Source organism: Pseudomonas zhanjiangensis, assembly GCF_041027545.1.
GTDB classification, from domain to species: Bacteria; Pseudomonadota; Gammaproteobacteria; order Pseudomonadales; family Pseudomonadaceae; genus Aquipseudomonas; species Aquipseudomonas zhanjiangensis.
Window position 1 is genome coordinate 1 of record NZ_JBFTEG010000015.1, and the last position, 101,181, is coordinate 101,181.

General features: G+C 64.5%; 93 protein-coding genes, 4 tRNA genes, 1 pseudogene and 1 riboswitch. Of the genes and pseudogenes, 42 read left to right on the plus strand and 56 right to left on the minus strand.

Features of this window, described 5'->3' with window-relative positions:
* Window positions 1-136 precede the first annotated feature (136 nt).
* Window positions 137-2,359: pseudogene (locus AB5S05_RS16885) on the minus strand (CehA/McbA family metallohydrolase); the annotation flags it as partial.
* A 177-nt stretch (window positions 2,360-2,536) separates the two neighbouring features.
* Between AB5S05_RS16885 and hglS the strand changes: the two are divergent.
* Both hglS and AB5S05_RS16895 read left to right on the plus strand, forming a co-directional pair.
* A complete protein-coding gene (hglS, locus tag AB5S05_RS16890) occupies window positions 2,537-3,931 on the plus strand; it encodes a 2-oxoadipate dioxygenase/decarboxylase HglS (RefSeq protein ID WP_369288687.1) in 1,395 nt (464 codons plus the stop codon).
* Between the two features lie 155 nt (window positions 3,932-4,086).
* Window positions 4,087-5,769 (plus strand): thiamine pyrophosphate-binding protein, encoded by a 1,683-nt coding sequence (locus AB5S05_RS16895; RefSeq protein ID WP_369288688.1) that lies wholly within the window; start codon window positions 4,087-4,089, stop codon window positions 5,767-5,769.
* A gap of 48 nt (window positions 5,770-5,817) precedes the next feature.
* Here the strand turns inward: AB5S05_RS16895 and AB5S05_RS16900 are convergent, their stop codons facing one another.
* The 6 genes from AB5S05_RS16900 to AB5S05_RS16925 form a co-directional block, all read right to left on the minus strand.
* A complete protein-coding gene (locus tag AB5S05_RS16900) occupies window positions 5,818-6,279 on the minus strand; it encodes an Lrp/AsnC family transcriptional regulator (protein WP_369288689.1) in 462 nt (153 codons plus the stop codon).
* Between the two features lie 107 nt (window positions 6,280-6,386).
* Complete coding sequence (locus AB5S05_RS16905) at window positions 6,387-7,076, minus strand: ABC transporter permease (RefSeq protein ID WP_369288690.1); 690 nt, start codon at window positions 7,074-7,076, stop codon at window positions 6,387-6,389.
* Entirely contained in the window at window positions 7,073-7,768 is a 696-nt protein-coding gene (locus tag AB5S05_RS16910; RefSeq protein ID WP_369288691.1) for an ABC transporter permease, read from the minus strand. The genes AB5S05_RS16905 and AB5S05_RS16910 overlap by 4 nt, the downstream gene beginning before the upstream one ends.
* Window positions 7,769-7,826: 58 nt before the next feature.
* Window positions 7,827-8,579 carry an ABC transporter substrate-binding protein gene (locus AB5S05_RS16915; protein ID WP_369288692.1) on the minus strand — a complete coding sequence of 251 codons (753 nt, stop codon included), beginning with the start codon at window positions 8,577-8,579 and terminating at the stop codon, window positions 7,827-7,829.
* A gap of 14 nt (window positions 8,580-8,593) precedes the next feature.
* Window positions 8,594-9,382 carry an ABC transporter ATP-binding protein gene (locus tag AB5S05_RS16920; protein WP_369288693.1) on the minus strand — a complete coding sequence of 263 codons (789 nt, stop codon included), beginning with the start codon at window positions 9,380-9,382 and terminating at the stop codon, window positions 8,594-8,596.
* Between the two features lie 348 nt (window positions 9,383-9,730).
* Window positions 9,731-10,828, minus strand: coding sequence for a saccharopine dehydrogenase family protein (locus AB5S05_RS16925; protein ID WP_369288694.1), 1,098 nt, complete (start codon window positions 10,826-10,828; stop codon window positions 9,731-9,733).
* A 242-nt stretch (window positions 10,829-11,070) separates the two neighbouring features.
* Here AB5S05_RS16925 and AB5S05_RS16930 point away from each other — a divergent pair, with 242 nt between their 5' ends.
* The 4 genes from AB5S05_RS16930 (at window position 11,071) to nudC (ending at window position 16,869) form a co-directional block, all read left to right on the plus strand.
* Complete coding sequence (locus AB5S05_RS16930; RefSeq protein WP_369288695.1) at window positions 11,071-13,305, plus strand: Orn/Lys/Arg family decarboxylase; 2,235 nt, start codon at window positions 11,071-11,073, stop codon at window positions 13,303-13,305.
* A gap of 203 nt (window positions 13,306-13,508) precedes the next feature.
* Window positions 13,509-14,321 (plus strand): crotonase/enoyl-CoA hydratase family protein, encoded by an 813-nt coding sequence (locus tag AB5S05_RS16935; RefSeq protein WP_369288696.1) that lies wholly within the window; start codon window positions 13,509-13,511, stop codon window positions 14,319-14,321.
* A gap of 38 nt (window positions 14,322-14,359) precedes the next feature.
* Complete coding sequence (locus tag AB5S05_RS16940; RefSeq protein WP_369288697.1) at window positions 14,360-16,039, plus strand: FimL-related protein; 1,680 nt, start codon at window positions 14,360-14,362, stop codon at window positions 16,037-16,039.
* Complete coding sequence (gene nudC / locus AB5S05_RS16945) at window positions 16,039-16,869, plus strand: NAD(+) diphosphatase (protein ID WP_369288698.1); 831 nt, start codon at window positions 16,039-16,041, stop codon at window positions 16,867-16,869. The genes AB5S05_RS16940 and nudC overlap by 1 nt, the downstream gene beginning before the upstream one ends.
* A gap of 11 nt (window positions 16,870-16,880) precedes the next feature.
* On the opposite strand, the gene AB5S05_RS16950 is transcribed toward nudC, so the two are convergent.
* A complete protein-coding gene (locus tag AB5S05_RS16950; RefSeq protein WP_369288776.1) occupies window positions 16,881-17,660 on the minus strand; it encodes a TSUP family transporter in 780 nt (259 codons plus the stop codon).
* 106 nt (window positions 17,661-17,766) lie between these two features.
* Here AB5S05_RS16950 and AB5S05_RS16955 point away from each other — a divergent pair, with 106 nt between their 5' ends.
* Window positions 17,767-18,414 (plus strand): hypothetical protein, encoded by a 648-nt coding sequence (locus tag AB5S05_RS16955; protein WP_369288699.1) that lies wholly within the window; start codon window positions 17,767-17,769, stop codon window positions 18,412-18,414.
* A 73-nt stretch (window positions 18,415-18,487) separates the two neighbouring features.
* Here the strand turns inward: AB5S05_RS16955 and AB5S05_RS16960 are convergent, their stop codons facing one another.
* The 4 genes from AB5S05_RS16960 to AB5S05_RS16975 form a co-directional block, all read right to left on the minus strand.
* A complete protein-coding gene (locus AB5S05_RS16960) occupies window positions 18,488-19,255 on the minus strand; it encodes an SDR family oxidoreductase (RefSeq protein ID WP_369288700.1) in 768 nt (255 codons plus the stop codon).
* Window positions 19,256-19,292: 37 nt separating this feature from the next.
* Window positions 19,293-20,363, minus strand: a complete 1,071-nt coding sequence (locus tag AB5S05_RS16965) for a phosphotransferase family protein (protein WP_369288701.1) — start codon at window positions 20,361-20,363, stop codon at window positions 19,293-19,295.
* Window positions 20,364-20,569: 206 nt separating this feature from the next.
* Window positions 20,570-20,881, minus strand: a complete 312-nt coding sequence (locus AB5S05_RS16970; RefSeq protein WP_369288702.1) for an SCP2 sterol-binding domain-containing protein — start codon at window positions 20,879-20,881, stop codon at window positions 20,570-20,572.
* A 59-nt stretch (window positions 20,882-20,940) separates the two neighbouring features.
* Window positions 20,941-21,651 (minus strand): histidine phosphatase family protein, encoded by a 711-nt coding sequence (locus AB5S05_RS16975; protein WP_369288703.1) that lies wholly within the window; start codon window positions 21,649-21,651, stop codon window positions 20,941-20,943.
* Between the two features lie 208 nt (window positions 21,652-21,859).
* On the opposite strand from AB5S05_RS16975, the gene sohB reads away from it, so the two are divergent.
* Window positions 21,860-22,879 carry a protease SohB gene (gene sohB / locus AB5S05_RS16980; RefSeq protein WP_369288704.1) on the plus strand — a complete coding sequence of 340 codons (1,020 nt, stop codon included), beginning with the start codon at window positions 21,860-21,862 and terminating at the stop codon, window positions 22,877-22,879.
* 27 nt (window positions 22,880-22,906) lie between these two features.
* On the plus strand, window positions 22,907-23,899 hold the full coding sequence (locus AB5S05_RS16985; RefSeq protein WP_369288705.1) for a YhdH/YhfP family quinone oxidoreductase: 993 nt from the start codon (window positions 22,907-22,909) through the stop codon (window positions 23,897-23,899).
* 69 nt (window positions 23,900-23,968) lie between these two features.
* On the opposite strand, the gene AB5S05_RS16990 is transcribed toward AB5S05_RS16985, so the two are convergent.
* Both AB5S05_RS16990 and AB5S05_RS16995 read right to left on the minus strand, forming a co-directional pair.
* Window positions 23,969-24,466 (minus strand): DUF934 domain-containing protein, encoded by a 498-nt coding sequence (locus tag AB5S05_RS16990; RefSeq protein ID WP_369288706.1) that lies wholly within the window; start codon window positions 24,464-24,466, stop codon window positions 23,969-23,971.
* Complete coding sequence (locus AB5S05_RS16995; protein ID WP_369288707.1) at window positions 24,450-26,108, minus strand: nitrite/sulfite reductase; 1,659 nt, start codon at window positions 26,106-26,108, stop codon at window positions 24,450-24,452. The genes AB5S05_RS16990 and AB5S05_RS16995 overlap by 17 nt, the downstream gene beginning before the upstream one ends.
* A gap of 602 nt (window positions 26,109-26,710) precedes the next feature.
* Here AB5S05_RS16995 and AB5S05_RS17000 point away from each other — a divergent pair.
* A complete protein-coding gene (locus AB5S05_RS17000) occupies window positions 26,711-27,769 on the plus strand; it encodes an ABC transporter substrate-binding protein (protein WP_438943593.1) in 1,059 nt (352 codons plus the stop codon).
* Window position 27,770: 1 nt separating this feature from the next.
* On the opposite strand, the gene AB5S05_RS17005 is transcribed toward AB5S05_RS17000, so the two are convergent.
* Window positions 27,771-27,992 (minus strand): DUF2970 domain-containing protein, encoded by a 222-nt coding sequence (locus AB5S05_RS17005; RefSeq protein ID WP_369288709.1) that lies wholly within the window; start codon window positions 27,990-27,992, stop codon window positions 27,771-27,773.
* A 178-nt stretch (window positions 27,993-28,170) separates the two neighbouring features.
* Window positions 28,171-28,304, plus strand: a riboswitch (cobalamin riboswitch).
* Window positions 28,305-28,409: 105 nt separating this feature from the next.
* Between AB5S05_RS17005 and AB5S05_RS17010 the strand changes: the two genes are divergently transcribed.
* The 3 genes from AB5S05_RS17010 to AB5S05_RS17020 are packed head-to-tail and all read left to right on the plus strand — an operon-like array spanning window position 28,410 to window position 33,443.
* Window positions 28,410-32,699, plus strand: coding sequence for a cobaltochelatase subunit CobN (locus AB5S05_RS17010; RefSeq protein ID WP_369288710.1), 4,290 nt, complete (start codon window positions 28,410-28,412; stop codon window positions 32,697-32,699).
* Window positions 32,699-33,166, plus strand: coding sequence for a MotA/TolQ/ExbB proton channel family protein (locus AB5S05_RS17015; RefSeq protein ID WP_369288711.1), 468 nt, complete (start codon window positions 32,699-32,701; stop codon window positions 33,164-33,166). The genes AB5S05_RS17010 and AB5S05_RS17015 overlap by 1 nt, the downstream gene beginning before the upstream one ends.
* On the plus strand, window positions 33,147-33,443 hold the full coding sequence (locus tag AB5S05_RS17020) for a DUF2149 domain-containing protein (protein ID WP_369288712.1): 297 nt from the start codon (window positions 33,147-33,149) through the stop codon (window positions 33,441-33,443). Before AB5S05_RS17015 ends, AB5S05_RS17020 begins: the two co-directional genes overlap by 20 nt.
* Window positions 33,444-33,448: 5 nt before the next feature.
* On the opposite strand, the gene AB5S05_RS17025 is transcribed toward AB5S05_RS17020, so the two are convergent.
* The 3 genes from AB5S05_RS17025 to AB5S05_RS17035 form a co-directional block, all read right to left on the minus strand.
* On the minus strand, window positions 33,449-34,774 hold the full coding sequence (locus tag AB5S05_RS17025) for an MATE family efflux transporter (RefSeq protein WP_369288713.1): 1,326 nt from the start codon (window positions 34,772-34,774) through the stop codon (window positions 33,449-33,451).
* 114 nt (window positions 34,775-34,888) lie between these two features.
* Window positions 34,889-35,353, minus strand: coding sequence for an OsmC family protein (locus AB5S05_RS17030; protein ID WP_369288714.1), 465 nt, complete (start codon window positions 35,351-35,353; stop codon window positions 34,889-34,891).
* Between the two features lie 61 nt (window positions 35,354-35,414).
* Window positions 35,415-36,458: an RNA methyltransferase gene (locus AB5S05_RS17035; protein ID WP_369288715.1), complete on the minus strand. Its 1,044-nt coding sequence runs from the start codon at window positions 36,456-36,458 to the stop codon at window positions 35,415-35,417.
* 157 nt (window positions 36,459-36,615) lie between these two features.
* On the opposite strand from AB5S05_RS17035, the gene AB5S05_RS17040 reads away from it, so the two are divergent.
* The 5 genes from AB5S05_RS17040 to AB5S05_RS17060 all read left to right on the plus strand — a co-directional run bounded on the left by AB5S05_RS17040 (window position 36,616) and on the right by AB5S05_RS17060 (window position 41,979).
* Window positions 36,616-36,918 (plus strand): DUF1883 domain-containing protein, encoded by a 303-nt coding sequence (locus tag AB5S05_RS17040; RefSeq protein ID WP_369288716.1) that lies wholly within the window; start codon window positions 36,616-36,618, stop codon window positions 36,916-36,918.
* Window positions 36,919-37,194: 276 nt separating this feature from the next.
* Complete coding sequence (locus tag AB5S05_RS17045; protein WP_369288717.1) at window positions 37,195-38,763, plus strand: ABC transporter ATP-binding protein; 1,569 nt, start codon at window positions 37,195-37,197, stop codon at window positions 38,761-38,763.
* A gap of 20 nt (window positions 38,764-38,783) precedes the next feature.
* Entirely contained in the window at window positions 38,784-39,863 is a 1,080-nt protein-coding gene (locus AB5S05_RS17050; protein ID WP_369288777.1) for an ABC transporter permease, read from the plus strand.
* Between the two features lies 1 nt (window position 39,864).
* Window positions 39,865-40,797: an ABC transporter permease gene (locus AB5S05_RS17055; protein WP_369288718.1), complete on the plus strand. Its 933-nt coding sequence runs from the start codon at window positions 39,865-39,867 to the stop codon at window positions 40,795-40,797.
* 84 nt (window positions 40,798-40,881) lie between these two features.
* Complete coding sequence (locus AB5S05_RS17060; RefSeq protein ID WP_369288719.1) at window positions 40,882-41,979, plus strand: BMP family ABC transporter substrate-binding protein; 1,098 nt, start codon at window positions 40,882-40,884, stop codon at window positions 41,977-41,979.
* Between the two features lie 40 nt (window positions 41,980-42,019).
* Here the strand turns inward: AB5S05_RS17060 and AB5S05_RS17065 are convergent, their stop codons facing one another.
* The 3 genes from AB5S05_RS17065 to metH form a co-directional block, all read right to left on the minus strand.
* The gene (locus tag AB5S05_RS17065; protein WP_369288720.1) at window positions 42,020-43,354 is read right to left on the minus strand and encodes a diguanylate cyclase domain-containing protein; all 1,335 of its coding nucleotides are present in this window, start codon (window positions 43,352-43,354) and stop codon (window positions 42,020-42,022) included.
* A 109-nt stretch (window positions 43,355-43,463) separates the two neighbouring features.
* The gene (locus AB5S05_RS17070; RefSeq protein WP_369288721.1) at window positions 43,464-43,829 is read right to left on the minus strand and encodes a RidA family protein; all 366 of its coding nucleotides are present in this window, start codon (window positions 43,827-43,829) and stop codon (window positions 43,464-43,466) included.
* Between the two features lie 180 nt (window positions 43,830-44,009).
* Window positions 44,010-47,720 (minus strand): methionine synthase, encoded by a 3,711-nt coding sequence (metH, locus tag AB5S05_RS17075; RefSeq protein ID WP_369288722.1) that lies wholly within the window; start codon window positions 47,718-47,720, stop codon window positions 44,010-44,012.
* Window positions 47,721-47,885: 165 nt separating this feature from the next.
* Here metH and AB5S05_RS17080 point away from each other — a divergent pair, with 165 nt between their 5' ends.
* Window positions 47,886-50,165 (plus strand): fatty acid cis/trans isomerase, encoded by a 2,280-nt coding sequence (locus AB5S05_RS17080; protein WP_369288723.1) that lies wholly within the window; start codon window positions 47,886-47,888, stop codon window positions 50,163-50,165.
* 60 nt (window positions 50,166-50,225) lie between these two features.
* Here AB5S05_RS17080 and AB5S05_RS17085 read toward each other — a convergent pair whose 3' ends face one another.
* Together AB5S05_RS17085 and AB5S05_RS17090 are read right to left on the minus strand one after the other, a co-directional pair.
* Entirely contained in the window at window positions 50,226-50,642 is a 417-nt protein-coding gene (locus AB5S05_RS17085) for a universal stress protein (RefSeq protein WP_369288724.1), read from the minus strand.
* Between the two features lie 130 nt (window positions 50,643-50,772).
* Window positions 50,773-51,516: a DUF1223 domain-containing protein gene (locus AB5S05_RS17090; protein ID WP_369288725.1), complete on the minus strand. Its 744-nt coding sequence runs from the start codon at window positions 51,514-51,516 to the stop codon at window positions 50,773-50,775.
* Window positions 51,517-51,657: 141 nt separating this feature from the next.
* Here AB5S05_RS17090 and nfuA point away from each other — a divergent pair, with 141 nt between their 5' ends.
* From nfuA to AB5S05_RS17105, 3 genes are all read left to right on the plus strand, one after another.
* Window positions 51,658-52,242, plus strand: coding sequence for a Fe-S biogenesis protein NfuA (nfuA, locus tag AB5S05_RS17095; protein WP_369288726.1), 585 nt, complete (start codon window positions 51,658-51,660; stop codon window positions 52,240-52,242).
* Window positions 52,243-52,416: 174 nt separating this feature from the next.
* Entirely contained in the window at window positions 52,417-53,415 is a 999-nt protein-coding gene (locus AB5S05_RS17100; RefSeq protein WP_369288727.1) for a response regulator, read from the plus strand.
* Between the two features lie 2 nt (window positions 53,416-53,417).
* Window positions 53,418-54,377 carry a sensor domain-containing diguanylate cyclase gene (locus tag AB5S05_RS17105; protein WP_369288728.1) on the plus strand — a complete coding sequence of 320 codons (960 nt, stop codon included), beginning with the start codon at window positions 53,418-53,420 and terminating at the stop codon, window positions 54,375-54,377.
* A 29-nt stretch (window positions 54,378-54,406) separates the two neighbouring features.
* Here the strand turns inward: AB5S05_RS17105 and AB5S05_RS17110 are convergent, their stop codons facing one another.
* The 9 genes from AB5S05_RS17110 to AB5S05_RS17150 form a co-directional block, all read right to left on the minus strand.
* Entirely contained in the window at window positions 54,407-54,916 is a 510-nt protein-coding gene (locus AB5S05_RS17110) for an HPP family protein (protein WP_369288729.1), read from the minus strand.
* Window positions 54,916-55,161, minus strand: coding sequence for a DUF1272 domain-containing protein (locus AB5S05_RS17115; RefSeq protein WP_369288730.1), 246 nt, complete (start codon window positions 55,159-55,161; stop codon window positions 54,916-54,918). Before AB5S05_RS17115 ends, AB5S05_RS17110 begins: the two co-directional genes overlap by 1 nt.
* A gap of 31 nt (window positions 55,162-55,192) precedes the next feature.
* Entirely contained in the window at window positions 55,193-56,188 is a 996-nt protein-coding gene (locus tag AB5S05_RS17120) for a GlxA family transcriptional regulator (protein WP_369288731.1), read from the minus strand.
* A 159-nt stretch (window positions 56,189-56,347) separates the two neighbouring features.
* Window positions 56,348-56,617: a hypothetical protein gene (locus tag AB5S05_RS17125; protein WP_369288732.1), complete on the minus strand. Its 270-nt coding sequence runs from the start codon at window positions 56,615-56,617 to the stop codon at window positions 56,348-56,350.
* 179 nt (window positions 56,618-56,796) lie between these two features.
* A complete protein-coding gene (locus AB5S05_RS17130) occupies window positions 56,797-57,666 on the minus strand; it encodes a hypothetical protein (protein ID WP_369288733.1) in 870 nt (289 codons plus the stop codon).
* 69 nt (window positions 57,667-57,735) lie between these two features.
* Window positions 57,736-58,815, minus strand: a complete 1,080-nt coding sequence (locus AB5S05_RS17135) for a patatin-like phospholipase family protein (RefSeq protein WP_369288734.1) — start codon at window positions 58,813-58,815, stop codon at window positions 57,736-57,738.
* Window positions 58,816-59,036: 221 nt separating this feature from the next.
* Window positions 59,037-60,080 carry a PDR/VanB family oxidoreductase gene (locus AB5S05_RS17140; RefSeq protein ID WP_369288735.1) on the minus strand — a complete coding sequence of 348 codons (1,044 nt, stop codon included), beginning with the start codon at window positions 60,078-60,080 and terminating at the stop codon, window positions 59,037-59,039.
* A 90-nt stretch (window positions 60,081-60,170) separates the two neighbouring features.
* Window positions 60,171-61,346 carry an aromatic ring-hydroxylating oxygenase subunit alpha gene (locus tag AB5S05_RS17145; protein WP_369288736.1) on the minus strand — a complete coding sequence of 392 codons (1,176 nt, stop codon included), beginning with the start codon at window positions 61,344-61,346 and terminating at the stop codon, window positions 60,171-60,173.
* Between the two features lie 228 nt (window positions 61,347-61,574).
* Window positions 61,575-62,426: a helix-turn-helix transcriptional regulator gene (locus tag AB5S05_RS17150; protein ID WP_369288737.1), complete on the minus strand. Its 852-nt coding sequence runs from the start codon at window positions 62,424-62,426 to the stop codon at window positions 61,575-61,577.
* A gap of 119 nt (window positions 62,427-62,545) precedes the next feature.
* Between AB5S05_RS17150 and AB5S05_RS17155 the strand changes: the two genes are divergently transcribed.
* On the plus strand, window positions 62,546-63,835 hold the full coding sequence (locus tag AB5S05_RS17155; RefSeq protein WP_369288738.1) for an NAD(P)/FAD-dependent oxidoreductase: 1,290 nt from the start codon (window positions 62,546-62,548) through the stop codon (window positions 63,833-63,835).
* A 75-nt stretch (window positions 63,836-63,910) separates the two neighbouring features.
* Window positions 63,911-65,011: a polyamine ABC transporter substrate-binding protein gene (locus tag AB5S05_RS17160; protein WP_369288739.1), complete on the plus strand. Its 1,101-nt coding sequence runs from the start codon at window positions 63,911-63,913 to the stop codon at window positions 65,009-65,011.
* Window positions 65,012-65,050: 39 nt separating this feature from the next.
* On the opposite strand, the gene AB5S05_RS17165 is transcribed toward AB5S05_RS17160, so the two are convergent.
* Window positions 65,051-65,575: a DUF934 domain-containing protein gene (locus AB5S05_RS17165; RefSeq protein WP_369288740.1), complete on the minus strand. Its 525-nt coding sequence runs from the start codon at window positions 65,573-65,575 to the stop codon at window positions 65,051-65,053.
* On the minus strand, window positions 65,572-67,242 hold the full coding sequence (gene nirA / locus AB5S05_RS17170) for a nitrite reductase NirA (protein WP_369288741.1): 1,671 nt from the start codon (window positions 67,240-67,242) through the stop codon (window positions 65,572-65,574). Before nirA ends, AB5S05_RS17165 begins: the two co-directional genes overlap by 4 nt.
* A gap of 310 nt (window positions 67,243-67,552) precedes the next feature.
* Here nirA and ccoG point away from each other — a divergent pair, with 310 nt between their 5' ends.
* The 4 genes from ccoG (at window position 67,553) to AB5S05_RS17190 (ending at window position 72,241) form a co-directional block, all read left to right on the plus strand.
* Window positions 67,553-68,968: a cytochrome c oxidase accessory protein CcoG gene (ccoG, locus tag AB5S05_RS17175; RefSeq protein WP_369288742.1), complete on the plus strand. Its 1,416-nt coding sequence runs from the start codon at window positions 67,553-67,555 to the stop codon at window positions 68,966-68,968.
* Window positions 68,969-69,039: 71 nt separating this feature from the next.
* Window positions 69,040-70,449: a GntR family transcriptional regulator MpaR gene (gene mapR / locus AB5S05_RS17180; protein WP_369288778.1), complete on the plus strand. Its 1,410-nt coding sequence runs from the start codon at window positions 69,040-69,042 to the stop codon at window positions 70,447-70,449.
* A gap of 114 nt (window positions 70,450-70,563) precedes the next feature.
* The gene (gene ccoN / locus AB5S05_RS17185) at window positions 70,564-71,982 is read left to right on the plus strand and encodes a cytochrome-c oxidase, cbb3-type subunit I (protein WP_369288743.1); all 1,419 of its coding nucleotides are present in this window, start codon (window positions 70,564-70,566) and stop codon (window positions 71,980-71,982) included.
* Window positions 71,983-72,007: 25 nt separating this feature from the next.
* Entirely contained in the window at window positions 72,008-72,241 is a 234-nt protein-coding gene (locus AB5S05_RS17190; RefSeq protein ID WP_369288744.1) for a cbb3-type cytochrome c oxidase subunit 3, read from the plus strand.
* 188 nt (window positions 72,242-72,429) lie between these two features.
* Here AB5S05_RS17190 and AB5S05_RS17195 read toward each other — a convergent pair whose 3' ends face one another.
* Window positions 72,430-73,053 (minus strand): trimeric intracellular cation channel family protein, encoded by a 624-nt coding sequence (locus AB5S05_RS17195; RefSeq protein ID WP_369288745.1) that lies wholly within the window; start codon window positions 73,051-73,053, stop codon window positions 72,430-72,432.
* Window positions 73,054-73,060: 7 nt separating this feature from the next.
* Window positions 73,061-74,419, minus strand: a complete 1,359-nt coding sequence (gorA, locus tag AB5S05_RS17200) for a glutathione-disulfide reductase (RefSeq protein ID WP_369288746.1) — start codon at window positions 74,417-74,419, stop codon at window positions 73,061-73,063.
* Between the two features lie 97 nt (window positions 74,420-74,516).
* On the opposite strand from gorA, the gene AB5S05_RS17205 reads away from it, so the two are divergent.
* Complete coding sequence (locus tag AB5S05_RS17205) at window positions 74,517-74,939, plus strand: VOC family protein (RefSeq protein ID WP_369288747.1); 423 nt, start codon at window positions 74,517-74,519, stop codon at window positions 74,937-74,939.
* A gap of 48 nt (window positions 74,940-74,987) precedes the next feature.
* Here AB5S05_RS17205 and galU read toward each other — a convergent pair whose 3' ends face one another.
* From galU to AB5S05_RS17230, 5 genes are all read right to left on the minus strand, one after another.
* Window positions 74,988-75,827, minus strand: coding sequence for a UTP--glucose-1-phosphate uridylyltransferase GalU (gene galU / locus AB5S05_RS17210; protein WP_369288748.1), 840 nt, complete (start codon window positions 75,825-75,827; stop codon window positions 74,988-74,990).
* Window positions 75,828-75,865: 38 nt separating this feature from the next.
* Window positions 75,866-77,227, minus strand: a complete 1,362-nt coding sequence (locus AB5S05_RS17215) for a UDP-glucose dehydrogenase family protein (protein ID WP_369288749.1) — start codon at window positions 77,225-77,227, stop codon at window positions 75,866-75,868.
* Window positions 77,228-77,536: 309 nt separating this feature from the next.
* A complete protein-coding gene (locus tag AB5S05_RS17220) occupies window positions 77,537-77,800 on the minus strand; it encodes a GDCCVxC domain-containing (seleno)protein (protein ID WP_500180979.1) in 264 nt (87 codons plus the stop codon).
* Window positions 77,769-78,044 (minus strand): heavy-metal-associated domain-containing protein, encoded by a 276-nt coding sequence (locus tag AB5S05_RS17225; RefSeq protein WP_369288751.1) that lies wholly within the window; start codon window positions 78,042-78,044, stop codon window positions 77,769-77,771. Before AB5S05_RS17225 ends, AB5S05_RS17220 begins: the two co-directional genes overlap by 32 nt.
* 12 nt (window positions 78,045-78,056) lie before the next feature.
* Window positions 78,057-78,401, minus strand: a complete 345-nt coding sequence (locus AB5S05_RS17230) for a mercuric transporter MerT family protein (RefSeq protein ID WP_369288752.1) — start codon at window positions 78,399-78,401, stop codon at window positions 78,057-78,059.
* 75 nt (window positions 78,402-78,476) lie between these two features.
* Here AB5S05_RS17230 and merR point away from each other — a divergent pair, with 75 nt between their 5' ends.
* Entirely contained in the window at window positions 78,477-78,875 is a 399-nt protein-coding gene (gene merR / locus AB5S05_RS17235; protein ID WP_369288753.1) for a mercury resistance transcriptional regulator MerR, read from the plus strand.
* 136 nt (window positions 78,876-79,011) lie between these two features.
* Here the strand turns inward: merR and AB5S05_RS17240 are convergent.
* The 7 genes from AB5S05_RS17240 to AB5S05_RS17270 all read right to left on the minus strand — a co-directional run bounded on the left by AB5S05_RS17240 (window position 79,012) and on the right by AB5S05_RS17270 (window position 82,870).
* Window positions 79,012-79,098: transfer RNA gene (locus AB5S05_RS17240), tRNA-Leu, on the minus strand.
* A gap of 110 nt (window positions 79,099-79,208) precedes the next feature.
* Window positions 79,209-79,282, minus strand: a tRNA-Cys gene (locus AB5S05_RS17245).
* Between the two features lie 39 nt (window positions 79,283-79,321).
* Window positions 79,322-79,397: transfer RNA gene (locus AB5S05_RS17250), tRNA-Gly, on the minus strand.
* 67 nt (window positions 79,398-79,464) lie between these two features.
* A complete protein-coding gene (pgsA, locus tag AB5S05_RS17255) occupies window positions 79,465-80,025 on the minus strand; it encodes a CDP-diacylglycerol--glycerol-3-phosphate 3-phosphatidyltransferase (protein ID WP_369288754.1) in 561 nt (186 codons plus the stop codon).
* 33 nt (window positions 80,026-80,058) lie between these two features.
* The gene (uvrC, locus tag AB5S05_RS17260; protein ID WP_369288755.1) at window positions 80,059-81,882 is read right to left on the minus strand and encodes an excinuclease ABC subunit UvrC; all 1,824 of its coding nucleotides are present in this window, start codon (window positions 81,880-81,882) and stop codon (window positions 80,059-80,061) included.
* Between the two features lies 1 nt (window position 81,883).
* On the minus strand, window positions 81,884-82,528 hold the full coding sequence (gene gacA, locus AB5S05_RS17265; protein WP_369288756.1) for a response regulator transcription factor GacA: 645 nt from the start codon (window positions 82,526-82,528) through the stop codon (window positions 81,884-81,886).
* A 252-nt stretch (window positions 82,529-82,780) separates the two neighbouring features.
* A tRNA-Ser gene (locus tag AB5S05_RS17270) sits at window positions 82,781-82,870 on the minus strand.
* A gap of 134 nt (window positions 82,871-83,004) precedes the next feature.
* Here AB5S05_RS17270 and AB5S05_RS17275 point away from each other — a divergent pair.
* From AB5S05_RS17275 to AB5S05_RS17305, 7 genes are all read left to right on the plus strand, one after another.
* The gene (locus AB5S05_RS17275; protein ID WP_369288757.1) at window positions 83,005-83,670 is read left to right on the plus strand and encodes a Bax inhibitor-1/YccA family protein; all 666 of its coding nucleotides are present in this window, start codon (window positions 83,005-83,007) and stop codon (window positions 83,668-83,670) included.
* Window positions 83,671-83,783: 113 nt separating this feature from the next.
* Window positions 83,784-84,176 carry a sulfurtransferase complex subunit TusD gene (gene tusD / locus AB5S05_RS17280; protein ID WP_369288758.1) on the plus strand — a complete coding sequence of 131 codons (393 nt, stop codon included), beginning with the start codon at window positions 83,784-83,786 and terminating at the stop codon, window positions 84,174-84,176.
* A gap of 1 nt (window position 84,177) precedes the next feature.
* Window positions 84,178-84,537 (plus strand): sulfurtransferase complex subunit TusC, encoded by a 360-nt coding sequence (tusC, locus tag AB5S05_RS17285; protein WP_369288759.1) that lies wholly within the window; start codon window positions 84,178-84,180, stop codon window positions 84,535-84,537.
* Window positions 84,537-84,836 carry a sulfurtransferase complex subunit TusB gene (tusB, locus tag AB5S05_RS17290; protein WP_369288760.1) on the plus strand — a complete coding sequence of 100 codons (300 nt, stop codon included), beginning with the start codon at window positions 84,537-84,539 and terminating at the stop codon, window positions 84,834-84,836. The genes tusC and tusB overlap by 1 nt, the downstream gene beginning before the upstream one ends.
* Window positions 84,833-85,168 carry a TusE/DsrC/DsvC family sulfur relay protein gene (locus AB5S05_RS17295; RefSeq protein ID WP_369288761.1) on the plus strand — a complete coding sequence of 112 codons (336 nt, stop codon included), beginning with the start codon at window positions 84,833-84,835 and terminating at the stop codon, window positions 85,166-85,168. Before tusB ends, AB5S05_RS17295 begins: the two co-directional genes overlap by 4 nt.
* Window positions 85,165-86,148 (plus strand): glycosyl transferase family protein, encoded by a 984-nt coding sequence (locus tag AB5S05_RS17300; protein ID WP_369288762.1) that lies wholly within the window; start codon window positions 85,165-85,167, stop codon window positions 86,146-86,148. Before AB5S05_RS17295 ends, AB5S05_RS17300 begins: the two co-directional genes overlap by 4 nt.
* 88 nt (window positions 86,149-86,236) lie before the next feature.
* On the plus strand, window positions 86,237-87,229 hold the full coding sequence (locus AB5S05_RS17305; protein WP_369288763.1) for a glutathione S-transferase family protein: 993 nt from the start codon (window positions 86,237-86,239) through the stop codon (window positions 87,227-87,229).
* 16 nt (window positions 87,230-87,245) lie between these two features.
* On the opposite strand, the gene cysG is transcribed toward AB5S05_RS17305, so the two are convergent.
* The 6 genes from cysG to ftsK all read right to left on the minus strand — a co-directional run bounded on the left by cysG (window position 87,246) and on the right by ftsK (window position 94,812).
* Window positions 87,246-88,640 (minus strand): siroheme synthase CysG, encoded by a 1,395-nt coding sequence (cysG, locus tag AB5S05_RS17310; RefSeq protein ID WP_369288764.1) that lies wholly within the window; start codon window positions 88,638-88,640, stop codon window positions 87,246-87,248.
* Window positions 88,641-88,746: 106 nt separating this feature from the next.
* The gene (gene serS / locus AB5S05_RS17315) at window positions 88,747-90,027 is read right to left on the minus strand and encodes a serine--tRNA ligase (RefSeq protein ID WP_369288765.1); all 1,281 of its coding nucleotides are present in this window, start codon (window positions 90,025-90,027) and stop codon (window positions 88,747-88,749) included.
* Between the two features lie 15 nt (window positions 90,028-90,042).
* Window positions 90,043-90,417 carry a fluoride efflux transporter CrcB gene (crcB, locus tag AB5S05_RS17320; protein ID WP_369288766.1) on the minus strand — a complete coding sequence of 125 codons (375 nt, stop codon included), beginning with the start codon at window positions 90,415-90,417 and terminating at the stop codon, window positions 90,043-90,045.
* The gene (locus tag AB5S05_RS17325; protein ID WP_369288767.1) at window positions 90,414-91,739 is read right to left on the minus strand and encodes a replication-associated recombination protein A; all 1,326 of its coding nucleotides are present in this window, start codon (window positions 91,737-91,739) and stop codon (window positions 90,414-90,416) included. The genes crcB and AB5S05_RS17325 overlap by 4 nt, the downstream gene beginning before the upstream one ends.
* 10 nt (window positions 91,740-91,749) lie before the next feature.
* The gene (gene lolA, locus AB5S05_RS17330; protein ID WP_369288768.1) at window positions 91,750-92,376 is read right to left on the minus strand and encodes an outer membrane lipoprotein periplasmic chaperone LolA; all 627 of its coding nucleotides are present in this window, start codon (window positions 92,374-92,376) and stop codon (window positions 91,750-91,752) included.
* Between the two features lie 30 nt (window positions 92,377-92,406).
* Window positions 92,407-94,812, minus strand: a complete 2,406-nt coding sequence (gene ftsK, locus AB5S05_RS17335; RefSeq protein WP_369288769.1) for a DNA translocase FtsK — start codon at window positions 94,810-94,812, stop codon at window positions 92,407-92,409.
* A gap of 230 nt (window positions 94,813-95,042) precedes the next feature.
* Between ftsK and trxB the strand changes: the two genes are divergently transcribed.
* The 4 genes from trxB to infA all read left to right on the plus strand — a co-directional run bounded on the left by trxB (window position 95,043) and on the right by infA (window position 97,808).
* The gene (gene trxB / locus AB5S05_RS17340; protein ID WP_369288770.1) at window positions 95,043-95,993 is read left to right on the plus strand and encodes a thioredoxin-disulfide reductase; all 951 of its coding nucleotides are present in this window, start codon (window positions 95,043-95,045) and stop codon (window positions 95,991-95,993) included.
* Between the two features lie 51 nt (window positions 95,994-96,044).
* Window positions 96,045-96,725, plus strand: a complete 681-nt coding sequence (gene aat, locus AB5S05_RS17345) for a leucyl/phenylalanyl-tRNA--protein transferase (protein WP_369288771.1) — start codon at window positions 96,045-96,047, stop codon at window positions 96,723-96,725.
* A gap of 55 nt (window positions 96,726-96,780) precedes the next feature.
* Window positions 96,781-97,488, plus strand: a complete 708-nt coding sequence (locus tag AB5S05_RS17350; RefSeq protein WP_369288772.1) for an arginyltransferase — start codon at window positions 96,781-96,783, stop codon at window positions 97,486-97,488.
* A 101-nt stretch (window positions 97,489-97,589) separates the two neighbouring features.
* Window positions 97,590-97,808, plus strand: coding sequence for a translation initiation factor IF-1 (gene infA, locus AB5S05_RS17355; protein ID WP_002553999.1), 219 nt, complete (start codon window positions 97,590-97,592; stop codon window positions 97,806-97,808).
* A gap of 60 nt (window positions 97,809-97,868) precedes the next feature.
* Here the strand turns inward: infA and clpA are convergent, their stop codons facing one another.
* Together clpA and clpS are read right to left on the minus strand one after the other, a co-directional pair.
* Window positions 97,869-100,139 carry an ATP-dependent Clp protease ATP-binding subunit ClpA gene (gene clpA / locus AB5S05_RS17360; RefSeq protein WP_369288773.1) on the minus strand — a complete coding sequence of 757 codons (2,271 nt, stop codon included), beginning with the start codon at window positions 100,137-100,139 and terminating at the stop codon, window positions 97,869-97,871.
* 29 nt (window positions 100,140-100,168) lie between these two features.
* Complete coding sequence (gene clpS, locus AB5S05_RS17365) at window positions 100,169-100,531, minus strand: ATP-dependent Clp protease adapter ClpS (RefSeq protein ID WP_369288774.1); 363 nt, start codon at window positions 100,529-100,531, stop codon at window positions 100,169-100,171.
* A 231-nt stretch (window positions 100,532-100,762) separates the two neighbouring features.
* On the opposite strand from clpS, the gene cspD reads away from it, so the two are divergent.
* Window positions 100,763-101,026, plus strand: a complete 264-nt coding sequence (gene cspD, locus AB5S05_RS17370) for a cold shock domain-containing protein CspD (RefSeq protein ID WP_369288775.1) — start codon at window positions 100,763-100,765, stop codon at window positions 101,024-101,026.
* Window positions 101,027-101,181 lie beyond the last annotated feature (155 nt).

Consider the following 101,181-nt stretch of genomic DNA (forward strand, 5'->3'; position numbering starts at 1 on the left):
GGGACATCAGTCATTACTTGATGCACCGTTACAACTGGATCAGACCGCATCAATACAACGACGGGCTACCACCTGCGGTGGCCGAAGAAAAACTTAACCCACTGTCCGGGATGGGTTGACCACTACAGAGGGCCTTTTCGCTGATGACGCCCTTGTTGCCGATAAGTTGCACGGACTTGAGGTCATTGACCGACAGCAGGTCGAAGCTGATGGTCTGCGCCTGATTCTTCGCCAGTTTGATGGTGTCGCCGAACATCACGTTCTGCGGATAGATGACCGGGCCGAACGAGACATAGGCGCGACCATTTTTCATCGCCTGAGCGAACGCATGGGCATCCGGCTTGCTGCCGGTGTACACGAACATGCGATTGTGGCCGGTGGTCTCGTTCCACACGTCGTGGGTGTCGGAGCCGGCCGTGTAGTAGTAGGGCAGCCCTTCGGACCACAGCTGGCGGGCCTTCTCGACCTCCTTGCTGTAATCGACCTCCGAGTTGATCTCGATCAGATCGAAGGAGGGGTTGAAGCCGCCGGGTGCGGTCTTGTTCTCCAGGCTGCTCATGTAGCCATAGGGGATATAGGGATGGTTGGAGGCAACTACGGTCGCGCCCATTCGCCGCATGTCCTTGATCAGCTTGTGGATGTCATCGACGCCGGGGTCGACGGAAAGCTTGGCGCCAAGTGCCAGGGGGAAGGGGTTGAAGTGGCCCCACGAAGGTGAAACCTCCATGGAGGGTACGAAGGGCACTGCACGCTTGTCGGACAGCGCCTGGATGGCGGCATGGTTGGCCGTGGAGTCGTGATCGCTGACGAAGGTGACGTTCAGGCCGGCCGCGAGTTGCGAGCGCACCAGGTACTCGGGTGGGGTCGAGCCTTCGAGCACGTCGGCATGATGGTGCAGGTCGCCTGCGTACCAGCCCTGCTGCGTCGGGTAGGTGCTGATCGGTACGGCAGCGGTTAGCTGTGTCGTCTTGTTCGAAGCGATGCGGGTGTCTACCAGCACAGGCTTGGCCAGGAAGTTGGCCCCGGAGGAAATTTTCAGCTGGTAGTCGCCAGGGGCCAGCATGAACTTGGCCTGGCCGATGCTATCCAGCTCGGTGAAGAAGGTCTTGGCGCCGAGGAACTCGATCAGCGGCGCGTTGCCTTTTTCGATCTGAATCTTGGCATCGAGGCCGGACTTGGACTGGGCATCGGTTATCTGCAGTTGCACGGCACCGGGAGGGAGGAGGTCGTCGAAGGCAAGTTCGAGGGTTTTCTCGCGCTCGACCTTGATGTCACGCTTCTTGCTCTCGGAGTAGCCTTTGCCGGTCGCATAGACCTGGTACTCGCCGACCGGAAGCTTGAGGCTGTACTGCCCCTTCTTGCCGATGGCCCAGATGTAGGGGACGCCATCTTTGAGGACCACGACAGCGGGCTCATCCACTGTCTTGCCATCCTGGGTCTTGACCGTTCCCGACAGGGAGCCGGCTGGCATCGCCTTGCGCTGAATCTCGGCCTGGACGACGGGGGCAATGTCGCCGCTGTCGAGAACCTGATACTCGCCTTCGAATGAAATGGATTGCGCCTTTTTCAAGCTGTGCTTGCTGTACAGGTCGCGTGACTTGTACTTGAGCTCGGTGAAGTAGGGCGCGTGCAGGGCAATGGCCCAGTCGGCGTCGTAGCCGACAAAACGGTCGGCAATCGGTTTGTCGACGACCGCGTCTTCCTTGCCCGCGTAGCCGGGCACGGCGAATTTGTAGCCGCCGTCCGGCCATAGGGTATAGCCCGACAGCAGGTCGCTGAGGTCGTCGCCCTCGTTGGTCATGGTGGTCTTGACCTGGATCCGGTCGGAACCGGACTTCAGGCTGTAGACCGTGCTGATGACCACCTTGTCGAAGTCGCGGGTGACTTTGACGACGGCCTCCTCGGGGCTGTCCTTGATGATCTCGACGTTCTGGTAGGTATTGGGCCAGGCCGACCAGTTGTTGGGAATGAAGTCGGCAAAGGCGACGCGGTCGTTGCTGAGCGAGCCGTCCGCTTTCACGCTGGCGATGTCGATGATGCAGCCGCGTGCAACGCCCCAGGGCGGTGCCGAACCCACGGCCAGCGAAAATGCCAGTTTGTCGTTTCTGATGGTCAGGTCTTTTTCGGATAGTGCGTTGCCGGCCGGGATAGGGGTCTTGCCCGTGGTGATGGAGACGGCGGCGTGGCTGTAAGCGCTCGCGCTAAAGCCGGTCGATAGGATGATTGCTTTGAGGATCCATGCATGGCGCGACGCTTTTATCATTTTTTCTGCCCTTTTCCGTGTGGGTTTGTTTGATTGAGCGTTCAACAAAAAACAGTACAGAGCCGGTTCTGTACTGTCAATGCACGTTCGTACCATCTGGACGGGTCTTGCTGCCGAGGTAGTTGATTCTTTTGAGGAATGAACAGCGGAGGATTAGTCGTTTGAAACCGCTCATGGCGCTCGCCAGAATGGCTGTCATGAGGGGCTGGAATACTAAGCCGTATTGGCTGGACCCAGCCATAGTGCCCAGGCGATGCAAGGAGTCGAGTTCCCATGAGCGTTCAAACCGCCAGCCATCTGGATACGCGGGTCAGCCCCGACGAGATCCGCGCGCAGTTCTCCCGCGCCATGTCGGCCATGTACCAGGCCGAGGTGCCGCTCTATGGCGAACTGCTGGAGCTGGTGAGGGAGGTCAACGCCCATGCACTGCGGCAGGACCCGCAACTGGTCGAGCAGCTGCGTACCACCGGGGAGATCGAGCGCCTGGACATGGAGCGCCACGGCGCCATCCGCCTGGGTAGCGCCGCCGAGCTGGCGACCATGCGCCGCCTGTTCGCGGTGATGGGCATGTACCCGGTCGGCTACTACGACCTGGCCTGCGCCGGGGTGCCGGTGCATTCCACCGCGTTTAGGGCGATTCACGAAGGCTCGCTGCAGCAGAGCCCGTTCCGCGTGTTCACCTCGCTGCTGCGCCTGGAGCTGATCGACAACCCCGAGCTGCGCGAGTTGGCGCGTAGCGTGCTGGCGCGGCGCAACATCTTCACCGCGCGTGTTATCGAGCTGATCGAGCGTTTCGAGCAGGTTGGCGGTCTGGACCAGGCCGAGGCGGACGAGTTTATCGAGCAGGCCCTGGAGACCTTCCGCTGGCACCGCGAGGCGACCGTCAGCGCGGCGCTCTACCAGCAGCTGAGCGAGCAGCATCGGCTGATCGCCGACGTGGTCGCATTCAAGGGGCCGCACATCAACCACCTGACCCCGCGCACCCTGGATATCGACGCGGTGCAGGCCGGCATGCCGCAGCGCGGCATCGACCCCAAGGCCATCGCCGAGGGGCCGCCCGCGCGGCGTTGCCCGATCCTGCTGCGCCAGACCAGCTTCAAGGCCCTGCACGAACAGGTGGTGTTCGTCGAAGACGATGGCGAGCGCCGCCTGGGCAGCCATTCGGCGCGCTTCGGCGAGATCGAGCAGCGCGGCGCGGCGCTGACCCCCAAGGGCCGCGCGCTCTATGACCGCCTGCTGGATGGCGCACGCCAGGCCGGCGGCGACTATGTGGCGGCGCTGGAGGCCCAGTTCGCCGAGTTCCCGGACGACTACGACAGCCTGCGCCGCCAGGGCCTGGCCTACTTCCGTTACTTCGTCAGCCCAACCGGGCTGGCGGCCAAGGCCCGCGGCGAACTCGCCGGCGACCTGGAAGCGCTGCTCGCTGCCGGGCACATCTGTTGCGAGCCGCTGGTCTACGAAGACTTTCTGCCGGTCAGCGCGGCGGGCATCTTCCAGTCCAACCTCGGCGATGCCGCCCGCGACAGCTACGCCCACTCGGCCAACCAGGACGCCTTCGAGCGAGACCTGGGCGCGCCGGTGCTCGACGAGTTGGCGCTCTATGCCGACACCGAGCAGCGCTCCCTGGCGCAGTGCGCCGAACAGCTGGGCCTGGCTGAGCTGCGCTGAGCCAATGGCGGCCCTCGGCGCTGGCCGGGAGCCGCCTGAAGTTTGCGATACGCCGATCCCTGGTCGGCTGCTGTGCTAATTGCCTCGCCGTCCTCGGCGAGGTCCTCGGTCATCGCTGCCGGGTGCACGCCTGGCCGCTCTCTAGGAGTCGTGTCATGCAACATCTCCCACCGGTCCGCAGCGGCGGACAGATTCTGGTCGATGCCTTGCGCATCAACGGTGTCGAGCGCGCCTTCTGCGTGCCCGGCGAGAGCTACCTGGCGGTACTCGATGCCTTGCACGATGCGCGGGAGCAGATCGACCTGGTGGTCTGTCGCCAGGAAGGCGGCGCCGCCTACATGGCCGAGGGCTACGGCAAGCTGACCGGCAAGCCGGGAATCTGCTTCGTCACCCGTGGCCCCGGCGCCACCAATGCCTCGGTCGGCGTACATACCGCCTTCCAGGATTCCACACCGATGATCCTGTTCATCGGCCAGGTGGCCCGCGAGCAGATGGAGCGCGAGGCCTTCCAGGAGATCGACTACCGGCGCATGTTCGGCCAGATGGCCAAGTGGGTGGTGCAGGTCGATGACGCCCGGCGTCTGCCGGAACTGCTCAGCCAGGCCTTCCACCGTGCGGTCAATGGCCGGCCTGGGCCGGTGGTGGTGGCGCTACCGGAAGACATGCTGACCGACCGCGTTGCGGTGGCTGATGCCGGCCCGTGCCGGCGCATCGAGGCGAGCCCGGCCGCCGCTGACTTGCAGGCCATGGGCGAGTTGCTCGATCGGGCCGAGCGGCCGCTGCTGATCGTCGGTGGTGGTGGCTGGACGGCAGGGGCGGTCGCCGATATCCAGCGCTTCGCCGAGCATCGGCAACTGCCGGTGGCGGCCTCGTTCCGCTGCCAGGACCTGTTTGACAACCGCCATCCGAACTACGCCGGCGACCTGGGCCTGGCGGCCGGTCCCAAGCTGACCCAGGCGGTGCGCGAGGCCGACCTGCTGCTGGTGGTGGGTGCGCGCATGGGCGAGATCACCTCCGGCGGCTACAGCCTGCTGGATATCCCGGTGCCCCGCCAGCAACTGGTGCACGTACACGCCGGTATCGAGGAGCTGGGCCGGGTCTACCAGCCGACCCTGGCGATCAATAGCGGCATGGCCGCCTTCGCCGCGCAGGCCGCCACGCTTGAATCCAGCAGCAATCCGCAGCATGCCGACTGGACCCGTAGTCTCAATGGCCACTACCTGGCCAATCTGGACTGCCCGCCGTCGCCGGGGCCGGTACAGCTGGGCGAGATCATGGCCTGGCTGCGCGAGCGCCTGCCGGAGGATGCCATCCTCAGCAACGGCGCCGGCAACTATGCGGTCTGGGTCCAGCGTTTCTACCAGTACCGCCGGTTCCGCACCCAGCTGGGACCGACCAACGGTTCCATGGGCTATGGCGTACCTGCCGGCATCGCCGCCAAGCTGGCCGCGCCCGAGCGCATGGTGGTGGCCTTCGCCGGCGATGGCTGCTTCATGATGAATGGCCAGGAGTTGGCGACGGCGGCCCAGTATGGGGCCAACCTGATCGTCATCGTGGTCAACAACGGCATGTACGGCACCATCCGCATGCATCAGGAGCGCCACTACCCTGGACGGGTGTCCGGCACCAGCCTGCACAATCCGGATTTCGCCGCCCTGGCGCGGGCCTACGGCGTGCATGGCGAGGTGGTGGCGGCCACCGCGGAGTTTCCGGCGGCCTTCGAACGGGCCGCGGCGGCCGGCACGCCGGCGCTGATCGAGATCCGCCTGGACCCGGAGGCCCTGACCCCGCGGCAGAGCCTCAGCCAGATCCGCGAGCAGGCCCTGGCGCAGTCCTGATCGCCATGTATACCCGGCAGGCGCGTTCGGCGCCCGCCGGGTTCGTTCTCAGAGCTTCTGCCCGCGATCCAGCTTGCAGGACAGGATGATCGAGGTGGTGGTCTTCTCCACCCCGTCCACCGCGCCTATCTCATCGAGCAACTCATCCAGCCGTTCGGGCGACTCGGCGCGCAGCCAGGCGACGAAATCGAACTCGCCACTGACCGTGCACAGCTGCTGGACCTCGGCCATGTGGGTCAGCCGGCGCAGCACTTCCTTGCCCGAGCGCGGCTGCAGAGTGATGCCGACATAGGCCTGCAGGCCACCGTCGAGCACCCGCTGGCCCAGGCGCAGGCCGTAGCCGGTGATGATCTTGTTCTTCTCCAGGCGGGCGATCCGTGAGATCACCGTGGTGCGGGCGATACCCAGCTTGCGCGCGAGCATGGCGACGCTCTCGCGGGCATTGAGCTGCAGGGCGGCGATCAGCTGGCGGTCGATATCGTCCAGGCGAACGGGGGAAAACTCGGACATCGCGGAACTACCCAGGGAAACGGAGTGGCATCTTAGCAAAGACAACGCCCGGCCCGCTGTGGGCGGCCGGGCGGGAGCGCGGGTCGGCTATCCGGTTGTCGGTCGGATCAGCGACCCTGGCAGGCGTCCACCCGCAGGCGCCGCTCGAGCAGACGGAAGCCCTGCACCAGCACATAGGCGGCGACCAGGTAGAACACCCCGGCGGCGAAGAAGATCTCCACCGGCTGGTAGGTGCGGGCGATGATGGTGCGCGACATGCCGGTCAGTTCCAGCAGGGTGATGGTGCTGGCCAGGGCGCTGGCCTTGAGCATCAGGATCACCTCGTTGCTGTAGGCCGGCAGGCCGATGCGTGCGGCGCGTGGCAGGATGATGTGCACCAGGGTGCGCAGGTTGGACATGCCCAGGGCGCGCGCCGCCTCGATCTCGCCGGGCGGGATGGCCTGGATCGAGCCACGCAGGATCTCGGCGATATAGGCCGCGGTGTGCAGGGTCAGGGTGACCACGGCGCACCAGTAGGCATCGCGCAGGAACGGCCACAGCGGCCCCTCGCGCACGGCCTCGAACTGGGCCAGGCCGTAGTAGACCAGGAACAGCTGCACCAGCAGTGGCGTGCCGCGGAAGAAGAAGATGTAGGCGTAGGGCAGGGCGCGCAGCCACCAGTGCCGCGAGGCGCGGGCGATGCCCAGCGGAATCGCCAGCAGCAGGCCGGCGATCACCGCGATGGCCACCAGCTCCAGGGTCAACAGGCCGCCTTCGGCAATCTTCGGCAGCCATTTGATGATCAGTTCCCAGTTCATGCAGCGCTCCTGATGAAACCGCGGCCGGCACGCTTCTCGAGCAGGTACAGGCCGATCATGGCGAGGATGGTCAGGCTCAGGTAGATGAAGGCGGCGACCAGGAAGAAGGTGAAGGGCTCCTTGCTCGAGGTCACGGCGATCTGCGAGCGGCGCATGATTTCTTCCAGGCCGATCACCGAGATCAGCGCGGTGTCCTTCATCAGGATCATGAACAGGTTGCCCAGGCCGGGCAGGGCGATGCGCCACATCTGCGGCAGGATCAGGCGCCAGAGGATGCGCGGCTTGGACAGGCCGAGGGCCTGGCCGGCCTCGCGGTGGCCCTTGGGAATGGCCAGGATGGCGCCACGGAACACCTCGGTGGCGTAGGCGCCGAAGCACAGGCCGAGGGCGATGGTGCCGGCGGCGAAGGGGCTCAGTTCCAGGCTGGCGACGCCGATCAGGTCGGCCAGGCCGCGCAGCAGGGTGACCGTGCCGAAATAGATCAGCAGAACCCAGAGCAGTTCGGGAACGCCGCGCACCAGGGTCGAATAGCTGCCGCCGAGCCATTGCAGCGGCTTGTAGGGCGAGGTCTTGGCCAGGGCGCCGAGCAGGCCCAGCACCAGGCCGAGGGACAGCGCCGAGAGCGCCAGTTTGATGGTCATCAGGGTGCCGGCCAGCAGCGCCGGGCCGAAACCGTAGAGATCGAGAGTCATAATTCGTCCCACCACAGGAACAGGCACGGCGCGACAGGCGCCGCGCCTGTCAGGCCGGTCAGTAGATGCTGAAGGGGAAGTACTTGGTGTTGATCTGCTGGTAGGTGCCGTCGGCGACGATCTGCTGCAGCGCGCTGTTCAGGCGCTCGCGCAGCGGGTCGCCCTTGCGCACGGCGATACCGATCTTGTCGTTGTCGAACACCGGCTCGCCCTTGAACTCGAAGCCTTGGCCGGCCTCGCTCTTGAGCCATTCCCAGTTGACGAAGGTGTCGGCCAGTACGCCGTCGAGGCGGCCCGAGGTCAGGTCCAGGTAGGCGTTTTCCTGGGTGTCGTACAGCTTGATGTCGACCACCTCGCCGAGGTTGTCTTCCAGCCAGGTACCGGCGATGGTGGCACGCTGGGCGCCGATCACCTTGCCCTTGAGGCTGGCGCGGTCGGTCTTGAACTCGCCGCCCTTGGGCGCAATGAACTGCAGCTTGTTGGTGTAGTAGGGCGCGGTGAAGTCGACCGCCTGCTGGCGTTCCTCGGTGATCGACATGGAGGCCACCAGGAAATCGAACTTCCTGGCGTTGAGCGCCGGGATGATGCCGTCCCAGTCGGAGGTGACCACCTCGCACTCGGTCTGCATCTTGGCGCACAGGGCCTGGGCGATTTCCACGTCGAAGCCGCCAACCGCGCCACTGGCGTCGATCAGGTTGAACGGCGGGTAGGCGCCTTCGGTGCCGATCTTCAGTTTGTCGGCGGCGACTGCGCCGCTGGCGAATGCCAGGGCGGCGGCGGTGGTCAGCAAGATTTTCTTGTACTTATGCATGCGGTGACACTCCGTTAGTGGTTGCTGGACATGAACTGCTTGCAGCGCGCCGAGCTGGGGTTGTCGAACACCTGGGCCGGCGGGCCCTGTTCCTCGACCAGGCCCTGGTGGAGGAACACCACTTCGCTCGACACCTGGCGGGCGAAGTTCATTTCGTGGGTGACCAGCAGCATGGTGCGGCCTTCGTCGGCCAGCGCGCGGATCACGTTGAGGACTTCCTGGACCATCTCCGGGTCGAGGGCCGAGGTCGGCTCGTCGAACAGGATCACCTTGGGCTCCATGCACAGGGTGCGGGCGATGGCCGCACGTTGCTGCTGACCGCCGGAGAGCTGGTTGGGGTAGTCGTGGCGCTTGTCGGCGATGCCGACCTTGGCCAGCAGGGCCTCGGCGCGCTCGGTGGCTTCTGCCCTGCTCAGGCCGAGCACCCGGCGCGGCGCCTCGGTGATGTTGTCGAGCACGCTCATGTGCGGCCACAGGTTGAAGCTCTGGAAGACGAAGCCGATCTCGCTGCGCAGCCGGTTGATCTGCTGGTTGCTGGCCGCGACCAGGGCGCCGTCATGGCCTTTCTTCAGGCGCAGCTCTTCGCCGTTGACCAGGATCTGCCCGCGATGGGGCGATTCGAGCAGGTTGATGCAGCGCAGGAAGGTCGACTTGCCCGAGCCGGACGAGCCGAGGATGGAGATGACGTCGCCGTCGCGGGCGGTCAGGGAAATGCCCTTGAGTACCTCGTGCGCGCCATAGCGTTTGTGCAGGTCGCGGATCTCGAGTGCAGCTGGGGAACCAGTCGCTGGGAAACCAGTCATTGAAGCACCTCTTATTATTCTTTTTTCGCGTAACGGATACTGCCGGGTCACGCCCTGCGCTGCTGCCGGTTATGCGTCGCGGGCGTTCAGTATTGCGTCAGGTCGATCAGTTGCAGGCCCTCCAGCACAGGCGCTGCGGATGGTGCCGGGGCCGCCTCAACGCGCACGGCGCGCCGTCTGCGCGCGCATCCGGCCAGGGAAAACAGGGGCTCGTAGCATTCCGCAAAGGACTCAACTCGCCGCCTGGGCGAGCCGGTTCTTGCGGCGGCCGGGCTGTCGAGCCATCCCGGTACCTTGTGCGGCAGCCCGTGGCACGCGACGGCCTGGCCGCCGCGCGCCCGGACAGACTCAGGCGGCTTCCTGGGTCTGATCGCTGTGCTCTTCGTAGGCCAGGCCGAAACGGTTGGCGAGGAAGTCGTCCAGGGAAACCTGCTCCTGGCTGATGAAGCCCGCCTGCGGCAGGCGCTTCTCGCGGAACAGGTCCAGTGCCGCGCAGATGCCGGCGGCGGTGGTGATCTGGATGGCGCTGGTCAGGCGGCCGTTCTGCACCGCGGCGAAGATCTTGCGGCTGAACACCTGCTGCACCAGCTTGCCGTCCTTCATGCCGTTGACGGTGACGAACACCAGCACCACGTCCTGCATGGTGCTGGGCACGGCGCCGCGCAGGATGTCCTTGAGTTTTTCCTGATGGCCGGCCAGGCGCAGGTCTTCCAGAAGGAACTTCATCAGGTCGCGGTGGCCGGGATAACGCACGGTCTTGTAGTCGAGGACTTCGACCTTGCCCTGCAGGGTTTCGCACAGGGTGCCCAGGCCGCCGGAGGTGTTGAAGGCCTCGTACTCGACGCCGTCCAGGGAGAAGTGCTCCAGGCCCTCGAGCGGCTGGACCATCTGCAGCTTGCCGTTGCGGATCGCCTCGCAGGGATGGCAGTACTCGTTGACCAGGCCGTCGACGCTCCAGGTCAGGTTGTACTTCAGCGCATTGGTGGGGAACTCCGGCAGGGCGCCGACGCGCATCTTCACTTCGCGCACGCTGTCGAAGTCGCTGGCCAGCGAGTGCGCGGCGATGCCGATGAAGCCCGGCGCCAGGCCGCATTGCGGCATGAACGCGGTCTTGGCGTCCTTGGCCAGCTCCATGATGGTCTTGGTCGCGTGCACGTCTTCGGTCAGGTCGAAGTAGTGGGTGCCGCTGTTCTTCGCCGCCTGGGCGACGGTGATGGCCATGTGGTAGGGCAGGGCATTGAGCACGGCATCGTAGTCATGCATCAGCGCCTCGAGGGCGCCGGCATCGGCCGAGTCGAGCTGCCGGGTGGCGATGCCCAGGGCATCGATGGCCTTGAGCGAAGCGGCCTCGCGATCGGCCACCAGTACCTTGTAGTCGCCGCTGTTGTGCAGCAGTTGCGCGATGGTGAAACCGATGTGGCCAGCGCCAAGCAGGAGGACGTTCATTGTTGTTTTCTCCAGGGGTTTATTTCGGACTGGGTCAGTCTAAAGAGCACCTGGTATGACAATAAGACTCATAAGGCATCAATAAGATGAAAATTGCAGACGATATGACGTATATACCAAGCAATTAGTCGAGCATTGGCTGGCCAGGCCAACCCCGCGGCGATCTTTTAGGTCGCGTTCTGCGCCGCAGGCTATACGCTGAAAGAAGCGGGCAGCCGACAGCCATGCCCAGGGACTGCGCCATGTACAAAGACCTGAAGTTCCCGATCCTGATCGTGCACCGCGATATCAAGGCCGACACCGTGGCCGGCGACCGGGTCCGCGCCATCGCCCAGGAGCTGGAGCAGGACGGCTTCAGCATCCTCAGCACCGCCACCTCCGCCGAGGGGCGCATCGTCGCCTCGACCCACCACGGCCTGGCCTGCATCCTGGTGACCGCCGAAGGCGCGGGGGAGAACCAGCACCTGCTGCAGGACATGGTCGAGCTGATCCGCATCGCCCGGGTTCGGGCACCGCAGTTGCCGATCTTCGCGATCGGCGAGCAGGTCACCATCGAGAATGCGCCGGCAGAGGCGATGCCCGACCTCAACCAGTTGCGCGGCATCCTCTACCTGTTCGAGGACACGGTGCCCTTCCTCGCCCGCCAGGTCGCCCGTGCGGCGCGCAACTACCTGGACGGCCTGTTGCCGCCGTTCTTCCGCGCCCTGGTGCAGCACACCGCGCAATCCAACTATTCCTGGCACACGCCCGGCCACGGCGGTGGCGTGGCCTACCGCAAGAGTCCGGTGGGGCAGGCCTTTCATCAGTTCTTCGGCGAGAACACCCTGCGCTCCGACCTGTCGGTGTCAGTGCCGGAGCTGGGCTCGCTGCTCGACCACACCGGCCCCCTGGCCGAGGCCGAGGACCGTGCGGCACGCAACTTCGGCGCCGACCATACCTTCTTCGTGATCAACGGCACCTCGACGGCGAACAAGATCGTCTGGCACAGCATGGTCGGTCGCGACGACCTGGTGCTGGTGGATCGCAACTGCCACAAGTCGGTGCTGCATTCGATCATCATGACCGGCGCCATACCCCTGTACCTGTGCCCGGAGCGCAACGAGCTGGGGATCATCGGGCCGATCCCCCTGAGCGAGTTTTCCCAGGCATCGATCCAGGCCAAGATCGCCGCCAGCCCTCTGGCCAAGGGCCGCACGGGCGCCCGGGTCAAGCTGGCGGTGGTGACCAACTCGACCTACGACGGCCTGTGCTACAACGCCGAGCTGATCAAGCAGGCCCTGGGCGACAGCGTCGAGGTGCTGCATTTCGACGAGGCCTGGTATGCCTACGCCGCGTTCCACGAGTTCTATGCCGGGCGCTATGGCATGGGCACCTCGCGCGAGGCCAATGGCCCGCTGGTGTTCAGCACCCACTCCACCCACAAGCTGCTGGCGGCCTTCAGCCAGGCCTCGATGATCCATGTGCAGGACGGCGGCGTGCGCCAGCTGGACCGCGATCGCTTCAACGAGGCGTTCATGATGCACATCTCCACCTCGCCGCAGTACGGCATCATCGCCTCGCTGGACGTGGCCTCGGCGATGATGGAAGGGCCGGCGGGGCGTTCGTTGATCCAGGAAACCTTCGATGAGGCCCTGAGCTTCCGCCGCGCCCTGGCCAATCTGCGCCAGAACCTGAGCGCTGACGACTGGTGGTTCAGCATCTGGCAGCCGCCGCTGGCCGAGGGTGCCGACGAGGTCAACACCGCCCACTGGCTGCTGCAGCCCGGGGCCGAGTGGCACGGGTTCGGCGAAGTGGTCGAGGACTATGTGCTGCTCGACCCGATCAAGGTCACCCTGGTGACCCCTGGCCTGACCAGCGGGACGCGCGGAATTCCGGCGGCAGTGGTCAGCAAGTTCCTCTGGGAGCGCGGTCTGGTGGTCGAGAAGACCGGTCTGTATTCGTTCCTGGTGCTGTTCTCCATGGGCATCACCAAGGGCAAGTGGAGCACCCTGTTGACCGAGCTACTGGAGTTCAAGCGCAGCTATGACGCCAACCTGCCGCTGGCCGCGGCCTTGCCCTCCATCGCCCAGGCCGCCGGCACGCACTACCAGGGCATGGGCCTGCGCGACCTGTGCGACGCCCTGCATGCCTGCTATCAGCAAAACGCCACGGTCAAGGCGCTCAAGCGCATGTACACGGTGCTGCCCGAGGTCGCCCTGAAACCGGCCGATGCCTACGACCAGCTGGTGCGCGGCGAGGTCGAGGCGGTACCGATCGAGCAACTCGAGGGGCGCATTGCCGCGGTCATGCTGGTGCCCTATCCGCCGGGCATTCCGCTGATCATGCCGGGGGAACGTTTCACCCCAAGCATCCGCGCGATCGTCGACTACCTGGGCTTCGTGTGGACCTTCGACCAGCGCTTTCCGGGCTTCGATGTGGATGTGCACGGGCTGCAGCGAGACGGTTCGTGCTACACGGTCGACTGCATCAAGGCCTGAGCGGCGCACACGGGCGCAGAGGTATCAAGACAGATCAAGGATTTAACGTCGAAACTGAAACCAGGCCTGAGGTAACGCCCGTGACGTGTCCTGCGTCACATTGGCCGCCATCGACATTTATGACGTGCTTGTTATAGTTGCGCGGTTAACTACGTATAAATTTTCTTGCGCGCTTGCGCCGTCTGCTGTCGAGGATGACTGCCGTGTCGGACTACAAAGCCTTTCGTGTCGAACTGGCGGATAAAATTGCCCAGGTAGTGATCAACCGTCCGGAAAAGGTCAACGCCATGAGCGCCGACTTCTGGACCGAAATCATCGAGATCTTCCGCTGGATCGAGGCCACCGACGAGGTACGGGTCGTGGTGCTTTGCGGGGCCGGCAAGCATTTCTCCTCGGGCATCGACCTGATGATGCTGGCCCAGGTCGGCAGCCAGCTGGGCAAGGATGTCGGCCGCAATGCCGAGGCACTGCGACGCAAGATCCTCGACCTGCAGGCCTCGTTCAATGCCGTGGACAACTGCCGCAAGCCGGTCCTGGCGGCTATCCAGGGTTACTGTCTGGGTGGTGCGATCGACCTGATCTCGGCCTGCGACATGCGCTATTCGACGGTCGACGCGCAGTTCTCGATCAAGGAGATCGACATGGGCATGGCGGCTGACGTCGGCACCCTGCAACGCCTGCCGCGGATCATCGGCGACGGCATGATGCGCGAACTGGCCTTCACCGGACGCACCATCGATGGCGAAGAGGCGCGCCGCATCGGCCTGGTCAATCGCACCTATGCCGATAGCAGCGCCTTGCTCGACGGGGTGATGGAGCTGGCCCGGGAGATCGCCGCCAAGTCGCCGGTGGCCATCCGCGGCACCAAGGAGATGATCCGCTACATGCGCGACCACCGGGTCGATGATGGCCTCGAGTACATCGCCACCTGGAATGCGGCGATGCTGCAGTCGGCCGACTTGCGGGTGGCCATGGCGGCGCACATGAGCAAGCAAAAGCCGGAGTTCGCTGACTGATGCAGTCCAATCTATCGGCGCGGGAGGCGCAGTAGCGCATGGTATCTGGAGCCTCGTCACTCAGTTTGGTGCGCACCGAACTCTTCACCACGATGGAGGAGGCCGAATCCAGCCTCGAGCACTTCATCGCCGAGCGGAACAACGGCAGCCTGTTGCAGCAGGCGGTGGAAAGCCTGCAACAGGTGCGCGGCACCCTCAACCTGATCGAACTGGCCGGCGCCGAGCTGCTGGCCCAGCAGGTGCTCGATCAGGCCACCGATATTCCCGCCGGGGCGGGCGAGGAACGTGACGTCCAGCTTTCGGCGCTGAGCAATGCCTTGCACGTGTTGCGCCGCTACCTGGAAAACCTCGACGTTCGCCGCCAGGAAATACCGGAGCTGCTGCTGCCGGCGATCAACAACCTGCGCCAGGCCGGTGGTCAACCGGCGTTGCCGGAAAGCTTCTTCTTCAGCGTGCGCCTCGACCTGGCGCGCCCGCGCAGCGCGCCGGCGGCGCTCGATGGAGCCGCCAAGGAGAGCCAGGGCCGCCTGCTAAGGCACATGTATCAGGTCGGCTTGCTCGGCTTCATTCGCGAGCAGAACCCCCAGGCCAGCCTTCGCCTGATGGGTCGGGCCATGGGCCGGCTGGATCAGCTGTTCGCCAATGAACCGCGCGGCCGCTTGTGCTGGGTCGCGGCGGCAGCCGTGGAGGCCCAGGTGGAGGGCCAGTTGCTCGCGCGCAAAGCGCGCAAGCAACTGTTCTCGCGGATCGACCGCGAACTGAAGCAGATGCTCGGTAACAGCCAGTACGAGGCCCCGCGCAGCCTGCTCAAGGAATTGCTGTACCTGGTTGCCCTGTCGGACAGCCGCGGTCCACGGGTGATGGCGCTGCGCGACACCTTCGGCCTGACCCCGCTGCCGTTCACCGACCACCTGCTGGAAGAGGAATACCAGCGGCTGGCCGGCCCCGGACAGTCGGTGATGCGGTCGCTGAGTTCGGCAATTCGTGAGGAACTGGCCAGCGTCAAGGACATGCTCGACCTGATGGAGCGTGGCACCCTGCAGGGCGAAAGCCTGGGCAACCTGCATGCCCTGCTGGGCAAGTTGAGCAAGACCCTGGGCATGGTCGGCCTGAGTTCGGCGGGTAATTCGCTGGCCGCGCAGCTGCAGACGGTGGCCAGTTGGAGCGAGGAGCGCAAACCGCAGCCACAGGAGATGCTCAAGCTGGCCGATGCGGTGCTCTATGTCGAGGGCATGGTGGCCAACCTGGAGCGCGGCGAGCGCCGGGACGGCGAGCCTGCGCCAGCCCGGCCCGGGCTGGAAGGCGAAACCTTCGCCCAGCATCAGCTCTACGAGGCACGCATCGTCGTGGTCGACGAGGCCCAGGGCGGCCTGGCCCTGGCCAAGCGGGCGATCACCGCCTACCTGGAAGCCAACGGCGACCGCATGCACCTGTCCAACGTACCCTTCAGCCTGCAGGCGGTGCGCGGCGGGCTCTGGTTCCTCGGCCAGGAGCGGGCGGCCGCGCTGGTCGGCGCCTGCGCGCACTACATCCAGAAGCAGATGTTCGATGCGCCGCAGATGCCTTCCGAACAGATGCTCGAGACCCTGGCCGACGCGCTGAGCAGCCTCGAGTACTACCTGGAATCCGGCGCCGTGCTGCGCCCTGAAACCCAGCCGAGCGTGCTCGACCTGGCGGAAGAGAGCGTGCGCGCCCTCGGCGTCCCGGTGGCGGCCTGATGATGGCTCGGTGGCAGCCGGCACTGTTCGATGCCCAGCAACCGGGTGGCTGGGCCGTGGTGCACTGCCGGCAGTTTTTTCTGGCCGACAACAATGGCGTGCTGTTTCCCCGCGAGTGGCTGAAGAAGCAGGATTTGCCGATCCTGGCCGAGCACGGCATCGGCCATTTCGACGGCGATCCGATCTACCTGCTGGAGCTGCAGGCGCCGCTGGAGCTGCCTGGGTTCGCCTGGCAGAGCCTGCGTCAGTTCATGCTGCAGGGCGATGCCGATACCTTCCGCCTGCTCGGTTACGCCACCCAGATCGGCACCTGGGCGCGTCAGCATCGTTTCTGCGGCAGCTGCGGCGAGCCGATGCTGCCGATGCCCGGCGAGCGCGCCATGGGCTGCCAGCGCTGCGAGCAACATCATTACCCGCGCCTGTCGCCGAGCATGATCGCCCTGGTGACCCGCGGTGACGAGATTCTTCTGGCCCGTTCGCCGCGCTTCGTCACCGGCGTCTACAGCACCCTGGCCGGCTTCGTCGAGCCGGGCGAGTCGGTCGAGCAGTGCGTGGCCCGGGAAATCCGCGAGGAGGTGGGCGTCGAGGTGACCAACCTGCAGTACCTCGGCAGTCAGGGCTGGCCATTTCCGCATTCGTTGATGCTCGGCTTCCATGCCGAGTACGCCGGCGGCGACATCGTCATGCAGGCCGAGGAGATCGAAGACGCCCAGTGGTTCGACGTGCATCGGCTACCACCGCTGCCGGCGCCGCGCTCGATCGCCCGCTACCTGATCGATGTCTACGTGGCGCGAAGGCTGGGGCGGCCGGAACCGGCGCTGCCGACATAGCGCCTCGTATCCTAGAACTGTCCGAACCAGTGCTGCCAGGCCAGTCGGGCGGTCAGTGCCAGCACCACCAGGATGAACACCGGGCGAATGAATTTCGAGCCACCCTTGATGGCGCTGCGCGCACCGAGAAAGGCGCCGGCCATCAGGGCAATGCCCATGCAGGTACCCAGCAGCCAGGCGACCTGGCCGGCGACGATGAACACCGCCAGGGCGCAGGCATTGCTGACGAAGTTCATCGTCCGCGCCACCCCGCTGGCGCGCACCAGATCGAGCGGGTAGAGCAGCAGGCTGCTGACCGTCCAGAAGGCGCCGGTTCCCGGGCCCGCCACGCCATCGTAGAAGCCCAGGCCGACGCCCTGGGGCCATTGGCGGCCCTGGGCCACAGGTGCGTCCAGGTCCAGCGGCGCCTCGGGCGGACGGCCGAACAGCAGGTACAGGCCACAGGCGAACACCACCGCCGGCAACAGTTGGTTCAGCCAGGCGGCTGGCAACCATTGCGCCAGTGCCGCGCCGAGCAGGGCGCCGACCGCCGTGGCGATCAGGGCATTGCGCCAGGCCCTGGGCCTGAACAGCTTGCGCCGGTAGAAGGTATAGCTGGCGGTGGCCGAACCGAAGGTCGCGCACAGCTTGTTGGTGCCCAGGACCAGGTGCGGGGGCAGGCCCGCCATCAGCAGAGCGGGGATGGTGAGCAGGCCGCCGCCACCGGCGACGGCGTCGATGAAACCGGCGCCGAAGGCGACCAGGGCAAGAATGACCAGCGTTGCCGGATCTACCGCAAGCTCGAACGGGATGGGCATAAAAAGACGACCTGTGTCCTGTTGTGCGGCCAGCACGCTGTTCGCTGACCGGGGGAGCCGCGCATAATGCCGGCATTTACCCGCAGAAGGAATTGACTCGATGCAGTATGACGGTCTGGCATGGGCGTTCGCATTGCTGGCACTGCTGGCGGTGCTGGTTGCCGCGCGCATCCTGTTCGGCGGCAACTGGCTGCTGGGCTGGCTGCGCGGCACCTGCGGCCTGGCTTTTCTGGGCCTGGCCGGGCTTATTGGCCTGGTGGCCTATGACTTGCTCAGTTATGCACCTCTGCCGGAGGACAAGCCCCTGGTGACCCTGAGCTTCAAGGCCGACGGACCTCTGTACCGGGTCAATGTGCTCGAAGGCGCACACGAGCGCAGCGTGACCCTGGAGGGTGACCTGTGGCAGCTGGACGCGCGCTTGTTACAGTGGAAGGGGCTGGCTGCGCTGATTGGCCTGCAGCCGGGTTACCGCCTGGAGAAGCTCTCCGGTCGTTTTCTCTCCATCGAGCAGCAGACGATGGCCCAGCATACCCGGATCGCCCTGGCGCAAAGCCGCTATGGCGTCGACCTGTGGCGCTGGCTGCGGATGAACCAGCGCGACCTGTTCCTGTTCGATCCGCAGGCGCGGCGCGTCGACTACCTGCCGATTGCCGACGACGCGGTCTACGCCGTCAGCCTGACGCCCACCGGCCTGCTCGCCCAGCCGATGAATCAGGCGGCCAAGCAGGCCCTGCAGAACTGGCGTTGAGCCAACGGCGATCGGCGCTAGGCGCAGAAAGAAAAAGGGACCCGAGGGTCCCTTTTTGCTTGTCCTACCCGGGTCAGGAGAGGAAGCCACCATCGACGTTCAGTGCGACGCCCGTGGTGTAGCTGGAGGCGTCGCTGGCCAGGTACAGCACCGCGCCGGCCATTTCGCTCGGATCGGCCACGCGCTTGAGCGGGATGCGCTGCAGGGCCATGTTGCGGATGGCGTCGTTCTTGACCAGGGCCGAGGCAAACTTGGTGTCGGTCAGGCCGGGCAGCAGGGCGTTGCAGCGGATGCCGAACTGCGCGCACTCCTTGGCGAAGACCTTGGTCATGCTGATCACCGCCGCCTTGGTCACCGAGTAGATGCCCTGGAACTCGCCGGGCGAGACGCCATTGATCGAGGCGACGTTGACGATGCTACCGCCGCCGTTTTCCTTCATCAGCTTGCCGCCTTCGATGGACATGAAGTAGTAGCCGCGGATGTTGACATCGACGGTCTTCTGGAAGGCACCCAGGTCGGTCTCCAGCACGTTGCAGAACTGCGGGTTGGTCGCCGCGTTGTTGACCAGGATATCCAGGCGGCCGAACTGATCGCGGATCTGCGCGAAGACGCTCTGGATCTGCTCCATCTCGCCGATATGGCAGGCGATGGCGGTGGCCTTGCCACCCTCGGCGATGATGGCGTCGGCAACGCCCTGGCAGCCGTCGATCTTGCGGCTGGAGACGATCACATGGGCGCCTTGCTGGGCCAGCAACTTGGCGATGGCTTCACCGATGCCGCGGCTGGCGCCGGAGACGAACGCGATCTTGCCGTCGAGGTCGAACAGTTGGGTCTTGGACATGGGCTTTTCCTTTCTCGTTGAAGGCCTGTTCGGCCGTTTACAGCTGTGATTTGTCGATGACCTGCAGACTCATCTGTTCCAGCAGCTTGTTCATCTGCACGAACTGAGCGAAGCGCTTGTCCTGGGTCTGGCCATGGTAGTAGCGGTAGTAGATCTGCTGGACGATGCCGGCCAGGCGGAACAGGCCGTAGGTGTAGTAGAAGTCCAGGTTGTGGATAGGCGGCAAGCCAGCGCGTGCGGCGTAGTAGTCGGCGAACTCCTGGCGGGTGAGCATGCCCGGCGCGTTGCTTGGCTGGCGCCGCATCAGTTGCACCGGTGCCGGGTCGCCGGCCTCGATCCAGTAGGCCAGGGTATTGCCCAGATCCATCAGCGGGTCGCCGAGGGTGGTCAGCTCCCAGTCCAGTACGCCGATGATCTGCATCGGGTTGGCCGGGTCGAGGATGACGTTGTCGAAGCGGTAGTCGTTGTGCACGATGCCTGGCTTCGGATGGTCGGCCGGCATCTTGTCCCGCAGCCAGGCCTTGACCGGCTCCCACAGGGGCGCGTCGGGGGTCAGCGCCTTCTCGTAGCGATCGCTCCAGCCGCCGATCTGGCGCTTGACGTAGCCCTCCGGCTTGCCCAGGTCGCCGAGCCCGCAGGCCTGGTAGTCGACGTTGTGCAGTTCGACGAACTTGTCGATGAAGCTCTTGCACAGCGCCCGGGTCTGCTCGGCACTGAAGTCGAGTTCGGCCGGCATGTCCGAGCGCAGGATGATGCCGTTGACCCGCTCCATGACGTAGAACTCGGCGCCGATCACCGACTCGTCGGTGCAGTGCACGTAGGCCTTCGGGCAATAGGGGAAGCCGGCGTTGAGCTGGTTGAGGATGCGGTACTCGCGCCCCATGTCGTGGGCCGATTTGGCCTTGTGACCAAACGGCGGGCGCCGCAGGACGAACTCCTTTTCCGGGTACTCGAGCAGGTAGGTCAGGTTCGAGGCGCCACCGGGAAACTGGCTGATCCGCGGCGTGCCGCTCAGGCCAGGAATATGGGCCTTGAGGTACTGGTCGATGGTCGCGGCGTCGAGTTCTTCGCCTTCACGGATGCGAGTGGATTGGTCAGTAAGCGCCATGCTTATCCCTTCTGCTTATGATGGGTGCCCGATATTATTGGTTAATCTAATGCTGCACCTTGACTGTCACAAGCGCCATGCACCGTTATAGGTGGGCGTGTTGCTGCACAATCAAGCTGCCTGATTCGTCCAACGCCTAGCCTTCAGGCGAAAAAAAACCGGAGTCGCAAGACTCCGGTTCGCTGTGCTGCGCAAGGTCGTCCGGCTTAGACCGGGAACAGCTCGCCCAGCTTCATCGCCAGCATCATGTCGCCTTCGGCGCGCAGCTTCCCGGCCATGAAGGCCTGCATGCCATCGGTCTCACCGCTGGTGATGCCCTTGAGGGTTTCGCTGTCCATGATCAGGGTCACGTTGGCGTTGTCGGCGTCACCTTGCTGGACATCACAGGTGCCATCCTTGACCACCAGGTAGTGGTTCTCGCCATCTTCGATATTGAACTGGAATACCAGGTCCAGGCCTGCTGCGGCACCGGCGTTGAACTTGGACTGCATGGTTTTGACGATGTCTGCAACGCTCATGGTTTCTTCCTTTATTTTCAGGTTTCTCGCGCCCTCACGGGTGCGCATTGGGCCGGCACTCAGCGGTAGGTGATGAGTTCCGGCGCCTTCGACAGCTGCAGATGCACATGGCTGTTGAAGGAAGCCAGGCTTACCTGAGTGCCACGAAACTTCAGGCAGCTCAGGGAAGTGTTGACGATCTGCCAGTTCAACTCGAACACCTTGTCGGCCGGCACGCCGGTGATCAGGTGGAGCAGGGCGGTAATGGTGCCGCCCGAGGTGAATACGGCGATATTTTGCTTGCTCTCGGCCTGCTCCAGCAGTCGGGTAAGTCCGCCCTGGACCTGCTCGACGAAGGTCGTCCAGCTTTGCAGCTCCGGCGGGTCATAGGTACCCGAAACCCAGCGGCCGATCAGGCGGGCGAACAGGCGCTGGAACTCGGCGCGCTGCTGCGCGGCGTTGCGCAACACGTGCATCGCTTCGGGCTCTTCGGGGAGTATGCCGGGTAGCAGGCCGCGGATCACCGCATCGGCATCGAATTCATTGAACGCCGCATCGATCTCCAGTGTCGGCGTCGCCAGGCCGGCCTCACTCAATTGCTTGAGCGCCGCGTTTGCCGTGTGTTGCTGGCGGCGCAGGTCGCCACTGAGGCAGCGATCGATGCGAATGCCGAGTTGCGCAAGGTGGCTACCGAGCATCTCCGCCTGACGAATGCCGATGGGCGAGAGCACGTCGTAGTCATCGGCACCGAAGGACGCCTGGCCATGTCGAATCAGGTAGATGCTGCCCACGTCCGTTGAACTCCCGGCACGGTGAAAGTTTGGCGAGGGTATGAGGAAGCTCGCGACCTGTCAATGAAAAACCATACGCTTGTTTGAATCCGCGAAAGCCGCGCCGGGCGCATGCCGGGCAACTGGCCGGCAACCGGCTGCATCGGTATGCTTGATCGATACAGGCGCCGCCAAGGCTGGCGTAGGCATGAAGAGCGAGGGGAAATTCGTGGAGTTTTTTGCTGATTATTTGGGCTTTCTGGCCAAGACCGCCACCCTGGTGGTCGCCATAGTGGTGGTTCTCCTTGCCGCTGCGGTGGCACGCAATAAGGGGCGCCGCGGTAGCGGTCACCTGCAGGTCGACAAACTCAATGACTTCTATCTGCAATTGCGCCACCGCCTCGAGCAGTCTGTGCTGAGCAAGGACCAGCTCAAGGTCGCGCACAAGGCCGAGCACAAGGCGCTGAAGCAGGAGAAGAAGGCCGGGATTCAGAAGCCACGGGTGTTCGTGCTGGATTTCGACGGGGATATCAAGGCCTCGGCCACCGATAACCTGCGCCATGAGGTCACCGCGCTGCTCAGCCTGGCCAAGCCCCAGGACGAGGTCGTCCTGCGCCTGGAGAGCGGCGGCGGCATGGTCCACAGCTACGGCCTGGCCTCCTCGCAACTGGCGCGGATTCGTCAGGCGGGCGTGCCGCTGACCGTGTGCATCGACAAGGTGGCGGCCAGTGGCGGCTACATGATGGCGTGCATCGGTGAGAAGATCATCGCCGCCCCCTTTGCCGTGCTCGGCTCGATCGGTGTGGTCGCGCAGCTGCCCAACCTGCACCGCCTGCTGAAGAAGCACGACATCGATGTCGAGATGCACACCGCGGGCGAGTACAAGCGCACCCTGACGATCTTTGGCGAGAATACCGACAAGGGCCGGGAGAAGTTCCAGCAGGATTTGGAAACCATTCACGAGCTGTTCAAGGGTTTCGTCGCCCGCTATCGGCCCAAGCTGGCGATCGAGGAAATCGCCACTGGCGAGGTCTGGCTGGGGCTGTCGGCGCTGGAAAGACAACTGGTCGACGAACTCGGCACCAGCGACGAGTATCTCGCCGAGCGAGCCCGCGCAGCCGACCTATTCCACCTGCACTACGTCGAGAAGAAAACCCTGCAGGAACGCATGGGGCTGGCCGCCAGTATCGCACTGGACCGCTTCAGCCTTAACTGGCTGAGCCGCCTCAATCAGCAACGCTTCTGGTAATTCACCTTCCGCCTCAAGGGGAACACGATGACCACCTTTACCGCATTGCAGGCCCGCGAGAACGACGCTGGCGCGTTCGAGCAGGTATTGATAGAGCGCCACATCGACGATTTGCCGGCCGGGGACATTCTGGTTCGCGTGCGCTACTCCTCGCTCAACTACAAGGATGCGCTCTCTGCCAGTGGTAACCGCGGCGTGACCAAGCAGTTCCCGCACACCCCGGGTATCGATGCCGCCGGTGTGGTCGAGGCTTCCAGCGTGGCCGAGTTCAGCGTCGGCGATGAGGTCATCGTCACCGGCTATGACCTGGGCATGAACACCGCCGGCGGTTTTGCCCAGTACATCCGCATTCCGGCCAGCTGGGCACTGAAACGACCGCAGGGCCTGTCGCTGCGCGAGGCCATGGTGCTGGGCACGGCGGGCCTGACCGCTGCACTCTGCGTCGACAAGCTCGAGCAGGCCGGGGTAACGCCCGAAGCCGGGCCGATCCTGGTCACCGGTGCCACCGGCGGAGTGGGCAGTGTCGCCGTGGCCTTGCTGGCCAAGCTCGGTTACGAGGTGGCGGCGGCGACCGGCAAGGCGGAGCAGGGCGATTTTCTCCTGGGCCTGGGCGCTCGGCAGATCGTGCTGCGCAGCGAGTTGCAGGACGGAGTGGACAAGCCATTGCTCAAGGAGCGCTGGGCCGGCGGCGTGGATACCGTGGGCGGGGACATTCTGTTCAATGTGGTCAAGTCACTGCGTTATGGCGGCAGCGTTGCCTGCTGTGGGCTGACCGCGGGTGTCGCCTTCAAGGGCAGTGTGTTGCCGTTCATCCTGCGCGGGGTCAACCTGCTCGGGGTCGACTCGGTCGAGCTGCCGCTGGTGGTCAAGGCATCCATGTGGGACAAGCTGTCGCTGCAGTGGAAGCTCGACGGCCTGGAACAGCTGGTCGAGGAGGTCAGTCTGACTCAGCTGCCGGAGGTGATCGGCAGGATACTCGCCGGTCAACTGGTTGGCCGGGTGCTGGTCAGGGTTGACTGAACGGCGTCGCCGACGCCCGCAGCGAAATGAAAAAGCCCCGCGGTGCGGGGCTATTTCTTGGTCGCTGCTTCAGGCGCGGCGGCGGAACAGCGGCAGAGGCTGATCGCTGGAAGCCTGATACACCTCGCCGAATTCCTCGAAGGCCTTCAGCGCATCCTGCGGGTCCTTGTCTTCGCGCAGGGCGAAGGCGTCGAATCCGCAGCGCTTGAGCGCGAACAACTGGTCGCGCAGCACATCGCCGATGGCGCGTACCTCGCCCTTGTAGCCATAGCGCTCGCGCAGCAGGTAGGCGGTGGAGCAGTGGCGGCCGTCGGTGAAGGCCGGGAAGTTCAGCGCGATGACCTGGAAGTTGTCCAGCTGATCGGCGATTTCTTCGATTTCCTCGCCAGCATCCAGCCAGACGCCAAGACCACCGTCGCGGGCCTTGAGCGCATGGGCATGGTCGACCCACAACGCCAGGGGCACGATCAGGTCGTCGCAGTTGGACAGCCCGTCGAGGGTCGCGTCCTTGGGCAGCAGGTGCCAGGTTTCGTCGATAACCTGGCCGTTCTTAATGATTCGCTGCATATACGCGCTCCTTGAACGGGGCGACACCGATACGGCGGAAGGTGTCGAGGAAACTTTCTTCTTCATTGCGCTGCTCGACATAGACCTTGACGATCTTGTCGATTACCTCCGGCATGTCGTCCTGGGCGAATGCCGGGCCAAGGATCTGCGCCAGGCTGGCCTCACGACCCGAGCTGCCGCCGAGGGACACCTGGTAGAACTCCTGGCCTTTCTTGTCCACCCCGAGGATGCCGATATGGCCGACGTGGTGGTGGCCGCAGGCGTTCATGCAGCCGGAGATGTTCAGGTCGATGTCGCCGATGTCGAACAGGTAGTCGAGATCGTCGAAGCGGCGCTGGATGGCCTCGGCCACCGGGATCGACTTGGCGTTGGCCAGGGAGCAGAAATCGCCACCCGGGCAGCAGATGATGTCGGTCAGCAGACCCACGTTCGGCGTGGCGAAGCCCAGTTCACGCAACTCGCCCCAGAGGGCGAACAACTGACGCTGCTCGACATCGGCCAGGATGATGTTCTGGTTGTGGCTGTTGCGTACTTCGCCAAAGCTGTAGCGATCGGCCAGTTCGGCGATGGCATCCAGCTGCTTGTCGGTGACATCGCCCGGCGCGGTGCCGGTGGGTTTGAGCGACAGGGTCACCGCGACATAGCCGGGCTGCTTGTGGGCGAAGGTATTGCGCTGGCGCCAGCGGGCGAAGCCGGGATGTTCGGCATCGAGCTCGGCCAGGGCGGAATCCTCATCGACCAGGGATTGATAAGCCGGATCGACGAAGTGTGCGGCCACGCGTTCCACTTCGGCCTCGGTCAGGGTGGTCGGGCCGTCCTTGAGGTGCGCCCACTCGGCGTCGACGCGCTCGGCGAACACCTCAGGCGTCAGGGCCTTGACCAGGATCTTGATGCGCGCCTTGTACTTGTTGTCGCGACGGCCATAGCGGTTGTACACACGCAGGATGGCGTCGAGGTAGCTGATCAGGTGCTGCCAGGGCAGGAATTCGTTGATGAAGCTGCCGACCACCGGGGTACGGCCCAGGCCGCCGCCGACCGATACCCGGAAGCCCAACTCGCCGGCGTCGTTGCGTACCGCTTCCAGGCCGATGTCGTGCACCTCGATCGCGGCGCGGTCGCTGACCGCACCGTTGACGGCGATCTTGAACTTGCGTGGCAGGTGGGTGAACTCGGGGTGGAAGGTCGACCACTGGCGAATGATCTCGCACCAGGGGCGCGGGTCGACGACCTCATCCTTGGCCACGCCAGCGAACTGGTCGGTGGTGGTGTTGCGGATGCAGTTGCCGCTGGTCTGGATCGCGTGCATCTGTACGTCGGCCAGTTCGGCGAGAATCTGCGGCACGTCCTCCAGTTCCGGCCAGTTGAACTGGACGTTCTGGCGGGTGCTGATGTGGGCGTAGCCCTTGTCGTAGTCGCGGGCGATCTTGGCCAGCATGCGCACCTGCTTGGAAGAAAGCAGGCCATAGGGCACGGCGATACGCAGCATCGGTGCAAAGCGCTGGATATACAGGCCATTCTGTAGGCGCAGAGGGCGGAACTCTTCGCCACTGAGCTCACCTGCCAGGTAACGGCGGGTTTGATCACGGAACTGCTTGACGCGGTCCTCGATGATTTGTTGATCGTACTGGTCGTATACGTACATGAAGGGTCCTGTTTTCAGGCTGCTTACAGCATATCTGCGCGCACGGCCGCGCTCTCCTGGCGGAGGCGAGGGAAGATAACAGCTCAGGGTTATGCGCAAAAGTGAAGTTTTAGTATATGGAAAGAACTTTAAATGCTAAGCAGCCTCGGCAACATAACCTCCACACGGGCCCGGGATTGCACGGGAAGGCCGCGACTGTCGCCTCCCCATAGCCCTCCACGCCAAGTAGCCGCCTTGAGCAATGGGTCTGCCTGGTCTTAACTGCTCAGGCGAACCACCCACAAACATAATAAAGGACCCGCCAATGACCGAGCATTCCCAACCCGACAGCAGCGACAGCCGTGTCGACGCCTACGCGATCTTCTGCTTGATTCTTCTGGCGGTAGCCACCGCGGTGTTCTGGGTCAGCCATCAGTAGCCCAGGTCCGAGGCAACTGGCACTACGCGCTGGCGCCAGTTCGCCTCGACTAGCGGATGGACGGTGGCGATGAGCCACCTGGCCGATCTTATACTGCGCGCCTTGTTTGTGCGGGCAATAGGGGGTTGGGGTGATCAGGCATCTGATCGGCATCATCACGCTGGTGTTGAGTTGTGCGGCGGCCTTGCAGGCGCATGCCGCTCGCGAGAGGCAGCCGGCCGCCGCCGGGACGGCGCCTTCGGCGGTGTTTCTCAACCCCGGTTATTCCACCGAGCCATTCTGGGTCACCTACAGCGAATTCATGCAGGCGGCCGCCGATGACCTGGGCATGCAGCTGCAGGTCATCTATGGCGAGCGGGACGCCAAGCGCCTGCTGGGCAATGCGCGAAAGCTGCTGGAGAGCCCGCAGCCACCGGACTACCTGCTGTTCGTCAATGAAGAGTATGTCGGTCCCGAATTGCTCCGCCTGTTCGCTGGCAGCCGGATCAAGCTGTTTTCCCTGCATAGCACCCTGACGCCGGAGCAGCAGCAGATCGTCGGCGGCACCCGTGAACGTTACCGCAACTGGATCGGCAGCCTGGTGCCCAACGACGAAGAGGCCGGCTACCTGATGGCCAAGGCCCTGATTGCCAAGCGGGCAGGACAGCCCGCGTCGATGCTGGCGTTTTCCGGCGTGCGCCATACGCCCTCGGCCAGCTTGCGCGAGCAGGGCTTGCAGCGCGCGCTGGCCGAGCACCCAGAGATCAAGCTGGAGCAACTGGTGCATGGCCAATGGGCACGGCAACGCGCCTACGAACAGGCGCAGCAGCTGCTGCAACGCTACCCGCAGGTACGCCTGGTGTGGTCGGCCAATGACGAGATGGCCTTTGGCGCGATGCGCGCCGCCCGTGAGCTGGGCCGGGTGCCGGGCAAGGACCTGAGCTTTTCTGCCCTGAACAACTCGGAGGAGGTGTTGCAGGCACGCATCTCCGGTCAGCTGTGCGTGCTGGTCGGCGGGCACTTCACCCTGGGCGGCTGGGCGATGGTCATGCTGCACGACTACCACGCCGGCCAGGACTTCGCGGCGCGAGGGGGCAAGGACCGGGTGGCGCCGCTGTTCAGGCTGCTCGATGCGAAGCAATCGGCACGCCTGGGCAAACGCATCAAGGTGCCGGGCTACGGCCTGGATTTTCGCACGTTCAGTGCGGTATACCGACCGCGGATCACCGACTACGGCTTTTCGCTCAAGCCGCTGCTGCAGTAGCTCAGGCGCCGGCCAGGTGCAGCACCAGCTTGACCACGGCGAAGATCATCAGCACGAACACCAGGGTGAAGATCACGCCGAGGATGATGAAGTGGCTGGGCTTGCCGCGACTGAAATCGCGGGCGCGGTGCTTGCCGCTCTGCACGCCAAAGGCCGCGGCGAGGACACTCTGCAACATCTCCCAGAGGCTCAAGGGCTTGTCCTGGTCGTCCTTCCGATCCATCCCCATCTCCCGTTGTGCCATTCGCGGCCGAGCGCGCACTGGCTGTCCCTGAACTCTAGCGCCTGAACGAGGGTCCGGCAAAGACCGGCGCGCCAGGTGGGTCGGCGCCCTGTGGGCGTCTGCGAGGGTTGCCCTTGCCCGAGTCGGCGCGTATGGTGGCGCCCGCCCGGCCGCAAGGTCGGGTCGATGGAGGACGAGGTGCCCGGATCATGGTCCGGGGTAAATGGGAAGTCAGTCCAAGCTGACGCTGCCCCCGCAACGGTATGGCCTGCAATGGCCGAGCCCGACACCAGCCCGTTCTCCCTAGGCAAGTCGCGGTGGGCGACTTCCCGGTCGGAATCCTTCTCGTCCCGATGCCGCCGCGTCGGGGCTCCGTCCGTTATGCGTGCCCACCGGTTTCCAATCAAGGGAGTGGGCATGACATCCGTTATTCGTGGTCTGGGTTTGGCGCTGCTGATGCTGGCGGCGCCCTGGGCCGTCGCCGGGCAAATCAACGCCATCGTCTCGCAGTACAGCGCCGCCGAGTTCGCCAGCGCCGTGGCGCAGTTCAGCGCCCGGGCCGGCCACTGGCAGGTCAGTGCGCGCACCCAGGAACAGCTCGACGAGCTGAGCGATGGCGAGGTGCGCCAGTGGCTGGCCGGCGGCGAGGTGTTGCTCGGTGTCGGTCTGTTCGGCGCCAATGTCGAGCGCCTCGGGCCCTTGCTGCAACAGAGTGACGCGGCCGAGCTGTTCATCATGCACAGCGAGCAGGGGCTTGTGCGGCTCAGCCGCAGTCGGGGGCAGCCGTTGTTCGCCACGCGCGAGCAAGCCGAACAATTGGGACGGGCCAAGCCGCTAGGCGAACTGGCCAGCTGGGTCGCCGAGCAGCAGCGCCGCCATCCGCAGCAGGCGCCCTGGATTGCCGCGCGCAGCTACTGGCAGGCCGGCGGCATCGACAATATCGCCGGCCTGCTCGGCTGGCTGGCCGCGCGCCGGGACGGCGCGGTCAGCGTCGTACCGGCACAAGCCCGGCCGGCGCTACGCTTCTACCAGCACGGGGCGCTGCGCCAGGCGCTCGATCTGGACCTGACCGGCAGCGGCCTGGTGGCGCTGATCGACCATGGCCGCGCCGATCGCGCCGGTGACCGGGAGCTCAACGACCAGCTGTGTCGCCGCCTCGAGGCGCGCGGCCTGAGCTGCGTCAGCCTGTTGGCCGACTGGGGGCCGGGCTCGGTGGCGGCGGTGCGCTGGCTGCAGGAGGCCAAACACCCGCCGCTGGTGGCGCTGGTCGCCCTGCAGGACTTCGTGATCGGCGGCGGCGAAGGGCGCGAAACGGTCACCGAGCTGTTCGGCCAGCTCAACGTGCCGGTGCTCAAGGGCCTGCGCCTGGATGACCGCGACGAGACTGGCTGGCAGCTGTCCAGCGACGGCCTGGCGCGGGACAAGGTGCACTACCAGCTGGCCATGCCGGAGCTGCAGGGCAGCAGCCAGGCCATGGTCCTGGCCGCCTGGCAGGATCAGCAGCTGGATCCGCTGTCGGGCATCCGCTTCGGCCTGAGCACCCCGCTGACCGCGCAGATCGATGCCTTCGTCCGCCGCCTGGCTCGCTGGCAGGCGCTGCAGGCCAAGGCCAACGCCGACAAGCGCCTGGCGATCATCTACTACAACCATCCGCCCGGGCGGCACAACATCGGTGCCGACAACCTGGACGTGCCGCAGTCGCTGTTCGAGATACTTCAGCGCCTCAAGGCCGAGGGCTACGACACCGGGCCGCTACCGGCGTCGCCGGCGGCGCTGCTCGATCTGCTCCAGGAAAAGGGCGTGAACCTGCCGGAGCAGGGCGACGCCCTGGCCGCCATGGCCAGAAATGTCCAGACCCTCAGCGGCGCGGCCTACCGCCAGTGGTTCCAGACCCTGCCGGCGGCGCTGCAGGCGGAGATGGAGCAGGGGCCGCTGGGCTACTGGCATGCGCAGATGCGCCGTGCCCTGCTGGGCGACCGCCTGCAATTGGCCGAAGGAATCTTCGCCAACGGCGCCAGCGAACTGCACCATGTGCTCGACGGCGTGGTGCACCCGACGCGGCAACGCGCGCTGGACCTGCTGGCGCAGCTGGAAGACCTCTACCGGGGCGCCCTCGAGGCGCCGGAGGCGGTCGACTGGGCCGCCGCCGAGGCGCTGGTCGAGGCGCTGGCGGCCACCGGCATCGAGGGCCTGCGCGGCTGGGGCGAGGCGCCCGGCTATGTCATGGTGCAGGGCGATCAGCTGCTGCTGCCGGGCGTGCAGTTCGGCAAGGTGTTCGTCGGCCCGCAACCGCCACGGGGCTGGGAACTGGACCAGGAGCTGCTGCACGCCAACCTGGTGTTCCCGCCGCCGCACCAGTACCTGGCCTTCTATCACTGGCTGCGCGACGACTTCCGCGCCGATGCGCTGATCCACCTGGGCCGCCACTCCACCTACGAGTTCCTGCCACGCCGGCGCGCCGGCCTGAGCGACGAGGACTATTCGATGCAGGTGGTCGGCGACCTGCCGAGCATCTACCCGTACATCGTCGATGGTGTCGGCGAAGGCATCCAGGCCAAGCGTCGCGGCCTGGCGGTGATGATCGACCACCTGACCCCGCCGCTGGTGGCCACCCCGCTGTACGACGACCTGCTCAAGCTGCGCCAGCTGGTGGAAAGCTTCGAGGCGGGCGCCGGGCAGGGCGAGGGACCGGCGCGGCGCGCCACCATCGCCGAGATCAAGCGCCTGCTCGGCAGTTCCGGGCTAGAGCCGGAGCTGCGCGAGTCCATGGCCGAGCCGCTGCAGGCGCGTGGCATCGACTTCGAGCAGGCCGACGACGACCTGCTGGTGCACGAGGTCGGCCACTACCTGACCAATATCCAGGAACGCTTCATGCCCATGGGCCTGCACGTGTTCGGCAAGCCCTGGACGGCGGCGGCGATCGATACCCTGATGCAGTCGATGGGACCGGACAAGGCGGCCTTCCGCCAGGCCCTGGTCGATTCGCCGGCCGCGGAGATGAGCGCCTTGCTCAACGCCCTCGCCGGGCGCTACGTGGCGCCAGGCAAGGGCAACGACCCGATCCGCACGCCCGAAGCGCTGCCCACCGGGCGCAATTTCCACGCCCTCGACAGCAGCCTGCTGCCGAGTCGCATCGGCTACCGGATCGGCCGCGAGATGGCCGATCAGGCACGCTTGCGCGAGTTGCCCGAGGACGGCCGCGAGGCGGTGATCCTCTGGGCCAGCGACGCGGTGCGCGACGAGGGCGCGATGATCGCCTTCGGCCTGGACCTGCTCGGCATCGAGCCGCAGTGGAACAGTCGCGGCATCGTCGAGGGCATCCGGCTGCGTCCCCTGGCCGCCGGCGAGCAGCGGCGCGACTTGGTCTTCACCACTTCCGGCCTGTTCCGCGACCTCTATGCCGACCAGCTGGCGCTGCTCGAGCGTGGCGTGTTGCTGGCGCTGCAGGCGTCCGCGGCGCGCATTCGCCAGGACTATCCGGCCCTGCGCCCGGCCCTGGCGGCGGCGCTGGAGCCGCTGCAGGACGAGTCCGATGGCGGCCAGGAGCCGCTTGCGGTCAACCGCGTCGCCGCGCATTGGGTCAATGATGCGGCACGCCAGCTCAAGGCCGGAGCGAGCCCCGCCGAGGCCGGCGTGCAGGCCTCGTTGCGTCTGTTCGGCGTGGCGCCGGGCGCCTATGGGGCGGGCATCAACCGTCTGGTGGAGCGTTCCGGCAGCTGGCAGGATCGCGGCGAGCTGGCCGACGCCTATATGCGGCGCATGGGCCACGCCTACGGTCTGCGCCACCAGGGCGAGGCCGCCCAGGCGCTGTTCGCCGACAACCTCAAGCAGGTGCGTCGCACCTACCTGGGGCGCTCCAGCAACCTCTACGGCCTGCTCGACAACAACGATGCCTTCGATTACCTGGGCGGCCTGAGCCTGGCGGTGGAGCAGCTGTCCGGGCAGACCCCGGAGAGCTTCGTCAGCTGGCACAACGACCCGAGCAAGGTCCGCCTGGAGCCGCTGCAGCAGGCCTTGCTCGCCGAGCTGCGCGGGCGCTTCCTGAATCCCGCATGGATCAAGGCGCTGATGCAGCACGACTATGCCGGCGCGAGGACCATGGGCAGCGAGTTCCTCGAGTATCTCTGGGGCTGGCAGGTGACCAACCCGGAGATCATCAAGGACAGCGCCTGGGAAGACGTCAAGGCGGTCTACATCGACGACCGCTACCAGCTCGAACTGGATCAGTTTCTCGAGCAGGGACAGAACGTGCACGTCAAGAGCAACATGCTCGCGGTCATGCTGGTGGCCATTCACAAGGACTTCTGGGAGGCCGACGACGCCACCCGGGCCCAACTCGGCGAGCAGTTCGCCCGCCTGGTGATCGAGCATGGCTTGCCCGGCAGCGGCCACACGCGCCCGGACCACCCGATGCTGCAGTGGCTACTGCCGCAGCTGCCGGAGCCGTTGCGCGACGGCCTGCAACAACGCCTGCAGGCCGCCCAATTGCCGCCTGCGCAGGCCCAGGTGCGGGCGCCGAGTACGGTCAGCGAGCTGCAGGCGCTCGATCAACCGCCCACGCCGAGCGATAGCGTCCAGCCGTCGGCCGAGCCGGGCAACGCCACCATGGCCCAGCCGCTGTGGATCGGCATGGCCGGCCTGGGTCTGCTGCTGGGGCTGGGAATCTGGCGTGGGCGCAGCCCACGCGTGGCCAAGGGAGTCCGATGATGCTCGACAGTGCAATCTTTACCTGGGTCCACCAACTGGTGGGCTACCTACTGGAACCGGTGACCCTGGCCATGTTGCTGCTGGTCGCGGTGGCGGTGTGGGATGTCGGCGTGGCCTGTGGCGAGCGCCTGGGTGGCTTGCGTCGCTGGCGCCTGCTGCCCCTGGCGGCGGTGGAGCGACGCGCGCGCAAACGCCTGGAACGCTCCGACCTGATCGCCCGGCTGGGGCCGATCCTCGGCCTGATGGGCACCCTGATCCCGCTCGGGCCGGGGCTGGCGGCCCTTGGCGACGGCGATATCCAGGTGCTCAGCGTGGCCATGCGGGTGGCCTTCGACGCCACCGTGCTGGGCCTGCTCGGCGGCATGGGTGGCTTCGTCCTCGGCCGCCTGCGCCGCCGCTGGTACGACGAATTGCTCGAGAGCATGGAGCGCGAGCAGGGGGTGGGCGATGAGTCGCTGGCGCTCTAGCCGCTTCGACGAGGTGGACACCGACCCGCTCAGTTCCGTGGCCAACCTGGTCGACCTGATGCTGGTGTTCGCCTGCGGCCTGCTGGTCGCCCTGGCGGCCAAGACCGACGTGCTGGCGCAGCTCCAGGCCAGCCGCCAGGAGCAGAGTGTCGAGCGCGGTCGCGAGCTGCCGCGGCTGCCGGATAGCCTGCAGGGTCAGGGTGGCCGGGGCTTGCAGAGCGTGGGGCAGGTCTACCGCGATCCCGAGTCTGGCAAGCTGATCCTGATCGGCGACTGAGGCGGCTAGAGCTGGATGCGGGTCCAGCCGCGGCGCTGCCACATCAGGGCGAAGATCGCCGAGGCCAGGCCACGCTGGAGGATCTGCAGGCCCCAGATCGCCAGCAGCCCGTAGCCGAGCACCGGGCCGATCAGGTAGGCCAGCGGCAGGAAGAACAGCCACTGGTTGCCCAGGCTGACCGCCATCACCGTGCGGTTGGCACCGGCACCGAGCAGCGCCTGGGTCAGCACCAGGGCGGTGGCGTCGAGGACCATGCCCAGGCCGGTCAGGCGCAGCGGCCAGCTGCCCAGTTCGATCAGCGCGGGGTCGCTGACGAACAGCCGCAGGATCGACTCGGGGGCCAGCCAGAACGGTGCGCCGAGCAGGCTCAAGCCCACGGCCGCAACCTTGACCACGTCCCAGCCCCAACGATGGGCACCATCGAGATCCTGGCCACCCAGGCTGTGACTGACCAGGGTGGTGGCGGCCATGCCCAGGCCGATGGCGGGCAGGATCAGGAACAGCGCCAGGTTGATCAGCACGTGGGCGATCGCCAGCTCGGCGGTGCCGATCTGGCCGATGATCCAGAACAGTGTGGTGATCCCGGTGGCGAAGAAGAATTGCTGCAGCGAGTTGGGCAGCGACAAACGCAACATGGCCTGCATGTCCTGGCGCGCCGGCCAGCGGGTGAGGAAACCCTGCTTGGCGGCGCTGCGCCAGGTCTGCGCGGCGTAGATCAGCGAACCGAGGTAGAGCGCCAGGGCCGTGCCCAGGCCGGAGCCCGGCGCGCCCATTCGCGGCAGGCCGAACAGGCCATGAATCAGCGAATAGCTGAGCAGCACGTTGGTCACGTGCATGATCACCAGGGTGCGCATGTAGACCCCGGAGCGATGGCTGCCGTTCCAGTAGCCGCGAAACGAGAAGTTCAGGCCGACCGCGAGGATCGCCAGGGTGCGCCACTCGAAGTACTGGGTGCCGATCTCCAGTACCTGCGGGTCTGTCGACAGCAGCTGCATGATGGGACGGGCAAACCACCAGCACAGCAGGGTCAGCGGCAAGGCCAGGCCCAGGGCGATCAGCAGGCCGGCGTTCAGGGGCGCCGCCATCTTCTCGTCTCGACCCTCGCCACGCCGACGCGCGACCAGCGCCTGCACCCCGGCGCCGAGGCCCATGACCAGGGCGATGGCCATGAAGTTGGCGTAGCTGCCGAGGCCGACGCCGGCCAGCGACTTCTCCCCGAGGTGGCCGACCATGGCCGCGTCCACCAGGTTGAGCAGACTCTGGCTGAGCATGCCGCCGATGATCGGCAAGCCGAGGGTGAGGATATGCCGCAGGCGCTGGCGTTCGATCATGCTAGGGTCGCTATGGGCCGGTGAAGCCGGCAGGCGCGGGGCGCTGCCGGAAAGGGACGCATCTTACCCTGTCGGCGCCTGCGCGGCGCCGCCAATGCTGCCCGTGGCGGGTTGTCAGGCCGGCTGGGGTTCGCAGCGCACCGCAGTTTTCACCGAGTTGGCGATAAAGCAATGGTCGTGAGCACTGTGGTGCAAGGCGTCGAGCTGCTCGCGCGTCGGCTGAGTGCCGGCGAAGCTGACCCGGGGGCGCAGGACCACCTCGGTCATCGCCAGGCGGCCCTCGGCGTTGCGCGCCATCAGCCCCTCGGCCCGATCCAGGTAACGCTCGACCACAAAGCCCTGCTGGGCCGCCAGACCGAGGAACCAGAGCATATGGCAGCTCGACAGCGAGGCGACGAAGGCTTCCTCGGGGTCGACCGCGCCGGCGTCGGAGTAGGGCAGCGGCACCACATGGGGTGAGGAGGACGCCGCCACCTCCAGGCCGCCATCGAAGCGCCAGCGGTGGGCGCGGCTGTAGCGGTTGTCGAGAAAGTTCTGCTCGTCGCGCTGCCAGAGGATTTCGGCGCTGTGCCGGGCCATTGCGTGCTCCTTGCGGGAATGGATGAGTAGTGTCGGCGAAGCGGCCCGCGCTGAGAAGGACTTACGGTGCTAGCGGGTTGCGTGTCCGACGGGCCTTGACCAGCTCGACGGCGCGGGCGCGCAGCTGGCCGCAGCCGCCGTCGATGTCCTGGCCGGCGGAGTTGCGCACCTTGGTCAGCACTCCGCGGCTGTGCAGGTAGCGCACCATCTGCACGATGCGGTCGCCGTCCGGGCGGGCGAAGGCGTCGCCCTCCATGCTGTTGTAGGGGATCAGGTTGAGCACCGCGAACTTGCCCTTGAACAGGCGCAGGATGCCGTCCATTTCCTCCTGGCTGTCGTTGATGCCCTTGAGCAGGGTCCACTGGTACTGGATCGGGTAGTCGACCGCGCGGGCATAGGCCTCGCCCAGGGCCATCAGCTCCTCCGGGTCGATGCGCGGCGCGCGCGGCAGCAACTGCTGGCGCAGCTCGGCGTCGGTGGTATGCAGCGACAGGGCCAGGGCCGGCTTGATCCGCTGCTGCGGCAGGCGCTCGAATACCCGCGGGTCGCCGACCGTGGAGAACACCAGGTTCTTGTGGCCGATGCCGCCTTCCGTGCCGAGCAGGTCGATGGCCTCCAGCACATTGTCGAGGTTGTGCGCCGGCTCGCCCATGCCCATGAACACCACCTTCTTCACCGGTCGAAAGCGGCGGGCCAGGGCCACCTGGGCGACGATCTCGGCGCTGCTCAGCTGACGCAGCAGGCCGCTCTTGCCGGTCATGCAGAACACGCAGCCGACCGCACAGCCGACCTGGCTCGACACGCACAGGCCGTCGCGTGGCAACAGCACGCTTTCGACCATCTGGCCGTCGTGCAACTCGACCAGCAGGCGCGCCGAACCATCGCCGCCCGGGTGCTCCGAGCGCAGGCGCACCAGGCCGTCCAGGGCAGCACTCAGGTCGGGCAGGGCGTTGCGCACGGCCAGCGGCAGGAAGTTCTCGCTGCGCTGGTTGCGCGTGCCGGTGTCCAGCGGCTTGCCCTGCAGCCAGGCACGGGTGATCCGCCCACTGTGCTGGGGCTTGGCGCCGAGTTCGGCCAGACGATGCTTGAGGTCGTGGATATGCATGGGGCGCGAATCCTATCACCGCGCCGCGCCGGCGCGTAGCTCGGCATGTCGGGAAGCCTGCCGGTCGTGCCGGCGCCACGCGGGAAATGGCCAGCCGCCTGTCCCCTGGCTCATACTAGCGGTTTGCTTTGACTGCCAAAGCCCAGTGGAGCCGCAGATGAAATTCATACACCAGCGTGAGCACCTCAGCGAAGACGATATCGTCGTCATCGAATGCTCGCAGACCTGCAATATTCGCCTGATGAACGACGCCAACTTTCGCAGTTTCAAGAATGGCGGCCGGCACAGCTATCACGGCGGCGCGTTCGACAAGTTTCCGGCCAAGATCACTGTACCCAGCACCGGCTTCTGGAACATCACCATCGACACGGTCAGCCGCAGGGCGATCAGCGTGACGCGCAAGCCGACCCTCAAGCACTCGATCAAGATCATTCGCCGGTCACCGACCCGGCTGGGCTGACAGGCCGGCAAGCGGCCCTGGCGTCAGCTGGGGCAGTCAGCGCCTGGACGGGGCTGGCCGCCTCGCCTGAATCAATCCGTGTGAACACTTGGCGGCTAAATTGTTCACAAGGTGTTGCGCAAAGTATCGGAAACGCGGTACACAATGACTCGCTCCCAATGCAGGCCCTGCCTGGTTGTCGGGGCACGCTAATAACAATAATCGGCGGACGCCGGGATTCAGCCCCACCTGCAGCAGCCCATTCGGGCAGTCGGGGACGGGGCCAGGAGGCGATTGATGAGTCAGCCTGATGTGCGGGCCAATGCGGGCCATCCGCGCCTGGTCTTGCGCGGTATCCGCAAGGTCTACCCGACAGTGGTCGCCAACGACGGCATCGACCTGCAGGTGATGCCCGGCGAGATCCATGCCGTGCTCGGCGAGAACGGCGCCGGCAAGTCCACCCTGATGAAGATCATCTACGGCGTCACCCGCCAGAGCGCCGGCCAGATGTTCTGGGAGGGCCAGGGGGTCGAGGTGGAAAATCCCGCCCATGCCCGCAGCCTCGGAATCGGCATGGTGTTCCAGCATTTTTCCCTGTTCGAAACCCTCACCGTGCTGGAGAACGTCGCCCTGGCGCTGCCGGGCAAGCCCGACCTGGCCGACCTGGCTCGGCGCATCGAATCGGTCTCGCAGCGCTACGGCCTGCCGGTCGATCCGCGCCGCCATGTGCATGCACTGTCGGTCGGTGAGCGCCAGCGGGTCGAGATCGTTCGCTGCCTGCTGCAGAACCCGCGGTTGCTGATCATGGACGAGCCGACCTCGGTACTCACCCCGCAGGCGGTGCGCAAGCTGTTCGAGACCCTGCGCAAGCTGGCCAGCGAGGGCTGCTCGATCCTCTATATCAGCCACAAGCTCGATGAAATCCAAGAGCTGTGCCACAGCGCCACCGTGCTGCGCGGCGGCAAGGTCACCGGCGCCTGCAACCCCGCCGAGGAAACCCCCAAAAGCATGGCGCGGCTGATGATCGGCAAGGACCTGCCGGCCTGCGAACACACGGCGGCCAAGGAGGGGGGTGAGGTGCGCCTGAAGCTGGCCGGGCTGAGCCAGGCGTCGGTGGATCCGTTCGGCACCCACCTGCAGGACCTCGACCTGGAGGTGCGCTCCGGAGAAATCGTCGGCATCGCCGGCGTTTCCGGCAACGGCCAGGCCGAGCTGCTGGCGGCGATTTCCGGGGAAGTCCCGGTGCGCCAGGCCGAGCAGGTACAGATCTGCGGCGCCCCGGCCGGCCGGCTCGCCCCCGATCAGCGTCGCCGGATCGGCCTGTGCTTCGTGCCCGAGGAACGCCTGGGCCGGGGCGCGGTGCCGAGCCTGGCGCTGAGCGACAACGCGATTCTCACCGCGGCCACGGCCAAGGGCCTGGTCAGGCACGGGCTGATCGACTTTCGCGCGGCCAAGGCCTTCGCCCAGACCTGCATCGAGCGATTCAATGTCAAATGCGGCGGCCCGGATGCCCAGGCCCGTTCGCTGTCCGGCGGCAACCTGCAGAAATTCATCATGGGCCGCGAGATGCTCCAGGCGCCCAGGCTGCTGGTGGCGGCGCAGCCGACCTGGGGCGTGGATGTCGGCGCGGCGGCCTTCATCCGCCAGCAGATCATTGACCTGCGCAACAGTGGCTGCGCGGTCTTGGTGGTGTCCGAGGAACTCGATGAGCTGTTCGAGGTGTGCGACCGCATCGCGGTGATCGCCAAGGGCAGACTATCGCCCAGCCAGCGGGCCGCCGAGACCTCGGTCGAGGACATAGGCGTGTGGATGAGCGGCATGTGGCCGGGCGCCAAAACCGGCGCGCAAACACCCAGCGATCACTGATACAGGAAGCGACCCCCATGCTGTCGTTCAAGCTCGAAACCCGCCCCGAAGCCTCGCAGCTGATGAGCTATGTCTCTCCGCTGCTGGCGGTGCTGCTGACCATGCTCGGCGGGCTGCTGGTGTTCACCAGCCTGGGCAAGGACCCGCTGCAAGGTTTCCAGGTGTTTTTCCTCAACCCGTTGCGCGACGGCTACGCGCTCAGCGAACTGTTGCTCAAGGCCACCCCGCTGATGCTCTGCGCCATGGGCCTGGCGGTCGGCTTTCGCGCCAATGTGTGGAACATCGGCGCCGAAGGCCAGTACATCGTCGGCGCCTGCGCGGCGACCGGAGTGGCGCTATGGCTCAGTGAGGTGGAGGGCCCCCAGGTGCTGCTGGCGATGGTCCTGGCCGGGGCGCTGGGCGGCGCGGCCTGGGCAGCGATCCCGGCGTTCTTGCGTACCCGCTTCAACGCCAACGAGATCCTGGTTTCGCTGATGCTGGTGTATGTCGCCCAGTTGCTGGTGTCCTGGCTGGTATTTGGCCCCTGGATCGACCCGGAGGGCTTCAACTTTCCGCAAACCCAGATGTTTTCCGATTCGGCGCTGATGCCGATGCTGGTGCAGGGCACGCGCCTGAACTACGCCTTCGTGCTGGCCCTGGGCGTGCTCGCGGTGGGTTACGTGTTCATGCAGAAAAGCCACCTGGGCTTCAAGATGCGGGTGGCCGGCGAGGCGCCGGATGCGGCGCGATACGCGGGATTTTCCGCCAAGCTGATGATCTGGATCGGCCTGCTGGTAGGCGGCGCCAGCGCCGGCCTGGCCGGCATGGCCGAAGTGGCGGGGCCCATGGGCCAGCTGACGGTCGGAGTGGCCAGCGGTTACGGCTTCGCCGCGATCATCGTGGCCTTCGTCGGCCGGCTCAACCCGATCGGCATCTTCCTCGCCAGCCTGCTGATGGCGCTGCTGTATATCGGTGGCGAGCAGGCCCAGCAGTACCTCGGCTTGCCGTCATCGATCTCCAAGGTGTTCCAGGGCATGTTGCTGTTCTTCCTGCTCGGCTCGGATCTGTTCATCAATTACCGGCTGCGCGTGCGCAGGACGCTGGCCAAGGCAGGAGACTGAGATGGAACAGAGTCTGATCACCGCCATCCTCTTCGCTACTCTGGTGGCGGGCACGCCGTTGATCATCGTCGCCCTGGGTGAGCTGGTCACCGAGAAGGCCGGGGTGCTCAACCTCAGCGCCGAGGGCACCATGGCCATGGGCGCGATTGCGGCCTTCGCCGCCAGCCATTACAGCGGTAACCCTTATCTGGGGGTGTTGGCCGGCATGGCCGCCGGCGCGTTGATGAGCCTGCTGTTCGGCCTGTTGACCCTGACCCTGATGGCCAACCAGGTGGCCTCCGGCCTGGCCCTGACCATCTTCGGCATCGGCCTGTCGGCCTTTGTCGGCAAGCCCTACGAGTCCCTGACCCTGCAGGCGGTGCCGGCCTGGCGCATCCCGCTGCTGGCCGACATTCCCCTGATCGGCCCGGCCCTGTTCGAGCAGCAGTCGCTGGTCTACTTTTCCTGGCTGCTGCTGGCCGGCGTGCTCTGGTTCCTCTACCGCAGCCGCGCCGGCCTGGTCCTGCGCGCGGTGGGGGAGTCGCCGGCCTCGGCGCATTCGATCGGCTACTCGGTCATTCGCATTCGTTACCTGGCTACCCTGTTCGGCGGGGCCATGGCCGGTATCGGTGGCGCCTTCCTCTCGGTGTTCTATACCCCCCTGTGGGTCGAGGGCATGGTGGCCGGGCGCGGCTGGATCGCCCTGGCGCTGGTGGTGTTCGCCACCTGGCGGCCGCTACGGGTGATGGTCGGCGCCTACCTGTTCGGCGGCGTGATGATCACCCAGTTGTTCGTCCAGGGCTCGGGCCTGCAGATCGATGTGCCTTCGCAGTTGCTCTCGGCGCTGCCCTATCTGGCAACTATCGTGGTGCTGGTACTGATCTCCCGGAACCAGCAGAGCATCCGCCTCAATTCGCCTGTGTCCCTCGGCCAGCCCTATCGGCCGGAGGCCTGATTTCACGGCGGCGCCCGACCCCGGGCGGCCGGCAAGCAACGACAACGCGGTATCAACCAGCGCATCAAGCAAGGAGATAAACCGATGGGTAATCGCAGGCAATTCATCAAGACCGCCACTGGCGTGGCGCTGGCGACATTGTTCGGCGCCGGTCTGCTGGGGCAGGCGCAGGCCGCCGACCCGCTGAAGGTGGGCTTCGTCTATATCAGCCCGATTGGCGACGCCGGCTGGACCTACCAGCATGATCAGGGGCGCCTGCAGATGGAGCGGGCCCTGGGTGACAAGGTGGAAACCAAGTACATCGAGAACGTGCCCGAGGGCGCCGATGCCGAGCGGGTCATCCGTGAGCTGGCCAGCAGCGGCTATGGGCTGATCTATGCCACCAGTTTCGGCTACATGAACTATGTCGAGCGGGTGGCCAAGCAGTTTCCCCAGGTCACCCTGATGCATGCCACCGGCTACAAGACCGGCAAGAACTTCGGCAACTACAACGCGCGCTTCTATGAAGGCCGTTACCTGAACGGGGTGGTCGCCGGCAAGATGAGCAAGTCGAACATCCTCGGCTATGTCGCGGCCTTCCCGATTCCGGAAGTGGTCATGGGGATCAACGCCTTCGCCCGCGGCGCCCGCAGCGTCAATCCGGATGCCGAGGTGCGGGTCATCTGGGTCAACAGTTGGTACGACCCGGGCAAGGAGCGCGAGGCGGCGCTGACCCTGATCTCCCAGGGCGCGGACATGCTGACCCACCACACCGACTCCACCGCCGTGGTGCAGGCCGCGGAGGAGAAAGGGGTGAACGCCTTTTCCTACCATTCCGACATGAGCAAGTACGGCCCCAACGCCCAGTTGTCCGGTACCACCCACCAGTGGGGCGACTTCTATACCCGCACCACCCAGGCAGTGCTGGACGGCAGCTGGAAGCCCGAGTCGACCTGGGGCGGGGTCCAGCAGGGGATGATCGAGACGGTGCCACTCAACGCCTCGGTACCGGATGAGGTCAGGGCGCTGGTGGACAAGCTGCAAGCCGATATGCGCGCCGGCAGCTTCCATCCGTTCACCGGCCCGGTGGTCGATCAGGACGGCAAGACTCGGGTGCCGGCCGGCGAGGTGATCAGCGATAACGATCTGGGCCACATGAAGTATTTCGTCCAGGGCGTGGCGTCCAAGCTGCGCAGCAACTAGCCGAGCGATGCACCCCGCTGGCTGACTGGCGGGGTAGTGTCTAGTCCTCGAACGACGGGGCGTTGCGGCGCGGCGTGCTGCCCAGGCGATACTGGTTGTTGCCGCTGCGTTTGGCCTCGTACATGGCCAGGTCGGCGATATGAATGAGCTTGTCCATGCTTGGCGCATGATCGGGGAACACGGCGATGCCCAGGCTCGCGCCTACCCGTAGCGGCGCTTCGTCGATCAGCACGGGCGCGGTCAGGGCATCGAGGATCTTGCGCGAGACGGACTCGGCCTCCTGAGCAAGGGGCTGCTGCGGTGGAATGGCTTCGAGGATGGCGACGAACTCGTCGCCGCCGAGACGCGCCACAGTATCGGACTCGCGCAGCGTCTGGCTCAGGCGCGCGCCGGTCACCTGCAACAGCTTGTCGCCCGCGGCATGCCCATGCCGGTCGTTGATCGCCTTGAAGCCATTGAGGTCGATAAACACCAGCGCCACCCGCGTCTGGTTACGCCGGGCGCGCTCCAGGGCCTTGCCCAGGTGGGCCTCGAACACCAGGCGGTTGGGCAGGCCGGTCAGCGAGTCCAGGTGAGCGAGATCCTGCAACTGGTTCAGCCAGTGCTTCTCCTCGGTGATGTCGCGTACCACGCCCATCATCCGCACGGCGTTGCCGTCGGCATCCTTGAGCACATTGCCGGTTTCGCGCAACCAGCGCACCGTGCCGTCTGGCCAGACGACCCGGTACTCCTCGTCGTGATTCTCGCCCGTCTCGATGCAGCGCAGTTCGCCGGCACGGACTTGTTCCTGGTCTTGCGGGTGAACGCTGGCGCAGAACAGCTCATAGGATGGCGTCACCTCGCCGACCCGATAGCCGAACATGCCGTAGATTGCATCGGACCAGTAGAGCTCGTCAGTGTCGATGCGCCAATCCCAGGTACCGATGCGGGCAAAGTACTGGCTGCGCTTGAACCGCTCGGCATCGTCCGTTGACCGGCCCGCCGTGCCGGCGGGCTGAATGAGCAGGATGCCGGCGTCGCTTTCGGCCGGGCCGAGGCGAACGACTTCCAGCGCAGGGCGGTTACCTTCGTCGCCTTCGCCCGGGTTCAACCGCTGCGGGAGGTCGCCCGCCAGGCCGCTGAGCTGAGGCAAGCAGTCGGCCAGGCGCTTACCGATCAGCGCCGCCTCGCCATGCCCCAGCAGCCGCGCCGCCGCCGGGTTGTGTCGGCTGATTCGACCGTCGCGCGCCACCTGCAGTACGCCCTCGGGCAGCCGCTCGACCAGGCTCCGGTACTGGGCGAGTTGCTCGCGGGCATGGCACTCGCGCCGAACCAGCATGGCCACAAGTGCCAAGGGCAGGAGAGCGCCAGCGCTGGCGATAAGAATCAGGAGCATGGACCGTCACGGTGTCTAGCAGTGAGTATTGCGCGGATTATGCCCTGTCGGTGCCGGCAATTGGCTAGTCATTTGCTCCCGTATCGGTGCTCCAGTGGCTGCTGCAGAGTTATTGAGAGAAGTCTGCGCCAGCGGCGGCGACAAAGGTCATCTCGACCAGATACTCCGGGTTGGCCAATTCGGCCTTTACGCAGGCCCGGCTTGGCGCCGTGCCTTCCTCGAACCAGGCATCCCAGAGCTCGTTGAGCGCTGCCAGGTTGGCAAAGTCGGTGAGGTAGATAGTCGTGGAGAGGATGCGCGTCTTGTCGCTGCCGATCTTCGCCAGCGACTGTTCGGCCTGGGCGAAGATCTGCGCGACCTGGCCCTTGATATCCGCCGTGGTATCGGCGTCGGCAATCTCGACGAAGTGGGCAATACCGTTGAACACGGTGATGTCGGACCAGCGTTTGGTAGGGTTGATGCGGTGGATTTTCATGGATGTTTTCCTTAGAGCCAGATGAGTGGAGTGGTGAGTCTTCTCTTGTGTCCTGGCGGGCGAGGAGAAATATTCGAGTAGTGAGCTGACGCTTGGCAGCTGCGCAATTCCGGGGCGGACTCTGGCGATGAAACCATAAGGCCCGCGTGCGCGGGCCTTGTGGTCATGCCGGGATCCACTTCAGTTCTCGTAACCCAGGTTTGGCGCCAGCCAGCGTTCTGTCATGGTCAGGTCCTGACCCTTGCGCGCGGTGTAGCTCTGTACCTGATCCTTGTCGATCTTGCCCACGGCGAAGTACTGCGCCTGCGGGTGGGCGAAGTACCAGCCGCTGACGGCCGCGGCGGGGAACATGGCGTAGTGGTCGGTGAGAAACACGCCGCTGCGACCGGCCTTGTTGAACTCGGCCTCGGGATCGAGCAGCTTGAACAGGGTGCGCTTCTCGGTGTGATCCGGGCAGGCAGGGTAACCGGGGGCAGGGCGGATGCCCTTGTACTGCTCCTTGATCAGCGCCTCGTTATCCAGTTGCTCGTCGGCGGCATAGCCCCAGTACTCCTTGCGCACGCGTTCGTGCAGCCACTCGGCGCAGGCCTCGGCCAGGCGGTCGGCCAGGGCCTTGACCATGATCGAGTTGTAGTCGTCGCCGGCCTCCTGGTAGGCCTTGGCCACTTCCTCGGCACCGATGCCGGCGGTGGTGATAAAGCCGCCCACGTAATCCACCAAGCCGCTGTCCTTGGGCGCGACGAAGTCGGCGAGCGACAGGTTCGGCTTGCCGTCCGGCTTGATGGTCTGCTGGCGCAGGTGGTGCAAGGTGGCCAGAGGCTGGCCATCGTCGCCATAGACTTCCAGGTCGTCGTCCTGCACCTGGTTGGCCGGCCAGAAGCCGAACAGCGCGCGGGCCTTGATCAGCTTCTCGTCGATCAGCTTCTTGAGCATGGCCTGGGCGTCGTTGAACAGGGCGGTAGCGGCTTCGCCGACCACTTCGTCGCTGAGGATGCGCGGGTACTTGCCGGCCAGGTCCCAGGCGATGAAGAACGGCGTCCAGTCGATGTACTCGGCCAGGGTCGCCAGGTCGATATCGTCGAGCAGCTTGGCCCCGGTGAAGGAGGGTACCGGCGGCTGGTAGCCTGCCCAGTCGAACTGCGGCTTGTTGGCGATCGACGCGGCATAGCTCAGGCGCTCGGTGCGGGCGCTACGGGCGGAGGTGCGCTCACGCACCTCGACGTAGTCGGCGCGGGTCTTCTCGACGAAGCCGGCCTTGAGTTCCTTGGACAGCAACTGGGTGGCCACGCCGACCGCGCGCGAGGCGTCGGTGACGTAGACCACTGCATCGTTCTGGTACTTGGGCTCGATCTTCACCGCGGTGTGAGCCTTGGAGGTGGTGGCGCCACCGATCATCAGCGGCAGCGTGAAGCCCTGGCGCTGCATCTCGCGGGCGACATGGACCATCTCGTCGAGCGACGGGGTGATCAGCCCGGACAGGCCGATGATGTCGCACTTCTCCTCCTTGGCCACCTGGAGGATCTTCTCCGCCGGCACCATCACGCCGAGGTCGACGATGTCGTAGCCGTTGCAGCCCAGCACCACGCCGACGATGTTCTTGCCGATGTCGTGCACGTCGCCCTTGACCGTGGCCATGAGGATCTTGCCCTTGGCCTCCGGCTTGTCGCCTTTCTCCGCCTCGATAAAGGGGATCAGGTGGGCCACCGCCTGCTTCATCACCCGGGCGGATTTCACCACCTGCGGGAGGAACATCTTGCCCGAGCCGAACAGGTCGCCGACCACGTTCATCCCGGCCATCAGCGGGCCCTCGATCACCTCGATCGGCCGCGCGCACTGCTGGCGGCATTCCTCGGTGTCCTCGACGATGTGGGTGGTGATGCCCTTGACCAGCGCGTGCTTGAGCCGCTCGACCACGTCCCAGCCGCGCCACTCCTCGGTCTCGGCTTCCTTGACGCTGCCGTCGCCCTTGAACTGGTCGGCGATCGCCAGCAGCGCCTCGGTGCCGTTCGGCGTGCGGTTGAGCACCACGTCCTCCACCGCATCGCGCAGCTGCGGCGGGATCTCGTCGTAGATCTCCAGCTGGCCGGCGTTGACGATGCCCATGGTCAGGCCGTTCTTGATCGCGTAGTAGAGGAACACCGAGTGGATCGCCTCGCGCACCGGGTTGTTGCCGCGGAACGAGAAGGACACGTTGGACACCCCGCCCGAGCTGAGGGCGTAGGGCAGGTGGTCGCGGATATAGGCGCAGGCCTCGATGAAGTCCACCGCATAGTTGTTGTGCTCTTCAATCCCCGTCGCAACCGCGAAGATGTTCGGGTCGAAGATGATGTCTTCCGGCGGGAAGCCCACCTCATCGACCAGGATGTCGTAGCTGCGCTGGCAGATCTCCTCCTTGCGCGCCAAGGTGTCGGCCTGGCCGGCCTCGTCGAAGGCCATTACCACCACGGCGGCGCCGTAGCGCTTGCACAGCTTGGCGTGCTGCTTGAACTGCTCGACACCTTCCTTCATCGAGATCGAATTGACGATGCCCTTGCCCTGGATGCATTTCAGGCCCGCCTCGATCACTTCCCACTTGGAGGAGTCGATCATGATCGGCACGCGGGAGATGTCCGGCTCGCCGGCGATCAGGTTCAAGAAGGTGACCATGGCCTTCTTGGAGTCGAGCATGCCCTCGTCCATGTTGATGTCGATCACCTGGGCGCCGGCTTCCACCTGCTGCAGGGCGACTTCGAGGGCCTCGGTGTAGTTGTCCTCGCGGATCAGCCGGGCGAACTTGGCCGAACCGGTGATATTGGTGCGCTCGCCGACGTTGACGAACAGCGAGTTGCGATCGATGGTGAAGGGCTCCAGGCCCGACAGGCGGCAGGCCCTGGGAATGTCCGGAATCACCCGCGGCGGGTACTTGGCCACGGCCTCGGCGATGGCCTGGATATGCCCCGGGGTGGTGCCGCAGCAGCCACCGACGATATTCAGGAAGCCCGAGGCGGCGAACTCCTCGACCACAGCGGCCATCTCCGCCGGGGTCTCGTCGTACTCACCGAAGGCATTCGGCAGGCCGGCGTTGGGGTGGGCGGAGACATGGGTCTCGGCCTTGGCCGCCAGCTCTTCCAGGTAGGGCCGCAGGTCCTTGGCGCCGAGGGCGCAGTTCAGGCCCACGGAGATCGGCTTGGCGTGGCGCACCGAGTTCCAGAACGCCTCGGTGGTCTGGCCGGACAGGGTGCGCCCGGAGGCGTCGGTGATGGTGCCGGAGATCATGATCGGCAATTCGACACCGAGCTGCTCGAATACCTCCTGCACGGCAAAGATCGCCGCCTTGGCGTTCAAGGTATCGAAGATGGTCTCGATCAGGATCAGGTCGGCGCCGCCCTCGATCAGGCCGCGGGTGGCCTCGGTGTAGTTGTCCACCAGCTCGTCGAAGGTGACGTTGCGGTAGCCCGGGTTGTTGACGTCCGGGGAGATCGAGCAGGTGCGGCTGGTCGGGCCGAGGACGCCGGCGACGAAACGCGGGCGATCCGGGGTCTCGGCGGTCTTGGCGTCGGCCACCGCTCTGGCCAGGCGCGCGCCCTCGACGTTCAGCTCGTAGACCAACTCCTCCATGCCGTAGTCGGCCTGGGACACCCGGGTGGCGTTGAAGGTGTTGGTCTCGAGGATATCGGCGCCGGCATCCAGGTAGGCCTTCTCGATGGCGCCGATGACGTCCGGGCGGCTGAGGATCAGCAGGTCGTTGTTGCCCTTGACGTCCTGCGGCCAGTCGGCGAAGCGCGCGCCGCGGTAGTCTTCCTCTTCCAGCTTGTAGCTCTGGATCATGGTACCCATGCCGCCATCGAGGATCAGGATGCGCTCTTGCAGGGCTTGCTGGAGAGCGTGGAGGCGGGCGCTGCGATCGGACATGGGACTACCTGAGCAAAGCTGGAACAAAGGACCGAGGATCATAACAAAGCTGCGCCGTTTTGTAGCAGCGAGGGGAAGTGAATGAATTTCGCTCATGTAGGAAAAATGCTGCCGCGCCCGCGCTGACCGGTAGAATCGCGCTACTGACTCATCGGGAATAGCGCCATGCCCTACCGCGCACTGATCAGCGCTTGCCTGTGGTTCATCAGCCCATTGCTGATCGCCGAACCGATATCCTATGTCCGCGATATCCAGCCGATCTTCACCGCCCACTGCGTGGCCTGTCATGCCTGCTACGACTCGCCGTGCCAGCTCAACCTGGGCAGCGGCGAGGGCGTTGCGCGAGGCGCGAACAAGCTACCGGTGTACGACGGCACCCGCACCAAGGCCCAGGAAACCACCCGGTTGTTTGTCGATGCACAAGGTGTGGAAGCCTGGCGGCGCAAGGATTTCTTCTCGGTGCTCGACGGCCAGGGCAGCCAGGCGGCGCTGATGGCGCGGATGCTCGAACTCGGCCGGCGGCAGCCGCTGGCCGCCAACGCCAAGCTGCCGGAGGACCTGCGGATCGATATTCGGCGGGCCAACCAGTGCCCACGGCCGGATGAGTTCGCCAGCTTTGCGCGCAAGCACCCGCAGGCCGGGATGCCCTTCGCCGTTACCGGCCTGAGCGAGAGCGACTACCAGACGCTGCAGCGCTGGCTGGCCGAGGGCGCGCCGGTGCAGTCACAGGCGCTGCTGGCCAGTGCGACTGAGGCCAGCCAACTGGACGCCTGGGAACGCCTGTTGAATGCCCATGGCGCCCGGGAAAGCCTGGTGGCGCGCTGGCTCTATGAGCACCTGTTTCTCGCTCATCTGTATGTCGAGGGCGGCGAATCCGGGCATTTCTTTCGCTTGGTGCGCTCACGCAGCCCCAGTGGCCAGCCAGTCGATCCGATCGCCACCCGCCGCCCCAACGAAGACCCGGGAACCCGCTTCTATTACCGCCTGGCGCCCATCCAGGAGGTGATCGTGCACAAGACCCACATCACCTATCGGCTGAGTGAGCAAAAGTTGGCTCGCGTGCGCGAGCTGTTCTTCGCCACTGACTGGTCGGTAGACGCGCTGCCCGGCTATGGCGCCACTCGCAGGGCCAATCCCTTCGAGACCTTCGCGGCGATTCCGCCCAGTGCGCGCTACCAGTTCATGCTCGATGACGCCGAATACTTCGTGCGCACCTTCATCCGCGGGCCGGTCTGCCGTGGCCAAATCGCGACCGATGTGATTCGCGACAACTTCTGGGTGATATTCCAGGATCCCGGCCACGACCTGTACCTGACCAATGCCGACTACCGTGCCACCAGCACCCCGTTGCTGGCCATGCCCGGCCAGCTCGATGCCATCGGCGACCTGCTCGGGCTGTGGCTCAGCTATCGGGACAAACGCAATGAATACGAGGCCCTGCGCCAGAAGAGCTATGCCAGGGCGCCTGCGCCGAGCTGGTCGCACATCTGGGCCGGCAACGACGATGCGCTGCTGTCGGTGTTCCGCCAGCACGACAGCGCCTCGGTGCGCAAGGGCCTGATCGGCGAGGTCCCGCAGACCCTGTGGTGGATGGATTATCCCTTGCTGGAACGCACCTATTACCAACTGGTGGTCAATTTCGATGTCTACGGCAACGTGTCCCACCAGGCGCAGACCCGACTGTATTTCGACCTGATCCGCAATGGCGCCGAGCAGAACTTCCTGCGCCTGATGCCTGCCGCGGCACGCCAGGCAATGCTCAACGACTGGTATCGGCATAGCGGCAAGCTCAAACTCTGGCTGGATTATCCGGGCATCGACAGCAGCAGCCCTTCGGCGCTGGCGTTGCCCGGGCAAGACCCGAAACAACAGTTCGCCGAAAGCTTGCTAAGCCGCTATGGCACGCTCAACGCGCGTCCCGATCCGATCAATCGCTGCAGCGGCGAGCACTGTTTCCGGGAGGGCCTGACGCCGGAGTTGCAGAAGACCGAGCAAGCCCTCAGCCAGCTGGCGAGCAAGCCGGCCAGCGAGTTGGCGGTGATCGCCTATCTGCCGGAGGCGACCCTGCTACGCATTGAGCAGGCCGACGGCCAGCGCAGGGTCTATAGCGTGCTGCGCAACCGCGCACACAGCAATGTGGCGTTCATGCTCGGCGAGAATTTGCGCCATGAGCCACAGCGCGAAAGCCTGACGATCTATCCGGGGGTGCTCAGCAGCTATCCCAACTTCATCTTCAACCTGAAGGCCGCCGAGGTACCGGTCTTCGTCGACCGGTTGACGCAGGTAGGCAGTGCCCGAGCGTTCGAGCGGGTAGTCGAGCGCTGGGGCATACGCCGTACCCATCCCGAGTTCTGGCGTTACTTCCACGACCTGTCGGCCTATATCCGCGAAAGCGAGCCGATAGAAGCCGGGGTGCTGGATATGAACCGCTACGAGAACCTCTGAAGCCGCCGCGCAACCGCTGGAGCAGGGCGGCGGCCAGTCGAGTCTCTCGTCGCCAGTTGCCTACCGCACGACCAGCACCGAAGCGTCGGAGTAGGAGGCGAAGTAGCCGGCATTCGAGGCGAACAGATGTTCGGCCAGGCCGGGGACGTGGGAGGCCATCACCACCAGATCCGCGCCGCAATCCTTGGCGGCCTTGAGCAAGGTCCGGTCCAGGTCTACCGCCGGATCATGGCTGATATAGGCGGTGCTGCTCACCTGGCTCAAGCCATATCGCTCCGCCTGGGCCAGGCTGAACTGCTGCAGCTTCTCCTCGAATTCCTTCGGGTTGTGCGCCACCGCCGTTGGCGTATTGGCCGATACGCCGATATAGCACACCGGTATGCCATAGAGCTTGGCCAGGTCTGCGCCGGATCTCAGGGCCTTCTCCAAGCGTTCGATATGGGCGAGGTCGACGGGGATCATCATCTGCTTGTACATCTGGGGAGCTCCTTTTCACGCTACCGCGCTTGCCGTTGCAGGCGCGTCGACTGTGCTGAAAGTATTGCAGATGATTGAAAGTTCGGCGGGCTTGGATGCCGGCAGTGGCTGCAGGCGTGGGCCGGCGCGGCTATCGCTGCTCGCCGAGCCAGCCGCCGACGGCCTGATAGGGCGCGGGCCGCCCGGGTCTGCTGAGCCAGGCAACCAGTGCTTGACGCTGGCCGCGCGAGTCCGGAGCCAAGCGGGCCTGCCAGCGGTTTGTCTCGCTGGTCCCCAGTCGCTGCAGGGTCAGCACCACGAAGTCATGGTCGAGCGTGCGTCCGGCATTTTCGCCTCCTGTCACTGCGGTGCGCAGGCCGAATCCCAGGCGCGCGACATGGGCCGTGAGTCCAGCCGGAACTGCACCGGCGGCATCCAGGGTCAGCAGCAACTGGTCGTCTTCAAGTACCAGCACCAGTGTGCCCACTGGCGCCGACTGCACCGATGGCAGTGGCTGGCGCTGGAACCAGCCGCGCCATTCCTGTCCAGCCAGGAAGAACGCCGGCGTATATACTCCGCGGCTGCTGCCGTGGCGGGCGTATTGGCGCTGGCGTGCGCTGTAGCCCGGATTGGCGAATGGGTCCGGCCACCCCAACCGATCCCAGTAGTCCACGTGAAAGGCCATTGGGATCAGATCACGCCACAGCTGCGGGTGCGTGGTCAGCGCCGACAACCAGCGCTCCGCTGCTGGGCAGGAGCTGCAGCCCTGGGAGGTGTAGAGCTCGAGAACCGGGGTGGACGTTGGCCGACTGGCAAGATGCAGGCGTGGCTCGGCCAGTAATGCCGTGCTGGCAAGGCACAGGGTGGCCCACAGCAAGAACAGAAGGTGCTTCATTGGTACAACCCTGGTTGGGCTTAGGCTTTTGACATATCGCCGAGCCCTGCGTTACAGGCAAATTAATCCGAGCAGGGTACTCAGGCTTTATCCTGGACGGGCGGTTGGCGTACACTGCGCCCATGATTGCGAGGAGTTGCCATGAGCACCATCACCATTACCGACGCCGCCCACGATTATTTGGCTGATCTGCTGAGCAAGCAGAACACCCCGGGCATCGGCATTCGTATCTTCATCACCCAACCCGGCACCCCGTACGCCGAAACCTGCATCGCCTATTGCAAGCCCGGCGAGCAGAAAGCGGAAGATACCGCGCTGGGACTAGCCAGCTTCACCGCCTGGATCGACGCGGTCAGCGAGCCGTTCCTGGAGGACGCGCTGGTGGATTACGCAACCGACCGCATGGGCGGTCAGCTGACCATCAAGGCGCCGAATGCCAAGGTGCCGATGGTCAACGAGGACAGCCCGCTCAACGAGCGCATCAATTATTACCTGCAGACCGAGATCAACCCGGGCCTGGCCAGCCATGGCGGCGAGGTCAGCCTGATCGACGTGGTCGACGACGGTATCGCCGTGCTGAAGTTCGGCGGTGGCTGTCAGGGTTGCGGACAGGCCGACGTCACTCTCAAGGAGGGCATCGAGAGAACCCTGCTCGAGCGTATTCCCGAACTCAAGGGTGTGCGCGACGTTACCGATCACACCAACCGGGAAAATGCCTACTACTGAGGCGGCGGTTGCGCCAAGGCTTATGCGAAGAGGTGGCCCAGTGGCCACCTTTTTTCTGGGCTGATCATGGCTTTCTGACGTGCGTTTGCCGTCTGCGGGCGTAAGCTTGACGCTAACGGGGGCGATCGCATGGCGCACGGCTCCCGCCTCCCCGACGACCTGGAAGTGGTGCACATGACTGTCAGCTCCCTGCTTGTCTGTGATGACTCCAACATGGCGCGCAAGCAACTCTTGCGCGCACTGCCCACCGACTGGCCCGTCTCGGTCGAGCAGGCGAGCGATGGCCGCGAGGCGATGGAGGTCCTGCGCCGAGGCCCGGTGGACGTCATGCTGCTCGACCTGACCATGCCGGAGATGGACGGTTACCAGGTGCTCACGGCCCTGCGCGCAGAAGGCCTGGCCTGCAAGGTGATCGTCGTCTCCGGCGATGTCCAGGAGCAGGCGCGTGAGCGGGTGATGGCGCTCGGCGCGCTGGCGTTCCTGCAGAAGCCGGTAGAGCCAGCGCTGCTCAAGCAGACCCTGGGCAACCTCAGCCTGCTGGCGTCCGCTGGCGGCAGCGAACTGGCCCAGGCACGCCAACTGGATGCCAGCATCAGCTTCTTCGACGCCTTTCGCGAAGTGGTCAACGTCGCCATGGGCCGCGCCGCGGCGTTGCTGGCCCGGGTACTCGGGGTGTTCGTGCAGCTGCCGGTGCCGAACGTCAACCTGTTCGAGGTCGGCGAATTGCACATGGCGCTGGCGGACGCCCAGCGCGGCAATGGGCTCACCGCGGTGTGCCAGGGCTTCATCGGCGACGGTATCGCCGGCGAGGCACTGCTGATCTTCCACGACTCGGAAGTGGACGATATGGCTCGGCTGATGCACGGCTTCTCCGCCGACTACGCGCCGATGGAGATGCTCCTGGATCTCTCCGCGGTATTGATTGGCGCCTGTCTGGCGGGCATCGCCGAGCAGGTCGACGTGCACTTTTCCCAGAGCCATCCCACGGTGCTGGGCCAGCACGCCTCGATCGACGAGCTGACCCGCCTCAATCAGCCACGCTGGAAGAGAACCCTGGCCGTGGAGATCAGCTACAGCATCGAAGGCCACCATATCCACTTCGATTTGCTCTTGCTGTTCACCGAAGACTCGGTGGAGCTTCTCACCCACAAGCTTGACTACCTGATGAACTGAGCATGAGCAAAATCGCCGATTTCAACGAGTTGCACTGGTTGTTGGCCATCCTGCAGAGCATCGATGTCGGAGTCGTGGTACTCGATCGCGAATACCGGGTGCAGGTCTGGAACACCTTCATGGAGAACCGTTCGGGGCGGCAGCCGCATGAGGTGCGACAGAAATCCTTCTTCAGCCTGTTTCCCGAGGTCGAGGAAGACTGGTTCCGCTACAAGGTCGAGAGCGTGATCACCCTGGGCACTCCGGCCTTCACCATCTGGGAGCAGCGGCCCTACCTGGTGCGATTCAAGAACTACCAGCCGATCACCGGGCAGGAAGAGTTCATGTACCAGAACACCACCATTCTGCCGTTGCAGGGCACCAACAGCAGCATCGAACACATCTGCCTGATCATCTACGACGCGACCAATGTGGCGGTGAACAAGCAGCAGTTGCAGGCGGCGAATCTGCAGCTGCAGAAACTCTCGCGCACCGACCGCCTGACCGGGCTGAACAACCGCGGCTACTGGGAGGAGTGCCTGCAGCACGAGTACGCCCGGCATCGCCGCTACCAGAGCATGGCCGCCCTGGTGATGTTCGATATAGACCACTTCAAGCGCATCAATGACGGCCATGGCCACCCGGCCGGCGACAAGGTGATCCAGGCGGTGGCCGAGGTGGTGCGCAAACAGGTGCGTGACACCGACGTTGCCGGGCGCTACGGCGGCGAGGAGTTCGCCATTCTCTTGCCCGACGTCGATAAGGCCGGCGCCCAGCGCTTCGCCGAGCGCCTGCGCCAGAGCGTCGAGGCGATCATCGTCAGCCATGAAGGCCAGGCCATCAGGCTCACCATCAGTCTGGGCGTGGCCGACCTGAGTGAAATGCTAGAGGGCTACGAGCAGCTGATCGAGCACGCCGACCAGGCCCTGTATGCCGCCAAGCTAGGCGGGCGCAACCAGGTCAGGGTCTATCCGCTAGCCTGACGTCCACTCGCCGGCGGCCGCCGAGGCCATTACCAGTATTTCGGATAGCGGCCACTGCGGCTGGCGTTGTTGTACAGCAGCGCCACCAGGATCAGTACCAGGGCGCCGATCAGGGTGGGGTAGAGGAGGAAGCCCCACCCCGGCTGGGCGAGAAAGATGATCACCGGATTCGAGCCCGCGGGGGGATGAACGCTACGCGTCAGCATCATCAGGGCAATCGCGGTGCCTACCGCCAGCGCCAGCGACCACCACTGCGGGCCGACGCCGTGGAGCATGAGCAGTCCGACCAGACTGCTGAGCAGGTGGCCGAGCAGGACATTGCGCGGCTGCGAGAACGGCAAGTCCGGAAAGCCGAACACCAGCACGCAGGAGGCGCCGAAGGAGCCCAGCAGCAGGCTAACCGACAGCAGATCGCCGGCATTGGCGACGGCGGCAATCGCCAGCGCGCCGCCGAGCCAGGCGAGCGCCGCCTGTTTCAGCGTCGGCCGAGGGGGCAGGGCCATGGCGTCCCCTTGCAGTTTGCGCAACAAATCGAGCATTAGGATCTCCTCAAGGATGGGGGGTTCAAGACGCGGGTGCTGGAGGCGGGGACGCGCGCCAGCTTGGCGGCCGGCCGGATTGGTCGCCTGACCAGTTCGCCGCCGCAATTCGGGCAGCAGCCGTGCAGAAGCCGGTCGGCGCAGCTTTGGCAGAAGGTGCACTCGAACGAGCAGATCAGCGCCTGCGCCGAGTCGGCGGGCAGGTCGCGGTCGCAGCATTCGCAGTTGGGGCGCAGTTGCAACATGTTGGACTCCTGGGGTGGCCTAGCAGAATTCTCAGGCGAAGCGCGCGGCATACTCCTGCGGGCTCACACCCAGGTGCTTGTGGAAGGTGCGCCGCAGGTTCTCCGGATGACCGAAGCCGGTGAGGCGTGCCACCGTGGCGATCGAGGCCTGGGCGTCCTGCAGCAGGTTGCGCGCAGCCTCGATTCGAAGGCGCTCGACATAGCGGCCCGGCCCGACGCCCAGCTCCTGGACGAAGACCCGCGACAGGGTACGCGGCGTCATGGCGGCCTGGGCGGCGAGGGCCTGCAGCGACAGATCCTCGCTCAGGTGAGCGGGTATCCACTCGAGCAGGGCGCTCAGGCGTGGAACGCGACTCGGCTCGGGACTCAGCAGCGCACTGAACTGCGCCTGACCGCCGGGCCTGCGCAGGAACATCACCAGGCGCCGCGCCACCGCCAGCGCCGTGGGCCTGCCCAGGTCCGCTTCCACCAGGGCCAGCGCCAGGTCGATGCCTGCCGTTACCCCGGCCGAGGTGAACACATGTCCATTGTCCTGTAGGTCCCGCGGGTCATAGGTGTGCAGACAATCGCCAAGCACCTCCACCTGCGGATACCCCTGACGCAAGGTTTGCACGTCTGCCCAGTGGGTGGTGGCGCGCCGGCCGTCGAGCAAGCCGGCCGCGGCAAGGATCAGGGCGCCGGAGCAGACCGAACCGAGACGCCGTAGCCGCGGCTCGGCGGCAGCCAGCCAGGCCAGTAGCGGCGCATTCACGCATTGGGCCTCGACACCCAGGCCGCCGGGAACCAACAAGGTGTCCAGCTGCGCCGGGTCCACTTCGCTCCAGGCCCGATCGGCCACCAACTGGAAGCCGGCCGAAGTGGCAATGGCACCGGCCCGTTGGCCGAGCAGCAGAAGACGGTAGGGCGCAGGCAGTCCCTGGCGCTGGCGTTCGACGTTAGCCGAGGCGAACACCTGCATCGGCCCCGTCACGTCCAGGCTCATGACGTCCGGGTAGAGCAGGCAGGCGATGGTATGAGACGCATCCATTGGGGCAAGACTCGATGAGCGATGGATGCAGTTTGCACTCAGCGAAAGGCTGGCAACAAGGACAATAGACCCACAGATATTGCCATCATGCTTGGCAGGGAGCGCAGCATGGCAAGCCGGGCAGCGCCGCCGAAGGCGCTGCCTACCACGGCGGGCGGATTACTCCGGCATGCTCCAGGGAGCCAGGTCGAAGCCTTTCTGAGTCAACTCGTCGCGAGACTGCTTGAGCACCTTGGCGAATTGCTGTGGATCGCTGTAGATGTTGCTGGTCAGCTGGGTGCGACCGAGCAGGCGAGTGCTGGTACGGTCGATGACCGTCAGGCTCAGCAGGCCGGTGCCATCCTGAGGCGCCCAGGCAACGCACTGGAAGGGTTGAAAAGCGCGATCGGCAATCAGAAGTGCTTCGTTAAAACGCAGCGGGGCGTTCATGGGGTCGGTTTCTCCGAGGTGATCCCAAATGTCTTTAGGGCCGGCGGCAATAGTCACGCTGGCCAGTCATAGCAGTTGATGTATTCAGTTGACCGACAAGTCACACGAAGGTGCGATTTATGTCCGTCTTGAGCAAGAAAATGACGCACCTAGACTCTACGGGCCGGCGCAAGGCCGCCTCAGGCGAGGCCCGGCGCATCGATGCAGGGCGTGTCGACTGCGCCGGCGCCGCTGGCTTGCAACCACTGGCGTAGATGGTGCGCGACATAATCCTGAAAGCGCCGATCGTCCCAGTAGGCCAGATGGCTCAATGGCGTATGCCTGATGTACCAGGGGCCCACTGGCAGGGCACGGTCCTCGGCGACCACCTCTGCGTAGCTCGGCAGCGGCCGCAGCGGGTAGCCGAGCAGGTCGGCCGGGGCATAGAGGTTGAGCCAGCGCGCCTGCGCCCTGATTCGCTCGTCCAGGCAGTGTCCGGGAAAGCGAATCGGCACCACCGGATCGCAGGCGAAGGTGAACAGCGGAATGTTGCAGCCGAAGGTGACCAGCCCGGTCAGCGTTTCCAGGGCGAGAAACGGATCCCGCGGACAACTGGCGGTCAGGTTGATGCGTTGCTGGTCCCAGACGAAGTTGGAGAAGATGTGGCCACCGAGCGAGTGCGCGAGGACCACCAGTGGCGTATCGGCATCGACCTTGGCACGCAAGGCATTGAAGCCGTTGCGCAGGCACTGGTGGACCTCTTCATAGGTGGTGTCGTAGGCCTGGCTGACCTTGCGATAGCCACTGGCATCGCCAAGGAACAGGGTGACCAGGCGGCGCATCCAGCGCCAGCCGACGGGCTGATCGTCCAGGCGCTTGAGGTAGTCCATCTGCCGCTTGTCCAGGACGTTGGCCCAGTACAGGCTCTGGAACGCCACATCGTCGGCGTTCACCCCGAGTCGCCGGCGCAAGGCGGCGATCAACCCCTGGGCGAAGACATGCTGACCCTCGTCATCGCGAATATCGGGCTGTGTGCCAATGCCGTGGATGATGGCTACTGCAAGTTTCATGGGCGTCCTTCCCTGGTTGAACGCCGACTAACCTAGCGTCCGGCCGTGCCATCTGCAATCCCATTGGAATCACAATGCCAGCATGCGCTCGGCGAGCCGACCACGCTCGACCAGCTCGAGAAACTCGTCACCCAGTCGCCGGCTTTCGGCCATCGCGGTACGCCAGTAGCGCTCGCGGCCGGGGTCGTCACCCTGATAGCGGGTGAAATCCTTGCGGTCGGGCAGCTTGCCATGGGGCAGGCGGGCCAGGTAGTCGGGGGAGGGGGCGAGCAGCAACACGTCCTGCAGGCGTCCGCTGTCGCCGCGCCGCCAGGGCAGGCCCTTGTCGAACCAGCCAGGAATGATGCGGTCGGTGAAGTGCGGGTAGAGCACGATATCGCTGCCGCTGTACGGCAAGTCCAGGTGATAGTCGAGCAGTCCGCCGTCGCGATAGGTACCCAGACCGGCGCCGGGGATATCGCGTACGCCCTCCATGATCATCGGGATCGAGCCTGAGGCAAGCAGGGCCTGGCGCAGATTGCCCGGATCGAGGGCCAGGTAGCGCGAAGGGAAGTCGACGAGCTCGCGCAAGGGCGGCGTCAGCCGCGCATCGTGCAGGATCAGACGCTCGAAATGCCTGGCCAGCCGCGAACGCCCGAGCAGATTGCTGCCGATCACCCCGGACAAGCCCAGACCCAATGCGCCGCGGTGGTCATGCCGAAGCAGACCGTGGCTCTTCACCACGACGATGTTCAGCCGATAGTTCGGGTTATCCAGTACCCGGCCATCCTGGCCATCGAGCAATTGATCGAGCATCTGCCGGCAACTGAACGAGACCTGGGCCATGCTCGCGCCCTTGGCGAAACGCTGCGCGCTGTATAGCTCGCCCAGGCGCCGGAGCGCGCCCGCGGCATCCGGCAGGCAGGCGCAGGCGAACCGCCAGGAGCCGATCGAGGCGCCAATCAATGCGCGCTGGCGCGGCGCCCGCGGCAGCCACTCCGCAAACAGGGCCAGGTCCAGCCCCTGGATACCCAGCGCCTTGGGCCCGCCGGCGGCGCCGGGCAATATGCCCACATCGGCTGGCTGCAGGCCGCGTTCACGAATGCGCGCCAACGCGCGCGGGCCGGCCTTGATCGTCAGGGCCGGAGATTTGATCTGTATCGCGCTCATGGCAACTCCATTTCCAAGCACGCGATTATAGGGGCCTGGATGCTATGACCAAGCCACTTCAGCGAATGAATGATGCTGCTTCGGCGTTCGATTAATTCGTCGGGGTGGCGACAGCTCCCGGTTGAGCCGTCAACCAGGGCGCATCCTGTAGGCAAGGCATATCCTTGATCGCGCCGCCGTCTGCTACCCTCCTGCCAATCCATAGCTTCGCATAATGTATATTATGTTAAATACACTATTACGGGATCGAGAAGCCGCCCCTGATATTCACATACAGCACCCTCTGCGCGCGACCATCGCAGGTCGAGTACCAGGCGACTGCCGCGCGCCCGTGACACGCAGATGAGCATGCTGCGCTGGGCGGCCTTCTCCTCGGCGCTCAGGTACTGGTCATGGTGCTCGGCTTCGCCTTCGAGGATCGGCGTCTCGCAGGTGCCGCAAACACCTTCGCGGCACAGGCAATCGACCTGAGTCAGGTTGGCGCGCTCAATCGCCTGAAGAATGCTCACGCCCTCGGGGACCTGCAGCCGATGCCCGGAGCGCCGCAGCTCCAGAGTGAATTCGCCGCCACTGGCCGGTGCCTGGGCGAACCGCTCGTAATGCACTCGATGGCTATCGAGCTCCAGGACGCGCGCCGCCGCCAGCACCCCGTCGATCAGGCGTCGGGGGCCGCACACGTAGACATGGGTCCCGCTCGGCTGCGCGCCCATGAGCTGTTGCAGACTCAGCCGTTGCCCCGTACTGGCGAGGTAGAAATGGCAGTGCGCGGCATGGGGGCCGTCTTGCAGTTCGGCGTAAAAGCCTGCCTGTTCTTCGCCGCGCGCCGCATAGTGCAGCGCGTAGCTAGCCTTGGCCGCCGCCAGTTCAGGCAGATGTGACAGAAATGGGGTGATGCCGATGCCACCGGCGATAAGCAGATGGTGGTCGGCGCGCCGGTCCAGGGCGAACAGATTGTTCGGCGCGCTGATCAACAGGGTGCTGCCTACCCTCACCTGCTCGTGCATAAAGGCCGAGCCGCCCCTGGACGGCTCCTCGCGCTGAACCGCGATCTGATAGTGGCGGGTGTCATCCGGCGCACTGACCAGGGAGTAGGCATTGGTGAAGCGCTGGATGCCCTGCTGCATCTGCACCAGCACATGGCTGCCGCCGGCAAAGGTAGGCAGCGCGCGACCATCCAGGGTTGCCAACGTGAAGCGTTTGATGCTCGCGGTGATGCATTCGACCACCGTCACCTGCACCGGAATCAGCTTTTCAGTGACTGTCATCGTAGGATCCTTGCAGAGTTCATTGCCGGCCCTACCCGCCTGCCGCGGGCCATGGGCCGGTTGATCAGCGTCAGGCGCTGGCGGCACAGTTCAGTCCAGTGGCAATGGCTGCCCCGCACACGGCCTGAGTTCCCGCCGCACGATGGGCAGTTGCGCGCGCATCCAGTCGCGGAACGCCCGTACGCCGGCTTCTCGCGGCGAGAGGAAGCCGTACTGATAGGCCGCGCCTTCGAGGCCCAGTTGCACGGAGCGGGTCAGCTGGTTGTCCTCGCTCACCACCTGCTCCCAGACCCTGCCGATGGCGGCCTGGGCGGCCTTGGTTTTACGGCTGGCATTGGGCAAGGCGAAGCTCACCGTGCGCAGCGCTGCGCGCCCCGGGCCGATGGGATGGAACAGGTAGTAGTGCACGCTATCGGGCTGCAGACCGATATTGACCAGGGGAAACAGCGACAGGTAACTGATGCGCTGCGCGTAATCGCCGGGCAGGTGCTCGGCGCCGGGGCGCAGGCTCATATAGGCGAACTCGTCCGGCCCTCCGGCCGGCTCATCCTTGAACCTGTGGCTGGCGAAGCTGGTGCCCAGCTCGGCGTCAGTGCGTACCTCATATTCGTTTTCCATCATCTGGTTCAAGCCGGGGTGGCCGATGGCGACGTGATAGCCCTCCTGGTAGTTGTCCATCATGTTCTTCCAGTCGATGGGGTGCTCTTCGACCTGCAGGTCGCCACTGCACTGCATCTCGTCGATCCGATAGGCCGCCAGCAGCTCCGCGAAAGGTGCCAGGCGCTCGGCGACCGAGGGGCCTTCGGCCTTAAGGCGGATGAACACGAAGCCCATGAACACCTCGTGATCCACCGGCAACAGGCCATGGCCGACCTGCTCCAGATCCGCCTCGCTGCCGCCGGGGATGCCGCGCAGGCCGCCGTCCTGGGCGTAGGTCCAGCCGTGGTAGGGACAGACATGGGCGCGCTTGCAGTTGCCCTTCTCGCCGGTGATCACCTGGTGTGCGCGATGCCTGCAGGTGTTGTGAAAGGCCGTGATGCTGCCGTCCTGCAGACGCGCCACGGCGATGCGCTCGCCGACGAACTCCAGGGTGATGTAGTCACCCGGCTCGGCGATCTCGCTGACATGACAGGCGATCTGCCAGCTGCGGGCGAACAGCTCCTGGCGTTCGAGCTCGAAATAGCGCGCGTCGTTGTAGATCCAACTGGGCAGCGTGTGATTGTCGTCATTGCCCTCTGCATAGTTGGGCTTGGCATGTTCACTCATTGGGGGCTCTCCTCTGTCCGGTCCCGTTCTTGTTCTGGGGCAACCCAGGGGCTGCCGGCCGCGTACCGATCGGCGGCTACGAAAAGTCGGGATCAGAGTAGAGATAGAGTCGCGGGGGCGTCTGCCCCCATGATAGGAGGACAACGCAAGCAGCAACCCGCTGGCGCAAGGTGCGAAGGGGGGCGACTTGGCCGTTGCAGCAGCCAGGCTGCGACGAACAGCGCAGCCCTAACCGTGGGGCAGAAAGCACCAGTCGAACAGCGCCTGCTGATTGCTCACGCCCAGCTTGGCGAAGGCCCGCTGCTTGTAGGTCACCACGCTGCTGGGTGCGATGCCCAGGTGGGTGGCGATGTCCGCCGCGCTCATACCCATCAGGATGCACACGCAGATGTCGCATTCGCGTGCCGAGAGCTGAACGGCGTCCTGCTGCAGCAGTTGCTCGAAACGCTGGCGCAGGCCGTAGGGTTCGCGCTTGACGCTGGTAATGGCCGGTAGCAACTCATAGTGCTTGCTCAACAGTGGCAGGAGGATATTGCCCAGCTGCAGCAGGTGCTCATGTTCCTGCGCGGTGAAGCGCGGCATGTCCACGTCGCGAGACAGCGTCAGGGTGAAAACGCGCTCGTCGATCATGCCGGCGTAGCTGATCAGTTCGGCAATCGATCCATCATCGAAATACACCTCCTGGTAGAAGCGCCGCTGCTCCTCGCTGTCCGGCTGCTCCACCGAAGTCAGGTGCACACCACAGCTGCGCAGAGCCAGGATGTACTGGTAGTCCACGCAGTGGCGGCCCAGGAGCGAATGGTCCGCCACATAGGCGCGCCCGGACTCATGGAAGGTCTCCAGCGAAGCGGACTCATCGGTGGCCGAGCCCAGGTAGGCTACATCGACAATGCTCTGCAGACTGGGGCTGCGGCGAAAGAAGAACAGCTCGAGCGACGGCGTGGCGATGAACTTCTGCATGAATGCCAGCAACTGCTGGCACAGCGCATCGGTGCCCAGGGCGCCGAGCAGATCCGCCAAGCCGAGTGCCGCCAGCTGGCGCATGGCGTCGTCGATATCGTCGAGCCTACCGTCATTCATCGAGTCTTTGTCCTCTTACCATGGGGACAGACGCCCCACAGGCCATCCCCTACTCTGGCCCTCAACCCAGCATCGGCGCCGCTGCCAGGCAGCCGCCAGCCAACGCGTTCGGAACGCCCATGACCGCCTATTTCAACTACTACGAAACCACCGTCGAGCGCCGTGCCTTTACCCAACTCGAGGGGCACCATAGCACGGACGTGTGCATCATAGGCGGCGGCCTCACCGGCGTCAGTAGCGCCCTCGGCCTGGCCGAAGCGGGCATCGCCAGCACCCTGCTGGAGGCCAGATGCATCGGCGGCTGCGCCTCGGGGATGAACGGCGGCCAGGTAATCCGCGGCTTCGCCCCGCGCATTCAGGAGATCGAAGCGGCCTATGGCATGGACCTGTCGATCCAGCTGTTCAAGCTGGCCGACCGTGGTCTGACGCGGGTGTTCGACAACGTCGAGCGCTTCGGCATCGCCTGCGACATGCGCCGGGGCGGACTCACGGCGGCGATCCGCCCGGCCCACTTCCCGGCGCTGATGCGCGATGCCGAGCACCTGGCCGCCCTCTACGACTACCCTTGCCTGCGGCCAGTAGCGCCGGCGCAGTTGGCCGACTATGTCGACAGCCCGCGTTATCACGGCGGCCTGTACGACCCCCGCGGCGGTCAGCTCAATCCGCTGGCCTATGTCCTCGGCCTGGCCCACGCCGCTAGCCGGCTGGGCGCACAACTGCATGAGTACAGCCCTGCCCTGCACCTGCAGCAACGCGATGGGCGCTGGCTGATCAAGACCCGCAAGGGCTCGCTCAGCGCCGAGCGGGTCATTTTCGCCAGCAATGCCTTTACCGCTGATATCGAACGAGCGCTGGCGCCGGCGATTCTCAAGGTGGGCACCTACCAGCTGGCGACTCGCCCGCTCAGCGCCCAGGAAGCGGCGGCGGTCGGCACCGCCGCGGTATTCGATACCCACCCGTTCAATCACTACTTTCGCAAGACCCCGGACCAGCGCCTGCTGTTCGGCTGCTCGATCGGCACCCGCCAAGGGCCACGGCCCGGCGACCTGCGCCATATCCGCCGGGAGCTGGGCAAGCTGTTCCCGTCCCTGGCGGGTGTGGAGATCGACTACGTCTGGGGTGGCTGGATGGACATCACCGCCAATCACCTGCCGGACATCCGCGAAACCCGCGATGGCCGAATCGTCCTGCAGGGCTTCAACGGCCACGGTCTCAACACCACCGCCATGGCCGCCGACCTGGCCGTGGCCAAGCTGCAAGGCCAGGCACAGGCATTCGCCCCGTTTGCCGCCATCCGCCACCGCGCGCTGCCGGGCCTGCCGTGGAGCCGCCTGCCCCTGACCTGGGCCGGCCATATTCAGTACTACCTGAATGCCCATCTGGCTGGAGACCGCATGGATTTCGCCTGAACCAGCAAACGCCATACAGGAGGGAACAGCGACTACTGATCGGTTCTAAAACAACAACAATCAGGAGCTTAAACCATGAAAACGCTGAGCAATGCACTGCGCGCCCTATCACTCTCGGCCCTGGCTGCCGGCCTGAGCGGCGGCGCTTGCGCCGAATCCCAGGTGCGTGTCTACAACTGGGCGGACTATATCGGCGAGACCACCGCCGCCGACTTCACCCAGCAATCCGGGATCGCGGTCAAGTACGACGTGTTCGACTCCAACGAAACCCTGGAGGCCAAGCTGCTGGCGGGCGGCAGCGGCTACGATGTGGTGGTGCCGTCCAACAATTTTCTGCAGAAGCAGATCAAGGCCGGCGCCTTCCAGAAACTAGACAAGAGCCTGCTGACCGGCCTGGGCAATCTGGACGCGCAGCTGATGGAAAAGCTTAAGGCCAATGACCCGGACAACGCCTACAGCGTGCCCTACCTGTGGGGCACCACGGGCATCGCCTACAACCCGGAGAAGATCAAGGCCGTGCTCGGGGTCGATCACATCGATTCCTGGAGCGCCCTGTTCGAACCCGACAACCTGAAGAAGCTCAACAGCTGCGGCGTGTCCTTCATCGACTCGGCCGACGAGATGCTGCCCTTGATGCTCTTGTACATGGGCCTGGACCCGAACAGCGACAAGATCGCGGACTACCAGGCCGCCGAAGCCAAATTGCTCTTGCTGCGCGAACACGTCACCTACTTCCACTCCTCCAAGTACATCTCGGACCTGGCCAACGGCAACATCTGCGCCGCGGTGGCCTTCTCCGGGGATGCGATACAGGCGACCTCCCGCGCCGAGGAGGCCGGCAACAACATCGTGGTCAAGTACGTGGTACCCAAGGAGGGCAGCAACCTGTGGTTCGACATGATGGCCATCCCGGTGGATGCCCCCAATGTCAAAGGCGCGCATGCCTTCATCGATTATCTGTTGCGCCCGGAGGTCATCGCCGAGGTGAGCAACTATGTCGGCTACGCCAACCCGAACCCGAAGGCCAATAGCCTCATGGACCCGACGGTGCGCAACAGCACGGCGGCCTACCCTCCGGCGGAGACCCGCACCAACCTCTTCGTGTCCGGCGCACGCTCCCACGCCGTACTGCGGCAGATGAGCCGCAGCTGGTCGCGGGTCAAGACCGGGCGCTAGGCGTCCAGGCGCCGATGGTCGCACTGTCCCTGTCTTCGCTCAGGGTCGGTCGGCGCCGCGGCGCCGGAACAGGGGCCGCGGCTCGATGGCCGAACGTCCATAGAGCACGCTCATGCCGGCCAGCCCCTTGAGCGCGTCCTCGGCGGCCTTGTCCTCGCGCACGGCGAAGGCATCGAAGCCGCACTGGCGCATATGGCTGAGCTGGTCGCGCAGCACGTCGCCGACGGCGCGCAACTCGCCCTGCCACCCCAGCCGCGTACGCAACAGGTAGGCCTGGCTGTAGCCGCGGCCGTCGCGGAAGCTGGGGAACTCGATGGCGATCAGCGGCAGGACTGGCAGGTAGGCGGCCAGTGCCTCGACCTCGTCGTCCGGCGCCAGGCAGATGCCGTGCTGGCTGGGGCGTTCGCCCTTGAGTGTCGCCTCGTCCTGGCGCTGCTGCCAGGCCGCCAGGGGCAGCAGCAAGGGGCCGCTCGGCTCGGGCAGCAGCGGGTCGCGCAGCCACTGCCAGGGGTCGGCCTCGACAAGCGTGGCCTGGCCGTCGCGCAGGCGGATCAGATTATTCATGCCGGCACCTGCTCTTTGCGGTAGACCTGTTCCTTGAACGGCTCGATGCCGATGCGCCGCACGGTGTCGACAAAGTCCTCGTGGTCTTCCCGGTAGTCGCTGAAGGTCTTGACCAGGCCTTCGATGACGTCGGGGATCTCCGCGGCACTGAAGGACGGCCCGATCACCTTGCCCAGCGCGCTGTCGTTGCCCTGGGCGCCGCCGATGGTCACCTGGTACCACTCGCTGCCGTTCTTGTCCACGCCGAGGATGCCGATGTTGCCGATATGGTGATGGCCGCAGGCATTCATGCAGCCGGAGATGTTCAGGCTGATGTCGCCCAGGTCATGCAGGTAGTCGAGGTCGTCGAAACGCTGCTGAATCGACTGGGCGATCGGGATCGACTTGGCATTGGCCAGCGCACAGTAATCGCCGCCGGGACAGGCAATCATGTCGGTCAGCAAGCCAACATTGGCAGTGCTCAGGCCGTGCCTCACAGCGCGCTGGTACAGGCTGTGCAGATCGGCCTTGCGTACATCGGGCAATACCACGTTCTGCTCATGGGCGATACGGATTTCGCCGAAGCCATAGCGCTCGGCCAGCTCGGCGATGGCGTCCATCTGCGCCGAGGTCACGTCGCCCGGTGGGGAACTTGCCCCGGGTTTGGTCGACAGCAGCACCGAGACGTAACCGGCGACCTTGTGCGGCCGCACGTTGCGCGATACCCAGCGGGCAAAGGCCTGGTCGTGGGCCAAGGCGGTGCCGAAATCCAGGTCGGTGTCTGCCAGATCCGCGTAATCCGGCGCCACGAAGGCGGCGGCCACCCGCAGGTACTCGGCCTCGGTCAGCTCGGCCGGGCCGTCCTTGATGTGCTGCCACTCCTCCTCCACCTCGCGGGCGAAGGCCTCGACGCCGAGCGCCTTGACCAGAATCTTGATCCGCGCCTTGTACTTGTTGTCGCGCCGGCCGTGGCGGTTGAACACCCGCAGCACGGCCTCGACGTAGGACAACAGGTGGCGCCAGGGCAGCGCCTCGCGCACCTGCTGGGCGAGTATCGGCGTGCGCCCGAGGCCGCCGCCGACCATCACCCGCAGCATCAACTCGCCAGTTTCGTCGCGGTAAAGGTACAGGCCGATGTCGTGCATCATGATTGCCGCGCGGTCCTGCTCGGCCGAGCAGATGGCGATCTTGAACTTGCGCGGCAGGTAGAGGAATTCCGGATTGACCGTCGACCACTGACGGAGAATCTCGGCCAGCGGGCGCGGGTCCAGCAACTCGTCGGCGGCCACCCCGGCGAAGGCCTCGGTGGTGATGTTGCGCACGCAGTTGCCGGAGGTCTGGATGGCGTGCATCTCGACCTCGGCCAGTAAGCCGAGGATGTCGGCGACCTGCTCCAGTTCGATCCAGTTGAACTGGATGTTCTGCCGGGTGGTGAAGTGTCCGTAGTCGCGGTCGTAGTCCCGGGCGATGCGTGCCAGGGTGCGCAGCTGACGTGAAGACAAGGTGCCATAGGGAATCGCCACGCGCAGCATATAGGCATGCTTCTGCAGGTACAGGCCATTCTGCAGGCGCAGGGGCAGGAACTCTTCCTCGCTCAGCGCGCCGCTGAGTCGCCGCGCGATCTGATCGCGGAATTGCACCACACGCTCGCGCACCAGGGCGCGGTCGTAGTCGTCGTATTGGTACATGTTTGGCCACCTCATCGGAATCGATCCGCGGCCGAGCGTTGCCTTAGCAGCGGCCGACCGAGTGCCTGCAACTATGGCCGCCGCGCGCGCGACAAAACAGCCTCAGATAAAGTCGAAAAAAACATATCAGCAACACCGAACGAACGCCTCGAGGGGATCCCGAAGGTCTGCCGCCACCACGCTTTGGCCGCAGCAGATGCGACAATCTGTCCATCTGATCCGCTTTTTATTGGGAAATCTGAGTCTGTTACCGGTGCACGCCGACGCCGATCATGCGCCTCAACTGATCTAGCCAGACGAGGCTCACGCCATGAGCGAACGCATTCCCGCCCGGGTCATCGACAGCATCGACCCGCACCGCCCCCTCAAGCTCACCCCTGCCAAAGCCGGCGGCGTGATTCATACCCGCAGCTTCACCGGCCTGTGGCGCAACCTGCGGCTGTTCGGCGCGGGATCGCTGATACTGCTGTTTTTCGGTACAGCCTGGCTCAACTGGGGCGGACGCCAGTCTGTGCTGTGGGACCTGGGCAACAGCCAGTTCCATATCTTCGGCGCGACCTTCTGGCCGCAGGATTTCGTCTTGCTCTCGGCGCTGCTGATCATCGCGGCCTTCGGCCTGTTCTTCATCACGGTGTTCGCCGGACGGGTCTGGTGTGGCTACAGCTGCCCGCAGAGCGTGTGGACCTGGATGTTCATGTGGGTGGAAAAGCTCACCGAAGGCGAGCGCAACCAGCGCATCAAGCTGGCCGCCGCGCCCTGGTCGGCCGAGAAACTCCTGCGCCGTAGCGCCAAGCACGGCCTGTGGCTGGCGCTCAGCCTGGCCACGGCAATTGCCTTCGTCGGCTACTTCACCCCGGTTCGCCAACTGGTCGTCGACCTGTTCAGCTTCGACCTGGACCTGACCACGACCTTCTGGGTGCTGTTCTTCACCGCCGCCACCTACCTGAATGCCGGCTGGCTGCGCGAGCAGGTATGCCTGCACATGTGCCCGTATTCGCGGTTCCAGAGCGTGATGTTCGACCAGGACACCCTGATCGTCTCCTACGACGCCGCGCGTGGCGAGCAACGCGGGCCGCGCAAGAAGGATGCAACGGCCCAGGCTGCTGGCCTCGGCGATTGCGTCGACTGCACGATCTGCGTGCAGGTCTGCCCGACCGGCATCGACATCCGCGACGGCCTGCAGCTGGACTGCATCAGCTGCGGCGCCTGTATCGATGCCTGTGACAGCGTGATGGACAAGATGGGCTACGCCCGGGGACTGGTCCGCTACACCTCCGAGCGCGTCCTGGCCGGCGGCAAGACCCGGCTGCTGCGCCCACGTCTGCTCGGCTACGCCGGCATGCTGCTGGTGATGATCGCTGCGTTCGCCTGGGCCCTGAACGATCGCGCCCTGGTCTCGCTGGACGTGACCAAGGACCGCGGCCTGTTCCGTGAAAACAGCCTGGGCCAGATCGAGAACATCTATCGGCTCAAGCTCATCAACAAGACCCAGCAGCCTCATCGCTACCGCCTCTCCCTGAGCGAAACCGACCGTTTCGCGCTGCAGGGCAACCGCGAGCTGACCCTGGCGGGCGGCGAGATCGTCGACGTGCCGATGAGCGTCGTGCTGCTGGACGAGGGGGCCGCCGAAGTTTCCCAGCCGCTGCATTTCGTAATCGTCGATAGCGATGATCCACAGGTCCGGGTAACCACCAAGAGCGCCTTCGTCGCGCCGATCAACCGCTAGGTGATCGCGTGAACCATCGCCTGCCAGTAGAGTATGGGGCTCCCTCCGCGGCGGTATTGGGCCAGGACAAGATGAAGCGCTACGAGAAGTTTGCCGACGAGATCGCGGAACTGGTACGCACCGGCGTCCTGGCCCCCGGCGAGAAGGTGCCTTCGGTGCGCCACGCCAGTCGCACCTATGGCGTCAGCCCGTCCACGGTTTTCCAGGCCTACTACCTGCTGGAGAGCCGCGGGCTGATCGTCGCCCGGGCGCGCTCCGGCTATTTCGTCCGCGAACATGCGCAGCGCAAGCTGCAGGAACCGGACATCGCCGCGACCCAGGCGGCCACCACCGATGTGGACGTCAGCGAACTGGTGTTCTCGGTACTCGGCTCCCTGAAGGACCCCAACACCGTTGCCTTCGGTTCGGCCTTTCCCAGCCCGGACCTGTTCCCCCTGCAGCGCCTGGGCCGTTCCATGGCTCAGAGCCTGCGTGAGCTGTCGCCCCATGCGGTGATCGCCGACATGACCGAGGGCAACCCCAACCTGCGCCGCCAGATCGCCCTGCGCTACATGGTCAGCGGCGTGATGCTGCCGCTCGAGGAACTGGTGATCACCAACGGCGCCATGGAGGCGCTCAACCTCTGCCTGCAGTGCGTGACCCAGCCAGGCGATCTGGTAGCCATCGAGAGCCCGGCGTTCTACGCCACCCTGCAGGTGCTGGAGCGCCTCAAGCTCAAGGCGGTGGAGATTCCCGTGCACCCGCGCGAAGGCATCGACCTGGACAGCCTGGCCGACAGCCTCGCACAGCTGCCGATCAAGACCTGCTGGTTCATGAGCAGCCTGCAGAACCCCCTGGGCGCGAGCATGAACGAGGCGAAGAAACGCGCCCTCTACGAGCTGCTGCAGCGCCATCAGGTGCCGCTGATCGAGGATGACGTCTATGCCGAACTCTACTTCGGCGCTCAGCCGCCCAAGCCGGTGAAGAGCTTCGACCGCGAGGGCCTGGTCATGCACTGCGGTTCGTTCTCCAAATGCCTGGCCCCCGGCTACCGGGTTGGTTGGGTCGCCGGCGGGCGCTATGCCGAGCAGATCAGCCGGCTCAAGCTGATGACCACCATCTCGCCCTCGGTGCCGGCCCAAGCCGCCCTGGCCGATTACCTGCAACACGGCGGCTACGACCGCCACCTGCGCAAGCTGCGCCATCTGCTGGAGAGCCAGCAGGCCTCGATGCTCGCCTCCGCCGCCCGGCACTTCCCGACAGGCACGCGGGTGACCCGCCCGGGCGGGGGGTATTTCCTCTGGTTCGAGTTCCCCCTGCAGGTCGACTCGCTCCAGCTGTTCCGGCTGGCCCTGGCCCAGGGCATCAGCCTGGCGCCCGGGCCGATCTTCTCGGCCACTCGCCGTTTCGGCAATTGCGCGCGCCTGAACTACGGCTACCCCTGGACACCGGAATGCGAGCAGGCGATGGCCATGCTCGGGCGCATCATCAGCTCATTCTGATCCGCAATAAGTCGTTTTATCTGAGGCTGTTTTGTCCGGCCCGAGCTTTCTACAGTGGCCATCGCCGGGCCCGATCCCGGATCCGGCCAATTCAACTGATAGATAGGTTCTTCCATGAACGCTGCAGAGCACTACAACTACCGAGTTGTACGTCAGTTCGTCATCATGACCATCTTCTGGGGCGTCGTAGGGATGTCAACAGGACTGCTGATCGCCTCCCAGCTGGTCTGGCCGGCGCTCAACTTCGATCTGCCCTGGACCAGCTTCGGCCGCTTGCGCCCGCTGCATACCAGCCTGGTGATCTTCGGTTTTGCCGGCAGTGCACAGTTTGCCGCGAGCTACTACGCGGTACAGCGCACCTGCCAGGCAAGGTTGTACGCCAACGCCCTGGCGAGCTTCACGTTCTGGGGCTGGCAGGCGGTAATTCTGACCATGCTGATCACCCTGCCCCTTGGCTACACGACCACCAAGGAGTACGCGGAGCTCGAATTCACTGGCGCGCTGTTCATGGCCGTGGTGTGGATTGCCTATGGCATCGTGTTCTTCGGGACCGTGATGCGTCGCCAGACCAAGCACATCTATGTAGGCAACTGGTTTTTCGGCGCCTTCATTGTGGTCATCGCCATCCTCCACGTGGTCAATCACCTGGCGATCCCGGTCAGCTGGTTCAAGTCCTACTCGGTATATTCCGGCGCCACCGACGCCATGGTGCAGTGGTGGTACGGCCACAACGCGGTGGGCTTCTTCCTCACCACCGGCTTCCTGGGAATGATGTATTACTTCGTGCCCAAGCAGGTGAATCGGCCGATCTATTCCTATCGCCTGTCGATCGTGCACTTCTGGGCGCTGATCACCCTGTACATCTGGGCCGGCCCGCACCATCTGCACTACACCGCGCTACCGGATTGGGCGCAGAGCCTGGGCATGGTCATGTCGATCATCCTGCTTGCGCCGAGTTGGGGCGGCATGATCAACGGCATGATGACCCTCTCGGGTTCCTGGCACCGGCTGCGCACCGACCCGACACTACGCTTCCTAGTGGTATCCCTGGCCTTCTATGGAATGTCCACCTTCGAAGGCCCGATGATGGCGATCAAGACGGTCAACGCCCTGTCGCACTATACCGACTGGACCATCGGCCACGTGCATGCCGGCGCTCTCGGCTGGGTCGCGATGATCACCTTCGGCGCCCTCTACCACCTGACTCCGAAACTCCATGGTCGCGAGCAGATGCACAGCATCGGCCTGGTCAACGCGCACTTCTGGCTGGCCACCATCGGCACCGTGCTCTACATCGCCTCAATGTGGGTCAACGGCATCACCCAGGGCCTGATGTGGCGCGCAATCAACGAAGACGGCACTCTCACCTACTCCTTCGTCGAAGCCCTGGAAGCCAGCCACCCCGGCTTCGTGGTGCGTATGGTGGGCGGCCTGTTCTTCCTGGCCGGGATGCTTTTGATGGCCTACAACACGTGGCGCACCGTCCGGGTCGGCGATCCGGTCAGTCAGCGGCTCAATGCCCGTATAGCCTGACACACCAGAACGAGAGGTGCGCACGATGGACAATGAACTCTGGTCACTGCTCTGCCTGACCCTGTTTTTCGGCGCCGTACACGCCTGTCTTCTCGGCCCTGGCCGGCGAGGCCTCGAGGAAGCGCGGATGTTGCCTTTCGCCGACGACCCGGCCGTGGCGCGGCGGATGGAATTGGCGACCCGGCGCAGCCACCGCGGCTGCGAGTGCCAGGGCCCCTGTGATGGCGAATGTGCCTTTCTGCAGCGCTTGGACATGTAGCAGGCGGCGATGCGCCCGGGCTAGTCCGGCTCGGCCAGGTGGCCGATAAGCTCATCGAGTGACGGTGCGGTGATGGAACATCGCTCGACGGTTTCGGGGGCCTATGCCCAACACCGGCCGATCGGACTGTAACGTGCGGGCGAATTCAATCACGGTCAGCGCCAGCCGATCCTGGCGCTCGATCGTTGTCAGTCCCGATCCAGCAAGTGGAAGCGCGGCAGCGAGACGCGCCAGCGAATCGCCGCCAGGCGAATGAACAGCACGGTGAGCATGGCGATGCCGGTATCCAGCCAGTGCGGGGTATCGAGCGCTCGCAGGCCGATAAAGGCCAGGGCGCCGACGATGCAGGCCGTGGCATAGATCTCCTTTTGGAAGATCAACGGGATCTCGTTGCAGATCACATCGCGCATTACCCCGCCGGCGACGCCGGTCATCACCCCCATGATCACCGCGGTGCTGTACGGCACCTGGTGCTGCAGGGCCACCTCGGTGCCGATCACGGTGAACACCGCCAGACCGAAGGCATCGGCCAGCAACAGACCACGCTCGTGAATCGGTTGCGTCAGGCGCACCCAGACCACGGTACCGACCGCGGCCAGGGAGGCGACGACGATGTAGGTGTCGTCGCGAATCCAGCTGACCGGATGGTTGTCCAGGATCAGGTCACGCAAGGTGCCGCCACCCAGCGCGGTAATCACCGCGATCACCAGCACGCCGAACAGGTCCATGGACTTGCGCCCGGCCATCAGGGCGCCGGTGATGGCAAATACGGCGACACCGAACAGGTCGGAGAGGTAGAAGAGTTGCGCCATGGCGGCTTCAGTCTCCTACCGGGGTGCGCATGGTGACGAACTCCTCCGCGGCGGTCGGATGGACGCCTATGGTGTCATCGAAGACGCGCTTGGTCGCACCGGCCTTCAGCGCCACGGCCAGGCCCTGGACGATCTCCCCGGCCTCCGGGCCGACCATGTGGCAACCCAGTACGCGATCGCTGTCGGCATCCACCACCAGCTTCATCAGGGTGCGCTCCTGGCACTCGGTGAGCGAGAGCTTCATCGGCCGGAAACGGCTTTCATAGACCTCGACCCTATGCCCCGCCGCTTTCGCCTCCTCCTCGGTGAGGCCGACCGTGCCGATATTCGGCAAGCTGAAGACCGCGGTGGGGATGCTCTGGTAGTCCGCCGGCCGGTATTCCTCCGGTTTGAACAGCCGGCGCGCCACGGCCATGCCTTCGGCCAGGGCCACCGGGGTCAGCTGCACCCGGCCGATCACGTCGCCAATGGCCAGGATCGACGAAGCGCTGGTCAGGAACTGCTCATCGACCTTGATGAAGCCGCGCTCGTCCAGTTCGACGCTAGTGTTCTCCAGGCCCAGGTTATCCAGCATGGGGCGCCGCCCGGTGGCGTAGAACACACAGTCGGCTTCTAGGGTGCGACCGTCCTGCAGGGTCGCCAGCAGACTGCCATCGGCCTGCTTGTCGATCCGTTCGATGTCGCTGTTGAACTGCAGATCCAGCCCGCGCTTGCTCAGCTCGTCGCGCAGATGCCGGCGCACGGCGCCATCGAAGCCGCGCAGGAACAGCTCGCGGCGGTACAGCAGTGTGGTTTCGGCCCCCAGGCCATGGAAGATCGAGGCGAATTCGACGGCGATGTAGCCACCGCCGACCACCAGCACGCGCTTGGGCAATTGCTCGAGGAAGAAGGCTTCATTGGAGCCAATGGCGTGCTCGCGCCCCGGGATGTCCGGGATATGCGGCCAGCCGCCGGTGGCGATGAGGATGTGTTTGGCGCTGTAGCGCTGACCGTCCAGCTCAACGTGGTTATCGTCGAGCAGCCGGGCATGGCCTTCCAACAGGGTCACGCCGCTGTTCACCAGCAGGTTGCGGTAGACGCCGTTGAGGCGCTCGATCTCGCGATTCTTGTTGGCGATCAGGGTCGGCCAGTCGAACTGGGCATCGGCCAATGACCAGCCGAAGCCCTGGGCCTGCTCGAAATCCTCGGCGAAGTGGGCGCCGTAGACCAGCAGCTTCTTCGGTACGCAGCCAACGTTCACGCAGGTGCCGCCCAGGTAACGGCTTTCGGCGACAGCCACGCGGGCACCATAGCCCGCCGCAAAACGCGCTGCACGCACACCACCGGAACCGGCACCGATCACAAACAGGTCGAAGTCGTAGGTCATCTGAAGCCTCCTTAGCGGGTCGCCAGCATAACCCAAGCGTCGCCTAATCCTGAATCGAAAAGCCTATGCTTGCAGGGTACCCAACGGGAGAATCTCGATGTCCCCCACGCTCACTCACCTGGCCCTGCACGTTCCTGATCTGGATGCCTGCGTGGCCTTCTACAGCGAGTTCTGCGGCATGCGGGTGATCCACCAGCGCCCCGGCAAGGGCTCGCAGATCGTCTGGATGGCCGAACCCGGCAAGGAGCACGCCTTCATCCTGGTGATCATGCCTGGCGGTCAGGATCGCCAGCTGGCCGAGGACGACTACAGCCACTTCGGGTTTGCCGTGGCCAGCCGCGAACAGGTCGATGCACTGGCCGCCAGGGCCAAGGCCGCCGGCTGCCTGATCTGGCCGCCGCGTGACGAGCCCTACCCGGTCGGCTATTACTGCGGGCTGCGCGATCCGGCCGGCAATTACGTGGAGTTCAGCTATGGGCAACCGCTAGGCCCGGGCTCGGAGGCGATGCCGATCCCCTGAACGCAAGAAGCCACCCGCGGGTGGCTTCCGATTCACTCGGCGCTCGGCCTAGCTGGCTTTGCCGGCCTTGTAGAAGTGCTCGAAACAGAAGTTGGTGGCATCGATATAGCCCTCGGCACCACCGCAGTCGAAACGCTGGCCCTTGAACTTGTAGGCCAGCACGCAGCCGTTCTGGGCCTGCTTCATCAGCGCATCGGTGATCTGGATCTCGCCGCCCTTGCCCGGCTCGGTTTGCTCGATCAGCTCGAAGATGTCCGGCGTCAGGATATAGCGGCCGATGATCGCCAGGTTCGAGGGGGCATCTTCCGGCTTGGGCTTCTCGACCATGCTGTTCACCCGGTAGATGTCATCGCGGATCATTTCGCCGGAAATCACTCCGTACTTGTGGGTTTCTTCCGGCGGCACTTCCTGGATAGCCACGATCGAGCAGCGGAACTGGTTGTACAGCTTGACCATCTGCGCCAGCACGCCGTCCCCCTCCAGGTTCAGGCACAGGTCGTCGGCCAGCACCACGGCGAACGCCTGGTCGCCGATCAGTGGGCGCCCCGAGAGGATCGCGTGGCCGAGGCCCTTCATCTCGACCTGGCGGGTATAGGAAAAGGTGCACTGGTCGATCAGGCGGCGAATGCCGGTCAGGTATTTCTCCTTGTCGGTGTCGCGGATCTGGTGTTCCAGCTCGTAGCTGATATCGAAATGATCTTCCAGCGAGCGCTTGCCGCGTCCAGTGACCATGGCGATCTCGGTCAGCCCAGCGTCCAGCGCCTCTTCGACGCCGTACTGGATCAGCGGCTTGTTCACCACCGGCAACATTTCCTTGGGCATGGACTTGGTTGCAGGCAGAAAGCGGGTGCCGTAACCGGCGGCCGGGAACAAGCATTTCTTGATCATGGGACTCCTTAACAGTTAGCAAATGCCGACGCAGTCTATCAGGCTGCACTGACCATACAACGCCCGAGCGCCGGCCGACCGATGCCGCGGTAGAGAAAACCCAGCTCGGACAAGTACTTAGCATCGTAGATATTGCGCCCGTCGAAGAGCACCGGCATGCGCATCGCCCCTCGTATACGGATGAAGTCCGGCTGGCGGAACTGCTTCCACTCGGTCACCAGGACCAGGGCGTCGGCACCCTCTGCCACCGCGTAGGGCGACTCGCTCAGGCGCAGCTGACCGCCGCTGACCGCCTGGGCATAGCGTTCGCTCACGGCTGCGATGGCGACCGGGTCGCAGGCCTGCACGCTGGCACCGGCGGCGAGCAGCGCATCGAGCAGCACCAGGCTGGGCGCCTCGCGCAGGTCATCGGTACCCGGCTTGAACGCCAGGCCCCATAGCGCCACCACCCGGCCCTGCAGATGCTGGCCGAAGTGCTCGCGCAGGCCCTGGAACAGCAGGGTCTTCTGCAGGGCGTTGCGCGCCTCCACCGCGCGCAGGATGCCAGGCTCGATCCCTTCGTGTTCGGCCGTGCGAATCAGCGCGCGCACGTCCTTGGGAAAGCAGGAACCGCCATAGCCACAGCCGGCATAGATGAAATGGGTACCGATGCGCCTGTCGCTGCCGATGCCGCGGCGCACCTGTTCGATATCGACGTCCAGCCGCGCGCACAGTCCCGCCATCTCGTTGATGAAGGAGATCTTGGTGGCGAGAAAGGCATTGGCCGCATACTTGGTGAACTCGGCGGCGCGCAGGCCCATGCACAGCAAGCGCTCGTGGTTGCGCAGGAAGGGAGCGTACAGGCGGCGCAGCACCAGGGCGCTGGCCTCATCGTCACAGCCGATGATGACCCGGTCCGGGCGCATGAAGTCTGCGATGGCCGAACCTTCCTTGAGGAACTCCGGGTTACTCGCCACCACCACACGAAAGCCTTTGCCGCGTCGGCTCAGACCACTGTTGATGCGCTGGGCGACCCGTTCGCCGGTGCCGACCGGCACCGTGGACTTGTCTACCACCACGCAGGCCTGCTCCAGGCGCTCACCCAGTTCGTCGGCCACCGCCAGCACATGCGACAGATCCGCCGAGCCATCCTCGCCGGCCGGTGTGCCGACGGCAATGAAGATGACCTCCGCCCGGGCCGTGCCCTGCTCCAGTTGTCGGCAAAAGCTCAGCTGGCCGCTGTTCAGGTGCGTCTTCAGCATGGGTTCCAGCCCTGGCTCGTAGATCGGCGCTTCACCGCGCGCCAAGCGGGCGAGCCGCTCGGGGTCGCGCTCGACACAGATCACCCGATTGCCCATTTCGGCAAAACAGGCCGCCGCCACCAAGCCCACATAGCCTGCCCCGATCACGCAGATTCGCATCGCCGCCCCTCCAGATGAGTTGCAACGATTGCAGCCAATAGGCATGGCACTGTCATGACAGAAACAAGTCCGAGTTGTGGCAGCCCCCCTTTCCTGTGGCTGGCACTGGACACGGGCGAGCCCCGCCCTACTCGCCTCCCTCAATAGGCTCAGCAACGCGATGCCTGGGGGGCGGCTTGAACGCCGACGGCTCGATTGCGCACATCCGAAAAACTCGGCATCAGCGTGAAGCCGTGGGGCTCGCAGCTCTTTTGCTCAGGCTCCGTAGCTGGATTGGGAAAGACTGGACCGATACAAGGCCCCAGGGATCTACCTGAACTTCTCCAGGCCTTGGCGGGACTGCTGCTGGACGGGCGGACACTTCACCGAGCCATACGAACAGAATACGCAGCAATCACCCTGCCTCGGGCGTAGCAGCACCTTGCAGTTATGGCATTCGTAATAGAACAGGCAGGCGTCGCTCGGCACGGTCTCCTGCCTGGCAAAACCGCAGTGCGGACAGGTCAACACGGATTCAAGAACGACAGCGCTCATCCTGACCTCACTTCTGCAGGCTGGCAGGATAGCCGGCATGTGCGGTCGCCTCGATCAATGCCTCAGGCTGCACCTGATCGGGATCATAGGTGACGCTGGCCGTCTGCTGCTCAATTTGAATCTGCACATGGCTCACTCCGGCCACCTTCTCCAGGGCCTTTTTGACTGTAATCGGGCAGACCGGGCAGGTCATGTTCTGCACCTCGAGGGTGACCGTTTGCACAGGCGCCGCCAGCACCATGAGCGGCAGCGCAAGCAGCGGGACAATCAGGGCTTGGCGCATGGTTGATCTCCTTCAATAGAGCAGTGGTGCGAACCACGGCACGAGCAGCAGGCCGAGTAACAGCATCACAACTATCCAGTACACGAGCCGCTGACGCTTTAGTCGGCGCGGATCGGCACAGGTTGCGCCAGGCACGCAGACTGGCGGCGCCAGGTAGAGCTTGCGAAAAGCCTGCCCGAGAAACAGCAATGTCAGCGCGATGAAGAAGGGCCGAAACGGTTCCATGGCCGTGAGCCTCGCCACCCACGAGCCGCCGATGCCGAGCATGAGCAGCACCAGCGGGAAGACGCAACACAGCGACGCGCCGATAGCCGCTAGTGCGCCCGCAATCAGCGAGCCACCCCCGGTCATCTGCATTCGCATCTCCTCAAGCTTGACTGCCTGAGTGCTAGTCTAAACCCCGTACCCCAGTACGGAATCAAGGAGCACTCGATGGCAGTCGGATTGACCATCGGTCAGTTGGCAAAGGCGGCGGGCGTGACTGTTGAGACGATCCGCTACTACCAGCGGCGCAGCCTGCTGATCGAGCCGAGCAAACCCTTGGGGGGCCATCGGCGCTATCCGCAAGAGATGGTGAGGCGGCTGCATTTCATCAAGCGTGCGCAGGCGTTGGGCTTCACCCTGTCGGAGGTCGAGGATCTGCTGGCGTTGGATGGGGCGAGCGCCTGTTCCGCAACACGAGCACTGGCTGCACACAAGCGCGAAGCAATCGAAAAGAAGATAGACGACCTGGCTGCTATGCGAGGCGCCCTAGACCGCCTGATCCGGCAATGCGACCAAGGCGGTGGGAAGGCGGGCTGCCCGACCATAAATACGCTGGACAGGGATTGATCGGCGATTCGGGGCGCTAGCCTCGACTGCCCTCTCCCTCCAGTTGTGCCTGCCCACCGGATAGCATCCATTTTCCCCTCCGCCCATCGCCCAACAAAAAGGGCCTACCGCCAAAACGGTAAGCCCTTGATTTTATTGGTGCCCGAAGCCGGAATCGAACCGGCACGGGGTTACCCCCGAGGGATTTTAAGTCCCTTGCGTCTACCGATTTCGCCATTCGGGCGGTAGAGCGATAAAGCGAGGCCAGGACTATATACAGCCCGGGCGCGGCTCGCAAGATTTCCAAACTGCAATAAAAAAGCCCCGTAAATCCTTGATCTACGGGGCTTTGTTTGGAGGCTGAGGTCGGAATCGAACCGGCGTTCACGGATTTGCAATCCGGTGCATAACCACTCTGCTACTCAGCCTTGAAACTAAACGGGCCGTCATTAACGGCCCGTTGAAACTGGAGCGGGAAACGAGACTCGAACTCGCGACCCCGACCTTGGCAAGGTCGTGCTCTACCAACTGAGCTATTCCCGCTTGTCTTGGTGACGGGCGCCATTCTATAGATTCGAACGGCCCAGTCAACCCCTTGATTCAAAAAAGTTTATTTCTTCTCGGCGGCGGTGCTCAGGTGCGGCCAGGCCGCCATCAGGTACTGCACCATCGACCACATGGTGAGGACGGCGGCAACGATCAGCAGCGCATAGCCGAGCAACACCCAGAACGTCAGCAACGGCGGATTGGCCAGCAGCATGATGAGCGCGACCATCTGCGCCGCGGTTTTCCATTTGGCCAGATCGGATACCGCCACGTGGGCGCGCGCGCCCAGTTCGGCCATCCACTCGCGCAGCGCCGAAACGACGATTTCACGACCGATGATGATGGCCGCAGGCAGGGTCAACCACAGGTTGGCATGCTCGGCCACCAGCAGCACCAGGGCCACGGCCACCATCAGTTTGTCGGCGACCGGATCGAGGAAGGCGCCGAAGGGCGTGCTTTGCTCCCAGCGACGCGCCAGGTAGCCATCGAGCCAGTCGGTAGCCGCGGCCACCGCGAACACGGCGCTGGCCGCCCAGTAACTCCAGCTGAACGGCAAATAGAACAGCAGGATAAAGATCGGGATCAGCAGAACGCGCAAGACGGTGAGCAGGTTGGGGATATTCATCGGCACAACTGGGCGGCAAGGTGAGCCGGCATTCTACTCGCTGTGCAGGGCGGCATAAATCTGCTCGGCAAGCTTTTTACTGATCCCGGGCGCCTTGGCGATTTCTTCGCTGCTGGCGCGCGACAATTCCTGCAGGCCGCCAAAGTGGTTGAGCAACTCGCGCCGCCGCTTCGGCCCGACGCCGGCGACCCCCTCGAGGCTGGAGGTGCGGCGTGCCTTGCCACGCCGCGCGCGGTGCCCGGTGATGGCGAAACGATGCGACTCGTCGCGTATCTGCTGGATCAGGTGCAGTGCCGGCGAGTTACCCGGCAAGGTGAACTCATGGGCCGCATCGTTGAGATAGAGGGTTTCCAGGCCGGGCTTGCGGGTGGTGCCCTTGGCGACACCGAGCAACGTCAGCTCGGGTACCGCCAGCTCCTCGAGAACCTCGCGCGCCATCGCCAGCTGGCCCTTGCCGCCGTCGACCAGGAGGATGTCCGGCAGCTTGCCCTCGCCCTCCTTGCTTCGACTGAAGCGTCGAGTCAACGCCTGGTGCATCGCGGCATAGTCGTCGCCGCCGGTGACGCCCTCGATGTTGTAGCGTCGGTAGTCCGACTTCAGCGGCCCCTCCGGGCCGAACACCACACAGGACGCCACCGTGGCCTCGCCGCTGGAGTGGCTGATGTCGAAACACTCCAGGCGCTGCGGAACCTCATCGAGCCGCAGTGCCTCGGCCAGGGCCTCGAAACGGGCGGCCACATGCTGGCGGTTGGCCAGGCGCGCCCCGAGGGCCTGTTCGGCATTGGTCACGGCCAGCTGCTGCCAGCGTGCGCGGGTGCCGCGCACACGATAACTGATGCTCAGTTCGCGACCACGGGCCTCGTCGATGGCGGCAATCAGGGTCGGGAAGTCTTCGTGCTGCACATTGACGATCAGTTCGTCCGGCAGATCGCGCTCCTGGCTGCTCAGGTAGTACTGCGCGAGGAAGGCCAGCAGCACCTCGCTCCCCTCCTCCTCGATCGCCACCTGGGGAAAGAAGTTCTTGCTGCCGAGCACCCGGCCGTCGCGCACACTGATCAGGTTCACGCAGGCACCGCCCGGATTGACGATGGCGGCGACCACATCCACGTTGCCGCTGCCGCCCTCCATGCTCTGCTGATCCTGCACGCGACGCAGCAGGGCGATCTGATCGCGCAACTCGGCGGCGCGCTCGAAATCCAGGGCCATAGCTGCCTGCTGCATCGCGCCGGAGAGCTCATCGTTCAGGGCATTGCTGCGTCCCTCGAGGAACATCACCGAATGGCGCACGTCTTCGGCATATTCCTGCGGGTCGACCAAGCCGACGCAAGGCCCCTTGCAGCGCTTGATCTGGTACTGCAGGCACGGACGAGTGCGGTTCTTGAAGAAGCTGTCCTCGCATTGGCGCACCAGAAAGGCTTTCTGCAGCAACCCCAGGCTCTCGCGGATCGCCCCGGCGCTGGGATAGGGACCAAAGTAGCGTCCCTTGAGCCGCTTGGCGCCACGGTGGATGCTCAGGCGGGGAAACTCGCCATCGGAAAGAAATACGTAGGGATACGACTTATCGTCGCGCAGCAGAATATTGTACGGCGGTCGCCACTGCTTGATCAGCGTCTGCTCGAGCAGCAGCGCCTCGGTTTCATTGGCGGTAATGGTCGTTTCGACCTGGGCGATTCTGCCGACCAGGGCCGCTGTCTTGGGGGCCAGGCCACTCTTGCGGAAATAGCTGGCCAGGCGGTTCTTCAGGTTTTTCGCCTTGCCCACATACAGCAACTTGGCCTCCGCATCGAACATGCGGTACACCCCGGGGCGGCTGCTGCAGGTGGCGAGAAACGCGCTGGAATCGAACGGCGCGCTCATGTCAGCTGTTGGCATCGACCATGCCGTGACGCACGGCCAGAAGCGCCAGCTCCACGTCGCTGGTAATCGACAACTTCTCGAAGATCCGATAACGGTAGGTGTTCACCGTCTTCGGCGACAGGCACAGCTTGTCGGAGATGCTCTGCACCTTCTGGCATCCGGCGATCATCAGGGCAATCTGGATCTCGCGCTCGGACAGCAGATCGAAGGGCGTGCCGTTGTTCTGCGGCTGAAAGGATTTCAGCGCCAGTTGCTGGGCAATCTGCGGGCTTATATAGCGCTGGCCGGCGAACACCAGGCGAATCGCCTGGACCATCTCCTCGAGTGCTGCGCCCTTGGTCAGGTAGCCCGCGGCGCCGGCCTGCAGCAGGCGGGTGGGAAACGGATCCTCTTCGCAGGAGGTCACTGCGACGACCTTGAGGTCGGGATGACTGCGAATCAGCTTGCGGGTTGCCTCCAGGCCGCCGATGCCCGGCATCTTGACGTCCATCAGGACCACATCTGGCTTGAGCTCTCGAGCCTTCATCAGTGACTGCTCACCCGACTCGGCCTGGCCCACCACCTGCAGACCATCGATGTCGGCGAGCATCCGCGTGATGCCTGTTCGTACCAGATCGTGATCATCGACCACCAGCACCCTAATCAAGCGGACTCCTCATCGAGCGTCTCAAAAACAGCAGTCTAATGGAGGGCGTTTTCGCCGTCGCCCAGATTAGCAAAAAAGAGCAGTGCAGACCTAGCAGGGTATGGGCAATGGAGTGATAGCGATCGGTGGAACCGATGTTCGACGACGGGCTTCTGAGCGGGCGCTCGAGCATCCGGAGTGATCTGCATCATCCTGTCGCCGCGGCGCGAGGAATAACGAAAGATGATGGCCTGGAGACTGATTGCAGAGAAGTGGCGGAAGCGGTGAGATTCGAACTCACGGAAGAGTTTCCCCTTCGACGGTTTTCAAGACCGTTGCATTCAACCGCTCTGCCACGCTTCCGGCGTTGGTGCGGGCGGCAATATTACCGGAACGCAACACACTGTCAAACTCTTAGACTTGGCAGCGAGGGGGGCTCTGTTATGATCCTTTTCGACTCAGGTCACGGATTCACCAGCCCTTACAGGAGTGTCGCCATGCACGAACACGATTACGCGCTCAGCCACGCACAGGTCGAGCAACAGGAAGTCAGCCGGGTCCTGCGCAACACCTACGGTCTGCTGGCCATTACCCTGGCCTTCAGCGGCCTGGTGGCATTCATGGCGCAGCGCGCCAATGTGCCCTACCCGAATTTCCTTGTGGTGTTGATTGGCTTCTATGGCCTGTTCTTCCTCACAGCCAAACTGCGCAACTCGCCCTGGGGGCTGGTTTCCACCCTGGCCCTGACCGGCTTCATGGGCTATACGCTCGGGCCGATTCTGAACCGTTACCTGGGCATGGCCAACGGTGCCGAAGTGGTCAGCTCGGCCTTCAGCATGACCGCCTTGGTCTTCTGCGGCCTGTCGGCCTATGTGCTGACCACGCGCAAGGACATGAGCTTCCTGGCGGGTTTCATCACTGCCGGCTTCTTCGTCCTGATCGGTGCCATGCTGGCGGGCCTGTTCTTCCAGATCAGCGGCCTGCAGCTGGCGATCAGTGCCGGTTTCGTGCTGTTCTCCTCGGCCTGCATCCTGTTCCAGACCAGCGCCATTATCCATGGCGGTGAACGCAACTACATCATGGCGACCATCAGTCTGTACGTATCGATCTACAACCTGTTCGTCAGCTTGTTGCAGCTTTTTGGCATCATGGGCGACGACTGATCGCTGGCGCGTCCCATATGAAGCCCGCCTTGGCGGGCTTTTTCATGTTCGTCGCGAGCATCTTGCCCGCTCAGGCCTTATCATTCCCGCCAGGTTTACTCGCTGGACGCCTCATGAAATTCGCCATCGCCCTCTTTTCCGCCCCTCACGCGCCCTCCTCGCGGCGCGCCCTGCGCTTCGCCCAGGCGGCACTGGCCGGCGGCCATGAGATCGTCCGGCTGTTCTTCTATCAGGAGGCCGTACACGCGGCCTCGAGCAACCTGGTGAGCGCCCAGGACGAGCTGGACCTGCCCGGGGAGTGGCGTGCATTCGTTCAGGAGCACGGCCTGGATGGCGTGGTGTGCATCGCCGCTGCCTTGCGTCGCGGCGTGTTGAATGCCGAAGAAGCCCAGCGTTATGGCCGGCCAGCCGCCAACCTGGCGGCGCCCTGGGAGCTTTCCGGGCTGGGTCAACTGCATGAGGCGACGCAGATGGCCGAACGTCTGGTGTGTTTTGGAGGGCCCTGAGATGAGTCAATCACTGTTGATCATCAGCCGCCAGGCGCCCTGGTCGGGCCCCACCGCGCGCGAGGCCCTGGATATCGCCCTGGCCGGCGGCGCCTTCGATCTGCCGATTGGCCTGCTGTTTCTCGATGACGGCGTGTTGCAACTGGTGGCGGCTCAACAGCCCACGGCCCTGCAACAGAAAGACCTGAGCGCCAACCTGCAAGCGCTGCCGATGTTCGGTGTCGAGGCGCTCTATGCCTCCGCGCGCAGCCTGCAGGAGCGCGGCCTGCAGGGGCAGCCCCTGAGCCTCGCGGTCGAGGCACTGGACGACGCAGCGCTCACCATACTTATCGACCGTTACGACCAGGTGATCACCCTCTGATGGCCACTCTGCATGTGCTCTCCCACTCACCCTTCAGCGACAGCCGCCTGAGCAGCTGCCTGCGCCTGCTCGGCGGCGACGACGGCCTGCTGCTCTGCGGCGATGGGGTCTACGCCCTGCAAGCTGACACCGCACAATCCCAGGCACTGGCGCTGATGCCCGCGAGCATCGCCCTGTTCGCCCTCGACGAGGATCTCGACGCGCGGGCGATCCACGCGCCGGCGCGAGTCCAGGTGGTCGACTACCCCGCTTTCGTCGAACTCAGCTGTCGCTTCGACAAGGTCAATAGCTGGCTATGACTCAGTTGAACGTCGACGGCCGCCGTATCGAACTGGACAAGGACGGCTACCTGGCCGATCTGGATGACTGGAGCGAGCAGGTCGCCCAGGCCCTGGCCGAACGCGAGGAGCTGCAGCTCAGCGCCGAACATTGGGAGGTGCTGCACCTGCTGCGCGCGTTCTACCGCGAATTTCAGCTGGCGCCGGCCAATCGCCCCCTGATCAAGTACGTTGCGCTCAAACTCGGTCCGGATAAAGGCAACAGCCTGCACCTCAACCGCCTGTTCAAAGGCACTCCCGCCAAACTCGCCGCCAAGTTGGCGGGCCTGCCCAAACCGACGAACTGCCTATGAACCTCGTGACTCCAGCCGAACACCCCTTTGCTCAATTCGTGCGCATCCTCGGCAAGGGCAAGCGCAGTGCGCGCAACCTCACCCGCGAAGAGGCGCGCGAGGCCATGGGCCTGCTGCTCGACGGCAAGGTCGAAGATACCCAATTGGGCGCCTTCCTGATGCTCCTGCGGCACAAGGAGGAAAGCGCCGAGGAAATGGCCGGCTTCGCCGAGGCGGTGCGCGAACGCCTGCAGCCCCCCGCGATCGCCGTCGACCTGGACTGGCCCAGCTATGCCGGCAAGAAGCGCCACCTGCCCTGGTTTCTGCTGGCCGCCAAGGCCCTGGCCCAGAGCGGCGTGCGCATCTTGCTGCATGGTGGTGGCGCCCATACCGCCGGACGCCTGTACAGCGAGCAGGTCCTCGGCCTGCTGAACATTCCCGTGTGCCGTGACTGGTCCGAGGTCGAGCAGGCGCTGGAGCAACAGCGGCTGGCGTTCATCCCATTGGGAGCCTGGATGCCTGCCCTGCAACGGATGATCGACCTGCGCAATATCCTCGGCCTGCGTTCGCCAATCCATTCCCTGGCGCGGATTCTCAACCCACTGGGGGCACGCTGCGGCCTGCAGAGCATCTTTCACCCCGGCTATCAGGCGGTCCACCGCGAGGCCAGTCAACTACTCGGCGATACGGCGCTGGTGATCAAGGGCGAAGGCGGCGAAATCGAAATCAACCCGGACGCCACCAGCCACCTCTATGGCACGGCGCACGGCGAGAACTGGGACGAGGACTGGCCCCCGCTGTCACCACAACGCCACGTCAAACCGGAGTCGCTGCAACCCGCGCATCTGCAGGCCTTCTGGCGCGGCGAAGCCGAGGATGACTATGGCCGTCTTGCCGTACTCAGCAGCATCGCCGTGGCACTGCGCGGGCTGGGCATGTCGCGCGAGCTGGCATTCGAACAGGCGCAACTGCGCTGGGATGCCCGGAAAACATTGGCATAGTCGATTCGAATGGGCGGCTTTTTGCGCCGATTGATCGATGAATCCCCGCTAAACTGAGTCCTCAGCCATTACTAGAGGACATCAGGCAATGGGCTTGCTAATCAAGGGACGCTGGCATGACCAGTGGTACGACACCGGCGAAGACGGGCACTTCCAGCGTGAAGACGCCCAGAGGCGCCACTGGATAACCCGCGCCGGCCCCAGCGGCGAGGCGGGCTTCAAGGCGCAGGCCGGGCGCTATCACCTGTACGTGTCGCTCGCCTGCCCCTGGGCCCACCGCACCCTGATCCTGCGCGCCCTCAAGGGCCTGGAGAATCTGATCGATGTCTCGGTCGTGAGCTGGCTGATGCGCAGTGACGGCTGGACCTTCGATGCGAGCCACGGCTCCACCGGTGACGCCATCGACGATCTGGATTATCTGCATCAGCGCTACACTCGCGACGATCCCGCCTATACCGGACGGGTGACCGTGCCCCTGTTGTGGGACAAGCAGCAGGGCCGCATCGTCAGCAACGAGTCGTCCGAGATCATCCGCATGTTCAATTGCGCCTTCGATGAGCTGACCGACAATCGCCTGGATTTCTATCCGCAGGCGCTGCGCGGCGAAATCGATGCGCTCAACCAGCGGGTCTACTCACAGGTGAACAACGGCGTCTATCGTGCCGGCTTCGCCACCACTCAAGAGGCCTATGACGAGGCCTTCTGGGAACTGTTCGGCGCGCTCGATTGGCTGGAGGGGCTGCTCGACGACCGGCGCTATCTGGCGGGCGACTACCTCACCGAAGCGGATTGGCGGCTGTTCACCACCCTGATTCGCTTCGATGCGGTGTATCACGGCCATTTCAAGTGCAACCTGCGGCGCATCGTCGACTACCCGAACCTGTCCAATTGGTTGCGCGAGCTCTACCAGTGGCCCGGGGTAACCGATAGCGTCGACTTCGAGCACATCAGGCACCACTACTATGCCAGCCATCTGGGGATCAACCCGACCGGCATAGTGCCCCGCGGGCCGGCGCTAGATCTCAGCCGTGGGCATGACCGTGAGCGCCTGTCGGGCCAGGGCGTCTGGCAGCGCTCATGAGCCTGTGCGCGCGGGATCAGACCTCGGCCTGAGCACCCTCGAACCAGGCAAGCTGGTCGCGCAAGCGCACCACCTCACCGACGATGACCAGGGTCGGCGCATGCACCTCATGCTGGCCCACCAGTTCCGGCAGGTCCGCCAGGGTACCGGTGAATACCCGCTGATTGCGCGTGGTGCCCTGCTCGATCAGTGCCGCCGGAGTAGTCGCCGCGCGACCGTGTGCGATCAATTGTTCGCAGATCATGGGCAACCCAACCAGGCCCATGTACAGCACCAGGGTCTGGCTCGGCTTGGCAAGTTCCGCCCAGGGCAGATCACAGCTGCCGTCCTTGAGGTGGCCGGTGACGAAGCGTACCGACTGGGCGTGGTCGCGATGGGTCAGCGGAATCCCGGCATAGGCCGCGCAGCCGGAGGCCGCGGTGATTCCCGGCACCACCTGAAAGGGAATGCCGTGGGCGGCCAGTTCCTCGATCTCCTCGCCGCCACGGCCGAAGATGAAGGGATCGCCGCCCTTCAGGCGCAGCACCCGCTTGCCTTCCTTGGCCAGGCTGACCAGGCGCTGGTTGATCTGCTCCTGGGGTAGCGCATGCTCGGCCCGACGCTTGCCGACATAGATCCGCTCGGCGTCGCGCCGGCACAGCTCGATGATCTGCGGGGCCACCAGGCGATCGTAGAGCACCACATCGGCTTGCTGCATCAGCCGCAGGGCGCGAAAGGTCAGCAGGTCCGGATCGCCCGGCCCGGCACCGACCAGGTACACCTCGCCCAAGGCCTGTGGCGCGCTCCCTGCGACTTTGTCGGCGAGCAGCCGCTCGGCCTCACGCAGCTTGCCGGAAAACACGCTCTCGGCAATCGGGCCCTGAAACACCTCCTCCCAGAACACCCGGCGCTGCTGCACATCGGCCAGCAGGCCCTTGACCTGGGCGCGAAACTTCTTGGCCAAGCCGGCCAGTTGCCCGTAGGTCGCCGGAATCCAGGTCTCGATCTTGGCGCGGATCAGGCGCGCCAGGACCGGCGCATCGCCGCCGCTGCTGACCGCGACAATCAGCGGCGAACGGTCGACGATGGCCGGAAAGATCACGCTGCACAGCCTGGGCGCATCCACCACGTTGACCGGCAGACCGAGGGCCTGGGCCTGCTCGGAGATACGTGCATTCAGCATTTCGTCGTCGGTGGCCGCGATGATCAGCGCCACACCCTGCAGGTCGTCGGGCTGGTAGCCGCGCAGCAACAGCTGGTTGTTCGCCTGCCCGGACAGCGTGCGCAGCTCATCGTGTACCTGCGGTGCCACCACCCGCAGAGCCGCCCCCGCATCGGCCAGCAGACGTGCCTTGCGCAGGGCTACCTCGCCGCCGCCGACCACCAGCACCCGGCGACCTTGCAATTTATGGAACAGGGGTAGGAAGTCCATACGGCATACCTTGGTGGCGGATTCGATGCGTCACGCTGCCCGGCAGCGCGGCTCGCGGAAGTGAATCAAAAGCGGACGACCTGGCGTCCGCTTCACTCGGCGCGGTTTAACCAATGACCTCAATACCGCCCATATAGGGCTTGAGAACATCCGGGACGAGAATCGAACCGTCGGCCTGCTGGTAGTTTTCCAGCACCGCGACCAGGGTGCGGCCCACGGCCAGGCCCGAACCGTTCAGGGTGTGCAGCAGCTCCGGCTTGCCGGTTTCCGGATTGCGGAAGCGCGCCTGCATGCGCCGCGCCTGGAAGTCACCGCAGTTGGAGCAGGAGGAAATCTCGCGGTACTTGTCCTGGCTCGGCACCCAGACCTCCAGGTCATAGGTCTTGGTCGCGCCGAAACCCATGTCGCCGGTGCACAGGGCCAGCACCCGATAGGGCAACTCCAGCAACTGCAGGACTTTCTCGGCGTTTGCGGTCAGTTCCTCGAGTGCCTCATAGGAGGTGCCTGGCTCGACGATCCGTACCATCTCGACCTTGTCGAACTGGTGCTGGCGAATCATGCCGCGGGTGTCGCGCCCGGAAGCGCCGGCCTCGCTGCGGAAACAGGGGGTATGGGCGACGAACTTCAGGGGTAGCTGTTTGGCGTCGAGGATCTCACCGGCGACGATATTGGTCAGCGAGACCTCGGCGGTCGGGATCAGGTACAGGTCGGCCTCGTTCTCGCGACCGATCTTGAACAGGTCTTCTTCGAACTTGGGCAGCTGGCCGGTGCCCTGCAGGGCCGGTGCCTGTACCAGATAAGGCGTGTAAGCCTCTTCATAGCCGTGTTCGCGGGTATGCAGGTCGAGCATGAACTGCGCCAGGGCGCGGTGCAGGCGGGCAATGGGGCCGCGTAACAGGGCAAAGCGCGCGCCGGACAGCTTGGCGGCGGTCTCGAAGTCCAGCCAGCCGTGCTGCTCGCCCAGGCTGACGTGATCCTTGATCTCGAAGTCGAAAGCCCTGGGAGTGCCCCAGCGCCGCACCTCGACATTGGCGTCCTCGTCGCCCCCCACCGGCACCGACTCGTGTGGCAGGTTGGGAATGTTCAGCATCAGCTCGTCCAGCTCCAGCTGAATGGCGTCCAGCTCGCGCTTGCCCGCCTCCAATTCACTGCCCATGCGATCGACATCGGCCAGCATCGGCGCGATGTCCTCGCCCCGCTGCTTGGCCTGGCCGATGGCCTTGGAACGGCTGTTGCGCTCGGCCTGCAGCTGCTCGGTGCGGGTCTGCACGTCCTTGCGCCGGGCCTCCAGCCCTTCGAAACGCGCCACATCCAGTTCGAAGCCGCGAGTCGCGAGGCGCTGGGCGATTTCTTGCAGTTGGCTACGCACCAATTTCGAATCAAGCATCTTGGTCTCTCATCATCAGAGTTTGGTCAGGGACAAGCCCGCCCAGGTGGCGAGCAGGCCACCGAACACGCTGAACGCCGCATAGCCGATGGCAAGCGGTGCCTGCCCGCTTTCCAGCAGGCGCAGCGTGTCGAGGGAAAAGGACGAAAAAGTGGTCAGGCCGCCGAGGAAGCCGACGATCAGGCCTGCACGCAGTTCCAGCGGAACATCCGCGCGCAGCAGGAAGACCCCATAGAAGTAGCCGATCAGCAGGCAGCCGGCGATATTGACCAGCAAGGTGGCGATATTGAAGTGCTGCGGCCAGTGGCTGTTGATCCAGTTGGCGGTGGCAAACCGCATCAAGGATCCCAGGGCCCCGCCGGCGGCTACGGCGACTACCGCGCCTATCACGGCTTTCTCCTCTGCCGCGTGCTGGTGCGATCCTGCGCGGCCAGGTGGTTCAACTTGTCGCCGATCTTCAGCTCCAGCCCCCTGGGCACCGGCTGATAGTACCGGCGTGGCTGCAACTGTTCGGGGAAGTAGTCCTCGCCGGCGGCATAGGCCTCCGGCTCGTCATGGGCATAGCGGTACTCGTCGCCGTAGCCCAACTCCTTCATCAGCTTGGTCGGAGCATTGCGCAGGTGCAGCGGAACCTCCAGGGAGCCATGCTCAGCGGCATCGCGCATCGCACTTTTGAAAGCGTTGTACACCGCGTTGCTCTTGGGCGCACACGCCAGGTAAACGATGGCCTGAGCCACCGCCAGTTCGCCCTCCGGGCTGCCCAGGCGCTCCTGCACCTCCCAGGCCGACAGGCACAGGCTCAATGCGCGCGGATCGGCATTGCCGATATCCTCGCTGGCCATGCGGACCACGCGGCGGGCGATGTAGAGCGGGTCGCAGCCGCCATCGAGCATGCGCGCATACCAATAGAGCGCGCCGTCCGGACTGGAGCCGCGCACCGACTTGTGCAACGCGGAAATCTGGTCGTAGAAGGCCTCACCGCCCTTGTCGAAGCGCCGGCGGCTGTCGCCCAACAGATCCTGGAGCAGTTCGACGCTAATTTCGCCGCCATCTTCGGCCAGGTCGGCGGCATTCTCCAGAAAGTTGAGCAGGCGCCGACCGTCTCCGTCGGCGGCGGCCAGGAGGATCTTGAAGCTTTCCTCCGGCAGTTTCAGCTGGCGCTCGGCCAACCCCTTGGGATCGTTGAGCGCGCGCCCGACCAGTTTGCGCAGCGCCGCTTCGTCGAGGCTCTTGAGCACATAGACGCGAGCCCGCGAGAGCAAGGCATTGTTCAGTTCGAACGAGGGATTCTCGGTGGTGGCGCCGATGAAGATCAGGGTGCCGTCTTCGACATAGGGCAGGAAGGCGTCCTGCTGGGATTTATTGAAGCGGTGCACTTCGTCTACGAATAGGATGGTCCGGCGTCCGTATTGCGCCGCATGCTGCTGGGCGACCTCGACCGCCTGGCGAATCTCCTTGACCCCCGAAAGCACCGCGGAAATCGTCTCGAAATGAGCGTCGGTGACCTGCGCCAGCAGTCGGGCCAGGGTGGTCTTGCCGACGCCCGGCGGGCCCCAGAAGATCATCGAATGCAGCGCGCCCTGCTCCAGCGCCTCGCGCAAGGGCTTGCCCCGGGCCAGCAGATGCTCCTGACCGACGTATTCGTCCAGGCTGGCAGCGCGCAAGCGGGCTGCCAGGGGTTGGGCGACAGGGGCGCTGCGAAACAGATCCATCGCGAACTCTTTACTCTTGAATCACGTCTGCGCCCTCGGGAATGTCGAAGCTGAACTGCCCGTCATCCAGGGGCTCGTTCATTTTGACATTGAGGAACAGGATATTGGTGCGCTGACCGATGCTGTCGATCAGCTGCATGTCGTTGAGCGTGCCGCTGCGGAACGACAGGCGCAGGGTGTCGAACAGGGTGTCCTTGGATTTCGGCTTGAGGATGAAGTCCACCACACTGCCGCCTTCCTTGAAGCTGATCTCGAAGTTCTCCCGGATCTGCGACACATCGCCCGACAGCAGCAGCGCCGGTGTGTGGGTCAGACGCTGATCCAGGGTCTGAATGGTCACCTGCTCGAGGTCCGGGTCGTACAACCAGACCTTCTTGCCATTGGATACCAGCAACTGTTCCATCGGCTCATCGGTGTGCCAGCGGAACAGCCCCGGGCGCTTGAGCGCCAGTTGTCCAGCGGTCTCCTGCAACTGGGTGCCGCTGCCGTCCAGGGTCAATTGGGAAAAACGTGCGGTAATCGTCTGCGCCTGATTGAGCAACTGGGTCAGGCGCTGGACAGCCGCGTCCTCATCGGCCAGCGCAGGCAGGCAGGCAATGCTCAGAACGGTCAGCAACAGCAGGCGAATCAGGCGCATGGAACTCCTCATCAAATCCGTTTCCAGGGGTTAATCGCGAGTGGGCCCGGGCGCGATCACTTCGCGCGAGCCATTGGTGTTCATCGAGGTGACAACCCCGGCCATTTCCATGGCTTCGATCATACGCGCGGCGCGGTTGTAGCCGATCTTCAATTTACGCTGCACGGCGGAAATCGAAGCTCGGCGGCTCTCGGTGACGAAGCGCACGGCCTCATCGTACAACGGGTCTTCTTCGCTGCCTTCACCACCACCCTCGCCGCCGCCACCGTCGAAACCGCTACCGGACTCCTCGACGCCTGCCAGGATGTCCTCGATATAGTCGGGCGAGCCCCTGAGCTTCCAGGCCTCGACCACGCGGTGCACTTCTTCGTCGGAGACGAAAGCGCCATGCACCCGGATCGGCAAGCCGGTCCCCGGCGGCAGATAGAGCATGTCGCCGTGGCCGAGCAACTGCTCGGCGCCGCCCTGGTCGAGAATGGTTCGCGAGTCGATCTTGCTCGATACCTGGAAGGCCATGCGGGTCGGAATGTTGGCCTTGATCAGGCCGGTGATCACATCCACCGAGGGGCGCTGGGTCGCGAGAATCAGGTGAATGCCAGCGGCCCGGGCCTTCTGAGCGATGCGCGCGATCAGCTCCTCGACCTTCTTGCCGACGATCATCATCATGTCGGCGAACTCGTCGACGATCACCACGATGGTGGGCAGCGTCTGTAGCAGCGGTGCCTCGTCCTCCATGCTCTGGCGCTTGTACAGCGGATCGGGCAGTGGCGTGCCCGCCTCGATGGCATCCTTGACCTTGCGGTTGAAGCCGGCCAGGTTACGCACGCCCATGGCCGCCATCAGTCGATAGCGCCGCTCCATTTCGGCGACACTCCAGCGCAGGGCATTGGCGGCCTCCTTCATGTCGGTGACTACCGGGCAGAGCAGGTGCGGAATACCCTCGTAGATCGACAGTTCGAGCATCTTCGGGTCGATCATGATCAGGCGCGCGTCTTCCGGCGGCGACTTGAACAGGATCGACAGGATCATCGCGTTGACCCCGACCGACTTGCCGGAGCCGGTGGTACCGGCCACCAGCAGGTGCGGCATCTTCGCCAGGTCCGTGATGACGGGCTTGCCGCCAATATCGTGGCCCAGTGCCAGGGTCACCGGCGACTTGGCGTCGTCATATTCGGGCGAAGACAAGACCTCGGAAAAGCGCACGATCTGCCGGTCTTCGTTGGGGATCTCGATGCCCACGGTGGTCTTGCCGGGGATCACTTCGACCACCCGCACGCTGATTACCGCCAGAGAGCGCGCCAGGTCCTTGGCCAGATTGGAGATGCGGCTGACCTTGACCCCGGCGGCAGGCTGGATCTCGAAGCGGGTGATCACCGGCCCCGGATGAACGGACTCGACGATCACCTCGACACCAAACTCCTTGAGCTTGATCTCCAGCAGGCGCGACATCGCCTCCAGCGATTCCGGCGAATACTTCTTCTGTTTCTTCTCCGCCACATCGAGTATGGATATCGGCGGCAGGGTGCCTTCCACCGCGCTGTCGACGAACAGCGGCGCCTGCTTCTCCTTGAGCACCCGCTTGCTCGGCTCAACGGCCTTGGGCGCAGCCGGTGGGGTAATGATCGGGGCAGGATGCGTCTCGCGGGCACTCATGTGCTTGCTCAGCGCCTCCTCGCGCTCGAGCAGGCGCGCCTTGACCTTGGCCTGCTCGCGACGATCCAGCACCATGGGTGCGGCCACTTCGCTTACCTGCTCATCCACCTCGCGAAGCTGCGCCACCAGCTGTTTACGCTCGAGACGTGCGCTCCACCAGCGATTGACCAGGCTATGCAGCAGCTCGATCAGGTCCAGGGTGATCTTGCCGGTCAGGTCCATGACCCTGAACCAGGACAGGTCGCTGAACACGGTCAAGCCGAACAGGAACAAGGCGATGAACATCAGGGTACTGCCCTGGACATTCAGCGCGCCCTCGGCCAACTGCCCCAGGCTCTCGCCCAATGCCCCGCCGGCCGAAGCCGGCATGTTCGAGCCGGCATCGAAGTGAATATCGGCCAAGGCCGCGCCGGAGAGCACCAGAAATACCAGGCCGATCAGGCGCCAGGAAAACAGCCAGCCACTCCAGTGCCACGGCTGATGCCGCTCGCGAAATACCTGCAGGGTCTTGATCCCCAGCAACAGCGGGAACACGTAGGCGAAATAGCCGAGCGCCATGAACAGGATGTCGGCAAACCAGGCACCCGCCCGACCAGCGGCATTCTGCACCTGCGCGACGCTGCTGGTATGGGTCCAGCCGGGATCGCCCGGATCGTAGCTCAACAATGCCATCCACAGATAAAGGCAGGCTGCGCCGAGGGCGATCAGGGCACCTTCTTTCAGCCGGTAAGGCAATTGCTGGCGCCAGACGGGGGCCTGTGTGGTGGGGCTAGAGTTCTTCAAACGCATCCGTTCCTGCGTCGGCTAAAGGCCGATTGGTCGGTTGATGGCAAAATTTGCCCTATTGTACGGTTTTCGCCCCGCCAAGCCACGCCAGAGAAGTGGTCGCGCCCTGCCCGGGCTTCCGGCTCCCCCTCGCTGTTGCTTCGGTGTAGCATAGCCGGCACGTTCTTCCGTGCGGCTCAATTGGAGCATGCATTCTCTTTTGTGACAAAGGCTTATGAGGTGTTTTTATGAGTGAAGTCAAGCATTCGCGCCTGATCATCCTGGGCTCTGGCCCGGCAGGCTACAGCGCGGCGGTCTACGCGGCGCGTGCCAACCTCAAGCCTGTGATCATTACCGGCATTCAGCCCGGCGGCCAGCTCACCACCACCACAGAAGTGGACAACTGGCCTGGCGACGTCGAAGGCCTGACCGGTCCGGCACTCATGGAGCGCATGCAGAAACATGCCGAGCGTTTCGACACCGAGATCGTCTATGACCACATTCATACCGCCGAGTTGCAGTCACGCCCCTTCACCCTCAAGGGCGACAGCGGCACCTACACTTGCGACGCGCTGATCATTGCCACCGGCGCATCGGCCCAGTACCTCGGCCTGCCCTCGGAAGAGGCCTTTGCCGGCAAGGGCGTGTCCGCCTGCGCGACCTGCGATGGTTTCTTCTATCGCAACCAGGTAGTCGCCGTAATCGGCGGCGGCAATACCGCGGTCGAAGAGGCGCTCTACCTGTCCAACATCGCCAAGCAGGTGCACCTGATCCACCGCCGCGACAAGCTGCGCTCGGAGAAAATCCTCCAGGACAAACTGTTCGACAAGGCCGCCAACGGCAATGTCGAACTGCACTGGAATCACACCCTGGACGAGGTTCTCGGCGATGCCAGCGGGGTAACCGGCGTGCGCCTGAAGGACACCCTCAATGGTGCAACCAAGGAACTGCCACTCGCCGGAGTCTTCATCGCCATTGGCCACAAGCCCAATACCGAGCTGTTCCAGGGGCAATTGGAGATGCGTGACGGCTACCTGTTGGTCAGGGGCGGCAGTGAAGGCAATGCCACTGCAACCAGCATCGAGGGCGTCTTCGCTGCCGGCGACGTAGCCGATCACGTCTATCGCCAGGCAATCACCTCAGCTGGCGCCGGCTGCATGGCCGCACTGGATGTCGAGAAGTTCCTCGACGACTATTAATAGTCGCAGAGCAGGCGTCAAGCGCCTGCTCTGCCCTGCATGATCTCGACGATGCTGACCTGGCTGCAACGCGACTCCCTGGACTTTCCGCCTCTGGACAAGGCCCTTCGCGACCCCAATGGCTTGCTCGCCGCGGGAGGCGACCTGAGCGCCGAGCGCCTGATTCGGGCCTATAGGCACGGCTGCTTCCCTTGGTACCAGCAGGGCCAACCCATCCTCTGGTGGTCACCCGACCCCCGCACCGTACTGCTACCGAGCGAGCTGCATGTATCGCGCAGCCTGCGCAAGGTGCTACGCCAGCAGTACTACCAGGTGAGCTTCGACCAAGCATTTGCCGAGGTCATCAAGGCCTGCGCCGAACCTCGCGCGTACGCCGACGGCACCTGGATCACCGAAGGTATGCAGAGCGCCTACCTGGAGCTGCATCGGCGCGGCCACGCCCACTCGGTCGAAGTCTGGCACGCAGGCAAGCTGGTTGGCGGGCTCTACGGACTGGCCTTTGGCCAGCTGTTCTTCGGCGAGTCGATGTTCAGCCGCGCAGACAACGCCTCCAAGGTCGGCTTCGTGTCACTGGTCGAGCACCTGGCCGCCTGGGGCTTCGTCCTGATCGACTGCCAGATGCCCACCCAGCATCTGCACAGCCTCGGCGCCCGCGCGATCAGTCGCAGCCAGTTCAGCGACTACCTGCGCGACCATCTTGACCGGCCCAGCGGTGCCGACTGGGCCGCCTAGGCGAGCACGCCCACCTGACTTACACTTAATTCAGGCCTCACTCCGAGAGTTGATCATGACCGAGCTGGCTCGTCTGAAGTTTTACGCCACTCAGCCGCATCCCTGCAGCTATCTGCCCGACGAACAGGCTACCACCCTGTTTCTCGACCCCAGCCAGCCGATGGATGCGCAGGTGTACGCCGAACTTTCGGAAATGGGCTTTCGCCGCAGCGGCGATCACCTCTATCGCCCTCACTGCCAGCACTGCATGGCTTGCGTACCTGCCCGGATTCCGGCAGCCCCCTTCAAGCCCAGCCGCCAGCAACGCCGCATCCTCAAGCGCAATGCCGACATACAGGTTCGCGCCGCGCGCCCCAGCTTCAATGAGGAGTACTACGACCTGTACGTCCGCTACATCGAGCAACGCCATGCCGATGGCGACATGTACCCGCCCAGCCGCGATCAGTTTTCCACTTTTCTGGTGCGTGACCTGCCCTTCTCGCGCTTCTACGAATTCCGCCACGAGGGAAGGCTGCTGGCGCTCGCCGTGACCGACGTCCTGCCCAATGGCTTGTCCGCGGTGTACACCTTCTACGAGCCTTGCGAGGAGCGCCGCAGCCTCGGACGGTTCGCGATACTCTGGCAGATTGCCGAAACCGCTCGCCTGGGCTTGCACGCGCTGTACCTAGGCTACTGGATCAAGAATTGTCGCAAGATGAGCTACAAGACCCAATATCGACCGATTGAACTGTTCATCAATCAACGCTGGACAATGCTTACCTGAAGCCACTTGGCGCGCGGGGCTGTTTTCGGGCACAATGCACGCCGCTTTTGCCTGGGGCCAGTTGTACCGGGCCATTCTTTGGATACCGAGGGCTTTACTGCATGTCGAAAGAAGACAGCTTCGAAATGGAAGGCACTGTCGTCGACACCCTGCCCAACACCATGTTCCGTGTGGAGTTGGAAAACGGGCACGTCGTTACCGCGCACATCTCCGGAAAGATGCGCAAGAACTACATCCGCATTTTGACTGGCGACAAGGTTCGCGTTGAGCTGACCCCCTATGACTTGAGCAAGGGTCGCATCACCTACCGCGCCCGCTAAGCCAAGCACCAGTAAAAACGCCCGGCATACCCGGGCGTTTTTGTGTGCGCAGGATGCGCGTCAGGCCACTTCAGCGGTGGTTTCGAACTCGAAGGTCAGCTCCCCTTCGCTGAAATCGATATGCACCACGCCACCATGCTCGGCCAATTCGCCGAACAGAATCTCTTCGGCCAGTGGTCGCTTGATCTTGTCCTGGATCAGGCGCGCCATCGGTCGGGCCCCCATGAGCACGTCATAGCCCTGCTCCGCCAACCAGCCGCGCGCGGCATCGCTGACCTCGAGCATGACGCGCTTGTCTTCGAGCTGTGCCTGCAGTTCGGTGAGGAACTTGTCGACGATGCTCTTGATCACCTCATGACTGAGGCGACCAAACTGGATGATGGTATCCAGGCGGTTGCGGAACTCCGGCGTGAAGCTCTTCTTGATCACTTCCATGGCATCGGACGAATGGTCCTGATGGGTAAAGCCGATGGAGGCGCGGGCAGCGGTTTCAGCACCGGCATTGGTGGTCATGATCAGAATGACGTTGCGGAAGTCCGCCTTGCGCCCGTTGTTGTCGGTCAGCGTGCCGTGATCCATGACCTGCAGCAGCAGATTGAAGACCTCGGGGTGCGCCTTCTCGATCTCATCGAGCAGCAGCACGCAATGCGGCATCTTGGTGATGGCTTCGGTGAGCAGGCCACCCTGATCGAACCCCACATACCCCGGAGGCGCGCCGATCAAACGGGAAACAGTATGGCGCTCCATGTACTCCGACATATCGAAGCGCACCAGCTCTATCCCCAGCGCCTTGGCCAACTGACGCGCAGCCTCGGTCTTGCCGACCCCAGTCGGGCCGGCGAACAGGAACGAGCCCACCGGCTTGTCCGGCGCCTTGAGTCCGGCGCGCGACAGCTTGATTGCCGTGGAGAGGGAGTCGATGGCGGCATCCTGACCAAACACGGTGAGTTTGAGGTCGCGCTCCAGATTGCGCAGCAGCTCCTTGTCCGAGCTGCTGACATGCTTGGGCGGAATGCGTGCGATTTTCGCCACGATATCCTCGACCTGTGCCACCTCGATGCGCTTGGCTCGCTTTTCCTCCGGTTGCAGGCGCTGATAAGCCCCCGCCTCGTCGATCACATCGATGGCCTTGTCCGGCATATGCCGGTCATTGATATAGCGTGCAGCCAGTTCCGCGGCGGCGCGCAGGGCTTCGTCGCTGTACTCGATGCCATGATGCTGCTCGAAACGCCCCTTGAGGCCCTTGAGGATGCCGTAGGTGTCATCCACCGAGGGCTCACTGACATCGACTTTCTGGAAGCGCCTCGCCAACGCGCGATCCTTCTCGAAAATGCCACGAAATTCCTGGAAGGTGGTGGAGCCTATGCAGCGGATCTCGCCGGAGGACAGCATTGGCTTGAGCAGATTGGACGCATCCATGACGCCACCCGAGGCGGCGCCGGCACCGATGATGGTGTGGATCTCATCGATGAACAGGATGGCATGCGGGCGCTTGCGCAGCTCATTGAGCAGCGCCTTGAAACGCTTCTCGAAATCACCACGGTATTTGGTTCCGGCCAGCAGCGCGCCGAGGTCCAGCGAATAGACCACACTGGTCGCCAGCATCTCGGGCACTTGGCTGTCGACGATGCGCTTGGCCAGGCCCTCGGCGATCGCTGTCTTGCCCACCCCGGCCTCGCCAACCAACAACGGGTTGTTCTTGCGACGGCGTGCGAGGATCTGCGCCACACGCTCCACCTCGGGCTCGCGCCCGACCAGCGGATCGATCCGCCCCTGGCGCGCCAGCTCATTCAGGTTGCTGGCATAGGCCTCCAGCGGATTGCCCGAGGTCGAGGACTCGCCCCCCTCCTCATCCTGCAGCTCCGGATCGGATTCCGGGTGACCGCCATGTCCTGGGACCTTGGAAATGCCATGGGCAATGAAGTTGACCACATCGATACGGGCGACACTCTGCTGCTTGAGCAGAAATACTGCCTGGCTCTCCTGTTCGCTGAAGATCGCCACCAATACGTTGGCACCGGTGACTTCGCGCTTGCCGGAGCTCTGCACATGAAATACCGCGCGCTGCAGCACGCGCTGAAAGCCCAGGGTTGGCTGGGTCTCGCGCTCTTCGTCATGCTGAGGGATCAACGGCGTGGTGGAGTCGATGAATTCCTGCAGATCATGCCGCAGCTTGTCGAGGTTTGCTCCGCACGCGCGCAGCACGCTGGCGGCCGCATCGTTATCCAGTAGGGCCAGAAGGAGATGCTCAACCGTCATGAATTCATGACGCTTGGTGCGAGCCTCCTTGAAGGCCAGATTGAGGGTGACTTCGAGCTCTCGATTCAACATAGCTTCACCTCATACCCAAGCGGCCGGCGTTAACCGTCCTTCTCGATCTCACAGAGTAGCGGATGCTGGCTTTCTCTCGCGTACTGGTTGACCTGCATAGCCTTGGTCTCGGCGATATCACGGGTAAACACTCCGCATACTGCACGCCCCTCTGTGTGGACGGTCAGCATGATCTTGGTCGCCAGCTCCCGATTTAAATTGAAGAACACCTCGAGCACCTCGACCACGAAATCCATCGGTGTGTAGTCGTCATTGAATAAGACCACCTTATACAGCGGTGGTGCCTGCAACTCCGGCTTCGATTCCTGCACGGCAAGACCGGTGGAATCATCCTCGTGCGTTGCAGGGCGATCCTGATTGAATGTTAGTCGAATCTGGCTACTTGCATGCATGTCGGGATAATGGTTCGTGGCTGAGCGAATGCGGATGTTAGACGGAGTTTGACCGGCTTCGCAGGTGGTTGCAGCACCACCTTGACTATCGGCAAAACGGTGTTACAAACAATGAATACCCACCTGCGGGTATTGAGGGATTCCGCGCCCTCGCCCAACCTGGTTGATTCACGCGCGGAATCGAAGTGGATGATACTCCAGTGATGGAGTCCTTTGCAGAGGGATATCAGCATGCTTAGCGGTAAGGTCAAGTGGTTCAACAACGCTAAAGGCTACGGATTTATTCTGGCCGACGGCCGAGATGAGGACCTGTTCGCCCACTACTCGGCTATCCAGATGGACGGCTACAAGACGCTCAAGGCCGGACAGCCCGTGAGCTTCGATATCATCCAAGGCCCAAAGGGCCTGCATGCAGTGAACATAAGCACGCTATCGGTGGGCGGCGAAGCACCTGCTTCGAGCGCGCAGCCCAAAGGCTCTGCGATAGAAGTCTGACCGTCGCGGCCGTCAATTCAACGGCCTAAAAAAAGGCTATGTCCCAATGATGTGTTGCAAGAACTAATCTGAAAGGCAGGCATCCGCTCGGGAGGTCTGCCGCTCATGGATACTCAAGCCTTTCACCACTGGCTGGCTCAACTAGGCCAGCTCAG

Coding starts and splice junctions, on each gene's coding strand:
- AB5S05_RS17145 (WP_369288736.1), bottom strand. CDS start 61,346: ATGAGTGAACATGCCAAGCCCAACTATGCAGAGGGCAATGACGACAAT.
- clpS (WP_369288774.1), bottom strand. CDS start 100,531: ATGCATGCAAGTAGCCAGATTCGACTAACATTCAATCAGGATCGCCCT.
- AB5S05_RS17040 (WP_369288716.1), top strand. CDS start 36,616: ATGAAATTCATACACCAGCGTGAGCACCTCAGCGAAGACGATATCGTC.
- tusC (WP_369288759.1), top strand. CDS start 84,178: ATGAGTCAATCACTGTTGATCATCAGCCGCCAGGCGCCCTGGTCGGGC.
- lolA (WP_369288768.1), bottom strand. CDS start 92,376: ATGCGCCTGATTCGCCTGCTGTTGCTGACCGTTCTGAGCATTGCCTGC.
- AB5S05_RS17090 (WP_369288725.1), bottom strand. CDS start 51,516: ATGAAGCACCTTCTGTTCTTGCTGTGGGCCACCCTGTGCCTTGCCAGC.
- AB5S05_RS17300 (WP_369288762.1), top strand. CDS start 85,165: ATGAACCTCGTGACTCCAGCCGAACACCCCTTTGCTCAATTCGTGCGC.
- AB5S05_RS16910 (WP_369288691.1), bottom strand. CDS start 7,768: ATGACTCTCGATCTCTACGGTTTCGGCCCGGCGCTGCTGGCCGGCACC.
- AB5S05_RS16960 (WP_369288700.1), bottom strand. CDS start 19,255: ATGTCCAAGACCCAACTGTTCGACCTCGACGGCAAGATCGCGTTCGTC.
- AB5S05_RS17070 (WP_369288721.1), bottom strand. CDS start 43,829: ATGAAAATCCACCGCATCAACCCTACCAAACGCTGGTCCGACATCACC.
- tusD (WP_369288758.1), top strand. CDS start 83,784: ATGAAATTCGCCATCGCCCTCTTTTCCGCCCCTCACGCGCCCTCCTCG.
- AB5S05_RS16965 (WP_369288701.1), bottom strand. CDS start 20,363: ATGGCGCTTACTGACCAATCCACTCGCATCCGTGAAGGCGAAGAACTC.
- AB5S05_RS17085 (WP_369288724.1), bottom strand. CDS start 50,642: ATGTACAAGCAGATGATGATCCCCGTCGACCTCGCCCATATCGAACGC.
- AB5S05_RS17105 (WP_369288728.1), top strand. CDS start 53,418: ATGAGCAAAATCGCCGATTTCAACGAGTTGCACTGGTTGTTGGCCATC.
- AB5S05_RS17215 (WP_369288749.1), bottom strand. CDS start 77,227: ATGCGAATCTGCGTGATCGGGGCAGGCTATGTGGGCTTGGTGGCGGCG.
- AB5S05_RS17100 (WP_369288727.1), top strand. CDS start 52,417: ATGACTGTCAGCTCCCTGCTTGTCTGTGATGACTCCAACATGGCGCGC.
- AB5S05_RS16895 (WP_369288688.1), top strand. CDS start 4,087: ATGCAACATCTCCCACCGGTCCGCAGCGGCGGACAGATTCTGGTCGAT.
- merR (WP_369288753.1), top strand. CDS start 78,477: ATGGCAGTCGGATTGACCATCGGTCAGTTGGCAAAGGCGGCGGGCGTG.
- AB5S05_RS17195 (WP_369288745.1), bottom strand. CDS start 73,053: ATGGCGCAACTCTTCTACCTCTCCGACCTGTTCGGTGTCGCCGTATTT.
- AB5S05_RS17120 (WP_369288731.1), bottom strand. CDS start 56,188: ATGGATGCGTCTCATACCATCGCCTGCCTGCTCTACCCGGACGTCATG.
- cspD (WP_369288775.1), top strand. CDS start 100,763: ATGCTTAGCGGTAAGGTCAAGTGGTTCAACAACGCTAAAGGCTACGGA.
- AB5S05_RS17015 (WP_369288711.1), top strand. CDS start 32,699: ATGCTCGACAGTGCAATCTTTACCTGGGTCCACCAACTGGTGGGCTAC.
- uvrC (WP_369288755.1), bottom strand. CDS start 81,882: ATGAGCGCGCCGTTCGATTCCAGCGCGTTTCTCGCCACCTGCAGCAGC.
- pgsA (WP_369288754.1), bottom strand. CDS start 80,025: ATGAATATCCCCAACCTGCTCACCGTCTTGCGCGTTCTGCTGATCCCG.
- nfuA (WP_369288726.1), top strand. CDS start 51,658: ATGAGCACCATCACCATTACCGACGCCGCCCACGATTATTTGGCTGAT.
- serS (WP_369288765.1), bottom strand. CDS start 90,027: ATGCTTGATTCGAAATTGGTGCGTAGCCAACTGCAAGAAATCGCCCAG.
- AB5S05_RS17115 (WP_369288730.1), bottom strand. CDS start 55,161: ATGTTGCAACTGCGCCCCAACTGCGAATGCTGCGACCGCGACCTGCCC.
- AB5S05_RS17035 (WP_369288715.1), bottom strand. CDS start 36,458: ATGCATATCCACGACCTCAAGCATCGTCTGGCCGAACTCGGCGCCAAG.
- AB5S05_RS17010 (WP_369288710.1), top strand. CDS start 28,410: ATGACATCCGTTATTCGTGGTCTGGGTTTGGCGCTGCTGATGCTGGCG.
- AB5S05_RS16990 (WP_369288706.1), bottom strand. CDS start 24,466: ATGCAGCGAATCATTAAGAACGGCCAGGTTATCGACGAAACCTGGCAC.
- AB5S05_RS17020 (WP_369288712.1), top strand. CDS start 33,147: ATGAGTCGCTGGCGCTCTAGCCGCTTCGACGAGGTGGACACCGACCCG.
- AB5S05_RS17135 (WP_369288734.1), bottom strand. CDS start 58,815: ATGAGCGCGATACAGATCAAATCTCCGGCCCTGACGATCAAGGCCGGC.
- clpA (WP_369288773.1), bottom strand. CDS start 100,139: ATGTTGAATCGAGAGCTCGAAGTCACCCTCAATCTGGCCTTCAAGGAG.
- nudC (WP_369288698.1), top strand. CDS start 16,039: ATGATGGCTCGGTGGCAGCCGGCACTGTTCGATGCCCAGCAACCGGGT.
- AB5S05_RS17045 (WP_369288717.1), top strand. CDS start 37,195: ATGAGTCAGCCTGATGTGCGGGCCAATGCGGGCCATCCGCGCCTGGTC.
- AB5S05_RS16900 (WP_369288689.1), bottom strand. CDS start 6,279: ATGTCCGAGTTTTCCCCCGTTCGCCTGGACGATATCGACCGCCAGCTG.
- tusB (WP_369288760.1), top strand. CDS start 84,537: ATGGCCACTCTGCATGTGCTCTCCCACTCACCCTTCAGCGACAGCCGC.
- AB5S05_RS17080 (WP_369288723.1), top strand. CDS start 47,886: ATGCCCTACCGCGCACTGATCAGCGCTTGCCTGTGGTTCATCAGCCCA.
- AB5S05_RS17060 (WP_369288719.1), top strand. CDS start 40,882: ATGGGTAATCGCAGGCAATTCATCAAGACCGCCACTGGCGTGGCGCTG.
- hglS (WP_369288687.1), top strand. CDS start 2,537: ATGAGCGTTCAAACCGCCAGCCATCTGGATACGCGGGTCAGCCCCGAC.
- AB5S05_RS17125 (WP_369288732.1), bottom strand. CDS start 56,617: ATGAACGCCCCGCTGCGTTTTAACGAAGCACTTCTGATTGCCGATCGC.
- cysG (WP_369288764.1), bottom strand. CDS start 88,640: ATGGACTTCCTACCCCTGTTCCATAAATTGCAAGGTCGCCGGGTGCTG.
- nirA (WP_369288741.1), bottom strand. CDS start 67,242: ATGTACCAATACGACGACTACGACCGCGCCCTGGTGCGCGAGCGTGTG.
- AB5S05_RS17305 (WP_369288763.1), top strand. CDS start 86,237: ATGGGCTTGCTAATCAAGGGACGCTGGCATGACCAGTGGTACGACACC.
- AB5S05_RS17160 (WP_369288739.1), top strand. CDS start 63,911: ATGAAAACGCTGAGCAATGCACTGCGCGCCCTATCACTCTCGGCCCTG.
- metH (WP_369288722.1), bottom strand. CDS start 47,720: ATGTCCGATCGCAGCGCCCGCCTCCACGCTCTCCAGCAAGCCCTGCAA.
- infA (WP_002553999.1), top strand. CDS start 97,590: ATGTCGAAAGAAGACAGCTTCGAAATGGAAGGCACTGTCGTCGACACC.
- galU (WP_369288748.1), bottom strand. CDS start 75,827: ATGATCAAGAAATGCTTGTTCCCGGCCGCCGGTTACGGCACCCGCTTT.
- AB5S05_RS16925 (WP_369288694.1), bottom strand. CDS start 10,828: ATGAACGTCCTCCTGCTTGGCGCTGGCCACATCGGTTTCACCATCGCG.
- AB5S05_RS17230 (WP_369288752.1), bottom strand. CDS start 78,401: ATGCAGATGACCGGGGGTGGCTCGCTGATTGCGGGCGCACTAGCGGCT.
- AB5S05_RS17350 (WP_369288772.1), top strand. CDS start 96,781: ATGACCGAGCTGGCTCGTCTGAAGTTTTACGCCACTCAGCCGCATCCC.
- mapR (WP_369288778.1), top strand. CDS start 69,040: ATGAAGCGCTACGAGAAGTTTGCCGACGAGATCGCGGAACTGGTACGC.
- AB5S05_RS17030 (WP_369288714.1), bottom strand. CDS start 35,353: ATGGCCCGGCACAGCGCCGAAATCCTCTGGCAGCGCGACGAGCAGAAC.
- AB5S05_RS16905 (WP_369288690.1), bottom strand. CDS start 7,076: ATGAACTGGGAACTGATCATCAAATGGCTGCCGAAGATTGCCGAAGGC.
- AB5S05_RS16970 (WP_369288702.1), bottom strand. CDS start 20,881: ATGAGCGTTGCAGACATCGTCAAAACCATGCAGTCCAAGTTCAACGCC.
- AB5S05_RS17005 (WP_369288709.1), bottom strand. CDS start 27,992: ATGGATCGGAAGGACGACCAGGACAAGCCCTTGAGCCTCTGGGAGATG.
- AB5S05_RS16915 (WP_369288692.1), bottom strand. CDS start 8,579: ATGCATAAGTACAAGAAAATCTTGCTGACCACCGCCGCCGCCCTGGCA.
- AB5S05_RS16995 (WP_369288707.1), bottom strand. CDS start 26,108: ATGTACGTATACGACCAGTACGATCAACAAATCATCGAGGACCGCGTC.
- AB5S05_RS16940 (WP_369288697.1), top strand. CDS start 14,360: ATGGTATCTGGAGCCTCGTCACTCAGTTTGGTGCGCACCGAACTCTTC.
- AB5S05_RS16920 (WP_369288693.1), bottom strand. CDS start 9,382: ATGACTGGTTTCCCAGCGACTGGTTCCCCAGCTGCACTCGAGATCCGC.
- AB5S05_RS17205 (WP_369288747.1), top strand. CDS start 74,517: ATGTCCCCCACGCTCACTCACCTGGCCCTGCACGTTCCTGATCTGGAT.
- AB5S05_RS17275 (WP_369288757.1), top strand. CDS start 83,005: ATGCACGAACACGATTACGCGCTCAGCCACGCACAGGTCGAGCAACAG.
- AB5S05_RS17140 (WP_369288735.1), bottom strand. CDS start 60,080: ATGACAGTCACTGAAAAGCTGATTCCGGTGCAGGTGACGGTGGTCGAA.
- ccoG (WP_369288742.1), top strand. CDS start 67,553: ATGAGCGAACGCATTCCCGCCCGGGTCATCGACAGCATCGACCCGCAC.
- AB5S05_RS17220 (WP_500180979.1), bottom strand. CDS start 77,800: ATGCCGGCTATCCTGCCAGCCTGCAGAAGTGAGGTCAGGATGAGCGCT.
- AB5S05_RS17055 (WP_369288718.1), top strand. CDS start 39,865: ATGGAACAGAGTCTGATCACCGCCATCCTCTTCGCTACTCTGGTGGCG.
- AB5S05_RS17325 (WP_369288767.1), bottom strand. CDS start 91,739: ATGGATCTGTTTCGCAGCGCCCCTGTCGCCCAACCCCTGGCAGCCCGC.
- trxB (WP_369288770.1), top strand. CDS start 95,043: ATGAGTGAAGTCAAGCATTCGCGCCTGATCATCCTGGGCTCTGGCCCG.
- ccoN (WP_369288743.1), top strand. CDS start 70,564: ATGAACGCTGCAGAGCACTACAACTACCGAGTTGTACGTCAGTTCGTC.
- AB5S05_RS16985 (WP_369288705.1), top strand. CDS start 22,907: ATGACCACCTTTACCGCATTGCAGGCCCGCGAGAACGACGCTGGCGCG.
- AB5S05_RS16955 (WP_369288699.1), top strand. CDS start 17,767: ATGCAGTATGACGGTCTGGCATGGGCGTTCGCATTGCTGGCACTGCTG.
- gorA (WP_369288746.1), bottom strand. CDS start 74,419: ATGACCTACGACTTCGACCTGTTTGTGATCGGTGCCGGTTCCGGTGGT.
- AB5S05_RS17155 (WP_369288738.1), top strand. CDS start 62,546: ATGACCGCCTATTTCAACTACTACGAAACCACCGTCGAGCGCCGTGCC.
- AB5S05_RS17225 (WP_369288751.1), bottom strand. CDS start 78,044: ATGCGCCAAGCCCTGATTGTCCCGCTGCTTGCGCTGCCGCTCATGGTG.
- AB5S05_RS17150 (WP_369288737.1), bottom strand. CDS start 62,426: ATGAATGACGGTAGGCTCGACGATATCGACGACGCCATGCGCCAGCTG.
- AB5S05_RS17295 (WP_369288761.1), top strand. CDS start 84,833: ATGACTCAGTTGAACGTCGACGGCCGCCGTATCGAACTGGACAAGGAC.
- AB5S05_RS17130 (WP_369288733.1), bottom strand. CDS start 57,666: ATGAAACTTGCAGTAGCCATCATCCACGGCATTGGCACACAGCCCGAT.
- aat (WP_369288771.1), top strand. CDS start 96,045: ATGCTGACCTGGCTGCAACGCGACTCCCTGGACTTTCCGCCTCTGGAC.
- AB5S05_RS17065 (WP_369288720.1), bottom strand. CDS start 43,354: ATGCTCCTGATTCTTATCGCCAGCGCTGGCGCTCTCCTGCCCTTGGCA.
- AB5S05_RS17190 (WP_369288744.1), top strand. CDS start 72,008: ATGGACAATGAACTCTGGTCACTGCTCTGCCTGACCCTGTTTTTCGGC.
- AB5S05_RS17165 (WP_369288740.1), bottom strand. CDS start 65,575: ATGAATAATCTGATCCGCCTGCGCGACGGCCAGGCCACGCTTGTCGAG.
- AB5S05_RS17110 (WP_369288729.1), bottom strand. CDS start 54,916: ATGCTCGATTTGTTGCGCAAACTGCAAGGGGACGCCATGGCCCTGCCC.
- AB5S05_RS17025 (WP_369288713.1), bottom strand. CDS start 34,774: ATGATCGAACGCCAGCGCCTGCGGCATATCCTCACCCTCGGCTTGCCG.
- AB5S05_RS16930 (WP_369288695.1), top strand. CDS start 11,071: ATGTACAAAGACCTGAAGTTCCCGATCCTGATCGTGCACCGCGATATC.